The organism is Bradyrhizobium sp. CCBAU 45394, assembly GCF_028128655.1.
In the GTDB taxonomy this organism is placed as follows: Bacteria; Pseudomonadota; Alphaproteobacteria; order Rhizobiales; family Xanthobacteraceae; genus Bradyrhizobium; species Bradyrhizobium diazoefficiens.
In genome coordinates this window covers 1,135-110,268 of sequence record NZ_LBIX01000009.1, presented here as the reverse complement: position 1 = coordinate 110,268, position 109,134 = coordinate 1,135, and the positions used below count along the sequence as shown (strand labels likewise).

120 protein-coding genes, 1 tRNA gene and 6 pseudogenes (1 of these 127 only partly in view) are annotated in these 109,134 nt (G+C 62.7%); 65 read left to right on the top strand and 62 right to left on the bottom strand.

Annotated elements, in window-relative coordinates; all coding sequences use genetic code 11:
* The 4 genes from WN73_RS06610 to WN73_RS06595 form a co-directional block, all read right to left on the bottom strand.
* Positions 1-191, bottom strand: partial view of a hypothetical protein gene (locus WN73_RS06610; protein ID WP_011088944.1) — the 5' portion only. It extends 19 nt beyond the left edge of the window; 191 of the gene's 210 nt are visible here — the first part of the coding sequence; its start codon is at positions 189-191; the stop codon falls past the left edge of the window.
* A gap of 260 nt (positions 192-451) precedes the next feature.
* Complete coding sequence (locus WN73_RS06605; protein WP_038966738.1) at positions 452-1,357, bottom strand: hypothetical protein; 906 nt, start codon at positions 1,355-1,357, stop codon at positions 452-454.
* Positions 1,358-1,382: 25 nt separating this feature from the next.
* Positions 1,383-1,463 (bottom strand): pyrroloquinoline quinone precursor peptide PqqA, encoded by an 81-nt coding sequence (gene pqqA / locus WN73_RS06600; protein WP_008562446.1) that lies wholly within the window; start codon positions 1,461-1,463, stop codon positions 1,383-1,385.
* Positions 1,464-1,634: 171 nt separating this feature from the next.
* Positions 1,635-2,027: an EF-hand domain-containing protein gene (locus WN73_RS06595; protein ID WP_271552127.1), complete on the bottom strand. Its 393-nt coding sequence runs from the start codon at positions 2,025-2,027 to the stop codon at positions 1,635-1,637.
* 341 nt (positions 2,028-2,368) lie between these two features.
* Here WN73_RS06595 and WN73_RS06590 point away from each other — a divergent pair, with 341 nt between their 5' ends.
* The 6 genes from WN73_RS06590 (at position 2,369) to WN73_RS06565 (ending at position 7,271) form a co-directional block, all read left to right on the top strand.
* The gene (locus WN73_RS06590; protein WP_110116828.1) at positions 2,369-4,033 is read left to right on the top strand and encodes a methanol/ethanol family PQQ-dependent dehydrogenase; all 1,665 of its coding nucleotides are present in this window, start codon (positions 2,369-2,371) and stop codon (positions 4,031-4,033) included.
* 10 nt (positions 4,034-4,043) lie between these two features.
* Positions 4,044-4,400: a c-type cytochrome gene (locus WN73_RS06585; RefSeq protein ID WP_028174362.1), complete on the top strand. Its 357-nt coding sequence runs from the start codon at positions 4,044-4,046 to the stop codon at positions 4,398-4,400.
* A complete protein-coding gene (locus tag WN73_RS06580) occupies positions 4,397-5,320 on the top strand; it encodes a substrate-binding periplasmic protein (RefSeq protein ID WP_097532461.1) in 924 nt (307 codons plus the stop codon). The genes WN73_RS06585 and WN73_RS06580 overlap by 4 nt, the downstream gene beginning before the upstream one ends.
* A 180-nt stretch (positions 5,321-5,500) precedes the next feature.
* Complete coding sequence (locus WN73_RS06575) at positions 5,501-5,656, top strand: hypothetical protein (protein ID WP_162603449.1); 156 nt, start codon at positions 5,501-5,503, stop codon at positions 5,654-5,656.
* A gap of 34 nt (positions 5,657-5,690) precedes the next feature.
* A complete protein-coding gene (locus WN73_RS06570) occupies positions 5,691-6,704 on the top strand; it encodes a Bug family tripartite tricarboxylate transporter substrate binding protein (RefSeq protein ID WP_271552126.1) in 1,014 nt (337 codons plus the stop codon).
* 141 nt (positions 6,705-6,845) lie between these two features.
* The gene (locus tag WN73_RS06565) at positions 6,846-7,271 is read left to right on the top strand and encodes a hypothetical protein (protein ID WP_271552163.1); all 426 of its coding nucleotides are present in this window, start codon (positions 6,846-6,848) and stop codon (positions 7,269-7,271) included.
* Between the two features lie 38 nt (positions 7,272-7,309).
* Here WN73_RS06565 and WN73_RS06560 read toward each other — a convergent pair whose 3' ends face one another.
* Positions 7,310-8,278 (bottom strand): helix-turn-helix domain-containing protein, encoded by a 969-nt coding sequence (locus WN73_RS06560; protein WP_028174358.1) that lies wholly within the window; start codon positions 8,276-8,278, stop codon positions 7,310-7,312.
* A gap of 515 nt (positions 8,279-8,793) precedes the next feature.
* Between WN73_RS06560 and xoxF5 the strand changes: the two genes are divergently transcribed.
* The 6 genes from xoxF5 (at position 8,794) to WN73_RS06530 (ending at position 16,369) form a co-directional block, all read left to right on the top strand.
* Positions 8,794-10,602: a lanthanide-dependent methanol dehydrogenase XoxF5 gene (gene xoxF5, locus WN73_RS06555; protein ID WP_011088953.1), complete on the top strand. Its 1,809-nt coding sequence runs from the start codon at positions 8,794-8,796 to the stop codon at positions 10,600-10,602.
* An 81-nt stretch (positions 10,603-10,683) separates the two neighbouring features.
* Complete coding sequence (locus tag WN73_RS06550) at positions 10,684-11,205, top strand: c-type cytochrome, methanol metabolism-related (RefSeq protein WP_249162777.1); 522 nt, start codon at positions 10,684-10,686, stop codon at positions 11,203-11,205.
* A gap of 57 nt (positions 11,206-11,262) precedes the next feature.
* On the top strand, positions 11,263-12,372 hold the full coding sequence (locus WN73_RS06545; protein WP_011088955.1) for an S-(hydroxymethyl)glutathione dehydrogenase/class III alcohol dehydrogenase: 1,110 nt from the start codon (positions 11,263-11,265) through the stop codon (positions 12,370-12,372).
* Positions 12,373-12,404: 32 nt separating this feature from the next.
* Positions 12,405-12,968 carry an S-(hydroxymethyl)glutathione synthase gene (gene gfa / locus WN73_RS06540; protein ID WP_011088956.1) on the top strand — a complete coding sequence of 188 codons (564 nt, stop codon included), beginning with the start codon at positions 12,405-12,407 and terminating at the stop codon, positions 12,966-12,968.
* Positions 12,969-13,602: 634 nt separating this feature from the next.
* Positions 13,603-14,055, top strand: coding sequence for a (2Fe-2S)-binding protein (locus WN73_RS06535; RefSeq protein WP_011088958.1), 453 nt, complete (start codon positions 13,603-13,605; stop codon positions 14,053-14,055).
* A 1-nt stretch (position 14,056) separates the two neighbouring features.
* Positions 14,057-16,369, top strand: a complete 2,313-nt coding sequence (locus WN73_RS06530; protein WP_028174356.1) for a xanthine dehydrogenase family protein molybdopterin-binding subunit — start codon at positions 14,057-14,059, stop codon at positions 16,367-16,369.
* A 274-nt stretch (positions 16,370-16,643) separates the two neighbouring features.
* Here the strand turns inward: WN73_RS06530 and WN73_RS06525 are convergent, their stop codons facing one another.
* The 5 genes from WN73_RS06525 to WN73_RS06505 all read right to left on the bottom strand — a co-directional run bounded on the left by WN73_RS06525 (position 16,644) and on the right by WN73_RS06505 (position 22,588).
* Positions 16,644-18,371 (bottom strand): methanol/ethanol family PQQ-dependent dehydrogenase, encoded by a 1,728-nt coding sequence (locus WN73_RS06525; RefSeq protein ID WP_011088960.1) that lies wholly within the window; start codon positions 18,369-18,371, stop codon positions 16,644-16,646.
* Positions 18,372-18,489: 118 nt separating this feature from the next.
* Positions 18,490-19,143 (bottom strand): QcrA and Rieske domain-containing protein, encoded by a 654-nt coding sequence (locus WN73_RS06520; protein ID WP_011088961.1) that lies wholly within the window; start codon positions 19,141-19,143, stop codon positions 18,490-18,492.
* A 246-nt stretch (positions 19,144-19,389) separates the two neighbouring features.
* Positions 19,390-19,854 (bottom strand): group III truncated hemoglobin, encoded by a 465-nt coding sequence (locus WN73_RS06515; RefSeq protein ID WP_060908411.1) that lies wholly within the window; start codon positions 19,852-19,854, stop codon positions 19,390-19,392.
* 139 nt (positions 19,855-19,993) lie between these two features.
* Positions 19,994-20,845, bottom strand: a complete 852-nt coding sequence (locus tag WN73_RS06510) for a 3-hydroxybutyryl-CoA dehydrogenase (protein ID WP_011088963.1) — start codon at positions 20,843-20,845, stop codon at positions 19,994-19,996.
* Positions 20,846-21,109: 264 nt separating this feature from the next.
* Positions 21,110-22,588, bottom strand: coding sequence for an FAD-binding oxidoreductase (locus WN73_RS06505; RefSeq protein ID WP_271552125.1), 1,479 nt, complete (start codon positions 22,586-22,588; stop codon positions 21,110-21,112).
* A 227-nt stretch (positions 22,589-22,815) separates the two neighbouring features.
* On the opposite strand from WN73_RS06505, the gene hisC reads away from it, so the two are divergent.
* Positions 22,816-23,868: a histidinol-phosphate transaminase gene (hisC, locus tag WN73_RS06500; RefSeq protein ID WP_182872254.1), complete on the top strand. Its 1,053-nt coding sequence runs from the start codon at positions 22,816-22,818 to the stop codon at positions 23,866-23,868.
* 128 nt (positions 23,869-23,996) lie between these two features.
* Positions 23,997-24,695 (top strand): ABC transporter permease, encoded by a 699-nt coding sequence (locus WN73_RS06495; RefSeq protein WP_011088966.1) that lies wholly within the window; start codon positions 23,997-23,999, stop codon positions 24,693-24,695.
* On the opposite strand, the gene WN73_RS06490 is transcribed toward WN73_RS06495, so the two are convergent.
* Together WN73_RS06490 and WN73_RS06485 are read right to left on the bottom strand one after the other, a co-directional pair.
* Complete coding sequence (locus tag WN73_RS06490) at positions 24,669-25,478, bottom strand: extracellular solute-binding protein (RefSeq protein WP_182872255.1); 810 nt, start codon at positions 25,476-25,478, stop codon at positions 24,669-24,671. The two genes, WN73_RS06495 and WN73_RS06490, sit on opposite strands and share 27 nt — an antisense overlap.
* Before the next feature lie 77 nt (positions 25,479-25,555).
* Complete coding sequence (locus tag WN73_RS06485; RefSeq protein WP_182872256.1) at positions 25,556-25,888, bottom strand: hypothetical protein; 333 nt, start codon at positions 25,886-25,888, stop codon at positions 25,556-25,558.
* Between the two features lie 274 nt (positions 25,889-26,162).
* Between WN73_RS06485 and WN73_RS06480 the strand changes: the two genes are divergently transcribed.
* The 4 genes and pseudogenes from WN73_RS06480 to WN73_RS06465 all read left to right on the top strand — a co-directional run bounded on the left by WN73_RS06480 (position 26,163) and on the right by WN73_RS06465 (position 31,132).
* The gene (locus tag WN73_RS06480; protein WP_271552124.1) at positions 26,163-27,428 is read left to right on the top strand and encodes a hypothetical protein; all 1,266 of its coding nucleotides are present in this window, start codon (positions 26,163-26,165) and stop codon (positions 27,426-27,428) included.
* 62 nt (positions 27,429-27,490) lie between these two features.
* Positions 27,491-27,775, top strand: a complete 285-nt coding sequence (locus WN73_RS06475) for a TonB-dependent receptor plug domain-containing protein (RefSeq protein WP_271552123.1) — start codon at positions 27,491-27,493, stop codon at positions 27,773-27,775.
* Positions 27,776-27,943: 168 nt separating this feature from the next.
* Positions 27,944-28,828, top strand: a complete 885-nt coding sequence (locus tag WN73_RS06470; RefSeq protein WP_011088970.1) for a subclass B3 metallo-beta-lactamase BJP-1 — start codon at positions 27,944-27,946, stop codon at positions 28,826-28,828.
* 295 nt (positions 28,829-29,123) lie between these two features.
* Positions 29,124-31,132, top strand: a pseudogene (locus WN73_RS06465) (putative bifunctional diguanylate cyclase/phosphodiesterase).
* Positions 31,133-31,134: 2 nt separating this feature from the next.
* Here WN73_RS06465 and WN73_RS06460 read toward each other — a convergent pair.
* Genes WN73_RS06460 through WN73_RS06425 form a run of 8 tightly spaced genes read right to left on the bottom strand, consistent with a single transcriptional unit; the run spans position 31,135 to position 39,498 of the window.
* Positions 31,135-31,854: an ABC transporter ATP-binding protein gene (locus WN73_RS06460; RefSeq protein WP_038966750.1), complete on the bottom strand. Its 720-nt coding sequence runs from the start codon at positions 31,852-31,854 to the stop codon at positions 31,135-31,137.
* On the bottom strand, positions 31,847-32,602 hold the full coding sequence (locus WN73_RS06455; RefSeq protein WP_011088973.1) for an ABC transporter ATP-binding protein: 756 nt from the start codon (positions 32,600-32,602) through the stop codon (positions 31,847-31,849). The genes WN73_RS06460 and WN73_RS06455 overlap by 8 nt, the downstream gene beginning before the upstream one ends.
* On the bottom strand, positions 32,599-33,597 hold the full coding sequence (locus WN73_RS06450) for a branched-chain amino acid ABC transporter permease (RefSeq protein WP_028174343.1): 999 nt from the start codon (positions 33,595-33,597) through the stop codon (positions 32,599-32,601). Before WN73_RS06450 ends, WN73_RS06455 begins: the two co-directional genes overlap by 4 nt.
* Positions 33,594-34,469 carry a branched-chain amino acid ABC transporter permease gene (locus WN73_RS06445; RefSeq protein ID WP_028174342.1) on the bottom strand — a complete coding sequence of 292 codons (876 nt, stop codon included), beginning with the start codon at positions 34,467-34,469 and terminating at the stop codon, positions 33,594-33,596. The genes WN73_RS06450 and WN73_RS06445 overlap by 4 nt, the downstream gene beginning before the upstream one ends.
* A gap of 11 nt (positions 34,470-34,480) precedes the next feature.
* Complete coding sequence (locus WN73_RS06440; RefSeq protein WP_271552122.1) at positions 34,481-35,722, bottom strand: ABC transporter substrate-binding protein; 1,242 nt, start codon at positions 35,720-35,722, stop codon at positions 34,481-34,483.
* Positions 35,723-35,744: 22 nt separating this feature from the next.
* Complete coding sequence (locus WN73_RS06435) at positions 35,745-38,120, bottom strand: xanthine dehydrogenase family protein molybdopterin-binding subunit (protein ID WP_271552121.1); 2,376 nt, start codon at positions 38,118-38,120, stop codon at positions 35,745-35,747.
* Positions 38,117-38,641, bottom strand: coding sequence for a (2Fe-2S)-binding protein (locus WN73_RS06430; protein ID WP_271552120.1), 525 nt, complete (start codon positions 38,639-38,641; stop codon positions 38,117-38,119). Before WN73_RS06430 ends, WN73_RS06435 begins: the two co-directional genes overlap by 4 nt.
* A complete protein-coding gene (locus WN73_RS06425; protein ID WP_271552119.1) occupies positions 38,638-39,498 on the bottom strand; it encodes an FAD binding domain-containing protein in 861 nt (286 codons plus the stop codon). The genes WN73_RS06430 and WN73_RS06425 overlap by 4 nt, the downstream gene beginning before the upstream one ends.
* Before the next feature lie 255 nt (positions 39,499-39,753).
* Between WN73_RS06425 and WN73_RS06420 the strand changes: the two genes are divergently transcribed.
* Positions 39,754-40,374, top strand: a complete 621-nt coding sequence (locus tag WN73_RS06420; RefSeq protein WP_271552162.1) for a TetR/AcrR family transcriptional regulator — start codon at positions 39,754-39,756, stop codon at positions 40,372-40,374.
* Here the strand turns inward: WN73_RS06420 and hutU are convergent, their stop codons facing one another.
* The 3 genes from hutU to hutI are packed head-to-tail and all read right to left on the bottom strand — an operon-like array spanning position 40,375 to position 44,829.
* On the bottom strand, positions 40,375-42,045 hold the full coding sequence (gene hutU / locus WN73_RS06415; protein ID WP_182872264.1) for a urocanate hydratase: 1,671 nt from the start codon (positions 42,043-42,045) through the stop codon (positions 40,375-40,377).
* Positions 42,046-42,058: 13 nt separating this feature from the next.
* A complete protein-coding gene (gene hutH, locus WN73_RS06410; RefSeq protein ID WP_271552118.1) occupies positions 42,059-43,618 on the bottom strand; it encodes a histidine ammonia-lyase in 1,560 nt (519 codons plus the stop codon).
* The gene (gene hutI, locus WN73_RS06405; protein WP_271552117.1) at positions 43,615-44,829 is read right to left on the bottom strand and encodes an imidazolonepropionase; all 1,215 of its coding nucleotides are present in this window, start codon (positions 44,827-44,829) and stop codon (positions 43,615-43,617) included. The genes hutH and hutI overlap by 4 nt, the downstream gene beginning before the upstream one ends.
* Positions 44,830-44,928: 99 nt before the next feature.
* Here hutI and WN73_RS06400 point away from each other — a divergent pair, with 99 nt between their 5' ends.
* The 8 genes from WN73_RS06400 to WN73_RS06365 all read left to right on the top strand — a co-directional run bounded on the left by WN73_RS06400 (position 44,929) and on the right by WN73_RS06365 (position 52,721).
* The gene (locus WN73_RS06400; RefSeq protein ID WP_271552116.1) at positions 44,929-46,287 is read left to right on the top strand and encodes a formimidoylglutamate deiminase; all 1,359 of its coding nucleotides are present in this window, start codon (positions 44,929-44,931) and stop codon (positions 46,285-46,287) included.
* Positions 46,284-47,012 (top strand): histidine utilization repressor, encoded by a 729-nt coding sequence (gene hutC / locus WN73_RS06395; RefSeq protein ID WP_028174332.1) that lies wholly within the window; start codon positions 46,284-46,286, stop codon positions 47,010-47,012. Before WN73_RS06400 ends, hutC begins: the two co-directional genes overlap by 4 nt.
* A gap of 110 nt (positions 47,013-47,122) precedes the next feature.
* On the top strand, positions 47,123-48,067 hold the full coding sequence (locus tag WN73_RS06390; RefSeq protein ID WP_060908427.1) for an ABC transporter substrate-binding protein: 945 nt from the start codon (positions 47,123-47,125) through the stop codon (positions 48,065-48,067).
* A 71-nt stretch (positions 48,068-48,138) separates the two neighbouring features.
* Positions 48,139-48,912: an ABC transporter permease gene (locus WN73_RS06385; RefSeq protein ID WP_011088987.1), complete on the top strand. Its 774-nt coding sequence runs from the start codon at positions 48,139-48,141 to the stop codon at positions 48,910-48,912.
* On the top strand, positions 48,909-49,694 hold the full coding sequence (locus tag WN73_RS06380; RefSeq protein WP_038966753.1) for an ABC transporter ATP-binding protein: 786 nt from the start codon (positions 48,909-48,911) through the stop codon (positions 49,692-49,694). The genes WN73_RS06385 and WN73_RS06380 overlap by 4 nt, the downstream gene beginning before the upstream one ends.
* Positions 49,687-50,919 carry a Zn-dependent hydrolase gene (locus WN73_RS06375; RefSeq protein WP_271552115.1) on the top strand — a complete coding sequence of 411 codons (1,233 nt, stop codon included), beginning with the start codon at positions 49,687-49,689 and terminating at the stop codon, positions 50,917-50,919. The genes WN73_RS06380 and WN73_RS06375 overlap by 8 nt, the downstream gene beginning before the upstream one ends.
* A gap of 15 nt (positions 50,920-50,934) precedes the next feature.
* A complete protein-coding gene (locus WN73_RS06370) occupies positions 50,935-51,648 on the top strand; it encodes a phosphoribosyltransferase (RefSeq protein WP_182872269.1) in 714 nt (237 codons plus the stop codon).
* 146 nt (positions 51,649-51,794) lie between these two features.
* Positions 51,795-52,721 carry a catalase family peroxidase gene (locus WN73_RS06365; protein ID WP_271552114.1) on the top strand — a complete coding sequence of 309 codons (927 nt, stop codon included), beginning with the start codon at positions 51,795-51,797 and terminating at the stop codon, positions 52,719-52,721.
* A gap of 19 nt (positions 52,722-52,740) precedes the next feature.
* On the opposite strand, the gene WN73_RS06360 is transcribed toward WN73_RS06365, so the two are convergent.
* A complete protein-coding gene (locus tag WN73_RS06360; RefSeq protein WP_182872271.1) occupies positions 52,741-53,673 on the bottom strand; it encodes a helix-turn-helix domain-containing protein in 933 nt (310 codons plus the stop codon).
* 1,495 nt (positions 53,674-55,168) lie between these two features.
* Between WN73_RS06360 and WN73_RS06355 the strand changes: the two genes are divergently transcribed.
* The 3 genes from WN73_RS06355 (at position 55,169) to WN73_RS06345 (ending at position 57,728) form a co-directional block, all read left to right on the top strand.
* Positions 55,169-56,215 (top strand): tyrosine-type recombinase/integrase, encoded by a 1,047-nt coding sequence (locus tag WN73_RS06355; RefSeq protein ID WP_271552113.1) that lies wholly within the window; start codon positions 55,169-55,171, stop codon positions 56,213-56,215.
* Positions 56,216-56,468: 253 nt separating this feature from the next.
* Complete coding sequence (locus WN73_RS06350; protein WP_060912326.1) at positions 56,469-57,008, top strand: AbiV family abortive infection protein; 540 nt, start codon at positions 56,469-56,471, stop codon at positions 57,006-57,008.
* Positions 57,009-57,080: 72 nt separating this feature from the next.
* Positions 57,081-57,728, top strand: a complete 648-nt coding sequence (locus WN73_RS06345; protein WP_028171528.1) for a hypothetical protein — start codon at positions 57,081-57,083, stop codon at positions 57,726-57,728.
* A 138-nt stretch (positions 57,729-57,866) separates the two neighbouring features.
* On the opposite strand, the gene WN73_RS06340 is transcribed toward WN73_RS06345, so the two are convergent.
* Positions 57,867-58,103 (bottom strand): hypothetical protein, encoded by a 237-nt coding sequence (locus WN73_RS06340; protein ID WP_039184675.1) that lies wholly within the window; start codon positions 58,101-58,103, stop codon positions 57,867-57,869.
* 184 nt (positions 58,104-58,287) lie between these two features.
* Complete coding sequence (locus WN73_RS06335) at positions 58,288-58,542, bottom strand: hypothetical protein (RefSeq protein ID WP_039184677.1); 255 nt, start codon at positions 58,540-58,542, stop codon at positions 58,288-58,290.
* 694 nt (positions 58,543-59,236) lie between these two features.
* Here WN73_RS06335 and WN73_RS06330 point away from each other — a divergent pair.
* Positions 59,237-59,398 carry a hypothetical protein gene (locus WN73_RS06330; protein ID WP_231166501.1) on the top strand — a complete coding sequence of 54 codons (162 nt, stop codon included), beginning with the start codon at positions 59,237-59,239 and terminating at the stop codon, positions 59,396-59,398.
* A gap of 95 nt (positions 59,399-59,493) precedes the next feature.
* Positions 59,494-59,661, top strand: coding sequence for a DUF2934 domain-containing protein (locus WN73_RS06325; RefSeq protein WP_074076877.1), 168 nt, complete (start codon positions 59,494-59,496; stop codon positions 59,659-59,661).
* Positions 59,662-59,763: 102 nt separating this feature from the next.
* On the opposite strand, the gene WN73_RS06320 is transcribed toward WN73_RS06325, so the two are convergent.
* Positions 59,764-59,991: a hypothetical protein gene (locus WN73_RS06320; RefSeq protein ID WP_039184679.1), complete on the bottom strand. Its 228-nt coding sequence runs from the start codon at positions 59,989-59,991 to the stop codon at positions 59,764-59,766.
* A 722-nt stretch (positions 59,992-60,713) separates the two neighbouring features.
* On the opposite strand from WN73_RS06320, the gene WN73_RS06315 reads away from it, so the two are divergent.
* The 4 genes from WN73_RS06315 to WN73_RS06300 all read left to right on the top strand — a co-directional run bounded on the left by WN73_RS06315 (position 60,714) and on the right by WN73_RS06300 (position 62,983).
* Complete coding sequence (locus WN73_RS06315) at positions 60,714-61,016, top strand: hypothetical protein (RefSeq protein WP_039184681.1); 303 nt, start codon at positions 60,714-60,716, stop codon at positions 61,014-61,016.
* 792 nt (positions 61,017-61,808) lie between these two features.
* Positions 61,809-62,249, top strand: coding sequence for a YybH family protein (locus WN73_RS06310; protein ID WP_028171523.1), 441 nt, complete (start codon positions 61,809-61,811; stop codon positions 62,247-62,249).
* Between the two features lie 97 nt (positions 62,250-62,346).
* Complete coding sequence (locus WN73_RS06305) at positions 62,347-62,622, top strand: hypothetical protein (protein WP_074076875.1); 276 nt, start codon at positions 62,347-62,349, stop codon at positions 62,620-62,622.
* A gap of 181 nt (positions 62,623-62,803) precedes the next feature.
* Positions 62,804-62,983, top strand: a complete 180-nt coding sequence (locus tag WN73_RS06300; protein ID WP_039184683.1) for a hypothetical protein — start codon at positions 62,804-62,806, stop codon at positions 62,981-62,983.
* A gap of 543 nt (positions 62,984-63,526) precedes the next feature.
* Here WN73_RS06300 and WN73_RS44515 read toward each other — a convergent pair.
* Positions 63,527-64,009, bottom strand: a complete 483-nt coding sequence (locus WN73_RS44515; RefSeq protein WP_249793071.1) for a hypothetical protein — start codon at positions 64,007-64,009, stop codon at positions 63,527-63,529.
* 761 nt (positions 64,010-64,770) lie between these two features.
* On the opposite strand from WN73_RS44515, the gene WN73_RS06290 reads away from it, so the two are divergent.
* A complete protein-coding gene (locus WN73_RS06290) occupies positions 64,771-65,091 on the top strand; it encodes a hypothetical protein (protein WP_162185842.1) in 321 nt (106 codons plus the stop codon).
* A gap of 192 nt (positions 65,092-65,283) precedes the next feature.
* Here WN73_RS06290 and WN73_RS06285 read toward each other — a convergent pair whose 3' ends face one another.
* From WN73_RS06285 to WN73_RS06275, 3 genes and pseudogenes are all read right to left on the bottom strand, one after another.
* Entirely contained in the window at positions 65,284-65,670 is a 387-nt protein-coding gene (locus WN73_RS06285) for a cysteine rich repeat-containing protein (RefSeq protein ID WP_129557623.1), read from the bottom strand.
* Positions 65,671-66,187: 517 nt separating this feature from the next.
* Positions 66,188-67,218: pseudogene (locus WN73_RS06280) on the bottom strand (IS110 family transposase).
* Between the two features lie 199 nt (positions 67,219-67,417).
* A complete protein-coding gene (locus WN73_RS06275; RefSeq protein WP_271552112.1) occupies positions 67,418-67,852 on the bottom strand; it encodes a hypothetical protein in 435 nt (144 codons plus the stop codon).
* A gap of 339 nt (positions 67,853-68,191) precedes the next feature.
* Here WN73_RS06275 and WN73_RS06270 point away from each other — a divergent pair, with 339 nt between their 5' ends.
* Positions 68,192-68,575 (top strand): PRC-barrel domain-containing protein, encoded by a 384-nt coding sequence (locus tag WN73_RS06270; RefSeq protein WP_074077689.1) that lies wholly within the window; start codon positions 68,192-68,194, stop codon positions 68,573-68,575.
* A 210-nt stretch (positions 68,576-68,785) separates the two neighbouring features.
* Here WN73_RS06270 and WN73_RS06265 read toward each other — a convergent pair whose 3' ends face one another.
* The gene (locus WN73_RS06265) at positions 68,786-69,520 is read right to left on the bottom strand and encodes a methyltransferase (protein WP_271552111.1); all 735 of its coding nucleotides are present in this window, start codon (positions 69,518-69,520) and stop codon (positions 68,786-68,788) included.
* Positions 69,521-69,665: 145 nt separating this feature from the next.
* On the opposite strand from WN73_RS06265, the gene WN73_RS06260 reads away from it, so the two are divergent.
* Both WN73_RS06260 and WN73_RS06255 read left to right on the top strand, forming a co-directional pair.
* On the top strand, positions 69,666-70,265 hold the full coding sequence (locus WN73_RS06260) for an ATP-dependent DNA ligase (RefSeq protein ID WP_060912330.1): 600 nt from the start codon (positions 69,666-69,668) through the stop codon (positions 70,263-70,265).
* A gap of 42 nt (positions 70,266-70,307) precedes the next feature.
* Complete coding sequence (locus tag WN73_RS06255; RefSeq protein WP_028171517.1) at positions 70,308-70,487, top strand: hypothetical protein; 180 nt, start codon at positions 70,308-70,310, stop codon at positions 70,485-70,487.
* A gap of 179 nt (positions 70,488-70,666) precedes the next feature.
* Here WN73_RS06255 and rnk read toward each other — a convergent pair whose 3' ends face one another.
* The 5 genes from rnk to WN73_RS06230 all read right to left on the bottom strand — a co-directional run bounded on the left by rnk (position 70,667) and on the right by WN73_RS06230 (position 72,859).
* Complete coding sequence (gene rnk, locus WN73_RS06250; RefSeq protein WP_039185241.1) at positions 70,667-71,080, bottom strand: nucleoside diphosphate kinase regulator; 414 nt, start codon at positions 71,078-71,080, stop codon at positions 70,667-70,669.
* 16 nt (positions 71,081-71,096) lie between these two features.
* The gene (locus WN73_RS06245) at positions 71,097-71,291 is read right to left on the bottom strand and encodes a hypothetical protein (protein WP_129557624.1); all 195 of its coding nucleotides are present in this window, start codon (positions 71,289-71,291) and stop codon (positions 71,097-71,099) included.
* A 24-nt stretch (positions 71,292-71,315) separates the two neighbouring features.
* Complete coding sequence (locus WN73_RS06240) at positions 71,316-71,582, bottom strand: hypothetical protein (protein WP_157862135.1); 267 nt, start codon at positions 71,580-71,582, stop codon at positions 71,316-71,318.
* 379 nt (positions 71,583-71,961) lie between these two features.
* On the bottom strand, positions 71,962-72,591 hold the full coding sequence (locus WN73_RS06235) for a hypothetical protein (protein WP_162185843.1): 630 nt from the start codon (positions 72,589-72,591) through the stop codon (positions 71,962-71,964).
* Positions 72,592-72,640: 49 nt separating this feature from the next.
* Entirely contained in the window at positions 72,641-72,859 is a 219-nt protein-coding gene (locus WN73_RS06230) for a hypothetical protein (RefSeq protein ID WP_271552110.1), read from the bottom strand.
* Positions 72,860-73,074: 215 nt separating this feature from the next.
* Between WN73_RS06230 and WN73_RS44510 the strand changes: the two genes are divergently transcribed.
* From WN73_RS44510 to WN73_RS06205, 6 genes are all read left to right on the top strand, one after another.
* Positions 73,075-73,362 (top strand): hypothetical protein, encoded by a 288-nt coding sequence (locus tag WN73_RS44510; RefSeq protein ID WP_011087938.1) that lies wholly within the window; start codon positions 73,075-73,077, stop codon positions 73,360-73,362.
* Positions 73,359-73,652: a hypothetical protein gene (locus WN73_RS06225; RefSeq protein WP_271552109.1), complete on the top strand. Its 294-nt coding sequence runs from the start codon at positions 73,359-73,361 to the stop codon at positions 73,650-73,652. Before WN73_RS44510 ends, WN73_RS06225 begins: the two co-directional genes overlap by 4 nt.
* 545 nt (positions 73,653-74,197) lie before the next feature.
* Entirely contained in the window at positions 74,198-74,464 is a 267-nt protein-coding gene (locus WN73_RS06220) for a hypothetical protein (RefSeq protein WP_028171513.1), read from the top strand.
* 229 nt (positions 74,465-74,693) lie between these two features.
* The gene (locus WN73_RS06215) at positions 74,694-75,056 is read left to right on the top strand and encodes a hypothetical protein (protein WP_028171512.1); all 363 of its coding nucleotides are present in this window, start codon (positions 74,694-74,696) and stop codon (positions 75,054-75,056) included.
* A 648-nt stretch (positions 75,057-75,704) separates the two neighbouring features.
* Positions 75,705-76,985, top strand: coding sequence for an NAD(P)-binding domain-containing protein (locus WN73_RS06210; protein ID WP_271552108.1), 1,281 nt, complete (start codon positions 75,705-75,707; stop codon positions 76,983-76,985).
* The gene (locus WN73_RS06205) at positions 76,985-78,259 is read left to right on the top strand and encodes a carboxylate--amine ligase (protein ID WP_271552107.1); all 1,275 of its coding nucleotides are present in this window, start codon (positions 76,985-76,987) and stop codon (positions 78,257-78,259) included. The genes WN73_RS06210 and WN73_RS06205 overlap by 1 nt, the downstream gene beginning before the upstream one ends.
* Positions 78,260-78,367: 108 nt before the next feature.
* Here the strand turns inward: WN73_RS06205 and WN73_RS06200 are convergent, their stop codons facing one another.
* The 8 genes from WN73_RS06200 to WN73_RS06165 all read right to left on the bottom strand — a co-directional run bounded on the left by WN73_RS06200 (position 78,368) and on the right by WN73_RS06165 (position 85,213).
* Positions 78,368-78,529 carry a hypothetical protein gene (locus WN73_RS06200; RefSeq protein WP_156149845.1) on the bottom strand — a complete coding sequence of 54 codons (162 nt, stop codon included), beginning with the start codon at positions 78,527-78,529 and terminating at the stop codon, positions 78,368-78,370.
* Positions 78,530-78,540: 11 nt separating this feature from the next.
* The gene (locus WN73_RS44505) at positions 78,541-78,831 is read right to left on the bottom strand and encodes a response regulator transcription factor (RefSeq protein WP_249163095.1); all 291 of its coding nucleotides are present in this window, start codon (positions 78,829-78,831) and stop codon (positions 78,541-78,543) included.
* A gap of 387 nt (positions 78,832-79,218) precedes the next feature.
* Positions 79,219-79,701 carry a DUF3147 family protein gene (locus WN73_RS06190; RefSeq protein ID WP_011087956.1) on the bottom strand — a complete coding sequence of 161 codons (483 nt, stop codon included), beginning with the start codon at positions 79,699-79,701 and terminating at the stop codon, positions 79,219-79,221.
* A complete protein-coding gene (locus WN73_RS06185; protein WP_028171510.1) occupies positions 79,698-80,045 on the bottom strand; it encodes a DUF3147 family protein in 348 nt (115 codons plus the stop codon). Before WN73_RS06185 ends, WN73_RS06190 begins: the two co-directional genes overlap by 4 nt.
* On the bottom strand, positions 80,042-80,650 hold the full coding sequence (locus WN73_RS06180; protein WP_028171509.1) for a cupin domain-containing protein: 609 nt from the start codon (positions 80,648-80,650) through the stop codon (positions 80,042-80,044). The genes WN73_RS06185 and WN73_RS06180 overlap by 4 nt, the downstream gene beginning before the upstream one ends.
* Positions 80,637-81,266: a phosphatase PAP2 family protein gene (locus WN73_RS06175; protein ID WP_011087959.1), complete on the bottom strand. Its 630-nt coding sequence runs from the start codon at positions 81,264-81,266 to the stop codon at positions 80,637-80,639. The genes WN73_RS06180 and WN73_RS06175 overlap by 14 nt, the downstream gene beginning before the upstream one ends.
* Before the next feature lie 258 nt (positions 81,267-81,524).
* Positions 81,525-83,069: an FAD-dependent oxidoreductase gene (locus WN73_RS06170; protein ID WP_028171508.1), complete on the bottom strand. Its 1,545-nt coding sequence runs from the start codon at positions 83,067-83,069 to the stop codon at positions 81,525-81,527.
* A gap of 476 nt (positions 83,070-83,545) precedes the next feature.
* Positions 83,546-85,213: a peptidoglycan-binding protein gene (locus WN73_RS06165; RefSeq protein ID WP_231166502.1), complete on the bottom strand. Its 1,668-nt coding sequence runs from the start codon at positions 85,211-85,213 to the stop codon at positions 83,546-83,548.
* Positions 85,214-85,506: 293 nt separating this feature from the next.
* Here WN73_RS06165 and WN73_RS06160 point away from each other — a divergent pair.
* Positions 85,507-85,684 (top strand): annotated as a pseudogene (locus WN73_RS06160) (formate dehydrogenase accessory sulfurtransferase FdhD); the annotation flags it as partial.
* A 200-nt stretch (positions 85,685-85,884) separates the two neighbouring features.
* Here WN73_RS06160 and WN73_RS06155 read toward each other — a convergent pair.
* Both WN73_RS06155 and WN73_RS06150 read right to left on the bottom strand, forming a co-directional pair.
* Positions 85,885-86,757, bottom strand: a complete 873-nt coding sequence (locus tag WN73_RS06155; protein WP_011087963.1) for a hypothetical protein — start codon at positions 86,755-86,757, stop codon at positions 85,885-85,887.
* 379 nt (positions 86,758-87,136) lie between these two features.
* Positions 87,137-87,253: pseudogene (locus WN73_RS06150) on the bottom strand (cysteine hydrolase); the annotation flags it as partial.
* A 242-nt stretch (positions 87,254-87,495) separates the two neighbouring features.
* Between WN73_RS06150 and WN73_RS06145 the strand changes: the two are divergent.
* The 6 genes from WN73_RS06145 (at position 87,496) to WN73_RS06120 (ending at position 94,362) form a co-directional block, all read left to right on the top strand.
* A complete protein-coding gene (locus WN73_RS06145) occupies positions 87,496-87,987 on the top strand; it encodes a (2Fe-2S)-binding protein (RefSeq protein ID WP_028171505.1) in 492 nt (163 codons plus the stop codon).
* Positions 87,984-89,000 carry an FAD binding domain-containing protein gene (locus WN73_RS06140; RefSeq protein WP_011087966.1) on the top strand — a complete coding sequence of 339 codons (1,017 nt, stop codon included), beginning with the start codon at positions 87,984-87,986 and terminating at the stop codon, positions 88,998-89,000. Before WN73_RS06145 ends, WN73_RS06140 begins: the two co-directional genes overlap by 4 nt.
* A 7-nt stretch (positions 89,001-89,007) precedes the next feature.
* Positions 89,008-91,215, top strand: coding sequence for a xanthine dehydrogenase family protein molybdopterin-binding subunit (locus WN73_RS06135; RefSeq protein ID WP_271552106.1), 2,208 nt, complete (start codon positions 89,008-89,010; stop codon positions 91,213-91,215).
* Positions 91,216-91,724: 509 nt separating this feature from the next.
* Positions 91,725-92,702: an MFS transporter gene (locus WN73_RS06130; RefSeq protein ID WP_271552105.1), complete on the top strand. Its 978-nt coding sequence runs from the start codon at positions 91,725-91,727 to the stop codon at positions 92,700-92,702.
* 381 nt (positions 92,703-93,083) lie between these two features.
* Positions 93,084-94,145, top strand: coding sequence for an ATP-dependent DNA ligase (locus WN73_RS06125; protein WP_271552161.1), 1,062 nt, complete (start codon positions 93,084-93,086; stop codon positions 94,143-94,145).
* Positions 94,146-94,239: 94 nt separating this feature from the next.
* A complete protein-coding gene (locus WN73_RS06120; protein WP_257784482.1) occupies positions 94,240-94,362 on the top strand; it encodes a hypothetical protein in 123 nt (40 codons plus the stop codon).
* Between the two features lie 755 nt (positions 94,363-95,117).
* Here WN73_RS06120 and WN73_RS06110 read toward each other — a convergent pair.
* The 4 genes from WN73_RS06110 to WN73_RS06095 form a co-directional block, all read right to left on the bottom strand.
* Positions 95,118-95,381: a hypothetical protein gene (locus WN73_RS06110; protein WP_028171502.1), complete on the bottom strand. Its 264-nt coding sequence runs from the start codon at positions 95,379-95,381 to the stop codon at positions 95,118-95,120.
* Between the two features lie 194 nt (positions 95,382-95,575).
* Positions 95,576-95,758 carry a hypothetical protein gene (locus WN73_RS06105; RefSeq protein WP_162185844.1) on the bottom strand — a complete coding sequence of 61 codons (183 nt, stop codon included), beginning with the start codon at positions 95,756-95,758 and terminating at the stop codon, positions 95,576-95,578.
* A gap of 396 nt (positions 95,759-96,154) precedes the next feature.
* Positions 96,155-96,892, bottom strand: a complete 738-nt coding sequence (locus WN73_RS06100) for an HAD family hydrolase (RefSeq protein ID WP_271552104.1) — start codon at positions 96,890-96,892, stop codon at positions 96,155-96,157.
* Between the two features lie 32 nt (positions 96,893-96,924).
* Positions 96,925-97,164 carry a hypothetical protein gene (locus tag WN73_RS06095; RefSeq protein WP_271552103.1) on the bottom strand — a complete coding sequence of 80 codons (240 nt, stop codon included), beginning with the start codon at positions 97,162-97,164 and terminating at the stop codon, positions 96,925-96,927.
* Positions 97,165-97,245: 81 nt separating this feature from the next.
* On the opposite strand from WN73_RS06095, the pseudogene WN73_RS06090 reads away from it, so the two are divergent.
* A pseudogene (locus WN73_RS06090) lies at positions 97,246-97,419 on the top strand (ATP dependent DNA ligase); the annotation flags it as partial.
* A gap of 135 nt (positions 97,420-97,554) precedes the next feature.
* Here WN73_RS06090 and WN73_RS06085 read toward each other — a convergent pair.
* Together WN73_RS06085 and WN73_RS06080 are read right to left on the bottom strand one after the other, a co-directional pair.
* Entirely contained in the window at positions 97,555-97,785 is a 231-nt protein-coding gene (locus tag WN73_RS06085; RefSeq protein ID WP_271552102.1) for a hypothetical protein, read from the bottom strand.
* A complete protein-coding gene (locus tag WN73_RS06080; protein WP_074077688.1) occupies positions 97,769-97,999 on the bottom strand; it encodes a hypothetical protein in 231 nt (76 codons plus the stop codon). Before WN73_RS06080 ends, WN73_RS06085 begins: the two co-directional genes overlap by 17 nt.
* Before the next feature lie 380 nt (positions 98,000-98,379).
* Between WN73_RS06080 and WN73_RS06075 the strand changes: the two genes are divergently transcribed.
* From WN73_RS06075 to WN73_RS06060, 4 genes are all read left to right on the top strand, one after another.
* Positions 98,380-98,841: an Hsp20 family protein gene (locus WN73_RS06075; RefSeq protein WP_060912337.1), complete on the top strand. Its 462-nt coding sequence runs from the start codon at positions 98,380-98,382 to the stop codon at positions 98,839-98,841.
* An 83-nt stretch (positions 98,842-98,924) separates the two neighbouring features.
* Positions 98,925-99,416, top strand: a complete 492-nt coding sequence (locus WN73_RS06070) for an Hsp20/alpha crystallin family protein (RefSeq protein WP_028171500.1) — start codon at positions 98,925-98,927, stop codon at positions 99,414-99,416.
* A 91-nt stretch (positions 99,417-99,507) separates the two neighbouring features.
* The gene (locus tag WN73_RS06065) at positions 99,508-99,834 is read left to right on the top strand and encodes a hypothetical protein (protein ID WP_028171499.1); all 327 of its coding nucleotides are present in this window, start codon (positions 99,508-99,510) and stop codon (positions 99,832-99,834) included.
* Positions 99,835-100,230: 396 nt separating this feature from the next.
* Entirely contained in the window at positions 100,231-100,446 is a 216-nt protein-coding gene (locus tag WN73_RS06060) for a hypothetical protein (RefSeq protein ID WP_028171498.1), read from the top strand.
* 74 nt (positions 100,447-100,520) lie between these two features.
* On the opposite strand, the gene WN73_RS06055 is transcribed toward WN73_RS06060, so the two are convergent.
* From WN73_RS06055 to WN73_RS06045, 3 genes and pseudogenes are all read right to left on the bottom strand, one after another.
* Positions 100,521-100,916, bottom strand: a complete 396-nt coding sequence (locus WN73_RS06055; protein WP_039184693.1) for a response regulator — start codon at positions 100,914-100,916, stop codon at positions 100,521-100,523.
* A gap of 78 nt (positions 100,917-100,994) precedes the next feature.
* Complete coding sequence (locus WN73_RS06050) at positions 100,995-101,333, bottom strand: PRC-barrel domain-containing protein (RefSeq protein ID WP_028171497.1); 339 nt, start codon at positions 101,331-101,333, stop codon at positions 100,995-100,997.
* 119 nt (positions 101,334-101,452) lie between these two features.
* Positions 101,453-101,631, bottom strand: a pseudogene (locus WN73_RS06045) (IS66 family transposase); the annotation flags it as partial.
* A 55-nt stretch (positions 101,632-101,686) separates the two neighbouring features.
* Here WN73_RS06045 and WN73_RS44500 point away from each other — a divergent pair.
* Together WN73_RS44500 and WN73_RS44495 are read left to right on the top strand one after the other, a co-directional pair.
* On the top strand, positions 101,687-102,004 hold the full coding sequence (locus WN73_RS44500) for a transposase (RefSeq protein WP_442870053.1): 318 nt from the start codon (positions 101,687-101,689) through the stop codon (positions 102,002-102,004).
* 83 nt (positions 102,005-102,087) lie between these two features.
* Positions 102,088-102,468, top strand: coding sequence for a transposase (locus tag WN73_RS44495; RefSeq protein ID WP_430649860.1), 381 nt, complete (start codon positions 102,088-102,090; stop codon positions 102,466-102,468).
* 885 nt (positions 102,469-103,353) lie between these two features.
* Here WN73_RS44495 and WN73_RS06030 read toward each other — a convergent pair.
* On the bottom strand, positions 103,354-103,620 hold the full coding sequence (locus WN73_RS06030) for a DUF3551 domain-containing protein (RefSeq protein ID WP_097670021.1): 267 nt from the start codon (positions 103,618-103,620) through the stop codon (positions 103,354-103,356).
* A 385-nt stretch (positions 103,621-104,005) separates the two neighbouring features.
* Positions 104,006-104,296, bottom strand: coding sequence for a hypothetical protein (locus WN73_RS06025; RefSeq protein WP_097670020.1), 291 nt, complete (start codon positions 104,294-104,296; stop codon positions 104,006-104,008).
* 500 nt (positions 104,297-104,796) lie between these two features.
* Here WN73_RS06025 and WN73_RS06020 point away from each other — a divergent pair, with 500 nt between their 5' ends.
* Positions 104,797-105,003, top strand: a complete 207-nt coding sequence (locus WN73_RS06020; protein WP_271552101.1) for a hypothetical protein — start codon at positions 104,797-104,799, stop codon at positions 105,001-105,003.
* A gap of 80 nt (positions 105,004-105,083) precedes the next feature.
* Here the strand turns inward: WN73_RS06020 and WN73_RS06015 are convergent, their stop codons facing one another.
* Together WN73_RS06015 and WN73_RS06010 are read right to left on the bottom strand one after the other, a co-directional pair.
* A complete protein-coding gene (locus tag WN73_RS06015; protein ID WP_256380416.1) occupies positions 105,084-105,212 on the bottom strand; it encodes a hypothetical protein in 129 nt (42 codons plus the stop codon).
* Entirely contained in the window at positions 105,209-105,355 is a 147-nt protein-coding gene (locus tag WN73_RS06010) for a hypothetical protein (protein ID WP_271552100.1), read from the bottom strand. The genes WN73_RS06015 and WN73_RS06010 overlap by 4 nt, the downstream gene beginning before the upstream one ends.
* Before the next feature lie 1,170 nt (positions 105,356-106,525).
* On the opposite strand from WN73_RS06010, the gene WN73_RS06005 reads away from it, so the two are divergent.
* The 4 genes from WN73_RS06005 to WN73_RS05990 all read left to right on the top strand — a co-directional run bounded on the left by WN73_RS06005 (position 106,526) and on the right by WN73_RS05990 (position 108,134).
* Positions 106,526-106,601 (top strand) — tRNA-Ile (locus WN73_RS06005).
* Positions 106,602-106,836: 235 nt separating this feature from the next.
* A complete protein-coding gene (locus WN73_RS06000) occupies positions 106,837-107,223 on the top strand; it encodes a hypothetical protein (protein ID WP_271552099.1) in 387 nt (128 codons plus the stop codon).
* Positions 107,224-107,625: 402 nt separating this feature from the next.
* Positions 107,626-107,808 carry a hypothetical protein gene (locus tag WN73_RS05995; protein ID WP_097669664.1) on the top strand — a complete coding sequence of 61 codons (183 nt, stop codon included), beginning with the start codon at positions 107,626-107,628 and terminating at the stop codon, positions 107,806-107,808.
* 92 nt (positions 107,809-107,900) lie between these two features.
* The gene (locus WN73_RS05990) at positions 107,901-108,134 is read left to right on the top strand and encodes a hypothetical protein (protein WP_161533221.1); all 234 of its coding nucleotides are present in this window, start codon (positions 107,901-107,903) and stop codon (positions 108,132-108,134) included.
* 48 nt (positions 108,135-108,182) lie between these two features.
* Here the strand turns inward: WN73_RS05990 and WN73_RS44335 are convergent, their stop codons facing one another.
* Both WN73_RS44335 and WN73_RS05980 read right to left on the bottom strand, forming a co-directional pair.
* Positions 108,183-108,317: a hypothetical protein gene (locus tag WN73_RS44335; RefSeq protein ID WP_333937948.1), complete on the bottom strand. Its 135-nt coding sequence runs from the start codon at positions 108,315-108,317 to the stop codon at positions 108,183-108,185.
* Positions 108,318-108,638: 321 nt separating this feature from the next.
* Positions 108,639-109,001 carry a PRC-barrel domain-containing protein gene (locus WN73_RS05980; RefSeq protein WP_271552098.1) on the bottom strand — a complete coding sequence of 121 codons (363 nt, stop codon included), beginning with the start codon at positions 108,999-109,001 and terminating at the stop codon, positions 108,639-108,641.
* Positions 109,002-109,134 lie beyond the last annotated feature (133 nt).

Sequence of the window (109,134 nt, the reverse complement as noted above, 5' to 3'; positions counted from 1 at the left end):
TGCGGATATTCGCAGCGCCACCGTACCGCCTGCCACTTCGGATGGTCGCCAACCCATTGCGCGATATAGGGTGGCGCCGCCATCGCGCATTGCCGCGGCGACCCCGCATAGTTGAACACCAGATGCTGTTCCTCGCAGGTCGCAGGCGACAGCACCGCACACACAGTCACCACCAGGTCGATCGGGTTCATGCCGGAATCCTCACGCAAGGGCGATCAAGGTTTAGCATGAAAGGCTACGTTCCGAGGAGCCGGAAGTTTCAATCCGCCGTGAGGGTTGGCCGGAACAGCCGATCTCTCTGCTGCGCGAGGTCCTAACATGCGAGGCTAGAACTTGAGACCTTGACGCTTCCACATCGTCATGGCCGGGCTTATCCCCGGCCATCCACGCCTTGCTCCGCGGTACAGAGAACGTGGATGCCCGGGACAAGCTCGGGCATGACGACCCTGCATTAGAAATTAACGCCGAACACCAGCCGCGCCTGATGGCGCTCGAAATTGACGAGGTCGAGATTGGCGCCCGATCCGGCCGGGCGGCCCCAGGCCTGCATGCTCCAGCTCAGGGTGAGGCGCGAGCGCTCGGAGAGCTGGAAATAGGCGGTCGGGCCGACGAACAGGGCCTGGCCCGAGAATTCGCCGAGGCCGATGCCCTCGTATTGCCGGAAGTAGCGCAGCTCGCCGCCGAGCAACATGTTGGGCCGCACCCGCACGAGGCCGGCGAAGGCCGCGCCGATCGTAGAGCTTTTCTCCGACAGCCCCGCCACATCGAAGCGCGCCCATTCCGGCTGATAGATCAGGTTGAGGGCGCCGATGGCAAAGTTCGGGATCAGCTCGCGATCGAAGGCGAGCGTGAACTCGGTGCCGTACATCCGCCCCTTGGCGCCGCTGGTCTCGTCGATGCGATCGCCGTGGAGCTCGGCGGCAACGGTCAGGCCAAACGGCGCGCGCTCGCGGTCGAGCAGGCGATAGCGCAGGTCGAGCGAGGCGCCCTGGAAATTGAATTGACGGCGATCGTCGATATCGGGGACGCCGGTGATGTCGTGCAGGCTGGCGGTGGCGCCGAGCTCGATGCGGAAGTTCGGGAGCGGCACCACCTCGATCTCGACCTCCTGCGCGAGGGCGCGATAGGTGCCGCCGCCCTTGCCGAACCGCCCCGTGGTCTGGCTCTGGAATTCGCGCTCGCCGGGATTTCCGACATCGGTCCCGATCATGAAGCCGAAGATGTGCTCGGTATCAAAGCCCTCCTCGGCGTGCACGCAGGTCGGTGCAAGCGCGAATGTGCAGGCAGCCATGATCCAGAAGGTTTGAGCTCTCGCGCGCATCCCGAACACTACCACGGCTTCGACGGCGTTTGCCATCGAAGCCGCGGCAGGTTCGTCAGTCTTACTTGCGCGAAGCGCAGGCGTACATGTTGATTTCCATGCCGACCGGCACTTCCACGATCTTCGGAGCTTTCCAAGCCATCCGGGGTCTCCCAAGGTATTGAGCGCGACATCGCGCGAGGCAAAACCTAGGGCTGCGTCAGGCACAGCGCAAGTCTGGAATCGGAGCGCAAACACAGCGAACTGTCGCATATCGCTTGCGAATTTCCCTCTCGGGCAAACCGTCTTCGCTCCCAGTCAAGCGCGGCTGCTTTCACCGCAACAAGCGCAGCAGCGCGCGGCCGGCGCGCGAGTTCAGCTCCTTCGCATCGAGCGTTCCGTCCTTGTCGGGATTCGCCGCGTTGAAGCGCTGCTCCACCACAGCAAGATATTCGTCGAGCGTGAGAGTCCCGTCGTGGTCGGGGTCGGCGGCCGCGAGCTCTTTCGCGGTCAGCCGTCCGCGCAATTCGCGCGCGTCCAGAGTCCCGTCGTGGTCGGGATCGAGCTTCGCGAACAGCGCCGTAGCCGCCTTCTTCACCTCGGCAAGGTCGAGCGTGCCGTCATTGTCGGTATCAAACATCTTGACGGCATTGCCGGAGGCCGACCAGGCCGGACCGGACAGCAATGCAACCGTGAGCGCAAGCGCAACAGAGCGGCGTGACATCATGAAAACCTCCCTCACCAAGAGCTCCGATTCGAGCCGGATCGAAACGACATAAGTCCACAAGCGAGGCCCGGTTCAAGTCTGGAATTGCAAGTATCGCGCCGCACAACTCGCGGAACCGGTCGGCCCGCGCGCGGCGGCCCCGCGCTGGCATTTCCTCATGCCGTGGAATTTTTTCAGCGCCTGCGCACAAGTGAGAGTCGGTCGTCAGGTTTCCGTAAGGTAACTGACATCTGCGTCCAACATATCGGCATGACGCTTACGACTTTCGTATTGACGCGTTTTGCATTCGGGCGGAGTGTTGCTGTCGCAGCGTCAAAAGGCGCGCATATTTGGAGGAACGGATGAAACGCTTTGCGATGGCCGCGAGCCTCGTCATGCTTGCATCAACGTATGCAAACGCCCAGACCACCGAGCAACTGGTCAAGGGTGCGACCGATACATCGAACGTTCTCAACTACGGGATGGGCTACAATCTCCAGCGCTTCTCGACCCTGAACCAGATCAACAAGGACACGGTGAAAAACCTCGTCCCGGTCTGGAACTACTCCTTCAATGACGATCGCAGCGAGGAATCGCAGCCGCTGGTGTACCAGGGCGTGATCTACGTGACCTCGCACAACGCGACCATGGCGGTCGACGCCAAGACCGGCAAGCAGATCTGGAAATCCAAGATCGAGTATCCCGCCGAGACGCCGCGCATCGTCTGCTGCGGCATCATCAACCGCGGCGCCGCGCTCTACGACGGCAAGGTGTTCCGTACCACCCTCGACGCCAACGTGATCGCGCTCGACGCCAAGGACGGCAAGGAGCTTTGGCGGCAGAAGGCGGCCGACATCAAGGAAGGCTATTCGATGACGGTGGCCCCGCTGGTCGCCGACGGCGTCGTCATCACCGGCATCTCCGGCGCCGAGTTCGGCACCCGCGGCTTCATCGACGGCTGGGATCCGGCGACGGGCAAGCATCTCTGGCGCACCCATTCGATCCCCTCTCCCGACGAGCCCGGTGGCGACACCTGGAAGGGCGACACCTGGAAGCTCGGCGGCGGCTCGACCTGGATCACCGGCTCCTACGATCCCGAGCTGAACACGGTCTATTGGGGCATCGGCAATCCCGGCCCGTTCAACTCGGCGGTGCGCCCCGGCGACAACCTCTACACCTGCTCCGTGCTGGCGATGGATCCCAAGACCGGCAAGATCAAGTGGCACTACCAGTTCTCGCCGAACAATCCGTTCGACTATGACAGCGTGGCCGAGATGGTCCTCGCCGACATGAACGTCGAGGGCAAGCCGACCAAAGTGCTGATGGATGCCAACCGCAACGGCTTCTTCTACGTGCTCGACCGCACCAACGGAAAGCTGCTCGCGGCCAATCCCTACGTGAAGGTGAACTGGGCGACCGGCGTCGACATGAAGACGGGCCGGCCGATCGAGACCGACGTTTCAAAGGACGCACGCGAGGGCAAGAAGGTGACGGTCTATCCGTCGATCCTCGGCGGCAAGAACTGGGAGCCGATGTCGTTCAATCCGCAAACCGGATTGGCCTACGCCAACACGCTCGCCTTCGGCGGCAAGTACAAGGCCGAACCGGTCACCTTCAAGCAGGGCGAATGGTATCTCGGCATGGACCTCACCGATCCCTGGGAATTCGGGGACGGCGCGCGCGGCCATCTGAAGGCGATTGATCCGATGACCGGCAAGGCGAAGTGGGAGGCGCCCGCCGACATCCCGCGCTTCTCTGGCGTGCTGTCGACCGCGGGCGGCGTCGTGTTCACGGGCGCCCTGACCGGCGAGTTCGAGGCCTTCGATGCCGACACCGGCAAGAAGCTCTGGCAGTTCCAGACCGGCTCCGGCATCGAGGGACAACCGGTGACGTGGCAGCAGGATGGCGTGCAGTACATCGCCGTCACCAGCGGCTACGGCGGCGTCTACTCGCTGTTCTCCGGCGACGAGCGGCTCGCCAAGGTGCCGCCCGGCGGCTCGCTGTGGGTCTTTGCGGTCAAGCAATAGCCCCGGCAAGATGCTGAGAGAAGTGGCTTACAAGACGGCGGCGAAGATCGCCGCCGTCGCGGTGCTGACGGTCGCGCTTGCGGCGACCGCTCGTGCCGCGGATGACGCAACCGGCAATCCCGTGCAGGCGCAGATCGACCATGGCAAGTCGACCTATGCCGAGAAATGCTCGCACTGCCACGGCCCCAATCTGATGAACTCCGGCACCATCACGCCGGACCTCCGCGCCTTCCCCGACGACAAAACGCGCTTCGTCACCACCGTGAAGAACGGCAAGAACAACAAGATGCCGCCCTGGGGCGACATCCTCAGCGAGGACCAGATCGGGGAGCTCTGGGTCTTCATCTCGAGCCGGAGGAAGCCATGAAGCGCTGGCTCGCCGCCTGGAGCCTCGCCGCGGTCCTCGCGGCCAACGCTGCGCATGCGGCCGATGGCCCGTTGAGCGTCTGTCTCGACGAGGACCGGCCGCCGCTCTCGGTGCATCACAAGGGCAAGGCGGATTCCGGCTTCGATGTGCTGCTGGCGCAGGCGATCGCGGAGCGGATCGGACGACCGCTGAAGATCCAGTGGTTCGAGAGCAGGCTGGATGAGGATTCCAGCCCGCAGCTCGAGGCCAACGCGCTGCTCTCCGACGGACGCTGCTCGCTCGTCGGCGGCTATGCGCTGACGACGGATTCCCTCGTCAAGCCCGGCATGAAGACGGCGCGCCTGCCGGATTTCACCGGTGCCACGCGCGAGGACCGGCGGCGCCGCGTCGCGCTCGGCGAGCTCACCCCGAGCCAGCCTTACGTCTACTCGCCGATGACGGTGGTGCTCGGGCCGAAGGCGAAGGGGCGCAAGATCGCCGACATCGGCGATCTTGCCGGGCTCCGCCTCGCCATCGAGAGCGGCTCGCTCGGCGATGCGATCCTGATGACCTTCGACAAGGGACGCCTGATCGACGGCATCACGCATCTCGTTCCCGGCCGCGACGATCTCCTCGGCGCGCTCGCCAGCGGCGACTATGATGCGACACTGATCGACCTCGGCCGCTTCGATGCCCACCGCGCCGCGCATCCGGATACGGCGATCACCGCGTCCGGCTACTATTATCCGATCGGCGCCAATCGTGGTTATGTCGGGCTTGCCAGTGACCCTGCCCTGATCGACGCCGTCAACAAGGCACTGACCGAGCTCGCAGCTGAAGGCAAGATCGCCGAATTCGGCAGGCAGGCCGGCCTCACCTATTTGCCGCCGCGGGAGCCCGTGATCCTCGGCGATGTCTGGATGAAGATCATTCAGCGGTGATTCTGTTCGTCATTCCGGGGCGCCCGCAGGGCGAACCCGGAATCCATTTCTCCGCAGAGCATGCGGCCCCAATGGATTCCGGGCCTGCGCGCTTCGCGCGCTCCCGGAATGACGGCGGATGTGGCTGGCAGCGTCTCACTTCGTATAGTGCGGCGGTTCATTCGGCCATTTGGTGAAGTCGTGAGCGCCTCCGCCACAGACCTGCGCGCCACCCTCTCCCGGGAAATCAAGACCGGCGAGCTGCTGCGCGCGCTGATCGTCGGTCCGAACAAGCAGCGCCATACCTTCCAATGCGCCAATCTGTCTCGCCTGCCGACCATGGCAGAGACGGCGTGATGCAGTAGCTTCGGTAAAAATCCGGGAGAGAATCATGTCCGCAAAACTCGATCGCCGCCACTTCGTCGCCGCCGGCACCACCGCACTCGCGATGCCCTTCCTCGCGCGCAGCGCCTCGGCGCAGGGCACATCGCAAGGCACATCTCAAGGCACCTGGCCGTCGCGGCAGGTTCGCATGATTTGCAGCTACCCGGCCGGCGGACAGACCGACCTGCTCGCGCGCGCCTACGGCGAATTCATCTCCAAGCAGGTCGGCAAGACCGTCGTGATCGAGAACAAGCCCGGCGCCGCCGGCGCGATCGGCACGGCCGAGGTTGCCCGCGCGGAGCCCGACGGCCACACCATCCTGTGCTCGATCTCGACCACCTACATCATGAACCGGGTGGTGATGAAGAATCCCGGCTACGACATGGACAAGGACCTGACGCTCGTCAGCGTCATTCCGGGCGCCGGCCTTTTGCTGGTCGCGAACCCCAAGACCGGCGTCAAGACGCTGGAAGATTTCGTCGCGTTCGCGCGCAAGAGCGGCAAGGTGAACTTCGGCACCTACAGCGCGGGCTCGTCCCCGCACATGACGATCAACGAGCTTAACAAGCAATACGGCCTCAACATCGAGCCGGTCCATTACCGCGGCGAAGCCCCGATGTGGACCGGAATGCTGGAAGGCACGCTCGATGCCGCGATGGGCAGTTACACGGCCGCGCAATCGGTCCTGCAAAGCGACCGCGGCACCGTGTTCGCGGTGCATTCGAAGAAGGTCGACGCGATTCCGGCCATCAAGACCCTCCCCGAACAGGGCGCCACGTCGAAATTCTTCACCGTCAGCGGGTTCACCGGCTGGGCGGTGCCGAAGGCAACGCCGCAGCCGGTGGTCGACCGGCTGGCCGAGCTCTGCGTCGCCGCCAACAGCGATCCGAAGGTGAAGGAGGTGCTCGCGACCTTCGTGCTCGAACCCGCGATCGGCTTCAAGGAGACCAATGCGCTGTATCAGCGCGAGCTGCCGATCTGGATCGAGAGCGCGCGGTCGTTGGGCCTCGAGCCGGCTTGAACCTTTGGGCATGGCGCATCGGACGCGCTTCCGCGGTGCGGCACGGCATCCGACCAAAGCCTAGGTCGATGTCGGCGACGGCCCCCACTATCATAGGTGGTGCCGGAGAACCTCGGGGTCCGAACGAGAAAGGCCGATCGCATGACGCCAGATGCCATCGCCATAGCCGCCATGATCATCCTGCTCTTTCCGATGGGCTATTTCACGCTGGCCTCGCCCGCCTTCCTGCTGGTGAAGCTCGACATCCGGCCCGTCGCCCTGCTGCTGCGTGGAATGTTCAATGCCCATTTCCTGGTCATGGGCGTTGCCGGAATCATCGGGACGGCGGCTTTCCTCCTCGCCGGACGGCCGCTCTTCGCCGCGGCGGTCGGCCTGCTTGCAGCTGTGGCGATTGGCGGGCGCCGCTGGTTCATGCAGCGGATGGACGACCAGCTCAGCGCGAGTGATGCGGGCGACACCGAGGCTCCGCGGCGGCTACGCCGGCTGCACTGGAGCGGGATGCTGTGCAACGCGGTCCTGCTTGCCGCTCTGCTGGCCAGCATTCCCTACATTGCGACGACGGCATGAGCGCATTGGCCGCTCGCCGGGAGCTCCCCGGCGTGCGCCTAATGCTCGTTCGCGGCCGCGGCGCTCTGCTGCCCCTTGTGGATCGAGGACGGCACCACGCCGAAATATTTCCGGAATACGCGGCTGAAATGCGATGAGCTGGAAAAGCCCCAGGAGAATGCCACGTCGGTGATGGTCTTGCCGGCGTGGGCCTCGAGCTCCTGACGGCAGTTCTGAAGCCGCGCCTGCCAGATGTAATCGCTCACCGTGGTGCCGCGCTCGGAGAACAGCATGTGCAGATAGCGCTTGGAGCAGCCGAGCTCGGCGGAGATCTGGTCGATGCACAGATCCGGATCGCGCAGGTGCTCGCGGATGAAGAACTGCGCGCGCACATACATCGCCTCGGGCCCGACCCGATCGAACATCGTGTCGGCTTCGCGCAGCGGCAGCAGCAAAAGGTCGATCAGCGAATCGGCGACGCCGACCGCGCTATTCGCCGACAGCTTGGCCGCCTCGTCGAATGTCGCGTGGACGAAATCGTGGGCGATCCGCCCCGTGCCCGTCTTCGCCGACAATTTGCAGGCCGGCATCCGCTGCGACGGGAAGCCGCGGTCGCGCAGCAGTGCCTTCGGCACGATCACCACGTCGTGACGCGTGAAGGCGGGGCTGATGATCGAATGCGGGCAGGATACGTCATAGGCGATGATGTCGCCGGGATTGATTTCGATGTGACGGCCTTCCTGCTCGAAATAGGACACGCCGTAGGTCTGGAAGTGGATTTTTATGTACGGGTGTTCGTTGGCCTTGGCGCGCGCCAGCGTGTGCGCGATGCGATGCTGGCTGACCTCGATCTGACACAGCTTCAGGCGCGAGACGGTGGTGTAGTCGATGCGGCCCTCGAGCGAGGACGCCTCCAGCGGATCGACGTCGAAATGCCCACACAGACTGGTCAGCCCGTCGATCCAGCTCTGGATCTGGCGCTTCGGCGTCATTCCCGTCGTCGAGAGCGTGTGAATGGTGTCGGACATTAATCCAGCCACTGGTTTGATTCGGAAATTTCGACGCGAATCGCGACCAGCGCTTCCGGAGCCCTCAGCCGAGATTGCGTGACGTTTACCTCGAATTTGAGCGGTCTTCTGCAACGAGCGCCATCGTTTCATTGCCACCCTTGAAGGTTAATCCTCCGCCTTAGTTGCAGCGCCGTCAAGGGGAACCTGAGCGCAGAGCGCGGTCCCGAAGCGACGCGGAAGCCGCTGAATTCGCTACTGCAAAATCAAAATCTTCGCGTCCGTGCGCTGTCAAGCAAACCGGCTTCCCTCTTGGGCAAGTTTCCCGATGACGAAGTCGTTAGGGATTGCGGCAGGAACAACAAGAACGGGCCGCTCCTGCACGTGGACCCGTGGCTCTCATCAGGAGGAGGAAACACCGCACCATCGTTTCTGGTCCCAATCGTGACCGCCCTGCACGAGCAGACGCCGGACGAGAAGCCCGGTGATTGAGCAACGCTTCGGAAACAATAAACGATACCAACGGAGGAATAACTATGCGCAAGGTGCTACTGGCGACCTATCTTGGCTCCGCGGCGGCTCTCGCCGTCGGCAGCGCTTCAGCCAATGACGAGCTGATCAAGATGTCGCAGAACCCGAAGGACTGGGTGATGCCGGCGGGCGACTATGCCAATACCCGCTATTCCAAGCTGAACCAGATCAACGCACAAAACGTGGGCAAGCTCCAGGTCGCCTGGACCTTCTCGACCGGCGTGCTGCGCGGCCATGAAGGTGGCCCGCTGATCATTGGCAACATGATGTACGTCCATACGCCGTTCCCGAACAAGGTCTACGCTATTGACCTTTCCAACGAGAACAAGATCGTCTGGAAGTACGAGCCGAAGCAGGACCCGAACGTCATCCCGGTGATGTGCTGCGATACGGTCAACCGCGGCCTGTCCTATGGCGACGGCAAGATCATCCTGCATCAGGCCGACACCAACCTCGTCGCGCTCGACGCCAAGACGGGCCAGGTGGCCTGGTCGGCGACGAACGGCGATCCGAGCAAGGGCCAGACCGGCACCTCGGCGGCGCTGGTCGTCAAGGACAAGGTCCTGGTCGGCATCTCCGGCGGCGAATTCGGCGTGCAGTGCCACGTCACCGCTTACGATCTCAAGAGCGGCAAGCAGGTCTGGCGCGCCTTCTCCGAAGGTCCGGACGACCAGATCAAAGTCGATCCGGCCAAGACGACGTCGCTCGGCAAGCCCGTCGGCGCCGACTCCTCGCTGAAGACCTGGCAGGGCGACCAATGGAAGATCGGCGGCGGCTGCACCTGGGGCTGGATGTCCTACGATCCCGCTCTGAACCTCGTCTATTACGGGTCGGGCAATCCTTCGACCTGGAATCCGAAGCAGCGTCCGGGCGACAACAAGTGGTCGATGACCATCTTCGCACGCGACGCGGACACCGGCATGGCCAAATGGGTCTACCAGATGACGCCCCACGACGAGTGGGACTATGACGGCGTCAACGAGATGATCCTCTCGGATCAGCAGATCAATGGCCAGGCGCGCAAGCTCCTGACGCATTTCGACCGCAACGGCCTTGGCTACACCATGGACCGTGAAAGCGGCGAACTGCTGGTTGCCGAAAAGTACGATCCGAAGGTGAACTGGACCTCCGGCGTCGACATGGACAAGAACTCGCCGACCTATGGCCGTCCGAAGGTGCTCGACGCAGCTTCGACCGACAAGGCGGGCGAGGACCACAACGTGAAGGGCATCTGCCCGGCCGCGCTCGGCACCAAGGACGAGCAGCCGGCAGCCTACTCGCCGGACACGCAGCTGTTCTACGTTCCGACCAACCACGTCTGCATGGACTACGAGCCGTTCAAGGTGAGCTACACCGCGGGCCAGCCCTATGTGGGTGCGACGCTCTCGATGTATCCGCCGCAGGGTGAAAGCCACATGGGCAACTTCATCGCCTGGGACGGCAAGACCGGCAAGATCGTCTGGTCGAACAAGGAGCAGTTCTCGGTCTGGTCGGGTGCGCTCGCAACCGCCGGCGGCGTGGTGTTCTACGGCACGCTCGAAGGCTACCTGAAGGCGGTCGACGCCAAGTCGGGCAAGGAGCTCTACAAGTTCAAGACTCCGTCCGGCATCATCGGCAACGTCACGACCTATGAGAACGGCGGCAAGCAGTACGTCGCAGTGCTCTCGGGCGTCGGCGGATGGGCCGGCATCGGTCTCGCCGCAGGCCTGACCGATCCGACCGCCGGTCTCGGCGCAGTCGGTGGCTACGCGGCCCTCAGCAACTACACGGCACTCGGCGGTACGCTGACCGTGTTCTCGCTGCCGGCGAACTAGCCCTACCTTCGTGTCGCTCCGGCGCGTGGATCAACTCCACGCGCCGGCTCGTCTCCACCGAACGCCTTCGAGGATAATCTCTTGCGTAAAATCTGCTTTGTCATTGCTGCGATCATCTTCGTGACTTCGGGGGGAATAGCCGTTGCGGACGGTCCGGGCGACCCGACCGCCGTCAAGAAGGAAGACGACGGAAAGTGGCTCGATAAGGAAGGAAACCCGACCTACAAGATTTCGGCCGACGGCACCGTGGACTGGTTCACCTATTCCGGATATCGCCGCTATCACTCCGACTGCCACGTCTGCCATGGCCCCGACGGCATGGGATCCACCTACGCACCGGCGTTGAAGGATTCAGTCAAGACCATGAGCTATGGCGACTTCCTCGGCGTCGTCGCCTCCGGTCGCAAGAACATCTCGACCGCGCAGGAGAACGTCATGCCAGCCTTCGGCGACAACCCCAACGTCGCCTGCTACATGGACGATCTCTACGTCTATCTGCGCGCCCGCTCCAACGAGGCGTGGGGCCGGCAGCGTCCCTCCAAGAAGGAGGAGAAGAACGAGACCTACACCAAGGCGGAAGACGCCTGCATGGGCAAGAAATGAACGTTACCAGGACCGATACCACCTCTTGGCGTCCTGCGAGAATTTGAGGAGTTTACGATGAAGACACGTGCCGCCGTTGCTTTCGAAGCCAAGAAACCACTCGAGATCGTCGAAGTCGATCTGGAAGGACCGAAGGCCGGCGAAGTCCTGGTCGAGATCAAGGCGACGGGCATCTGCCATACCGACGCCTACACGCTCGACGGCTTCGACAGCGAAGGAATCTTCCCGTCGATCCTCGGCCATGAGGGCGCCGGAATCATCCGCGAGATCGGCCCCGGCGTGACCTCGGTCAAGCCGGGCGACCACGTCATCCCGCTGTACACGCCGGAATGCCGGCAGTGCAAAAGCTGCCTGAGCCAGAAGACCAATCTCTGCACCGCGATCCGCGCGACGCAGGGCAAGGGCGTGATGCCCGACGGCACCAGCCGCTTCTCCTACAAGGGCAAGCCGATCTACCACTACATGGGCTGCTCGACCTTCTCGAACTTCACCGTGCTGCCCGAGATCGCCGTCGCCAAGATCCGCGAAGACGCGCCGTTCGACAAGAGCTGCTACATCGGCTGCGGCGTCACCACCGGCGTCGGTGCGGTCGTCAACACCGCCAAGGTCGAGCCGGGCGCCAACGTGGTCGTGTTCGGCCTCGGCGGCATCGGACTGAACGTCATCCAGGGCGCCAAGATGGCCGGCGCCGACAAGATCATCGGCGTCGACGTCAATGATTCCAAGGAGGACTGGGGCCGCCGGTTCGGCATGACCCACTTCGTCAACCCGAAGAAGATCACCGGCGACATCGTTCCGCATCTCGTCAACCTCACCGACGGCGGCGCCGACTACACCTTCGACTGCACCGGCAACACCACCGTGATGCGCCAGGCGCTGGAAGCCTGCCATCGCGGCTGGGGCACCTCGATCATCATCGGCGTCGCCGAAGCCGGCAAGGAGATCGCCACCCGCCCGTTCCAACTCGTCACCGGCCGCAATTGGCGCGGCACGGCCTTCGGCGGCGCGCGCGGCCGCACCGACGTGCCGAAGATCGTCGACTGGTACATGAACGGAAAGATCCAGATCGATCCGATGATCACCCACGTGCTCAAGCTCGAGGAGATCAACAAGGGCTTTGACCTCATGCACGAGGGCAAATCCATCCGTTCCGTCGTCGTCTACTAGCTCACTGCCATCACCCCAAGGAGGATCGTCCCATGACTATTGCACTCCACCCATCGATCGACAACGGCCTCAAACAGGGCAGCGGCAGCTTCGCCGGCGGCACGCTCGCCTGCAAATGCAAGGACCATCAGGTCAAGGTCGGCATCAAGGGCGACGTCGCCCACAACCACGCCTGTGGCTGCACCAAGTGCTGGAAGCCGCAGGGCGCGACATTCTCCGTCGTCGCGGTGGTGCCGCGCCAGAACGTCACCGTGCTCGAGAACGGCGACAAGCTCGAGATCGTCGATGCCTCCGCGGTGATCCAGCGCCACGCCTGCAAGGCCTGCGGCACGCACATGTACGGCCGCATCGAGAACAAGAACCATCCGTTCTACGGCCTCGACTTCATCCATCCCGAACTGTTCCAGGAGCAGGGATCGCAGGCGCCGCAATTCGCCGCCTTCGTCTCCTCGGTGATCGAATCCGGCGTGAAGCCGGAGCAGATGGCCGGCATCCGTTCGCGGCTGAAGGAAATCGGGCTCGAGCCTTATGACTGCCTGTCGCCGGCGCTGATGGACGCGATCGCGACCCACGTGGCGAAAGCCAAAGCAGCCTGACGAAGGCGACCTGAACGAGGCGGCCCGAGCAGGGCCGCCGGACCCACGCCACGTCCGCTCGCTGGTTCCGACCAGCACCAGCGAGCCGGACGGAGGTGGCTTCCCACGATCGCGACGAAGCCGCCACTTCTGCACTCTGCGTCTACGAGGGCCACGCTCCCTCAGTCCTGGTCTCTGAATGACTGCGCAGTGCCGCCCGCTTTCCGATTGAAGTCGGCGGCACCTGCGTTTCTCCCTCCCTCGACTGAGGCATCCTGCTTCGTCCGTACAGTCTTTCTGGCGGACGAAGCTTTTTTGCTGCGGCCTGCTTTGCAATTGCGCAATGCGCGCGGCGCGATACCGCGCCCTGCTTTTGACAAATCACAGATGCAACCTCTTCACGCCGAGAACAACCGGCTGTGAATGCCGGACCGGCGCGATCCCTGCTACGATCGCGCCGTGACGATGCCGCGCGAAGTTCAATCAAATAAGAACAAAACGGGAGGTATCGAACACATCCAGACATCGCCATTGGCGTTCCTGCCTCCCTCCGGGATTTGCCCGCGCGGGATGACGGCGGAACGCGGCAACGACGCACCGCCGCCGGCGCATGCCGGCGCATTTAATTCATGCTTATGAAGAGCGAGGGACGATCATGATCAAGGTGAAGATCAACGGCCAGGAACAGAGCTGGGACGGCGACCCGAATCTCCCGCTACTCTGGTTCCTGCGCGACGAGGCCGGGCTGACAGGCACCAAGTTCGGCTGCGGCCAGGCCTTGTGCGGCGCCTGCACCGTCATCGTCGACAAGGAGGCGGTGCGCTCCTGCGTCACGTCGATCAACGACGTCGCCGGCCGCGAGGTCACGACCATCGAGGGATTGCATCCGAACGGCGATCACCCGGTTCAAAAAGCCTGGCGCCAGGTCAACGTGCCCCAATGCGGCTTCTGCCAGGCCGGCCAGATCATGCAGGCCGCGGCGCTCCTGATGGACAACCCGAAACCCTCGCACGACCAGATCCGCGAGGCGATGTCCGGCAACATCTGCCGCTGCGGCTGCTACCAGCGCATCGAGAACGCGGTCCATCTCGCATCGACGGGAGTGTGACATGAATTTCATCGACAATCCCCGGAAGCTTCACAGCTTCGAAAAGAACATCCGTGTCGAGAAGGTCTCGCGCCGCAGCATCCTGAAGGGGCTCGGCGTCACCGGCGGCTTCGTGCTTGCCGCGCCCGTGATGTCCCGCCAGGCATTTGCCTATGAGACCGGCGCCGGAAAAATGCCGCATGGCGTCGTGGTCGATCCGCGCGTGTTCGTCGCGGTCGCGCCCGACGGCATCGTCAGCATCGTCGCCCACCGCTCCGAGATGGGCACCGGCGTGCGCACCAGCCTGCCGCTGATCGTGGCCGAGGAGATGGAGGCCGACTGGTCCAGGGTCAAGGTGCAGCAGGCCCATGGCGACGAGGTCAAGTTCGGCAACCAGGACACCGACGGCTCGCGCAGCACGCGGCATTACCTCATCCCGATGCGCCAGATCGGCGCCGCCGCCCGCACCATGCTGGAACAGGCCGCCGCCAAGCGCTGGGGCGTTCCGGCAACGGAGGTCAAGGCGGTCAATCACGAGGTCGTCCATAGCGGCAGCGGGCGCAAGCTCGGCTTCGGCGAACTCGCGGCCGACGCCGCCAAGGAATCGGTGCCGAGCGTCGAAGGCCTCAAGCTGAAGGACCCCAAGGACTTCCGCTATCTGACCAAGGGCCAGATCGGCATCGTCGATCTTCACGACATCACCACTGGCAAGGCGCGCTACGGTGCGGACGTGCGCCTTCCCGGCATGAAATATGCCGTGATCGCGCGCCCGCCGGTGACCGGCGGCAAGCTCGCCTCGTTCGATCCGAACGAGGCGTTGAAGGTGCCCGGCGTCGAGAAGGTGATGCAGGTGCGCGGCTGGCCGTGGCCGTCGAAGTTCCAGCCGCTCGGCGGCGTCGCGGTGATCGCGCGCAATACCGGCGCGGCGATCAAGGGCCGCGATGCGCTGAAACTGGTCTGGGACGACGGCGCCAACGGCAAATACGACTCCGTCGCCTACCGCAAGGAGCTCGAGGAGGCCTCGCGCAAGCCCGGCCTCGTCGTGCGCAAGGAGGGCGATGCGGACGCCGCCCTGAAGGGCGCCGACAAGGTGATCGTCGGCGAGTACTACGTCCCGCATCTCGCCCATGTCGCCATGGAACCGCCGGTGGCGGTCGCCGACGTCAAGGGCGACAAGGCCGAGATCTGGGCGCCGGTGCAGAGCCCGGGCGGCACCCGCGAGGACGTCGCCAAGACGCTCGGCATTCCGGAAGCGAACGTCACCGTCAACGTCACCCTGCTCGGCGGCGGTTTCGGCCGCAAGTCGAAATGCGACTATGCGCTCGAAGCCGCGCTGCTGTCGAAGGAGCTGGGCGCGCCGGTGAAGGTGCAGTGGACGCGGGAGGACGACATCCACAACGGCTTCCTGCACACCGTCTCGGTCGAGCGGATCGAGGCCGGCCTCGACAAGAGCGGCAAGGTGATCGCCTGGCGCCACCGCAGCGTGGCGCCCAGCATCGCCTCGACCTTTGCGGCCGGCACGGTGCATCAGGCGCCCTTCGAGCTCGGCATGGGCCTCGTCGACATGCCGTTCGAGATCGCCAACATCTCCTGCGAGAACCCGGAGGCTGCGGCGTTCACCCGCATCGGCTGGTTCCGCTCGGTCTCGAACATCCCGCGCGCCTTCGCGGTGCAGTCAATGGTCGGCGAGATCGCGAACGCGACCGGCCGCGACCAGAAGGAGACGCTGCTCGCGCTGATCGGCAGCCCGCGGATCGTCAAGCCCGCGGTGAAGGACATGTGGAACTACGGCGAGCCGCAGGACAGCTACCCGATCGACACCGCGCGCCTGCGCAAGGTGGTCGAGCTGGTGGCCGAGAAGGGCGAATGGGGCCGTCAGGTGCCGAAGGGCCACGGTCTCGGCATCGCAGTACACCGCAGCTTCGTCAGCTACATCGCGACCATCGTCGAGGTGGCCGTCGACGACAAGGGCAAGCTGACGGTGCCGCGGGTCGACACCGCGATCGACTGCGGCACCTACGTCAACCCCGAGCGCATCGCCTCGCAGATCGAGGGCGCGGCGATCATGGGTCTCAGCCTCGCCAAATATGGCGAGATCACCTTCAAGGACGGCAAGGTGCAGCAGAAGAACTTTGACGACTTCCAGGTCGTCAGGATCGACGAGTCTCCCATGGTGACCAACGTCCACATCGTGCCGCCCGCGCCGGGCACGCCGCCGAGCGGCGTCGGCGAGCCCGGCGTTCCGCCGTTCGCGCCGGCGCTGATGAATGCCATCTTCGCCGCGACCGGAAAACGCATCCGGAGCTTGCCGATCGGCAAGCAATTGGAGGCGTAAGGAACGCACGCGGCCTCGCGCCGTCTCCATCAGCCGATGTGCCCTCTCCCCCTGTGGGAGAGGGCAGCGACGCCGGTTGCTACGATCTCGCTCGGGTGAGGGGTTTGTCTCCGCGGATAGAGACCCCTCATCCGGCGCTTCGCGCCACCTTCTCCCACACAAGGGGAGAAGGGAAGACAGCACTCTCGACACACACAAAAATGCGGCGGACGTTTCCGTCCGCCGCATTCGCCACCCCCCTTGCTGCTCCGCCTCTTTCGATCCGCCCGCGGAGCTATTTCTTCAGCGCGAACACCCAGATCACGCCGCCCTGCGGCACATTGGCCTCGATGCCGATGTTGTTGGTCACCAGCGCATCCTGGATCCGCTGCGCGTCCACACCCCATCCCGACTGGATCGCGATGTATTGCGTGCCGTCGATCTCATACGACACCGGCATGCCCATGATGCCGGAGTTGGTCTTCTGCTCCCACAACAGCTCGCCGGTCTTGGCGTTGAAGGCGCGGAAGTTGCGGTCGTTGGTGCCGCCGGCAAAGATGAGATCGCCCGCGGTCGCCGTCACCGAGCCGAACAGCTGCGACTTCGGGAAGTTGTGCTGCCACACCTTCTTGCCGGTGACGGGATCCCAGGCCTGGAGCTCGCCAAAATGATCCGCGCCCGGCTTGGTCTTCAGCCCGATGTCTTCCGGCTTGGTGCCGAGCCAGAGCTCGCCCGGCTTGAGTGCGACCTTCTCGCCGGTGAATCCGCCGCAGAAATTCTCGTTGGCGGGCACGTAAACCAGGCCCGTCTTCTGGCTGTAGGCCGCCGACGGCCAGTCCTTGCCGCCCCATAGAGAGGGACAGAACTCCACGCGCTTGCCAATCACCGGCTTGTGCGCGGGATCGACGATTGGCTTGCCGGTTTCGGCATCGATGCCCTTCCAGACGTCGGTGGAGACGAACGGCCAGCCTGCCACGTAGTTGATCTTGGTCGGCGTGCGCTCGAGCACCCAGAAGATCGCATCGCGCCCCGGATGGACCAGGCTCTTGATGCTGCGGCCATCGCGTTGCAGGTCGATCAGCATCGGCGCTTCGACCTCGTCCCAGTCCCAGGAATCGTTCTGATGGTACTGGTGATAGGTCTTGATCTTGCCGTTGTTCGGATCGAGCGCGAGCACCGACGAGGTGTAGAGATTGTCGCCGGGATGGGTCTCGCCCGGCCACGGCGCCGCGTTGCCGACGCCCCAATAGATCGTCTTGGTGTCCTTGTCGTAATTGCCGGTCATCCAGGCCGAGCCGCCGCCGTTCTTCCAGTCATCGCCCTGCCAGGTGTCGTGACCGGGCTCGCCTTCGCCGGGAATGGTGTAGGTCCGCCACAGCTCCTTGCCGTCCTTGGCGTCATAGGCGGCGACATAGCCGCGCACGCCGAACTCGCCGCCGGAGCCGCCGACGATGACCTTGCCGTCGACGATAAGCGGCATCAGGGTCATGTACTGGCCCTTCTTGTAGTCCTGCACCTTGGTGTCCCACACGACCTTGCCGGTCTTGGCGTCGAGCGCGACGACATGATCGTCGGTGGTGGCGAGATAGAGCTTGTCCTCCCACAAGCCGACGCCGCGGCTGGTCGGATGCAGCTGGAACAGATCGTCGGGGAGCTGCCGCTTGTAGCGCCAGTACTCGTCGCCGGTTTTCGCGTTCAGCGCGATCACCTGCCCCATCGGGGTCGCCACGAACATCACGCCATTGTTGACGATCGGCGGCGCCTCGTGGCCTTCGACGACGCCTGTTGCAAACGTCCAGACCGGCGTGAGACCCTTCACGTTCGAGGTGTTGATCTGGTCGAGCGGGCTGTAGCCCTGCCCGTCATAGGTGCGCCGATAGAGCATCCAGTTGCTCGGTTCCGGATTCTCCAGGCGCTGCGCGGTGACCGGAGAATAATTCTCGATCGGGCCGGCGCCGGCGGCGGTCGAGGCAAGACAGGTGAAGGCGACGAAGCCGGACAGAAACCATTGCTTCCTGGTCATGGACGTTCCCCTTTTTCATCTGTTTGAATTCTTGTGTTGAATTCTTTTCGTTCGTCCCGTCGTCCGCCCGTCGGCGGATGCGGCCTCTCGTGACGCGGGCACAACCCGCGACCGTCCATCATCCTGGCTGCGCGCCACCTACCTTTCCGATGAAGTTTCCGGCGACGCTGAGCGAACCTTCAGCGAACGCCAGTGGCAGCGCCGCGAGCCGTCGCGGTGCCGGCCCGAACACGACCTGCGCGCCCGCGCGAGGATCGTATTCGGAGTTGTGGCACATGCACTTGAGCACCTCCTTGTCGCCGACGTCGCTCTTCACCCAGGCGGTGACGGGACAACCGGCATGGGCGCAGATCGCCGAATAGGCGATGATGCCGTCGACGGCGCGCGCGCGGGTCTGCTCGTCGAGCTCGGCGGGATCGAGCCGGATGACCAGGATCTCGTTGAGCCGCGAGGCGCTGCGCACGACCGAGGTCTTGGGATCCTTCGGCCAGGCATGCACCGGCGGCCCGCCGGCCTGCAGGTCGGCCGCCGTGATCAGCTTTCCCTCCTGGTCACCTTCGGAGAAGACGAGCACATCGCCCTTCTGCGGTCGTTCGTCGGAGCCTGGCGGATCCTCGCCTGCGCGCGCCGATGCGGAACAGCCGAGGCAGGCCGTGGTGGCGAGCGCACCCAGCAGCAGCGTTCGCCGCGTCTGCTCTGCGCCCGCGTCAACTTCAGGTTCCGCAGGGTTCTCGGAAGATGAGGAATTGATGTTGAACGATGCGCGCGACATGCCCGCTAGCAGGCGCTGGAACTCTGCCGAAAAAAAGGCGAAGAATTGGCGCCGCAGTGCATCAATATGGCTCTGCTCGCTTTGATTGAACGAGAGTGAACGCGTTCAAACGTATTTTCACCAGTTCTACGTCGCACCACGCGAGCGGCATGATGATTTTGCAGATCAGACCGATGATGTTGGAATTGGTGCAACGCGCCATCGCGCGATGTGAGCTGCACGTTTCTCAGGCAGGCATTTTGTGTTTCACGATCTGAGCACGTGACGCGGCGAAGCGATGCGGCCTGCGACGGTTGCCGACGCCATTTCAAAACTGTCGGCGATGCGCCGTGCCTTGTCGATGAAGAGCGCCGCCGCCGCGGGCGGACAGACGTCGCGCGCGGTCTGTTCGAACAGATCGAGCCAGCGGTCGAAATGATCGCCGACAAGACCGAGCGGCAGATGCGCGCGCATCGGCGAGCCATGATAGCGGCCGCTCATCAGCACGACTGACGACCAGAAATCCCCGAGCTTGGCCAGATGCTCGTCCCAATTCCGCACGACCGCGAACACCGGCCCCAGGAGCGCGTCCTCGCGCACGCGCCCGTAAAAGCGGGCGACGAGTTCCGCGATCATCGCTTCGGTGATCCCGGTGCGCTCGATCGCATCCTGGGTCAGCAGGTTCCGGCGCGCGGCTGCCGCCTCACGCTCGGCCTTCAGTCGATCCGACATTGTCCTTTGTTATCCGTTCCGTTGTTCCCGCGGGCCACCCGTTCAACATTGTCGGGTCAATTGCGCGCGGCGTCTTTGTCGCAGCGCAAATTGCGGGAGGGGCGGCGAGGCTCGAAGGCCCCGCCGCCTACGCCTGTCATCAGGCGCCGTAAGTGTAGAAACCCTGCCCGGTCTTGCGGCCGAGATGGCCGGCATCGACCATTTCCTTCAGCAAGGGGGCCGGACGGTATTTGGGGTCGTTGAAGCCTTTATAAAAGACCTCCATCACCGACAACATGGTGTCGAGCCCGACGAGATCGGCGAGCGCCAGCGGCCCGATCGGATGGTTGCAGCCGAGCTTCATGCCGGCGTCGATCTCTTCCGCCGTCGCGATCCCCTCCTGGAGGGCGAAGATCGCCTCGTTGATCATCGGGCAGAGGATGCGGTTGACCGCGAAGCCCGGACTGTTCTTGGCCGTGATCGCCACCTTGCCGACGCGCTGGGCGAAATCGAGCGCCTTGGCGTGGGTGTCGTCGGAGGTCTGCAGGCCGCGGATGAGCTCGAGCAGCGCCATCACCGGCACAGGATTGAAGAAGTGCATGCCGATGAAGCGGTCGGGGCGATCGGTTGCGGCGGCAAGCTTCGTGATCGAGATCGACGAGGTATTGGTTGCAACGAGCGTGCGCGGCGACAGCGTCGCGCAGAGGTCCTTCAGGATCTTGACCTTGAGCTCCTCGTTCTCGGTGGCGGCCTCGATCACCAGGTCGCAATCGGCCAGCTTCGCCCGATCGGTGGTGCCGGTGATGCGCTTGAGCGTCGCCTCGCGGTCGGCCGCCGACATCTTCTCCTTCTTGACCAGGCGCTCGAGGCTGCCGCCGACGGTCGAAAGCCCGCGGTTCACCGCCGCATCGGAAATGTCGACCATCACGACCGAGAGCCCGGCCGCTGCGCAGATTTGCGCGATGCCGTTCCCCATGGTCCCTGCCCCGATGATGCCAACGGTTTGGATCATTGCGTCACATCCTTCTCATCCTTGCGGGCGTGCCGGTAGCGGCGCGGCCCCATTGTTCCTGCATCAGGGTCTAGCACCGCCGCGGGGGAGGCGCGACCTGATCCTGCCCCTTCCTTAAAGCATCCATCGCGGGAATAAAGCCGCAAAAGGGCATGATTTGGAGGCCTCGGGCCCGTTTGGCCCGCGCCATGCGGCGCATGCGCCCGTCCAGGCTGCGGTCAGGACCGGATCGATCAGCGGAGGCAACCTGCGGCGTCAGTCGCCTCATCCGAGACGGAGCACCTTGCCCGGATTCATGATGTTCTTGGGGTCGAGCGCCCGCTTGATCGTGCGCATGATGTCGAGCTCGGTCCTGGAACGATAGTGTTGGAGCTCGTCGAGCTTCTCGATGCCGATGCCGTGCTCGGCCGAGATCGAGCCGGCCATGGACGTGATCAGGTCGTTGACGACCCGCGTGATCGCCGCAGAGTACTGGTTGAGCGTCTCGCGATCCATGCCCTTCGGGCCCATGAAGGAGAAGTGCACATTGCCGTCGCCGATGTGCCCGAGCGGATAGGGGCGGATCGTCGGCAGGATCTCGAGCACGGCCTTGAGACCCCTGTCGATGAACTCGGGAATCCGCGAGATTGCGACCGACACGTCGTAGCTGAGGCCCGGCCCCTCGGCGCGCGATGCCTCGGCCACACTCTCGCGAATGCGCCACATGTTGCGCGACTGCGCTTCGGTTTGCGCGATCACCGCATCGAGCACCCGGCCCGCCTCGAGCTGATCGGCCAAGAACTGCTCCATCCGGTCCGACATGCACGTGCCGCCGTCCTGCCGCGGCCGGGCCGACGACCATTCGAGAAGGAGATACCATTCGGTCTCGGCCTTGAGAGGGTCCTGGGTGCCGGGAATATGGCGCAGCACCATGTCGGTGCAGGCGCGGCTCATGAGCTCGCAGGAGCCGACATTGTCGTCGGACGCGGCATGCGCCTCCGACAGGAGCTCGATCGCCGCCCTGGGATCGCGGATCGCGAGCCATGCCGTGCACACGTCCTTCGGCGCGGGCCAGAGCTTCAGCACCGCCTTGGTGATGATGCCGAGCGTCCCCTCGGCACCCATGAACAGATGCTTGAGGTCATAGCCGGTGTTGTCCTTCTTGAGTGCGCGCAGCCCGTCCCAGACATCGCCGTTGGCCAGCACGACCTCGAGACCCAGCACCAGATTTCGCGCATTGCCGTAACGCAGCACCTGCACGCCGCCGGCGTTGGTGGAGAGATTACCGCCGATCATGCACGAGCCCTGGGCACCGAGGCTGAGCGGAAAGAAGCGGTCGTGGCGCGCGGCCGTGTCCTGGAGCGTCTGGAGGATGCAGCCCGCCTCCACCGTCATGGCGTAGCCGACGGGATCGACATTCAGCACATGGTTCATGCGACCGAGCGACAGCACGATGCCGCGGTGCGCCGGCCACGGCGTGGCACCACCCATCAGGCCGGTGTTGCCGCCCTGCGGCACGATGGCAATGCCGTTGTCGTAGCAGAGCTTGACGACAGCGGAGACTTCCGCGGTATTGGCCGGACGCACGACCGCCGCGGCCTGCCCTGTCAGCTCGCCGCGCCAATCGGTCACGAACGGGCGCTTGTCCTGCTCGTCCAGGATCAGGCCCTTGTCGCCCACGATGGCTCGCAAGCGGTCGAGAATGGCTGGCGTCACGGGCGCAGTCGGAATGGAGGGAGCGGTGAGAAGGGCTGCGCCCGGCATGTGTTCCTCGCTTTGCGGCTCTTCTGCGCAGCCTGGGGCGCGCCGGCCTTCGTTGTCGTTCTCAATTCTGGACGTTTGCGCGATGAGCCTAGCACGAAGGTAACGCTCGCGGGAACGTCCCCGGCTGCGACGCTTGCGCAAACCTGCCTCGGCTGCTGAACGGGAAGCGCACTTCCGTCGACGCCCGGCGTGCCTTACTGTGCCAAGATCAACCTGGATTGGAGATCATGAGCCGCTTCTGGAGTCCCGTCGTCCACACGCTGTCGCCCTACGTCCCGGGCGAGCAGCCGAAGCAGGATGGCGTCGTCAAGCTCAATACCAACGAGAATCCCTATCCGCCCTCGCCGCGCGTCCTGGCGGCGATCGCATCGGCTGCGGAGCGGCTGCGCCTCTATCCAGATCCGCGCGCCACGCGCCTGCGCGAGGCGATCGCGGCGCATTGCGATGTTGCGGCCGAGCAGGTGTTCGTCGGCAACGGCTCCGACGAGGTTCTGGCCCACACCTTCCCGGCCCTTCTGAAGCACGACAGCCCGCTTCTGTTTCCCGACGTCACCTACAGCTTCTACCCGGTCTATTGCCGCCTCTATGGCGTAGCTCACGAGGAGGTGCCGCTCGATGCAGCGATGAGGATCGAGATCGCCGACTACAGGCGGCCATCGAGCGCCATTCTTCTCTGCAATCCGAACGCGCCCACCGGCATCGCCCTTCCGCGCGACGCGGTCGCGGCACTGCTCGCCGAAAACCCGGACCGGCTGGTGGTGGTGGACGAGGCCTATGTCGATTTCGGCGCCGAGAGCACCGTGCCGCTCGTTGCGCACCACGACAATCTGCTCGTCATACAGACCTTCTCGAAGTCGCGCGCGCTCGCAGGCTTGCGGGTCGGATTTGCCCTCGGCCAGCGGCCGCTGATCGAGGCGCTGGAGCGCGTGAAGGACAGCTTCAACTCCTATCCCGTCGATTGTCTCGCCATCGCCGGCGCCGTCGCCGCCATCGAGGACGAGGCATGGTTCCTCGAGAGCCGCACCCGCATCATCGCGAGCCGCGACGTGCTCACGCGCGATCTCGCGCAACTCGGCTTCGAGGTGCTGCCGTCGCTTGCGAACTTCGTGTTCGCGCGTCATCGGCGCCGGAGCGGTGCCGATCTCGCGGCCGTCCTTCGCCAGCGCGGCGTGCTGGTCCGCCATTTCAAGAAGCCGCGCATCGAGGACTTCCTGCGCATCACGGTCGGAACGGATGAGCAGTGCGGCCGGCTGATTGAAGTGCTGCGCGAGTTGATCTAGTTGAGGGCATGCGGCGGCCCGCCGCATGCTCACCACAATGGAAGTTGCAGGGACCAGTCTGTGACGCGCCTTTGCCGCCTCGACATCGACGCCCCGGAGGCCGCCCGAACATTGAAGTTCAGGCGCGGATGAACGACTTCGCACGATCCGTTGGTGCCGCCTTCGCGCTGATCGGCGAGGCCGATTCCGAGCTTGTGGGCATCGTCGCCTTGTCGGTGCGCGTCAGCCTGACCGCGAGCATCGTCGCGCTCCTGATCGGCGCACCGTTCGGCGCCTTGCTCGCGATCGCCCGTTTTCGCGGACGTCAGGTCATCATCGTGCTGACCAATGCGCTGCTCGGCCTGCCGCCGGTCGTGGTCGGGCTCGCGCTCTATCTGCTGCTGTCACGGTCCGGCCCGCTCGGGGCGGCCGGCCTGCTGTTCACGCCGGCGGCCATGGTGATCGCGCAGACGCTGCTCGCGACACCGATCGTGGTGGCGCTGGTGCACAGGCCGGCGAGCCTGCTCTGGGCGGAGTATGGCGATCTGGCGCGGATCGACGGGCTGTCGGTCCTGCGCAGCATGGGGCTCCTGTTCGCGCTGGGACGGACTTCGCTGCTGACGGCCTTTCTCGCGGCCTTCGGGCGCGCCATCGCCGAGGTCGGCGCCATCATCGTCGTCGGCGGCAACATCCGCGGCTTCACGCGCACGATGACGACCGCCATCGCGCTGGAAACCAGCAAGGGCGACCTGCCGCTGGCGCTGGGGCTCGGGCTGATCCTGCTCGCGCTCAGTGTGGCGGTGTCGACCGTCGCTTTCCTGCTAGTTGGACGCGTTGGGGAAAAATAGCTGCTCGCCGCCGACCTTGTAGCCGGCAATCGCCTGCTGTCCCTTCGGGGAAACCAGCCAGTCGATGAAGGCCTGCCCATCCTGCGCCTTCACGTTGGAATGCTTTGCCGGATTCACGAGCATGACGCCGTACTGGTTGAAGAGCCGCTTGTCCCCCTCGGTCAGGACGGCGAGCTCGCCGCGGTTCCTGAACGACAGCCAGGTGCCACGATCCGACAGAAGATAGGCGTTCGAGGACGAGGCCATGTTCAGCGCCGGCCCCATGCCCTGACCGATCTCGCGATACCAACTGTCCTTGCCGGCACTGAGATCGACGCCTGCCTCTTTCCACAATCTCAGCTCGGCTGCGTGCGTGCCGGACTTGTCGCCGCGCGAGATAAACGGCGCCTTCGCCGCCGCGATCTTGCGCAGCGCGTCAGCGACGTCCTTGCCGCCGCCAATCCGCGCCGGATCGCTGTTCGGCCCGACGATGACGAAGTCGTTATACATGACGTCGAAACGCTTCACGCCCTGCCCTTCGGACATGAACTGGTCTTCGGCGGGCCTGTCATGGACGAACACCACGTCGGCATCGCCTCTCCGCCCGATATCCAGCGCCTGGCCGGTGCCGACGGCTACGACCTTCACGTTGATGCCCTCGGCCTTCGAGAACAGCGGCAGCAAATAGCCGAACAGGCCCGACTGTTCCGTCGATGTCGTCGAGGCCACGGTGATGGTGCGATCCTGCGCAAATGCGCATGTTGACCAGACCAGAACCGCTGCGATGGCGGCAAGCTTCCTCATTGTGACGTCCTCGCTCCCCAGACAGCTCAAACTACGCGGGGAGGATGACGCAGGGAAGCCCGACGTTCGGCGCAGGATCAGCGGCCGGGGCAGTACCGCATGACGACCCGGATCGCCTGTGGCTCCGGCTCCTTCACCCAGGCGCCTTCGTGCAGCCAAAGCTTGTCGTCGCCGATGACATAGGCGAACGTCACGGTATCGAAGCCTCTGGGATTGCGAACCGTGACCTCGCCGCAGGCCACCTCGATGGAGCGGCCCTGCGGGTCCGACGCGTGGCTGGTCCAGGAGATGTGGATCTCCGCGTTCGGCGGAATGAGGTGAGCTGCGATCTTTGGCGTGAGATCGTCTGCAAGCGCGGGCGCGCAGATGAATGCGGCCAGGGCTGCCGCCAGGAATGTCTTGTGGATCACGTCTTCTCTCCGTCATTTCGCGAGGAAGCGTATCCACGTTCCGTGCAGTTGCACTGTGGTCGTCGTCACAATGGCGACCGGCGGTAACGCCGTGCCTTCATGACGTCCGCAGTCTCTCTCGCGCGCGATGGTGTGCTGATGTTCTGCAATTGGTCCCACCTACATTGACATCGGTGTGACGGCCGGGGCAGTTTTTCATATTGCTGGCGAATCAGCGATTGCTTCACGCCGAGTACCTCTTGGACAACTCCCTGTGCTTTCGAGACTGATATCGTTGCTGCGCCGCATCCCTGCGGTGAAATGGGCGTTTACGAGGCTTCGGCCCTTGCCGCACGGCGGAAGCATTGACGTTTTGCCGATCGCCACGGACGATTCGCCTGCCATCGTCGTCGACGTTGCAGAGGCCGCGCGCACTCCCGACATCAGCATCAGCGCCGATCCACCGCTCAGCGACCCGGGCATCGCGGTCGCGGCGCCGGTCGCCGAGGACGACACTGCGATCTCTATCATCGCGGAGAGTCCGCCGGCTGCGCGGACAGATACCGGCGACAGCGACGGTTCACCTCCGGAGACGCCGACGGAGGTCAACGAGGTCGTCGTGGAGGAGGCTTCGATCTCGTCTGTCGACGAGGAGACCGGGCCCGTTGATGTTCCCGAACTCACCGTCAGCGAGGCCGCACCTGCGGAACTCGGGACGGACGTCGAGTCGGTCGGCGCCGAAAAGGCCTCAGTCCCGTCTGTCGACGTCGATAGCGCGCCGGTCGACATTCCCGAACTCATCGTCAGTGGCAGTCCATCTCGCGAACTCTCGGCCGGCGTTGAGCCCGCCGTCGCCGAGGCGGCACCGGTTTCGTCCGTCGACGTTGAAATCGCTCCGGCTGCTACCCTCGACGTCGTCGTCAGCCACGAGCCACCTCCTAGCGTCCTCGTGGATGTTGAGCCGGCCGTCGTGGACGACCCGCCTGTCGCTCTTGTCGAGATCGAGGTCTCTGCGGCTGATATCCCAGCCGTCAGCGTCGACAGCGGGTCAACCGCCGACGTCGCCATGGAGATCGAGCCGGTCCCCGCAAGCGATCCCGCACCAGTCACAGCGGTCGCCACGGAGGACACTTCTGCCGCCACCTCCGGGGTCGACGCGGACATCGTGCCGGAGCCGATCCTTGCGTCTCCCGCACCGGAGATCCGCAACGCACCGAAAGTTCGCGCAAAAGCGACGGAACCCGTCGATCGCGCGGCGCTGATCCGGCAGCGCTGGGCGGAGACCGGGATCAGGATGTGGAATCCGCGGCTTCACGGCACCGGCGATGCCACGCTGAACATCCAGGGCCGGGTCGAGTTGCTGCCGCCCGCGCCCGGCGAGACGATGCCGCGCTACGACAAGCTTGAGTTCAGGATGCTGGGCGGGCAGATCGTTTGCGAGGGCGTCATCGTCGAGGCGCCCGCACAGGCGAGCCATCGCAGCTTTACCCGGCTCGCCGAGCCAGGGAAGCCAGACCGGGTCCGCGAGCCGGTGCGGGAACGCCAGGCCGCTCTCGCCTGATCCTTTTCCCTGCGGGGATACTCGCCATATGCTAGGCTGACGCCCCGGATATGGGAGATCGCATGCCCGCGACATCGTTGCGATTGATCGTGATCGTCGCCCTCTGCATCTCGCAAGGAGCATTGGCGGCGTCCAGTAAGCGGCCGCGCCACGTTCCGGCAACGGCACCCGCCGTCGATCCCGCGGCGCCCTACAAAGCCGACCGGCTCTCGTCCTCGCGTGGCGAGACGATCCTCAATACGCCCGGCCAGACCACCGTGCTCACGCGGCAGGTCCTCGACGACATGAAGGCGACGAGCCTGCGGGACGCAATGCGCTCGACCGCCGGCGTGACGATCGGGCGATAGGCTCGCGCTCAGCTTTCACCAAACGCACCGATATTCCCGCACGGCCCATGAATTTTTGCGGACACGTGGCAGTTGCCCCGAGCGCCAGCCACGACGTAACTTGCGCACCGCTCGGGCCACAACGCCCGCGCCAGACCAAAACGCCAAGAACACTGTGGGAGGTAAACTATGAGAAGGCTGACGGCCGCGCTGTGTGCTCTGACCCTGCTCTCGACTGGCGCGCAGGCGCAAACCATCAAGGATTTTCTGGCAGTCGCCATGAAGAAATGGACGGCGCCGTTCGAGCCGTTCCAGCTCATCGACAACATCTACTATGTCGGAACCGACGGCATTGCCGTCTATGTCATCAAGACATCGCAGGGCCTGATCCTGATGGACACGGCGATGCCCCAGTCAACCGGCATGATCAAGGACAATATTGCGAAGCTCGGCTTCAAGGTTGCCGATATCAAGCTCATCCTCAACACGCACGCGCATCTCGACCACACCGGCGGCTTCGCCGAGATCAAGAAGGAGACCGGCGCGCAGCTCGTTGCCGGCGAGCGCGACAAGCCACTGCTCGAAGGCGGCTACTATCCGGGTGACGAGAAAAACGAGGACCTCGCCTTCCCCGCGGTGAAAGTCGATCGCGCGGTGAAGGAAGGCGACAGGGTCACGCTCGGAGACACCACGCTGACGGCACACGCAACACCCGGCCACTCGCCGGGCTGCACGAGCTGGGAGATGACCGTCAAGGACGGCAAGGAGGACCGCGAGGTGCTGTTCTTCTGTAGCGGCACGGTGGCGCTGAACCGGCTGGTCGGCCAGCCGACCTATGCCGGCATCGTCGACGACTACCGCGCGACTTTCGCCAAGGCCAAGGCGATGAAGATCGACGTGCTGCTCGGGCCGCATCCGGAAGTCTATGGCATGCAGGCCAAGCGCGCAGAGATGAAGGATGGCGCGCCGAACCCGTTCATCAAGCCGGGCGAGCTCGTGACCTACGCGACCAGCCTGTCGGAGGATTTCGACAAGCAGCTCGCCAAGCAGACCGCGGCGCTGGAGAAGAAATAGCGTCATCAGATGCTGCCTTCCACCTCTCCTCGGGCGGGGAGAGGTGCGGCAACAGGTTGCGGCGACACACATGGTTAGCAGAGTGTAGCCGCAGCCTTGCAGTACTTTGCACTCGTTACTGCTCGTTTCCATGGCCTCATATCGTTAACGCGACCTCACCAACGCACGCGAGCGGAACGGCTGCGGCAGCGTGCAACCAGCGCTAGCCTTTCCGCACGAAACTCGTCTAACGCGCCCTTTACCCCCGCTGTGCAAGATCGCCCTCGTTTTGAAGGGATCCGGGGCGCGTATTTCAATGCCTGTCGCCAATTTGAAGTCTCACTTCGCCGCCGCCATGCGGCTGTTTCGCGTACCGACGGACAACCCGGACCTGACGCGCGCGCAGTTCGACGCCTTCTCCAAGCAGGTCCCGCTGCTCTACTTCATTCTCATGAGCAACACGATCGCGGTCGCCTACACATATGTGAACGTGGCGCCGGACTGGTTGACGATGATCGTGCCGAGCGTGCTGACCGTGCTTGCGGCCCTGCGCACCTTCTGGTGGCTGCGCCAGCGTCACCTCGTGCGCAGCGACGCCGACATCCTGCGCAATCTGCGCGCCACCAACTGGATGACATTGCCGATCGGCGCAGGCTTCACCATCTGGTCCTTCGCCCTCTACCCTTACGGCGATCCTTTCGCCAAGAGCCAGGTCGCCTTCTACATGGCGGTGACCGTGATCGGCTGCATCTTCTCGCTGATGCATCTGCGCTCGGCAGCGCTGATTGTGACGCTGGTCGTCGATGTGCCCTATGTGCTGTTCTTCTGGGCCACCGGCGAGCCGACGCTGAAGGCGATCGCGGTCAACAATCTGCTGGTCTCCGGCGCGATGGTGACGGTGCTGTTCATCTATTATCGCGACTTCGCCGACCTCGTTGCCAGCCGCAAATCGCTGCTGGCGCAGCAGGCGGCGACCCAGGCACTCTCGGACGAGAACTTCCGCCTCGCAAATCTCGATTCCCTCACCGAGCTGCCGAACCGCCGCCGCTTCTTTGCCGAGCTGTCCAGCGCCTTCGTTGATGCCGAGCGCAGGAGCGTGCGCGTCGCGGTCGGGATCATCGATCTCGACGGCTTCAAGCCGATCAACGACAATTACGGGCACTCGGTCGGCGACCGCGTCCTGATCGAGGCGGGCCGACGCATCCGCGAGGCCTGCGAGGGCTTCGGCCCGCAGCGGGTGGAGTTCGCCCGGCTCGGCGGCGACGAGTTCGGTCTTGTCGTGTGCGGCGACCCCGAGGAGGCGGATCTGACGCGGCTCGGCGAACGCATCGGCGACCAGGTCAAGCTTCCCTACCAGCTCGACACCGCCCATACCGGTCTATCCTGCTCGATCGGCTTCGCATTGTTCCCGCAGTCGGCAACGACGGCGGAAGCGCTCTATGAATGCGCCGACTATTCGCTCTATCACGCCAAGCGCCATCTGCGCGGCCGCACCGTGATCTTCTCGAGCGAGCTCGAGGCCGAGATCCGCAGCCGCGGCGTCATCGAGAATCTGCTGCGCACCGCCGATTTCAGCACCGAGATGGACCTGGTGTTCCAGCCGATCGTGGACGCCATGAGCGAGCACACTACCGGCTTCGAGGTCCTGGCGCGCTGGCACAGCTCCCGCCTCGGCCTGGTTTCGCCGGCCGACTTCATCCCGGCCGCCGAGCGCATCGGCCTGATCCGGCCGCTGACGCAGGCGCTTCTGATCCGCGCACTCGCGACGGCCAGGACCTGGCCCGACCACATCCGCCTGTCGTTCAACCTCTCCGCCCACGACATCTGCTCGCCCGAAGGGATCCTGCCGCTGATCAGCATCGTGGAGAAGAGCGGGCTGCCGCCACACCGGATCGATTTCGAGATCACCGAGACCGCCGTCACCTTCGACTTCGTGCGCGCGCAGCAGTCGATCGCGGCATTGAAGGCAATGGGCTGCGGCATTTCGCTGGACGATTTCGGCACCGGCTATTCCTCGCTGAGCCACGTGCACCGCCTGCCGCTCGACAAGATCAAGGTCGACCGCAGCTTCGTCGCCGACATCAACGACAATCCGTCAGCCACAAGATCATCAAGTCGCTCACGGGCCTCTGCGACGACATGGAAATCGCCTGTGTGGTCGAGGGCGTCGAGACCCGCGCCCAGCTCGACAGCCTGCGCCGCCTGGGATGCGACTTCATCCAGGGCTACTATTTTGCAAAGCCCATGCGGGGCGATGCAATCGGCGAGTACCTCGCGAAGGAGCGGCAACGCCTCGACGGCGCCGAGGCCAAGGTCGTGGCCTGAGGTCACACCGCGCAGTAGCGCTCCTGAATGTCCTTGTCCGCCAGCAGCGCCGCGGCGCTGCTTTGATGCACGACCTCGCCCTGGTCGATGATCACGGCACGATCGGCAAGCCGCAGGGCCCATTCGACATTCTGCTCCACCAGAAGCAACGTCTTGCCTTCATCACGCAGGCGGCGGAACAACACGCCCATCTCCTCGACCAGCACAGGCATGATCCCCTCCGAGGGCTCATCGAGCAGGACCATCCTGGGCCTGGCGATCAGGGCGCGCGCGATCGCCAGCATCTGTTGCTCGCCGCCGGAGAGCGTCACGCCCTCCTGATCGAGGCGTTCCTTCAGGCGCGGAAAGGTCTCGGCGATCTCGTCGATCGCGGTACGCTCATCGATCTCGCTGCCGGCAGCAACCAGGCCGAGCCGCAGGTTCTCGCGCACGGACAGGCCAGGGACGATGCGGCGCTCTTCGGGCACATAAGCGAGGCCAAGATGAAAGCGCTGATGGGCGCGGAGCGGCAACAGCTCCCTGCCCGCAAAGCGCACGCGACCCGTCGCTTTCGGCATAAGGCCCATCATTGCCCGCAAGGTCGTGGTCTTGCCCGCACCGTTGCGGCCGACGAGCGCAACCACTTCGCCCTCCTTCACCTGCAGGGAAATGCCGTGAAGGACATGGCTCGCGCCATACCAGGCGTGGAGGTTCTCGATTTCGAGCAGCGCGGTCTCAGCCATAGCCTTCACTCTGTCCGAGGTAGACCCGGCGGACTTCCGGATTGCTCCTGATCTCGTCGGGCGCGCCGTCCGCCAGCAGGCGGCCGTGATGCAGCACCACGACGCGCTTGGACAGGCCCAGCACCATCTTCATCTTGTGCTCCACCAGCAGCACGGTGCGCTTGTCGGCGAGCCGTTCGAGCAGCGCGACCATGTCCTTGGTCTCCTCCGGTCCCATGCCGGCGGTCGGCTCGTCGAGCAATAGCAATTCCGGCTCGGAGACCAGCGCAATCGCGATCTCCAGCGCGCGCTGCTGGCCATGCGACAGGAATTTCGCCACCTCGCTGCGCTTACCGAGCAGCCCGACGGCGTCTAGCGCGGCATCGGCCCGCACATTCAGCTCCGCCAGCCGGGCACGGTTGCGCCAGATGTCGTAGCTGACGGTCAGCGCCTGTGCTGCCACGCGCACGTTCTCGTGCACGGACAGGTCCGGGAAGATGTTGGTGATCTGGTAGGAGCGCGAGATGCCCTGATGCACGAAGCGATGCTGGGGCAGGCCATTCAGCTCGCGTCCCCTGAAGTGCAGCTTGCCCGAGGTCGGCGTCAAAGCACCCGAGAGAATGTTGAAGAAGGTGCTCTTGCCGGCGCCGTTCGGCCCGATGATCGAGGTGAGCTGTCCCGCCGCAAAGGACACGGTGATGCCTTCGAGCGCGACGAAGCCTCCAAAGCGCTTGCCGATCCCTTCGGCGCGAAGCAACTCGCCGCTCATGGCCGTGCCTTTCCGATGCCGAGCGCATCGAGCAGCGTGCCCCAGATGCCCTTGGGCAGGAACAGCACAAAGAGGACGAAGATCGCGCCGACAAAGATCTGCCAATGCGGCGTCCAGAGCGAGATGACGTCCTCCAGGATCAGAAAGCTCGCCGCGCCGACGAACGGACCGAAGAAGCTGCGGGCGCCGCCGAGCAACACCATCATCACGATCATGCCGGAGGTCTGGTAGTGCAGGATGTCCAGCGGCACGATCGACAGATGCAGCGCCAGCATGCAGCCGCCGAGCGAGGAGATCGCGCCCGACAGCATGAACACGATCAGCTTGCTGCGCTCGACGTCATAGCCGCAGGCCCGCGCCCGCTGCTCGTTCTCGCGGATCGCCTCGATCACGGCACCGAACGGCGAGTTCAGGATGCGCGACTGGAACCACAGCGCCAGCGCCGCGAAGACCATCAGCACGTAGTATTTGTTGATGGGATCAAGAAAATTGACGGGAAGGCCGAACAGGCTGATGCGGTCGACGGTGAAGCCGCGCAGGCCGTTCTCGCCGCCGGTGAAGGACGAGGCCTGCAGCGCGACGTAATAGACGAGCTGGGCCAGCGCCAACGTCACCATGGAGAAGTAAATGCCACGGGTGCGTGTCGAGACGATACCGATCGCAGCAGCGAGGCAGGTGCTGAGGAGCACGGCGATCGGCACCGCGGCGAACCAGGCCACGCCGTAGCGGCCGATCGCAATGCCGGTGAAGTAGGCGCCCGCGCCGAAGAAGGCGGCCTGGCCGAACGACAACAGCCCGGTGTAGCCGAACAACAGATTGTAGCCCATCACCACGACCCCGTAGATCAGGACGTTCACGGCCAGCGCCTGTGACGGCAGCAGCCAGGGCAGCACGGCAAGCACCGCGATCGAGAGCAGCACACGCTGGTCGAGAATCCAGGCGATCCCATTGCGCGAGGGCCGGGCTACCGACTCGCCGCTCGAAGGCAGCATCACGCGGTCCTCCCTCTGACGCCGAACAGGCCCTGCGGGCGGATCAGCAGCACCACCGCCATCAGCGCGAACATGACGATGGTCGCCATCTCAGGGGCGAACAGCGCGACCATGCTGATGGATATGCCGACCATGAGGCCGGCAACGACAGCCCCGACGATCGAACCAAGGCCACCGATCACGGTCACCACGAACGCCTCCGCAAGCACGAGCGAGCCCATCTCCGGATTGACGCTGCGCATGGGACCGGCGAGCACGCCGCCGAGCGCGGCGAGCCCGACGCCGAGGCCGAAGATCGCAAGCCAGACCCGGCCGATATCGACGCCGAGCACCTGCATGATGGTGGGATCGCGCGCGCCGGCGCGCACGATCAAGCCGATGCGGGTCTTTTCCAGTGTCAGCCAGAGCACCAGCAGCACCACGGCCACCAGCGCGATGACGAACAGGCGGTAGCGCGGGAAGAAGCCGATGCCGAGATCAAGCACGCCGACCAGTTGCGGCGGGGTTGGAAACGGAATGCCGTCGCTCCCGAACACGATGCGCACACCTTCGACGAGGATGTAGCTGAGGCCGAAGGTGAGCAGCAACGGATCGTCGATCGAGCGTCCATAGAGCCTGCGGATCAGGACGAACTCGATCAGCATGCCGAAGGCGCCGATCAGGATGGGCGCGAGCAGCAGTCCCCACCAGAAGCTTCCGGTGAGCGACGCCAGATACAGCCCAGCATAGGCCCCGATCATGAACAGCGCGCCATGGGCGAAATTCACCACCCCGAGCATGCCGAACACGATCGTCAATCCAAGCGCAGTGATCACCAGGACCGCCCCAAGGGCGATCCCGGAGAGAAGCTGCATGATGATCAGCGACAGGTCCATCGTCACAAGACTTACGTCGCGTGGCCGAGTTCGCTGCAGCTACGCAGCATGTCGTCGGAGCCGGCGTCATTGGCGAGAATGGCGAACAGATCGTTGTCGTGGACCATCGCGGACTTCTTCTTGGACTCCAGCACCAGCACCGACTGCACCGACTGATGATCGCATTTGCGGTAGTGCTGCGGCCCCTTGGTCAGATCGTACTGCAGCTTCTCCAGGGCATCGACGACCTTGTCGGTGTCGGTGCCGCCGGCGGCCTCGATGGCGGCCAGCAACGATCCGACGCCAGAATAGCCATAGGCACCGTAATCGGTCGGGATCGCGCCGCCGTTGGCGGCCTTGAATGCCGCGTTGAAGCTGGCTGCCGTCTTGCTCTGCGTCTCAAGGCCCCAATAATAGTTGGCACCGCCGACCACGCCCTCGAACACGTCAGGGCCAACCGCGAGGCGCTGGTTGTGCAGGATGACGGGCACGACGATCTTCATCTGCTGCTTCACGCCGAAATCGACCGCCTGCTTGATCGCGTTGGCCTGGTCCCGGCCGAAATTGGAGATGCAGAGCACGTCCGGTCGCATCGACATCAGCCGTGGCATGAAAGTGGAATAGTCGGCCGCCCCGAACGGATGCAGAATTTCGCCGACAGTGTCAGCACCAATGGTCGTCTGCGCGCGCTTGAAGCCGCGCAGCATCTCATGGCCGTAGGCATAGTCGGCAACGAGATGGGCGACCTTCATGCCCTTCTTCAGGGTCTGCCGCGCTACCGCAGCGGTGGTCATGTGCGGGTTGAGCGCCTCGTGGAATGTGTACTTGCTGAAATCCTTGGCCTCGTTGATCGTGTCGGACTGACTGATCGAGACGTAGATCACGCCGCGGGCGCGGGTGACCTCGTTGACTGCGAGCTGCACGGCGCTGGAGAGCGCGCCGACCACCGCATGAACCTTGTCTTTCTCGATCAACTCCAGTGTGCGGGTCGCAGCTTCGCCCGCATTGAGCTTATCGTCGCGCACCAAGAGCTCGACCTTGCGGCCGCCGATGCCGCCCTTGTCGTTGACGAGCTTGACGGCGAGCTCGGCGCATCTGACCTGGTCGCGCGCTTCCGCTGCGAACGGGCCCGTCAGCGGCGTCGGGAAGCCGATGCGGATCGTCTCATCGGCGGCGCGGCCGAGCCGGGGCATGGCGAGCAGGGCTGCGCTGGCGGAGAAGCCGGCGAGCGCAGCGCGGCGGGTTATTTTCGGGGTCGAACCGGATTTAGGCATGATTTCCTCCAGGGTCTTTTTTCTAGAAACGCTTCAGGGCTTTCAGGACTTTTGTCGGCGTGATCGGAATTGAGTTGATCGTGGCGCCGAACGGCGCGAGCGCGTCGTTGACCGCGTTGAGCACGCAGGCTGACGCCGCCGCCGTGCCGGCCTCGCCGACGCCCTTGGCGCCGAGCACGGTGTCGGCGGTCGGCGTCTCGACATGGCCGATGACGATGTCGGGCATCTCCATCGGCATCGGAACGAGGTAATCGGCGAGCGAGCCATTCATGAGCTGACCGGTTTCGCTGTAGCGGCATTCCTCGAACAGCGCGGCACCCAGCCCCTGCACGACGCCGCCGCGGAGCTGCTCGTCCACCAGCATCGGATTGATGACACGGCCGCAATCCTCGACGATGAAATGCTTCAGCACCTTTATGAAGCCGGTCTCGACATCGGCCTCCAGCGAACAGCCCTGAATGCCGTTGGTGAAGGCGAAGGGATAACCCTGCGGGGCGAAGTGATGGCTTACCGTGAGCTGCGCCTGCGTGCCCGGCGGCAGCGTGTCGGAGCGGAAATAGGCGATGCGCGCGATCTCCGCGATCGGCATTCGCTGGTTCCGCGTCACCGCATCGACGACCTCGCCATCGATGATGTCGAGCGCAGATGGCTGCTCCTGGAGGATCAGCGCGGCGATCTCCAGAATATTGCGCTTGAGCGCACGCGTCGCCTGGAGCGCAGTCTCGCCGCCGATGCCGGCGCCGCGGCAGGCCCAGGTGGCGCCGCCATGCGGCGTCACCTCGGTATCGCCGGTGATGACCTTGACGCGCTCCTGCGCGAGGCCGAGCTGGTCGGCCACGATCTGGCTGATGATCGCCTCGGTGCCCTGCCCCTGCTCGGTGACCGAGATCAGGCAGCGCACCTCGCCCGACGGCGTCAGGCTGAGAATGGCGCCATCCTGCGAGGAGATCCGCGCGCCTCCGACGCCATAGAAGGCCGGGCTCGGGTTGGTGATCTCGACAAAGGTGGCGATGCCAATGCCCCGATAGATGCCGCGCTTGCGCAAATTCGCCTGCTCGGCACGCAGCGCGTCATAATCCATCATCTCATGCAGGCGCTTCAGGCAGGCCTGATGGGACAGCGCCTCGAAGCGGTAGCCGGTCGGCGAGGTCTGCGGATAGGCATCATCGGCGATCACGTTCTGTGCGCGGATGGCAAAGGGATCGAGCCCGACCTTGGCTGCGGCCATATCCACCAGCCGCTCGGTGACGGCGCAAGCGATGGGATGGCCGACAGCGCGATACTGGCTGGTCTGCACCTTGTTCTGGAAGAGCACCTCCAGCGTGGCGCGATAGTTCCTGAAGCGATAGGGCGCGCCCATCAGGCGGATCACCTGATTGCCTTCGACCACGCTGGTGCGCGGATAGGTCGAGAACGCGCCGATCGCGGTCAGGTCAAGGACGTCCATCGCCAGCATTTCGCCCTTGGCATCGACCGCCATGCGGGCCCGGACGCGATGGTCGCGGGCATGGATGTCGGAGACAAAGGATTCAATGCGGTCGGCGACATATTTGACGGGGCGGCCGAGCAGGATCGAAAGGCCGACCACCGCCATGTCCTCGTGATAGACATGAAGCTTCATCCCGAAGGAACCGCCGATGTCGGTTGCGATGACGCGAACCCGGGCCTCGGGGATGCCGTAATGGCGCGAATAGAGGTCCTGGAACTGGTAGGGCGTCTGCGTGGCGTGATGCACCGTGAGCGCGCCGGCAGCGGGATCATAGTCCGCGACGATCGCGCGTGGCTCCAGCGTCACGGCGGTGTGGCGGCCGAAGGAGAATTCCTCCTCCACCACGTGGGCCGCATGCGCGAAGGCCTCGTCGACGGTGCCGTTGTCGAGCTGAGCGCGGAAGCAGGTGTTGTTGGCACTGCCGGGATTGATCACCGGCCCGCCCGCTTCCCGCGCACTGTCGATATCGACAACGAGGGGAAGATCCTCGTAATCGATCTCGATCAGTTCCAGCGCGTCTTCCGCGATCGCCCGGCTCTCGGCGACGACGGCGACCACGGCCTGCCCGGCCCAGACCACGCGATCCAGCGGTAACGGCAATTGCGGCGCCGAGGTCATACCCTTGAAATGATCGAGCGTGCCGGTCCAGGGCGTGCAGATTTTTGCGAGGTCCTCACCTGTGGCGACAAGATGCACGCCTTCGAGCGCACGGGTCTGCTCGGTGTTGACGGCGACGATCTTGGCGTGCGCATGCGGGCTGCGCAGGAACGCAGCGTACAGCATGCGCGGCAGGCGGAGATCGCTGACATAACGGCCGCGGCCGGCAAGCAACCGCTTGGCGTTCGGGCGTGGCACTGAACGGCCGATATAAGAGTTCGGGCGGTCGAGCGAGGTCAGAGGCGCGCTCATGTCGCGCCTCCGTTGTCGCTGCGCGCCTTGGCAACGGCATCGATGGCATCGACGATCGCCTCGTAACCGGTGCACCGACAATAATTACCCGACAGCGCGTCGCGGATCTCCTCGCGATTCGGCCGCGCCACCCGCGAGAGCAACTCGTTGGCGTTGACCAGCATGCCCGGCGTGCAGAAGCCGCATTGCAGTGCGTTGCGGCGATGAAATTCGGCCTGGAGGTCGGCGATCACGCCACTCTCGGAGAGGCCCTCGATGGTGTCGATCTTCGCACCGTCGGCCTGCACCGCGAACATCAGGCAGGAATGCACGGCGCGGCCATCGAGCTGCACGAGGCAGGCCCCGCAGGCGCCCATCTCGCAGCCGGCATGCGTCCCCGTCAGTTCGAGCGCATTGCGCAGGCAATCGACCAGCGTCTCGCGCGGCGCGACCTCGCAGGCAACCTTGCGGCCGTTGACGACGAGGCGGACCCGCACGGTCGCCTCGGCGTCCCCCAGCAGGGTTTCGTCGAAGCCGCTCATGCGCCCTCACCCAGACGTCCGAGCAGGCGTCCCAGCAGCACACGGGCGAGATGCAGCCGCATCGCCGGCGGCACCTCGTCGCTGTCAGGCGGCGCGAGATCGCCTTCGAGCGCGGCTTGGGCGACAGCGATACGCTCCGCATCGAGGGACGAGCCGATCAGGGTCGCCTCCGCTCCCTTCACCCGTGTCGGCGTATTGCCGACAGAGAAAAAGGAGATGCGGATGTCGTCGATGCGTTCGCCGGAGAAGGTCACAAGCATGCCGCAGCCGACCAATGCATAGTCGCCGCGCCGCCGCGCCAGTTCGTCGAACGCAAAGCGCTGGTCGGCCTTGAACAGGGGAACGTAGACAGCGGTGATCAGCTCGCCGGGCTGCAAGGCCGTCTCGAACAGGTCGATGAAGAAATCGTCGGCTTTCACCCGCCGGGCGCCGGAAGGACCCACGACCTCGATCTCGGCATCGAGCGCCAGCGTCATCGCTGGAAATTCGGACGCGGGGTCGGCAAGCGCAACGCTGCCGCCAAAGGTGCCGCGGTTGCGAATCGCGGGATGGGCGACGAACGGCGCCGCGGCATGCAGCAGCGGCGCGAACTCGGCGATCAGCGGCTCGCTCAGCATCTCGCAATGGCGCGTCAGCGCGCCGATGCGCAAATAGCCGCCTTCGCGCCTGACGCCGCGCAGCTCGTCAATATGGGTGATGTCGATCAGGAGCCGCGGCGCCTGCAGCCGCAGCGACAGTGCCGGCACGAGGCTCTGGCCCCCGGCGATGAAGCGTGCGTCATCGCCGGCGCGCGCATGAGCATCCAGCGCCTGGTCGATCGTCGCAGCACGAAAATAGCTGAAAGCCCTCGCCTTCACCGCCGTTTCCTCGATATCCGTCGGCTCATCAGCCGGGATGCCAGATTTGTAACCATCTGGTCTCAAAATCCTGACACGGCTCCGAAGACCGGTCAACAGGAAATGACCATTTGGTCACAAATGCACCTTTAGGCTAAGAAGGCGGAAGAGATCGCGATTCACGGTAAAATGGCGAAGAAGACGCAGAAGATTGCGAAGCGACCGGTCCGGAAGCGGGCCGAGACAGGCAGCAAGTCCGCGCCAAAGCGCCGCAACATGCGCGCGGCCGACCGCGAGCGCGCGATCGTGGACGAGGCGATCCGCTTCTTCGCGGAGCACGGCTTCGAGGGACAAACCCGCGAACTGGCAAAACGCCTGGGCATCACCCACTCGGCGATCTATCGCCACTTCCCCAGCAAGGAAGCGCTGATCGAGCGCGTCTACCAGGAGGTCTATCTCAGCCGCTGGTCGCCCGATTGGGGTCCGATGATCCGCGACCGCTCGCTGCCGCTGGAGGCGCGGCTGACGCGCTTCTATCTCGACTATGTCGAACGCGTCTTCGAGTACAATTGGGTGCGGATCTTCGTCTTCTCCGGCATGAAGTCGTTCGGCATCACCGGCCGCTATCTCGACATTGTCCGCCGCGAGATCATCGAGCCCGCGGCCGCCGAGCTGCGTCACGATCTCAAGCTGCCCGATGCGAAGTCCCGCCCACTGAGTGAGCGCGAGACCGAGCTGTTCTGGGGCCTGCACGGCCGCATCTTCTATCTCGCCATCCGCAAATTCATCTACGAAACGCCGATCCCGCCCGATCTCGACGCAATCGTCCGCGACGCCGTCCAGACCTTCATGGACGGCGCGAAGACGACGATGCCAAAGCTGCTGATGAGCGGCTAACTACTTCGAAAGGCTCGGCAGATCGAGCCCCTTGTCACGGGCGCAGTCGATTGCGATGTCGTAGCCCGCGTCGGCATGGCGCATGACGCCGGTGGCCGGATCGTTCCAGAGCACGCGCGCGATGCGCTTTGCAGCTTCCGGCGTGCCATCAGCGACGATCACCATGCCGGCATGCTGCGAATAGCCGATGCCGACGCCGCCGCCATGATGCAGCGACACCCAGGTCGCGCCGCTGGCGCAATTGAGCAGCGCGTTGAGCAGCGGCCAGTCGGACACCGCATCCGATCCGTCCTTCATCGCTTCGGTCTCGCGGTTCGGGCTTGCCACCGAGCCGCTGTCGAGATGGTCGCGGCCGATCACGACCGGCGCCTTGAGCTCACCGCGCGCCACCATCTCGTTGAAGGCAAGGCCGAGCCGGTGACGATCGCCGAGGCCGACCCAGCAGATGCGCGCCGGCAGCCCCTGGAACTTGATGCGTTCCTTGGCCATGTCGAGCCAATTGTGCAGATGCTTATCATCAGGCATCAGCTCCTTGACCTTGGCGTCGGTCTTGAAGATGTCCTCGGGATCGCCCGACAGCGCGGCCCAACGGAACGGCCCGACGCCGCGGCAGAACAGAGGGCGGATATAGGCAGGAACGAAGCCGGGGAAATCGAAGGCGTTCTTCAGGCCCATGTCCTGCGCCATCTGGCGAATGTTGTTGCCGTAGTCGAGCGTCGGAATCCCTTGCGCGTGGAAATCCAGCATGGCCTGGACATGCTCGACCATCGAGGTCTTCGAGGCGCGCTCGACGGCCTTCGGATCGGACGCGCGCTTGGCTTCCCAGTCGGCGAGCGTCCAGCCTTTGGGGAGATAGCCGTTGATCGGGTCATGGGCGCTGGTCTGGTCGGTGACGATGTCCGGCTTGACGCCGCGACGCACCAGCTCCGGAAAAATCTCCGCGGCATTGCCGAGCAGGCCGACTGAGATTGCCTTCTTCGTCTTTGCGGACTCTTCCATGATCGCGAGCGCCTCGTCGAGCGTCGCGGCCTGCCGATCGAGATAGCCGGTGCGCAACCGCATCTCGATGCGGCTCGGCTGGCATTCAACCGCAAGCATCGAGGCTCCCGCCATGGTCGCGGCCAGCGGCTGCGCGCCACCCATGCCGCCAAGGCCGGCGGTGAGAATCCATTTGCCGGCAAGGCTGCCGCCATAATGGCGACGACCGACCTCGACGAAGGTCTCGTAAGTGCCCTGCACGATGCCCTGGCTGCCGATATAGATCCAGGAGCCGGCCGTCATCTGGCCGTACATCATCAGGCCCTTGCGATCGAGCTCGTTGAAATGGTCGAGCGTCGCCCAATGCGGCACGATGTTGGAGTTCGCGATCAGCACGCGAGGAGCATCGGCGTGGGTGCGGAAGACACCGACCGGCTTGCCGGACTGGATCAGCAGCGTCTCGTCGTCTTCGAGCTTGCGCAACGCCGCCGTGATCCGGTCAAAGCTCTCCCAGTCGCGCGCGGCGCGGCCGATCCCGCCATAGACGACGAGCTCGCTCGGGCGCTCCGCGACATCAGGATCGAGATTGTTCATCAGCATGCGCAAGGGAGCCTCCGTCAGCCAGCTCTTGGCGCTGATGTCGCTGCCGCGGGGCGCGCGGATGGTGCGGTCGTTGTCCAGTCGGCGGTTCATGCGGAACACCTCTTCAGGCAAGTCTCGGAAATGGATCAGATGAGAGCGCGCCGATCGCGGCCGCCGGCAGCGCATCGGCCTCGACGAGCGCGGCTGCCTTGGCGAGATCGCCGGCCATGTAGCGGTCGGCACCGAGCGCGGGCACCTGTTCGCGGAGCGCGGCGATGACGGCGACGAGCGGCGCGCTGGTCGCATGCGGCGCGCGCAGCGTAATGCCTTGCGCGGCGACCAGAAGCTCGATGCCGAGGATGGCGGCGAGATTGTCCGTCATATCGGCGAGGCGCCGCGCCGCATGCGCGGCCATCGACACGTGGTCTTCCTGGTTGGCGCTGGTCGGCGTCGAATCGATCGAGCAGGCAGCCGCACGCTGCTTGTTCTCGGCATAGAGCGCGGCCGCCGTCACCTCGGCGATCATGAAGCCGGAATTGATGCCGGGATCGGGCGTGAGGAACGGCGGCAGACCGAAATTCAGCGCGGGATCGACCAGCGTCGCGATGCGCCGCTCGCTGATCGCGCCTATCTCTGACAGTGCGAGCGCGATCGTATCGGCCGCAAACGCCACGGGCTCGGCGTGGAAATTGCCGCCGGAGACGATCTCGCCGGTCTCGACCAGGACGAGCGGGTTGTCGGTGACGGCATTGGCCTCGACGATCAGGGCTCGCGCAGCCTGCGTGATCAGATCGAGCGCGGCCCCTGCGACCTGCGGCTGGCAGCGCAGGCAATAGGGATCCTGCACGCGTTCGTCGCCTTCGAGATGCGACAGGCGGATGTCGCTGCCGTCGAGCAGCGCGGTCAGCGTCGCAGCCGCGGCGATCTGCCCGGCATGGCCGCGCAGCGCCTGGATTTCAGGGCGGAACGGCGCCGTGGAGGCCATCGCCGCATCGACCGACAGCGCGCCGGTGACGAGCGCGGCACGGGCCAGATGAAACCCACGCAGCACGCCGGAAATGGCATAGGCGGTCGAAAACTGCGTGCCGTTGATCAGCGCGAGCCCCTCCTTGGGGCCAAGCGTCAGCGGCGCAAGCCCGGCGGCAGCGAGTGCCTCGCCGCCGGACACGGTCTTGCCGTCGACAATCGCCTGCCCCTCGCCGATCATGACGGCCGTCATGTGCGCGAGCGGCGCGAGATCACCGGAGGCGCCGACAGAACCCTGCTGCGGCACCAGCGGACAGACGCGCCGCACCAGCATTCCCTGCAACTGCTCGATCACCTCGCGGCGTACGCCGGAAGCGCCGCGCCCGAGCGAGATGATCTTCAGCGCCATCATCAGCCGCACGATCGGCTCCGGCGTCGCCGGACCGACACCACAGCAATGCGAGACGATGAGGTTGCGCTGGAGCAGCGCGGTCTGGTCGGGCGGGATGCGCTTCGAGGCGAGCTTTCCGAATCCGGTATTGATGCCGTAGACGGGGGCGTCTGCTTGTGCCGCCCTGGCGACGATCGCCGCGGCCGCCTCGACACGCGGCCAGAACGACGGATCGAGCACGACGGACTGTCCCGCAAGCACGCGCGCGAGATCGTCGAGGCTGACCGTTCCCGGTTTGACGACGATCGCCGCGCCCTGCTCCGTCATTGCCCCCTCCAAACCCGGCCGTGCAGCGGATTGAAGCCGATGCGGTAAACGAGCTCGGCGGGCCGCTCGATGTCCCAGATCGCGAGATCGCACCATTTGCCGGCCTCTAGCGTGCCGGTTTCATCGAGCACGCCAAGCGCCCGCGCGCCTTCGCGGGTGACCCCAGTGAGGCATTCGGCCACTGTCATCCGGAACAGCGTCGCGCCCATGTTCATCGCCAGCAGCAGCGAGGTCAGCGGCGAGCTGCCGGGATTGCAGTCCGTCGCCAGCGCCATGTGGACGCCGTGCTTGCGGAACGACTCGACCGGCGGCTTCTGCGTCTCGCGGATGAAATAGAAGGCGCCCGGCAACAGCACAGCCACCGTTCCCGCCTTCGCCATCGCGGCCGCACCTGCTTCATCGGTATGCTCGAGATGATCGGCCGACAGTGCGGAGAATTTGGCCGCGAGCGCGGCACCGCCGAGGTTCGACAATTGGTCGGCATGAAGCTTCACCGGCAGCCCGAGTCCCCTCGCCGTCTCGAACACCCGCGCGGTCTGCCCGGCCGAGAACGCGATGCCCTCCATGAAAGCGTCGACGGCATCGGCAAGGCCGGTCTTGGCAACCGCGGGCAGCATCTCCTTGCACACGAGATCGATATAGCGATCCTTGTCACCATCGGCCTCGGGCGGCAACGCATGGACGCCGAGGAAGGACGTGCGGATCGCAACCGGCCGCTGGCGGCCGAGGCTGCGCGCGGCCGCGAGCTGCCGCATCTCGGTGTCGACATCGAGGCCGTAGCCGGACTTGATCTCGACCGTGGTGGCGCCCTCGCCGATCAGCGCGTCGAGCCGCGGCAGCGCGCTTGCGACGAGCTCGGCCTCGCTCGCCTTGCGCGTCGCGGCCACCGTCGAGACGATGCCGCCGCCGGCGCGCGCGATCTCCTCATAGCTTGCCCCCTTCAGGCGCAGCTCGAACTCGTGCGCACGGTTGCCGCCATAGACCAGATGGGTGTGGCAGTCGACGAGGCCCGGCGTGATCCAGCGCCCCGCGCAATCGATCCGCTTGATGGCATCTGCGTCCGCCCGAAAGTCCGCCGCCGCACCCGCATAGACGATGTGGCCGCCGCGCGCGGCGATCACGCCGTGCTCGATTTCGCCGAGATCGGGGCGATCGGCACGCATCGTGGCGAGGCGGGCATTGTGCCAGATCCGGTCGAAGCGCTCTGCCATGCAACTGTCCCTTCGCGGATGTCCCTGCGCCCTGGGATGCTTGACTTATATGTCTAGACATATAATCGTAAGGCGGTTCTGTCCAGCCGGCGTGTAATCATGACCCGACTGCATTTCGCCTCCGCGCTCCTGCCCTCGGGCTGGGCCAATGACGTGCAGGTGGTGATCACCGCCGGCGCGATCGCGGCGGTGACACCGGGCGTAGCGCCGGCCGCCGGCGACGAGCGCCACGAAATCGCGCTTCCGGGGCTGGCAAGCCTGCACAGCCACGCCTTCCAGCGCGGCATGGCGGGACTTGCGGAACAACGCGGCGACTCGACCGACACGTTCTGGACCTGGCGCGAGACGATGTATCGCTTTGCGCTGGCAATGACGCCGGACGATGTCGCGGCCGTCGCAACGCTGCTTTATGTCGAGATGCTGGAGCAGGGTTTTACCCGCGTCGGCGAATTCCACTATTTGCATCACGATCGCGACGGCTCGCCCTACGCCGACCTCGCCGAAATGGCCACGCGCATTGCGCAGGCTGCCGAAGCGTCGGGTATTGCGCTGACGCTGCTGCCGAGTTTTTATGCGCATGGCTCTTTTGGGGGCGCAGCACCACATGCCGGCCAACGCCGCTTCATCTGCTCCGTCGATCGGTTTGCGGCCCTGATGGCTGCCTCGCGCAAAGCGATCGCAAACTTGCCAGGGGCCAATATCGGCATCGCGCCGCACAGCTTGCGCGCGGTGGCGCCGGACGAGCTCGCCGCGATCATTCCGCTCGCCGACGGCGGTCCCGTGCACATTCATGCCGCCGAGCAGGTGAAGGAAGTCGAGGATTGCCTGGCCTGGTCGAGCCGGCGCCCCGTGCAATGGCTGCTGGAGCACGCACCGGTCGATCAACGCTGGTGCCTCATCCACGCGACACACACGACGAACGAGGAGGTCACCGCGCTCGCCAGGACAGGCGCGGTTGCCGGACTCTGCCCCATCACCGAAGCGAGCCTCGGCGACGGCATTTTTCCAGCCCGCGAGTTCCTCGACGCCGGCGGCCGGCTCGGCGTCGGCACCGATTCCAATGTGCTGGTCGGTGTCGCCGACGAGCTGCGCCAGCTCGAATATGGCCAGCGGCTGAAGCATCGCCAGCGCAATGTGCTCTCCGGCGGCGCTGGCGCCTCGACCGGACGCACGCTGTTCGATCAAGCCCTCGCCGGCGGCTCGCACGCACTTGCGCAGCCGACCGCCGGTCTCACGCCGGGGGCGCGCGCCGACATCGTCACGCTCGATGCCGCGCATCCGTCGCTCGCGGGACGTCAGGGCGATGCGGCGATCGACGGCTGGATCTTTGCGGCAGGTAGCGGCGCAATTGATTGCGTCTGGGCCGGCGGCGACAAGGTCGTCGAGGGCGGACGGCACCGGCTGCGCCAGGCAGCGCGCGAGCGCTTCAACGCATCGGTGCGGAGGCTGCTCGCATGAGCCTCGCTACTGATGGCGCCGACCAGCCGACGCTCTACAAGCGGATCCGCGCCGACATCGAGAATCGTATCCTGACCGGCGAGTGGCCGCCGGGTCATCGCATTCCGTTCGAGCACGAACTGGTGGCGCGCTACGGCTGCTCGCGCATGACCGTGAACAAGGCGCTGTCGGAACTCGCGCAGGCCGACTTGATCGAGCGGCGGCGGCGCGCCGGATCGTTCGTCCGCCGGCCGCAGCATCAGTCCGCGGTGCTCAAGATCGCCGACATCCGCGCCGAGATCACCGCGCTCGGCCGCGCTTACGGCTACGAGCTGATCCATCGCAAGCTGCGCATGGCGACCGCCGCCGACCGCGACCGTCTTGGCGTGAAGAAGGCCGGCAAGGTGATCGCGATCGCCTGCCGCCACAGCGCCGACAACGTGCCGTTTGCCGTCGAGGACAGGCTGATCGACCTCTCGTCCGTGCCGAATGCCGCGACCGCGGACTTCTCGCGCGAACCGCCTGGCTCGTGGCTGCTTCACCATGTCCCATGGACAGAGGCCGAGCATACGATCAGCGCCATCGTTGCGGACGATCGCGCGGCGCAAGCGCTCGACATCGCCGTCGGCGCGCCCTGCCTCGTGATCGACCGCTACACTTGGCGCAGCACGCGCACGATCACCGCCGTGCGGCTGCTCTATCCCGGTGACTCCCACCGCCTTGTCGCCCGATTCAAGGGAGGCTGAGAGACCAATGTCGGCACAATTCGTGCAACGCTTCGGGCAACGGTCTGCATGGACCGACACGAACAGATCAACAGGACGTCAATCCATCGATCGGCAAGAGGACGACAATCATGCGTAGTTCAAAGGTATTTGCGACAATCATTGCCCTCGCGGCCTCCACTCCGGTGCTCGCCGACGACGTCAAGGTCGGCGTCGGCATCTCCGGGTGGACCGGCTTCGCGCCGCTGACGCTGGCGAAGGAAGCCGGCATCTTCAAGAAGAACGGCCTCGACGTCACGATCAAGAAGATCCCGCAGAAGGACCGCCACCTTGCGATTGCTTCCGGCGACATCCAGTGCGCGGCGACCACGGTGGAGACCTGGATCTCCTGGAACGCCAACGGCGTTGCCACCAAGCAGATCTTCCAGCTCGACAAGAGCTATGGCGCCGACGGCATGGCCGTGCGCAACGACATCGCCGCGATCAAGGATCTGAAGGGCAAGACGGTTGCGGCCTCCGCGCCCGGCACCTCGCCGTATTTTGCGCTGGCCTGGATGCTCAAGAAGAACGGCCTCACCACGAAGGACGTGACCGTGGTGAATCTCGAGCCCGCCGCGGCCGCGCAGGCCTTCGTCTCCGGCCAGAACGACGCCGCCATGACCTACGAGCCGTATCTTTCGACCGTGCGCGCTGCGCCCGACAAGGGCAAGATCATCGCCACCACGCTGGACTATCCGATCGTGATGGACACGTTTGGCTGCACGCCGAAATTCCTGAGCGAGAATCCGAAGGCGGCGCAGGCGCTCGCCAACAGCTATTTCGAGGCGCTCGAGATGATCGCCAAGGACCAGGCCAAGGCCTATGAGATCATGGGCGCGGACGTGAAGCAGACCGGCGAGCAATTCGGCAACTCGGCGAAATATCTGCGCTGGCAGGACAAGGCCGCGAACCAGAAGTTCTTCGCGGGCGATTTCCTGACCTTCAACAAGGACGCCGCCGAGCTCCTGCTCGAGATCGGCATCATCAAGGCCGCGCCGAAGGTCGAGGACCTCTACGACGCGAGCTTCATCAAGTAGACTTCTGCAAGCTGCCGGTTCCGCCAGGAGGCGGAGCCGGCGCGTGATCGATTATTCGGATAGACAGTTTGATGCGTCCCCTGGATCCCGTGACATCGAGGCAGCGTGTGGCCTTTGGCCTCGCTTTCTTCGTGCTGTTCGTTGCCCTCTGGTCCTGGGCGACCTTCGGCGGCCATGTGTCGAAGACCTTCCTCGCCAACCCGCTGACCATGGTGCAGGAAGGTTTTGACCTGCTGACGAAGCAAGGCTTCATGTTCGACATCGGCATGACGATCTGGCGCGTCGTCGGCGGCTTCGCGCTCGCCGCGATCATCGCGGTGCCGTTCGGCGTGCTGATGGGTGCCTACAAGCCGGTCGAGGCCTTTCTCGAACCGTTCGTCTCCTTTGCACGCTACCTGCCCGCCTCCGCCTTCATCCCGCTCTTGATCCTGTGGGCCGGCATCGGCGAGCTGCAAAAGCTGCTCGTCATCTTCATCGGCTCGGTGTTCCAGGTCATCCTGATGGTGGCGGTGACCGTCGGCGCGACGCGGCGCGATCTGGTCGAGGCGGCCTATACGCTCGGGGCCAGCGACCGCGGCATCATCCGCCGTGTGCTGCTGCCCTCCTCCGCGCCGGAGATCGCCGAGATCCTGCGGCTGGTGCTGGGCTGGGCCTGGACCTATGTCATCGTCGCCGAGCTGATCGGCTCGTCCTCCGGTATCGGCCATATGATCACCGACAGCCAGGCGCTGCTCAACACCGGCCAGATCATCTTCGGCATCATCGTGATCGGGCTGATCGGCCTCGTCTCCGACTTCCTGTTCAAGGCGTTCAACGCCTGGCTGTTTCCGTGGAAGCTCGCATGACGACGCTGAAGATCGAACAGGTCTCACGGACCTTCCCCGCGCGCCACGGAAATGCGCCGACCAGGGCGCTGGAGCCGACCGACCTCATCATCGGCAACAACGACTTCGTCACCATCCTCGGCCCCTCCGGCTGCGGCAAGTCCACGCTGCTTCGTATCGTCGCCGGCCTCGACCGCCCGACCGGCGGGCGCGTCACGCTCGACGGGCGCGAGGTGACGGGCCCGGGGGCGGATCGCGGCATGGTGTTCCAGTCCTACACGCTGTTTCCCTGGCTGACCGTGCGCGAGAACATCGCCTTCGGCCTGCGCGAGCGCGGCGTGTCGCAGGACGAACGGTACAAGATCGCCGACGCCTTCATCCGCCAGGTCGGATTGTCCGGCTTCGAGAACCATTGGCCCAAGCAGCTCTCCGGCGGCATGCAGCAGCGCACGGCAATCGCCCGCGCGCTTGCCAATGATCCAAAGATTCTGCTGCTCGACGAGCCCTTCGGCGCGCTCGACAACCAGACTCGCGCCTTGATGCAGGAAATGCTGCTCGGGATCTGGGAGCGCGACCAGAAGACCGTGCTGTTCGTGACCCACGACATCGAGGAGGCGATCTTCCTCGGCAGCCGCGTCATCGTCATGAGCGCACGCCCCGGCCGCATCAAGGCCGAGATTGCCATAGACCTGCCGCATCCGCGTTCCTACAAGATCAAGACCACGCCGGAATTCGTCCAGCTCAAGGAACGGCTGGTCGAGGAAATCCGTACCGAGGCGTTGAAGGTTGCCGAACATGCCTGACAATGGTCCTTCCTTCGACGGCGCACGCGTTCTCGCCGACCTCAATGCGCTGCGCGCCATCGGCGCCTACAAGACCGGCGTGCACAAGCCGACCTTCTCCGAACCGCACAAGCAATCGCTGGACTGGCTGGTGCAGAAGCTGCCCGACGCGGATCTCTCCGCCGCGATTGACGGCATCGGCAATGTGTTCGGGACGAGCGCCAAGCCCGGCCCAAAGCTTCTGGCGGGCTCGCACCTGGAAAGCCAGAACTACGCCGGCTGGCTCGATGGTCCGCTCGGTGTCGTCTACGCGCTCGAAGCCGCGCGGGTGCTCAATGCCGATCCGTCCGTGAACGGCGCGGTCGAAGTCGCTGCCTGGTGCGACGAGGAAGGACATTTTGGCAGCTTCCTCGGCTCGCGCTCCTATGTGGGGCAAGTGACCGAGGCTGACATCGACGCCGCGCGCGACCGCACCAACGGGCGGCCCATGCGCGATGCGCTTGCCGACATGGGGCTCGCGGGACGCTCGCGCATCACCGCCGAGAAGGGGCGGCACGTCGGATATCTGGAGGCGCATATCGAGCAGGGCGATACGCTCGAGAGCGGACAGCTCGCGGTCGGCGTCGTGACCTCGATCGTCGGCATCTGGCAATACCGGATCAACTTTGTCGGCGAGCAGAACCACGCCGGTACCACCCGCATGGCTGCGCGCAAGGACGCCGGCCTTGCGCTGGCCAAATTCTGCGTCGCGATCGACGAGCGCTTCCCGGCCGCGTGCGGTCCGCGCACGGTCTGGACCACGGGCCGCATCACGCTCGATCCGGGCGCGCCGAGCATCATTCCGGGTGGCGCCGAAATGCTGTTCCAGATCCGCGACGACAACCCGGCGGTCATCGCGCGGCTGGAGGAATTGCTGAAGGCCATGGCGGACGAGGTCAACGCCAGCGGCCCCTGCGCCGTGACCGTGGAGAAGCTGCGGACCGGTGCTCCCGCCTTGATGAACTCAGGCTTTCAGGACGCGATCGAAGCTGCGAGCAAGGCTGTCGCCGGCGGACGATCCATCCGCATGCCCAGCGGCGCCGGCCACGACGCACAGATGCTCGCGACCATCATGCCCGCGGGGATGCTGTTCGTGCCGTCGATCGGCGGCATCAGCCATCACTGGACCGAGAACACCGCGGACGCCGACATCGTCACGGGCGCGCAGGTCTTCGTCGACGCCTGCCGGCGAATCCTCGGGGGTTAGGCCTCTGATGCCGGCATGAGCGCAAGCGAGACTTATACCGAGGCGACGACCGGCTACTGGCAGGAGCTGACGCCGGAGGTTCCCTTGCGTTTCCCGGCTATGCCACCTTATCGCTTGGGCTATCCCGCGACACTCCCCTGCGGCCGTGTCCTGGTTCTGCCGCTGCGCCAACTGCCCGATGGCGACCGCGCCGTCGCATCGCTGATCGCCAATCAGGCCTCACACCTCGTCGTCGCCGCGCTGGCCGACCATATGGCGACGCAGGCGCGCGCGCTCGATGCCGAGATCATCGTCGGGCTCCCGACCCTTGGTCTTGCCTTCGCATCGCAGGTCGCAGAACGGCTCGGACAGCCGCGCTATGTCCCGCTCGGCTATTCGCGCAAATTCTGGTACGACGACGCGTTGTCCGAGCCCGTCAGTTCGATCACCAGCCCCGACGCCGGCAAAAGGCTGCGGCTGGATCCGAACCTGCTGCCCCTGCTCGAAAGCCGCCGGGTGGTGCTGGTCGACGATGCGATCTCGACCGGCGCGACTGCGCTCGCGGCGGTGCGGCTTTTGCAGACGATCGGCGTCGAAATTGCCGGCATGGTCGTTGCGATGAAGCAAACCAATCGCTGGCATGCCTCGACCACGGCCCTTCCGGTTCGCGCAGTCTTCGGGTGCCCGCTCTTCCAACGTGGCGACGGCGGCTGGATACCGCTCGCGGAGACGCAACCCAACATTCCCTGATGGGTCAGGCGATTGCGAGCATCGGCTATGTTGGCCGGCCCGAGGCACCTGTCTTGAGCAGGATTGGGCAAAACCCGACCGCTTTGGGAAAGATCGCGGGTCCGTATCGCGGCTAGAATCTGGCTCGCACACGCGAGAGATCCGCCATGGCCGAGAGCCCGAACGATGCCGCAACGCCCGCCTCCATCGTCGAGGCCCTGAAGGCCGTCGCGGGCAATCCACCGAAGGTCCGCGCCAGCTTCGCCAAGGGCTGGTGCGTTCGAGGTACCTACACCCCGTCGGACCGCGCGGAGGAGATTACGCGGTCGCAGAGCTTCACAAGGCCATCGCGCGTGCTGGCGCGCTTCTCGGTCGGCGGCGGCAATCCCAACGTCGCGGATACCAACAATCTGGTGCTGCGTGGCTTCAGCTTCAAGCTTGGCGACGACGATCATCGCTCGGATATTCTGGTGGAGAGCGCGCCGGTGCATTTTGCACGAACGCTGGACCAGATGCTGGCCTTTCTCAAGGCGCGTATCCCGGGACCCGATGGCAAGCCGGACATGGCGAAAGTGAAAGCGTTCTCGGCGGCCAATCCCGAGACGCTGAACCAGGCGAATTACATCGCCGCGCGTGCGTTGCCCGGAAGCTTTGCCGGCACGACCTATTGGGGCGTCCATGCCTTTCCGGCAACAAACGAACAAGGCGAGACCCGCTTCATCAAGTTCAAGGTCGTCCCGGCCCGCGGCGAGATCACGCTGAGCGAGGACGAAGCCAGGACGAAGCCGGCCGACTTCCTGCACGACGACCTCGGCACGCGGATCGCTGCGGGCAATGTCCGCTTCAACGTCATGGCGCTGCTCGACCGCCCCGGCGACCCCACCATGGATGTCACCATACGCTGGCCCGACGAGGATCAACGCGACGAGGTGCGCCTGGGCACGATCGTGATCACGGGCTTCGAGCCGGATCAGGCCTGCGACGTCACCATCTTCAATCCGGCCAATCTCGCCGAGGGCATCGGTCACCCGCCGGACGAGATCTTTGCAGCGCGGCGCGCCGCCTACATGATCTCGCTCGCGAAGCGCCGCTGAGGACGGAAGGCGTCCGGATTCACGTCTCGCCGTTCGATGCACCGAGCATCTCGCGGCGCCATGCTGCCGGGCTGACGCCGACGATCGAGGAGAACACGCGCGTGAAGTGACTCTGGTTGGCAAACCCGGCCGAGATCGCGATCTCCGACAGCGGCAGGTCGCGAACGCTCATCAACTGCTTGGCGGCCTTCACGCGCTGCTGAAGCAGCCATTGGTGCGGCGGCACACCGACCGAGATTCGAAACGCGCGGGAGAAATGGCTGACCGAAAGGTCGAGCTCGGCCGCGATCCTCTGCAACGAGAGCTTGCCGCCGAGATCCGATTCGAGCCTCTCGCAGGCGCGTTTCGCCTGCCACGGCGCGAGACCGCCGCGCGCGAGCCCGGGCGTGCGCTGGAACCCGCCATAGGTCTGGGCGACATGGGCGGTCAGCCCGAGCATCATGTGATCGATGAAAAGCTGATTGGCCTCGTCCGGCCGGCGCAGGCCCTCCTGCAGCGACGCGCCGATGTGGCGGACGATTCGGTCGTCATGGCCAACGCCGATCTGACAGTCGAGCTCGTCAACCCGCGGCGCGTTGCACTGTTCGGCGATGCTGTCGAGCGCCGAACGTGGAATGTAGAAGAACAGGGAATGGAACGGCTTGTCGATCACGTAGCGCGGATCGCACTTGAGGTCGTACAAATAGGTCGTACCCGCATGGACGTCCGCGGTCATGATGCATTTGCCGCGCTCCCAGAGCTCGCAATCCGGGTAGTCGTGAAGCTTCAGGCTGACGAGAAAGGCATCTTCGGCGGCGAGCGATCCGGACAGGCCGGGCACCGGGTTGTCATTCCGGGTTTCGGTCACCGCGAGCTCGGCGCTACGCAGCGAGCGCGTAACCAGCGAGGGCGGCGCATCCTTCAAACGCAGGAACTGCCCTAGCCTCTGTCCGTAAGCGCCTGCCTGTGTCATCGGGTCAGTCCTTCCGCGGGTCCAAGTGCAGGCCACAGCGCCCCGCAATTTGCGGAAGGTATTATCGGACATCCGCCGCAGGCTGTCCACGCGCGCACGAGGCGAACAGCTCTCGCCCGACACTTTCACATCGGCGCAACAGGACGATTTGGCAGCAACTTCAATGCGGTTTTGACGTTCCCTCTCCATCCGGAAGCTGATCACGCGTTTTCACAAATGCACGACAAAATGCCGCGACGTCCCGTGCGGGTGTCGCAGCGCTGGAACGAGGTTCCGCCGCCGAACCTGAACTCCTGGACGTTGTCGTATTTGCCCTTGGTCAGCGGCAGTATCAGACTTGCCGGTCGTCATTGCGAGCGCAGCGAAGCAATCCAGAGTCTTTCCGCGGAGGGATTCTGGATTGCTTCGCTGCGCTCGCAATGACGGAGGATGAGGTATGGGCTGGTTCTCCAGATGATACTCCCGCGAAGGCGGGGAATCCAGTACGCCGCAGCTTCTCGGCTCCATCACAACCGCTTCTGGAATACTGGATCGCCCGCCTTCGCGGGCGAGGACAGCGAGCGTGTGGTCGCAGACACGCCTTCGCATCCTCGCGGCGGATTTCGCCCGAGCTTTGCTTGATCGCTCCACCCTCTCAATCTAGAGGGCGCAGGGAAGGCCGGGTGCCCGACGGCACCCGCGGTCTGCTGCGCGAAAAGCACACGCAGAGAAACCGCACAGCAGCATACAGGTGTAGTCAATCACTCGGCCTTCCCTGCGCAGTGGTTGGACGGCTTATGCCGTGCTCTCCCGGGAGCCGAGTTCGTTCTGGCCTCCCTCACACTCGCGAAAGTCGCCGACATCGCGCCGGTTGACGCGACTGCCGCATCCGCAAGAGCTTGACCGTAGCAACGACGGCCAGGACCACACGTCTATATTTTGGCATTCGGTGAAACACGCCGAAACTAAGAAATCTCTTTAAAAGAAGCGCTTTTCGAATAGCCTGATGCAAGCTGTTTCAACGGGCTTCACCAAAATAAGGGCCCGGCCCTAAGCCTTTCAGCGTCCGCACGACAAACTGAAAGTCCAAGAAGCCGAGCCCTTTGGTCTCAAGCCTTAGGAGCCGAAACCACATGAATAGTAGCATTGTCCCCTCCCCCGCCGGCAAGCGGGGCCGTAATAGCAGCGTGATCCTCACCGATCGCCTGTGCGAGAAGCGGGTCGCCCAAAGGACCAAGTTCTACGACCGCAAGTGCCCTGGCCTTTACGTCAGCATCACCGCGGCGGGCGTCGCGACCTTTTCTTTCAAGTTCACCGACCGGCAGACCGGCAAGCAGCGCACCGGATGGCTCGGCATCTACAATCCTGAGACCTTCACGGTCGAGGACGCCCGCAGCAAGGTCTATGGCCTCAAGGCCATGGGGGGCGAGGCCGTGGCCGAGACCTTCCGCGACCAGAAGGCTATGAACGTGAAACGCGGCAAGACCGTCACCGAGATCATCGACGAGCGCATCAAGTGGATGAAGGTGCCGGTCAAAAGCCGGACGGCGAGATGCGCCCGCGGCTGGAGAGCTGGGAGAACACGGCAAGCCACCTCAACCGCCTCATCCGCCCCCGCCTCGGCAAGAAGCTGGCCATGGAGGTCACCAAGCACGACATCGCGACGCTGTCGAACGATATCGTCGCGGGTAAGTTCGGCAAGCCATCGGTCAGCAACGCGCGCCACATGCGCAAGGCGGCCTCTGGCCTGTTCAACTGGGCGGCCGAAGCCGGGCGCGACTACGTGACCGCCAGCCCCTGTGTTAACCTGCCGAAGCTCGACCCGGAGGATCCCCGCACCCGCGTCCTCTCCGCGGACGAGATCAGGATCTTCTGGCATGGCCTCGACCGCAACGACCTTCCCTATGACCGCCGAACTCGGCTCGCGCTCAAGTTCGAATTGGTCACCATGCTGCGCTCACGTGAATTGCTCGGTGCACATCGGGATGAGCTGTTTGACCTCGACGGCGAGCATCCGCGCTTCGACGTCCCCCTCAAGCGGGTCAAGAAGCGGCGGGTGATCCAGCAGCCGTTGTCCGATCTGGCAGTCGAGATCATTAAGGAAGCGCTGGCCTCGGATGATCAGCAGTTTGTGTTCGAGAACCCCATGTACAAGGGCCAGCCGGTTCACCGCAAGGCGATGGCCGACGCGCTGCGCGGCACCAAGCTTGAGAAGAACAAGGACAAGATCAAAACGCCTGGGCTCTGCGAGCTATTGGGCCTCAAGCCATTCACGCCGCACGACTTGCGCCGGACGGCAGCGACATTAGCCGGCGACCTCGGCTTCGACGATGCTTCGATCGCGAAGTGCCTCGACCACGTCGCCAGCAAAAAATCAGAACAGATCGTGCCGACCGTTACCGGCAAGGTCTACAACCACTCCAAGCGGATGAAGGAGAAACGCGCGGTGCTGGACGGCGTCGCGGCCGAACTGAGGCGGATCGTCGCCGGGCCTGTCGCTAAGGCCCTGGCGCAGGAAGGGGCCACGGCTCGCCGCCTGATTGCATATGCCGACCGATTCTGAGCCAGGTCACAGCTCCCGCGGGCCGCTTTTCCCTGCGCAGGGAGTGTGTTCGGACAAGAACCGTATAGAAATCAATGCGATGGGAATGGTGTTTCGTATTTGTGTCGCGATCCGGCTGGCTTATCAGCAAAGGCGCTACGCATGAATTTCTGTGGAGCATGATGGAGCCCGGTGGAAAACCGGGCGGTGGAAAAGACCCCGGACTGATTGGGTTCGCGTGGCGGGGCTGCCCGGTGTGCTGCGATATTGCAGCATGGACCCAAATGAACGCACTGCGGTCATCGCAAATGCTGCGCGGCTCTTGCAGGATTCAAAACTGTTGTTCGACCACACCCGCTTTGCCAGCGCCTTTGCGCTTGCCGTGCTGGGCGTCGAAGAAATCGGAAAGGTGATCCTCGATATTTGGGGGAGCGCTGCGCCGCTCTCAAAGCCCGTTGCTCGGCGTAGCGCGCACATCCGAAAGCAGGCTGCCGTCAGTTCACTGCTGCTTGCTTCAGTCGCGGTCCGAGAGTTTAGCGCCGAAGTCGATAATGAAGAGCTTGTCCATCGCGTCGCTGAGGCCTTCAGGCTGAGCCGCGAAGGACAGTTCATGTCTAATGTTCACGTCGGTGCCCTCGACAAGGCCAAGCAGATTGGCCTTTATCGCGACGACTGGCTGACGGATGCAACACTGCACGCCGATCAGTTCACTGAAGCTGATGTTGGCGCGATCTTCACGATTGCGCGTCGCGCAATCGAGGCCGTGGAAGACCCGCTCATCATGAACACAGGGCGAGCGATCTATGAAACCTGACTGTGATGTCGCTCTCGCTCTGCGGTGCCATGTCCGGTCGATGTTTTTCGACGCGCGAATGGGGAACGACCGATGAGTGAAGATGAAAGCGATTGCGGCGGCGGCGACGATTGGTTGCTGGATGACGCGTCAGAAGGAAACGAGTTCATCCACTTCGACGAGTATGAAGATGCGGTAGCCGCCATCGAGCTGGTTGCCTCACAATCTATCGACCTTCAGAGACGGCCGTCGCAGTGGAAGTGGGTTATCACTGCCATGCAAAACGCCGTACAGGGTGCGATGGTGATCGCACTCAGCGGCACAGACGGTTGTGGCGCGCTCACCGATAAATCTAGACGACAGAATCGGGTGTGGCTGGACAACCCTACCTCGGATCGACCACGAACGATAATGGCCGATTACAATGTTTTACTTGAGCGGATCGGAAAACCTGAACTGATGGAAGGGCCCGTGCCCGAGCTGTCGGCGGAGGATTATCGGAACCTTCAACGACTGAACGACAACCTGCGACGTCAGTTCGCCCACTTCCATCCGACTGGTTGGGGGATTGAACTCAAATACATGCTGAACATCATGCCGATTGCGCTAAACTTCTTCGAATTTCTCACGACGACCCAAGTCCGTCCAAATATTCATTTCACCGAAGAGCACCGCGCTCGCATGACGAAAGCCTTGGCACAGGCGCGGGTTTCTTTCGAGGCATTCAAACAAACGCCCTGATACGTGCGCCGCGTCACAGGCACGTTGCCGATCATAAACCATCCAGCCCTTGGACCCCTGGCGAACCAAGAACCTGGATGGAGGAGACGCCTTGTCGCGCTCCTTCATTTCCGATCCCGCGTGTTGATCATCGGACGATCACCTCAATTCTTCAATGAGCGTCCTCCAGCCGAGCGCATCGTTCGCCGTCAGCAGCGAAGCGCCAAGCGTTGCCAAGTGCTGTGGCAATTCGCAATCGGGACGCGCGTTCATATTGCCGACAAACGAGGCGACCGCGTTCTTAAGATCACCTCGGTCGAGATGATCGAAGGCCCGTTGCTTGCACCGCTCGACATATCTGTCGCGCTTCATCTCAATTAACAGGGAACGTTCCATTTCGCCTCCCCAACCGATGACTACTTCCAATAGTGAAGTTGGAGCGGAGTGGATTTGGGCCGTCTGTTCGAAAGACGACAAACGGATGCGCTTTTGGTCGCAAGTGTGGGAATTAGGACACAGACGCAACTGCGACCGCACCGTTGGCGTCGGGCGCATAGCAAGAGGCTCTTTGTCTTCACACTCAGTCTGGCTTGGTCAGATGTTTCAGCATGGCGTTGCAGGCCACCTCGGCTTCCGCGAACGTCTTGAATGGAGAGCCGCCGATCTTGATCGCGCCTCGGCTCTGATAAAGCGGGCGCCATGACGCCACATAGCCGGGGCGTCCGTGAAATCCGGGACCGGCGGGGCTCTCATATGTGATGACGAACGAAAAGTCGTCGTTGCTTGCGCTCCATATTTCCATGTCCTCGACGGCACGGTGGAATTGAAGGGACATCACCAGTCGTTCACTTGTAGCTACGGCCGGAATAGAAACGGCCCGGAGTGTGCCGGGCCGTTGGGCGATCGTCGTTGTCGTAGAGTTGGCGCCATGACAGCAACGCAACACGGCGTGCCCGCACCGGGCGCCCCGACAGGAACCTCAGCCTAGAGGGCGCGCAACTAACGCGGCCAGCCGCCTCTGAAATCCGTCGATCTCCTTCAATGCATTCTGTCGCTCTGGTCCCTCGGGGAGCCGTTGCGCGGCTTCGCATAGGCTCGCCAGCATCTGCGCCATCTCTTGCAATTCGTGATCGGATCTTCCACCGCGCGTTGGCTCAACGTTGTGCCCTCACAGATCGAATTCTATTGCCGCGCACACACTTGTCGCGGATAACGTTCTCAACGTTAAGTAGCGCCAATTTCCAGCTCTTAGTAATGTCCAATACGAAGGTCAGCCTCCGGTTTGCAGCATAGATGTACGGAGAAGATTAGTTCTGAACGATGTGACACGAAGGAACCGTCCCAGTCTGCGTATGCTTGCCCAATTTGGCCGGTTCAAGCTAACCATGCTGCGCGATCCCCTTAGTGGTATGCTTTCCCTCGGTCGGAAACCGTTCCAATGTGCTGGCGCTGACACTCAGGGGGCTGAGCTAATGCCCATTTATCGGTTACTTCAAAACCTCCCGATGGGGCCGGAGGAGGTTAACCGTATGACGACGGCTTTCGACAAAGCGCTGCGTACCATCGGCATCAAAGACCGCAGCGATCCTATGGCCGAGATGATCGCGAAGAAGATCGTCGAGATCGCGCAAACTGGCGTGCGAGACCCGGCGGAGATTTCCGCGCAGGCAATCCGTGAGCTTGGCATGTAGTGAGCCGGGGATAACTACTCGCGCGATGCGGATACGCTTAAGATCGTGGTGCACCTTGTTCAAAGGGTTGGGGGCACACCTTGGGAGAATTCATCATGGCTCACCCAACGGAAGAGCAGATACGGAAGCGCGCGTTCGAATTGTGGGAGCAGGCGGGCAAACCTGAAGGACGCGAGAACGAGTTCTGGCAGCAAGCGCAGAGGGAATTGCGGGACGCAGAAGAGCAAGAGCGTGGTGATCCAAACAAAGGTGCCGACATTTAAATTCCGCGTCCCTTAATGTCTGACCAAGGCCGGGCGACCGGCAGCATCAGAGCTTGTGCGGCGTTTGCTGACCAACATACCTGCGGGGAAGAGGCCAGCCAGTTAGGCGGCCGCAATCCGGTGTGCGTCATTCGAGTTGGCAGTTCGTTGTGGTTGCATCACGTCATTCGAGCTGGCCGCGCACTCTTTGAAATGCTCCAGCAGAGCGGCGCTTGCCATGTGCTCCCAGAACTCCGCCTCCGCGAGCAGCTTCCAGCTTCTGTCAGGATGATGCGCGGCGCTCTGTCGGCACAGCAACGCCATCGCGCGCAAGCGCTGTACGGTTTCCACTCTGATCCTCCCGTGATTTTTCCGCGTTTTTTCCACCTTATTTTCCGTTTTCGCGTCAGTGTCATCATCATTATATCAAGAAACTATTTTTAGGTTGTTCGGAACGAGAAACCAGCAATCGATGCCGCGCTTGCTACGAATAACTTTCGCTTTTGCTTCACTTCGGCTCATTGCACGTGCGCCGCCTGTCGTTCCGTGATTGGAACCTTCTTGCCCCGCTAACAGTTGGCTTGCCTAAAAGCGAGGGTTCAGCATGACGCGCCTTAGGCTGAAGCACGCGACCACCCTTGAAGAACGTCTCGCCATGGATGCCAGCCAATCCAGAAAAAGAGCGATGAGCCTGCCGCCGGGCCAAGAACGGGAAGCTCTCCTCAGGAAAGCTCGGCGGGACGAGATGGCCGCGACCGTCACCAAGTGGTTGACGTTACCCCGTCCGCAGCTACCCCGCCGATAGCGCCACCGTCCGCAGACGTGGGCACTCCCAATCCATAAGTGCACTTCGACATCCTCGCCGAGGGGCGCGACGATCTGCGGAAGTTGTCCGCTGCATCTCGCACGAGCAATATGGAACGCCTACTTGCGCGGCGCCCACGATCTGCGCCACGGCAACTCGACAAGAACGCGCGTCTGCTTGAGTTACCTCCTAATCGTAGACGCCCCATCTACCGTTTGCTCGCAACGATCGGCATGATGCGCGGACTGTACGCCGTGAGGTAGAGACAATGAGCAATGACCGCCTCGTGCAGACACCGCCGATTGCTCACATCCGCAAAATTGGCATCGTCGGGACCGCAGCCCTAGTGTTCGGGCTAATGGTCGCTTCCACCGCCCTTGGAGCAGGAACGCGCATCTCTGATGCCTTCGAACCGTTCGAGAAATCACCGAATGAGCGCGTCGCCCAAGCCTTCGAGGACATTAATGACCTCGCGTCCATCACTGACGAGCTGAAGACTGCGCTGGCGTTGCTGAGCCAGAGCGTGCAGGGCCCGCAGAAGCCGCCTGTTCAGGCTCAAGGCAATGAATGACCTGATGGTTAGCAAACAGCGACATGGCGGGCGGACCATCCACTTTGGGTGGGCCAAGGGCAACCCTCGATTTCGTAGGCGTGAAGGCGTCGGATGGTGATCGCGGGCAGGTACCACCCGTAATTTTCCCAAGTGCTGGTAACCAGGCGCACTGGTTAAGTGGCGGCAGGTTGAGCGCCACACCATGAAAACACCGAAGCCAAAGCAATGGGCCGAGCAGGAAGTTCGACGATTAGTCAGGCTCGCCCGGCAGGGAGTTGGCGCATCGAAGATAGCTGCCGAGCTGGGCCGACACGCCGGATCAGTGAGGCGAATGGCGCGAACAGTGGGAATACTGTTGAAGAAGTAGCCCTGCGCCTCCCTGCGGAGAGCATGTTCACGCCGCCGCGCTTACTCATCGGAAAGAGCCTATCGGGAAGCTAGCGCGACGTAGGCTTCAATCGAAGGCAGCGAGATTTCACATGTTCCAAATTCGAAACCCGGTGTCTGAGAGATGATCCAGCACCAACGGCCCGTATAACCACTGTAATCCTATTTAGGCTTTTGGGTTACTTACGTTTCGCCTTAAGTTCGCTGAGCTGGAAGTTGGGAGCGCGGTCGCGCTCTGTAGGTGAAATCTCCGTCAGCCTTAAGGTGTCCGGCTGGCCGTTTGAGAGCTTCCTGACATGACCAATTATTCATACGCCACTGATCGACAATCCCCTCGGCGCCGGAAGCACCCAGCCGAGGAGTCAGAAATTGAGGGTGCATCCCTCGATATTGTATGCGCCAAACCCAAGATGGGAGGTTTCCATGCGCATTATTCAAGCATCAGCATTAGCCTTTTGTCTGCTCATCGCCGCTCCGGCGATAACGCTCGCCGCTGACGCCAAGGCCGACGTCGAGAAAGCCTACGTCACCTTTGATGCTGCATTCAACAAACAGGACGCGAAGGCCGTCGCTGCCAACTATGTCCCAACCGCCAAGGTGCTGCCGCCGACGCACGAAGTCGCGTCAGGCCCGGCGGAGATCGAAAAGTTCTTTGCCGGGTTTTTCGCGAATGGTGTGACCGGCCACAAGCTGGAGGTTATCGACGCGGGCGGAGACGACAAGGTCGTCGTCGGCACAGCTAAGTGGAGCGCCACGGGCAAGGACAAGGAGGGCAAACCGGCTCCCTTCAGTGGACTTGCCATGCACGTCTTCGAACGCCAAGCGGATGGTTCGTTAAAGCTGAGGTTTCATACCTTCAATTGAGTTGGTCGTACCCACGACCGGCAGTAGCTCGCGCGCTTCCCGAGCCGCTAGGAATCGATAATTTGCAAGGTGCTCACGACGGCACTTTGATCTCGGCATGCCTCGTCCTGTTCGACGCCACACGCCTGCACACGTTCACGGCCGCCCCGTCAAGATCACCTTCGGCGAGATGCGCGAAATGGGCTTCGGTGGCGTCCTGGTCTACTGCCATTGCGGCCATCACGTTGCTCTGGATGCCGACCATTGGCTTGACAAGGTAAGGCTATCGGATCTCGAGCCGCGATTTGTCTGCCAGGGCTGTGGGTCTCGCGGTGCCGACGTTCGGCCGGACTTCGACTGGAACGCCAAAGCGCCTGTCGGTGGCTTGGGCTAATTGATGCCACTTGAAAGACGGCCCCGGCCGTGGGGGGCTTTTGAGGTGTGGAAGGCCGGGGCCGCTGGAGGTGCTGGACTGCGTCGATCCAGCGACCCGAGCCTAGGAAAATTCGGCATTCAGCTCTGTTCGCTTTCAAACCTTGGCAGTACAGTTCCCCTCAGGGAACGGAATAGCTGCAATGAAAGACATGCAGGCTCAATTGGAAAAGCTCCGCACAGATGCCGCCGAGTGCGCCCTCATCCGTGACTTGGCGACCGACCCGAAGAAACGAGAGCTTTTTACGAAGCTGGCTGATCACCTGACGGTTCTCGCCGCAGAAGTTGAACGCGCAATCGCGGAAAGCGTGAAGAGGACCTGATGAAGGCGGGCTGGGGGCGGCCTTTCGAGGAGGCAGATCAGGGTCAGGGCCCACCAACGGCGCTTTGACGCATCGGGAAAAATCGGCAATACTCGCCGTATGGTTGCTCTCGATGAGATTGCAGATGCCAGCCGCCGCGAAGCTGACCGCGCGCATCGACTGAGATTAGAGGGTCTGGTCGAGGACATCCGGAAGACCATAGAGGGACCGAGCAGCGCCAAAAAGAAGGTGGCGCGGATCAGAGAGCTACTCGCCGTCCAGGGCTATCGCGCCCAAGAGTAGGCCCGCCAGCTTGAAACCGACCACCACCTGAGGCGGCCTTACTTCCAGAACGTCAGCACTGCTAGCGCCACCACAGGCGTGAGCCCTAAACAGATAATGGCGATACGAACTAGTATCTCGCTCCACATGGCCGGGGAAAAATAGCACCTGCAACTTGGTCGCACAATCCAAAATTGTACGCCAATTGGGCCCGCCAGCGTAACCGGCGGGCATGAGCCTGGCGATTCGAACTTTCGCTGAAGGCCGTGCGGCACATCACCGTTACATCGTTGGTGGGTTCAAGGCCTTGAGACCCGCCGCTTTCAACGCGTCGGTTGAGAGCTGTCCATGTGCCGCAGCATCGAGCAGCTTCGAGGCAACGTACGCTCTGGCGCCCGTCTCGCTTACAGGAATATTTTCGCAAACTTCCTCGAGCACCGCCCTGAGCAGCGCAGTCATTTCAGCATTAAACACACCTAACTCCCGAAATTGAGAGGATGCTGAACGCTGCACAATCGGAGTATATTCGCTCGGCAGAGTTCGCCGCGTATTCCGGTCTGGGCTCTGAAATCCCAGCACCTGCCAAACCGGCACCTGTCTGTCAAAGTAATGTGACAGCTTCCCCGCCGATCTGGTGGTCCGGCCCGCCAAGCGGAGAGCCCTCAGTCCGACGTCCAGCCGTCCCATCGCAGCCGACTCCGGCGCCGAGATCTCGTCTGCGCTACAAGCCTTCATCGCCGCTAACGCCACAAAGCGCTTCGACATGCAGCTAGCGCTGCCCTGGCGGGGTCGGCCTGATGTCCAACGAGGAAAAGCCCCTGGCCGCCGGTGCAATGGCCACGACGTGCGCCAACTGTGACGATCGCGGCTGGGTTTGCGAGAACCATCAGGACCGTCCCTGGGACGACCCGCGCGCATGCACCTGTGGCGGCGCTGGCGCGCCCTGCCCGGCCTGCAGCGTTACCGACGAAGGTAAAGTGCCGCGGATGCCGAAGGCTTTCGGGTGGAGGTCGACAAGGACGGCTGGCGGCACTGAAATGCCTTGTGAGCGGCCCCAAGCGCCTTCGGGGCTGGAGGCGAGACGCCGGGACCGCCACGACGCACCGGCTCAAGGCTGGGCGCCGCCGACATTCTCCGCCCCTCGATTCATCGCTGGCCCTAACAAATGTATGGTGCCCTAGATTAACTTTGTAGGCCAACCGTCGCCCTGTGCAACGCGATCAGTGTTCCTTCGCGGAACAGCGCCGACGGGATACTATTGAAACAATCGGCTACTCTCATTGCCCCAACCGGGCGCGACGTTTGCATCCCTGTTCAATTTTCAAAACAACAGATCACGGCTTATCTTGCGGTTTTTCGGGCTCTCCATTCGGTAGGACAGCATCAATTATGCGCTTCAGCGCATCCAGCGAACAGGGTTTGATGAGGACAGGCATTCCTTCAAATCCGTCGGGCACGCCTGCGCTGCCGTAACCACTCAAGAAGAAGAGAGGCAGCCCTCGGCTCTTTACTACCTCGGCAACTGGATGCACGTTGATCCCCTGCAAATTGATGTCGAGGATCGCGAGATCTCGGCTAGCTTTGTCATGCAGGCGCTGCGGATGAATTCCTGCACGCCGGGGTCGGCGAACACGCATGGCATGAGCTACCTCAGTCGGGAAAAAGAGGTAATGGAACTCGACTTCAACTCGCCGCTGCGTGGTTTAGCGGCGCAAGCCACACGTTTCCCAGGCGGCGCAAAAGCAGACATCGTGGGATGTCCGAGTTGGATCGAAAGCAGCGGTGGACGCCAAGTTGGATCGGCGCCCGGTTTGCCCCTGACAACCGACGTGACACGCGCTCAATGACCTTCGGCTAAGGGCCAGTTGCAGACGTCAAACCATTTTACTCCGGCCGCATTTTGTCAATCAGGCGTTTGTCTTTAGCTTCCGTGTTTCTTGGATAGCTCTGTTCTTCGATACAGGCCTGCCGCAATTTGTCCCCATTGTAGCAAAGGCTCCGTTGATCGCCGCTGGTGGGGCGCGCTCGCGGAAGGATTTCTAGAGATCCCCTCTTAGGATTTTCCTGCCCGCCGCGGTCTGGGACATCGCATCCTTGCAGGGATCTCTCAACTCAGCCATGTGCAATTTTATGCAGGCCCTGATACCGCCGGTGCCCGGCACAATACCGGCGCACAGCTTCGCAACGTCGGCCTTGCACACCTTTCCGGCCACGGCAACCGTGAGCAAGCGTTCCTCGCAGGCTGGTGACAGGTCGGTCAAATGCGACTTTATGCAGGACTTGATCCTGCCTTCGCCGGGCTGAATGCCGGCGCACAGTGTCTTGATATCGTTGGCGCAGGGCTTGCCCGCTTGCTGTGCCACGGCGGCAGAGCCTGACCAAAGCAGCGCTGTCAATATAACAAGCCCGGATCGCATTCCTGCCATCTTAGATTCCTCTGGGATACAAAAAGGGCAGATTGGGGATGATATCCGAAAGTCGGCCGCAAGGCGATTCGTTCCGGAGGACGGATCAGCGTAGCCGGCTATCTGGGCGGGACGGAGCGCCGCGTCAATCCGCTCGACGTCTTCCGCAAGCAGGCCATGGGTCAAACTGGGAAGTCCGGGCGCTCAGCCGGCAGGTCAGCTTTGCCCCCAACTCCAGACAAGCCGCTGCATCGGACTAACTGACGCGATGGGCCATGTGTGGACGGCTCCGGGTTGGCAAGGAGAATCTTCACTTTGCAGCATTGGTCGGAGCAGCCATGTGTTCGGCCTGTTCGCGCGGTACCCATGACCGCTGGCCATAATGCCCTCCGCGGATCAGATCCCGGTCAAAAGCACGCATTCGATGATGCTGTGGCCCATGTGGGTTGTCCTGATCGCCGGATCGACCGGCACTGCATTACGTGCTGTTCGCCCTCCCAACCGTTACGTCACACTGGGCTGTCCGGTGTGATTTCGTTTACGCCGCAAGAGCGGCGGGTTCCTTGTAGCCTTCATTCCTCGCCATCATCGCCCATGCCATCCTCGCGAGTTTGTTGGCGAGCGCAATTGCGGCGACCTTGGTTGGTCGGCGCGCCAACAGCGCGGTGAGCCAGGGCCGATGCTGGGTGCCGTGGATCTTGGCATAGCGGATCACGGCGAGTGCGCCTGCCGTGAACAGGCTGCGCAAATAGCGATCGCCTTGCTTGCTGATACTGCCAAGCTTGTCCTTACCCCCGCTCGAGTTCTGCTTCGGCACAAGCCCGACCCAGGCCGAGAAATCCCTCCCTGATCGGAAGGCTTCTGGGTCAGCAATGCTGGCGACAAGGGCCGTGGCCAGCGCCGGCCCGACGCCGGGGATCGCATCCAGCCGCTTGCTCGTCGCATTTGATCGATGCCAGGCGATGATGCGTCTGTCGAACTCCAGTATCTGAGCCTTCAGTGCTCGCAACTGACTGCCGAGAGCAGCAAGACATGCACGGCCGACCTCTGGAAGCCGGCGGTCGGCTGTATCGGCGACGACTTCCAGCAGCTGCTCGACACCCCTGCGTCCGACAGGGGCGACGATCCCGAACTCGGCAAGATAGGCGCGGATCGAGTTGATCACGGCTGTCTGCTGGCGAATGAAGAGATGGCGCGCCCGGTGAAGCATCAGACAGCTCTGTTGCTCGACCGTCTTGGTCGGCACGAACCGCATGTTGGGTCTCGTAACCGCCTCACAAATCGCTTCCGCGTCCGTGGCATCGTTCTTCTGCCGCTTGACGTAGGGTCTCACATAAGCCGGAGGCATCAATCGCACCGAATGCCCCAACGCCTGCAGCTCGCGGGACCAATAGTGTGACGACGCGCAAGCCTCGATCCCGACGAGGCATGGGGCAGCTTCTGGAAGAACGCCAGGACGTGCCGACGCCTCAACTGACGGCGTATGACCACCTGGCCGGCTGTATCAACGCCATGCACTTGAAAGACCGACTTCGCGATATCCAGACCGATTGTCGAAATTGACTGCATAGCTTGCTCCTCCGAATCGTGGGAGCCTCAAACGGCGCCCACTCCTTGGCACTCTCGTGCCCGTGGAGGAGCCGTCCACAGCATCACAAGCCGACGTAGGCTAGGTGCGCGAGCGTCGACAATCGGCACGCCCTTAGCCGCAACATAGACTGTCTCGCTTTCCCGCCAGCCTGGGTCTTGAAGCCATTGACCCGCGCGCTTACTCGCAGTCCTGGTCGGCCGCCGTAACCTTTTTCTGAGACGGTGCGGGCTCGGCCGTGCCTGCCGTTGCCTTCTTTGATTGTTCAGTGGGCGCGGGACGGGTCTGCTCGACGGTGCCTGCCGTCCGATCCGGTGACTGCGCAGAGGGTGCGGGGTGGGTAGCCTTTGATTGTTCGGCAGCGGTGGGCTGGCTCTGCATCTGGCGCTGCGCATCTTCCGACGACGTTGCGGTATTCTCCGAGCCTTTGCTCATCGAAGATGTCGGCGGTTGCTGCCTGGAATCAGTTGCTGTGGAACCAGTGGTTTGTCCCGTATAGCCCGGGACATTCCCTGATCCTGCATCGCGGCTCACCGTGGTGCAGGGACCGGCATAAACGGAGTTGGCGCTGAAGGCGAGCACCGCACCTAAGATCATAAGTCTGTTAGCGATCATAAGCCCTTCTCCTTTAAACTCTCTGGACGATTGAACAAAAGGATGGCGCCTTTCGTTCCCGACTCGCGAGAGAGCCAACATTGGCGAGTGGCTGAGTTCACCGGGGTAAAATCGCCTACCTAAAGTAAGGCCGCTCAGTTGGCGGCCTCATTATCCTCGTCTTTTGCCCACTTCGCCTTTCGATACAGGTTTTCGCCATGGGATCGGAGCTGGAGGTTGTTTGAATCGATGTCGACGACGATAGATTGATGATTGACGTGCGACATGTTCTCCGAAGCTAGGAACCCCCCTGGAGCGGCCAAGTTAAGCCAAAAACCTACCTGTGAGGGAGACGAAGCCATGGCCCGCGCAACAGCCCATCCGGATCATCAATGCATCTCAAGCGAAGACATTCAAGGGACCGAAGTTTATGGAGCAGATGGAAAGAACATCGGTGAGATTGATCACCTCATTATCGACAAGGTGTCAGGTCGTGTGGCCTATGCCGTCATGAGCTTTGGCGGATTTGTTGGGTTGGGCCACAGCCATTACCCCATTCCTTGGGGAGCTCTAACATACGATACGTCGCTTAGTGGTTTTCGAACCAATATCACCGAACAACAGCTGAAGGACGCGCCTGAGTTCAGTGATGACTCGTGGCAGGATCGAGACTGGGAAACGCGGACCCACCAGTACTACGGGACACCTAGTTACTGGGAGTCGCGAGGTGGCTTAATACGCTAGGCAGCGCATGAGCCAGCCAACCCATTAAAAGGCCCGCAGTGTTGAAAACACTGTGGGTCTTTTTGTGGCCAGCTGGATGTCCGCTTAGGATCCAGCAGCTGATTTGACGGCATCGATTTTGGCGGTCCGCTATGGGCCACAACCAGACCTCAATCAACGTAGGGCGTGCCCCCTGCGGCCGCGAAGCAAAGCCTTCCACACCAGGTCGGCCTAAGTGGGAACTGCCTCGATAACCTGGAAGTGCGAGCCCGCGCGAGTCGTGCTGCGCGTTTCGAATCCGGCCATTCGACACAGCGCGGAATACTCGTCGTAGGTCCGTTCTAGCGCACCGAGCATGACGAGCATATTGAGATCACTGAATTTCGAGATTAGCCCCTCGTTCGGCGGCTCCACGACACGTTCAACGAGCAGCAATCTGGCATCAGCCGTCATGGCACGACGGCAGGTCTTCAGAATGGAAATTGCTTCCTCGTCATCCCAATCGTGGATGACCGCCCGCATCACGTAGGCGTCAGCACCCTCCGGGATGGTTTCAAAGAAACTGCCATCAACCACTTCGCATCTGTCGGCGACACCATGTCGCTTCAGAACTTCGGCCGCCTTGACTACTACGTGCGGCTGATCGAACAGCGTTCCGCGCAGGCTCTTGTTTGCGGCGAGAATTCCCGCCAGCAGTTGGCCTTGACCACCCCCGATGTCCGCGACGTGACGAAAGCGGCTGAAGTCGTAGGCGGCGATGGTAGCCTCGATGGCGCCGCGAGAATTGGCCGTCATGGCACGGTTGAAAATCGCGTTCTCATCTGAACGGGTGCTACGATACTCCCAGACGCTCTGACCGTTGAGGTGCCGAAAGGCGTTCTCGCCGGTGCGGACGCTGTGTTCAAGGTGGCCCCAGGCCTGCCAGGCATAAGGTCGGCCAGGCTGAACACCTTGCAGTGCTCGCATCCGCAGTGGAGCAGGCTATCGGTGAGAGCACGGGCAGCGACATCGCTCCTGATCTGCCGCCCAGGCCGCAATAATGTGGCGCCGCTTGACCGGGTCGCCTTAAGCTCCATCTCGTAATCGGGCATCGAATGCCTATTTTTCCCACATGCGTTCATTTGAGTTTTGCCTGCCGAGCAAGGGCATTTCGGTCCCGGCCGGCCCCGATTGGCTCCATGAGGTGAAGTACGACGGCTATCGCCTCCGTCTGGAGCGCGATGGCGACCGCGTGCGCCTGATCACGCGCGGCGGTTACAACTGGGCCGACCGATATCCTTGGATCACGGAGGCCGCGCGCAAGGTCCGCCAGAAGCACTTCGTGCTCGATGGCGAAGCGGTAGTGCTGGGCGTCGATGGTACCTCAGATTTCAACGCGCTTCACTCGCGCAAGCACGATGATGAGGTTCAGTTTTGCGCCTTCGATATTCTCGCCGAAAGTGGCGACGACCTCCGCATGCTTCCGCTGTCGATGCGAAAGGCGAATTTGGAGCGCTTGCTGGCGCGGCGTCCTGAAGGCGTGTTCGTCAATCCGTTTGAGCGGGGCGAGCTTGGGCCTGAACTGTTTCGCGCTGCCTGCAAGATCGGCCTTGAAGGATTAGTATCGAAACGCCGCGACCGGCCGTATCAGGCCGGGCGCAGCAAGTATTGGGTCAAAGTGAGAAACCGTAGTCACCCGGCGATGGAGCGAGTGCTTGACGCATTCGCATGATGACCTTAAGGCGAGAACCCAAATCACGCCGGAGACGATCAAGTGGCAAAAAAGACTAAGAGCAAGCGCAAAGAGTACACCAAGGACGACGTCAAACAGCTCAAGGCACATTCCAAGGCCCGCACCCCGGTGGCGAAGCTCTCAAAGCTGATGAAACGATCCGAGGGCTCGTTGCGTCAGAAGGCTCTCAGCCTTGGACTTGGGCTAGGCCATCAGCGTTAAGCGAAAGGCCCCGGCGTGCTTCACTCGCCGGGGCCTTCCTAGGATCATACCGTGACCCTTGGAACCCTTAAGCCTTGAAGAAGGTCGCAAGAGAAAACACGACAGCCAGAACAACGGTGATACCGATGGCTGTCAAGGCGGCCTGATTGGTTGAAACGTCGCGCATATCAAAGCCTCCGTCAGTTGGACACCCCTAGCACCGTCAAGGAGCGCTTGTTGTGGCCCGGCGTTTGAAACTCGATGGCTTGACCAACCGACAGGCCGATCAACGCAGCGCCGACGGGCGTAAGAACCGAGACGCGTTTTAATGTTATGTCCGCTTCATGCGGATACACCAACACCACGTCCCGGACTTCACCGGTCTTCTCATCGCAGTACCGGACCTGCGAGCCCATGCGGACCACCCCTCGCAGTTCGGAATTGTTCGCCACCACGCTTGCACGCTCTATCTCCCGCGCAAGGAAATGGGCCACGCGCGGAAAGAGTACCGCGCTCGAACTGGCCAGAGCGCTTAAACGCCTGGCCTCATCCTCCAACACTGTGACGGGCGGCAACACGATTTCAGGCTTGTCCTTGTAAGTAGTCTTGCTCATCACTTCTCTCCCTTCTTTAGGCGGCTGATGGTCCCGGATCATCGTCATCGAAAAGCGTTCTGTCCGGGAACGTGTGATTGCTAAACAGAACCCCGACAACATCATTCGGATCACCTCGACTGACGCGTTCGATCCTGACGACGTTGGTGCGCCCGAAGGCAAAGAAGGGAATTTCACTTCCGACCTTCAGCCCCACCAATGCTGCGCCCAACGGTGACATCACGGGGATTTGGGTTCACTCGGACGTGTAGTCTTCGGGATACACCAGTTGCCTCGTCTCACGCGGGAAACCCCAGTTGATCCAGAACGTCACCCACGAACCCATGGTGACGACGCTATCCAATCTGGCTGCGCGATCAGGGACGACTTCCGCACGGTTGATCTCACTCAACAGAAAACGTGCGTCCACGTGGCCTTGATTTGCTCCCACGTGCGCGAGCCTTTCCAAGCGGCGATGGTCAGACGCCGGAAGAGTGACGTTCGGGAAAAGCGGGTTGTTCACGACATGCCTCCTTGTTGGCTTCCCTCCCGGGAGAGCCACACACCAAATCTGATTGATGAAGGAAGGGGGTAAATCCGGACGGCACCAACTGCCGTCCGGCTAAGCTCCTGCTTGGAGCCGTCCGGCATGCAAGCAACGCCGCGCAACGCGCGGGTCGATGTCGAGGACGTGGATCATGTCCTAGCCAACATAGGACCTTCCGTTGTCCTTGTAACGCGACCAAAGAGCGCACACGCATGGAAGGCGTTGCACCGGCCTGTTCTAGCATCCAGCACGGATGCGCCCAAAGCAATGGCCCCAACGATGTTGCACGTCGGGGCCCTTCAGGATCATCAGGCCGGTTACATCCGCCGTGCCTTACGATCCTTGATGTCGTCGATTACCGCACGCGATCTGGCGCAGACCGTGGCAAGGCTGCGGTATCAGCGTGATCACATGCGGCGCGAAAGCGCTCGGCGACCAGCTCCGCCTTGCGCCACTCGGCTCGCCGCCGGCGCTCGGCCGCCAACTGTAGACCCGCGACCGTAGTTGCGATCACGTCGTCGATCTCCGCTCCCGTCAAGGTACGACGAATTTTCAGCACAATGCTCAAGGCCATGATGATCGGACCATGGGGCGGCAAGAGGTCGTGGGCTTGCTGCTCGCAGAATGCCAGGAAACGCTCGACCGCCTCCGCCGACTTGCAGACCAATGACGCGAGCGCGACCGCTTGCTCAACGTCACTAACAGACGGCACGGGCTCTCCTGGCAGAAGCATGCGCTCTGCGACGGATGCCGCAGCCAGTTCGATGCAGCGGTCAAGCACGCGCAAGTACACGTCTGCGGCATCGCTGCGATCTTCGCCCTCCTGCGGCATCAAATCCTGCAAATTGTCGCACAACTCTGGCACATCATCGCCGTCGTCATCGCTACCGAAGGCGACGCTGTGACGCGGCCCCCACACCAATCCGCCGTACTGGCCGGTCGGATCAGGATTGATTGTCGCTCCGCCGAGCGGTTTGCCAAGCAAGCAAGCGGCCACGGCGTGACCGGCCTCATGAATAGCAATCCGCTCGTCCTCACCAAAGCAATGAAAAGCCGTGTTTGCCCAGCCATCCTAACACGGCCGAGCAGACGAGAGAAAACAGGCCGGCCCACAGCCAAGAACGCCCACGGACTGCATTGATAGATCTTAGATACAGGACTGCGCCAAGCAATGTGCCGTAGTTCTTCCTGAAGTCTCCATTGAGCTTCGCAATCTTGGACAGCTCGGAAGAAGTCTCGACTTCAGCCGCCATGGCGCTGGTTCCTATCACGACAGTTAGAGCCAGCGCCTTATGAACCACTGTTTTGCCCGACAGAGCAAGCGGAATTTCGGTATATCGAAAGCCTCCTTTTTCGACTCGAGGTGCGCGCGTTTTCCACACCCACGACCGGCAGTAGCTCGCGCGCTTCCCGAGCCGCTAGGAATCGATAATTTGCAAGGTGCTCACGACGGCGCTTTGATCTCGGCATGCCTCGTCCTGTTCGACGCCACACGCCCGCGCATGTTGACGGCCGTCCCGTCAAGATCACCTTCGGCGAGATGCGCGAAATGGGCTTGCGTGGCGTCCTGGTTTATTGCCATTGCGGCCATCACGTTGCCTGGGATGCCGACCGTTGGCCTGACAATGTAAGGCTATCGGATCTCGAGCCGCGATTTGTCTGCCAGGGCTGCGGATCTCGCGGTGCCGACGTTCGGCCGGACTTCGAGCGGGGCAACCCGCAGTTTGCAATCATGGGGTACCGAAACATGCAATGATCAAAGGCTGGGGGCGCCCTTTCGAGGAGCCGATCGAGGTCGATGGTCGCAGCCTAGCCACGCTGCGCGAGGCCGGCGAGTACATCGCTGGGCTGCCGAAGAAAGAGCATAATGCGCCCGAGTGGCGCGCGGCGATGGAAGCCTTGCTCCTGGTGGTCGAGCGCGGCGGGCCGACGATGTTCGCCCGTATCGGGGTCATGCGGGCGCTGAACCGACACTACGTCCCGGAGCTCAATCCCAAGGGCAAGGAACCGCATTGGGGACGACGCAAGCTGAAGCGGGATCAATGAAGAAGCCGCCAACTGAGGCGGCCTCAATGCAGCAGCCTCTGACGGAGCTTCCTGATGATCTCCCGGAGTTCAGCAGCGTACTCTTCAACGGCCTGCCGCACCTCATCCAAGCGCGTCGGTCGAGGAGGTTGCGGCTTAGCTGAATCCGACTTGTCGGATTGGTTCATGGCCCCAGCGAGCGGGCGGGACCAAGCGGGGTCATTGAGCTAAATCAAAGACCGACGGCGACGGCTACATCGGCGGCCGCAACCGCACAGAGGGGGCAGCGAAAAAATCAACTAGGCGATTCACATATGTGGTTGCGAGAACCTTGAGGATCGGGAAAAATCGGCAATCCGGGGCTGGCTAGGCCATTTGATCTCGGAACTATTGAAACCCGGACGGGGCCGCTGACGGCAAGTCGGCGGCCCTTGTTTTTGAGGAACGACAAGGCGCCTGCCAAGTTTTCCCGGTGCCCTTCCCCAAGGGCACCCTGAGTGGCCCCAGCTCCAACGCCCCCCCGCGAGCTGGGGCCTTTTTTGCCGCCTCAATTGGCGGCCTCTTTCATGCACATCGAGACCCGCCCCTTCGCAGATCCGCAGGTTGCCGCGCGCAAGCTCCTCGAGCTTGCCGCCGGTTTCGAACCAATCAACGGCCGCATTCACATCGAGAAGATCAACGCGCGGTTCCTCTCCAAGAACGGCTGCAAGGCGACCGGCGCGGAGTTCGGCGCCGGCATTCGCTACGCGGTCGAGAAAGGCTGGCTCGAGCTGCATGAGAGCGGCACCTTTGTGAAGTTGCTTCCGCAGGGCGAAGATCTGCTCAAGCGCTGATGGCATGGCCCACCGCGTTCGCGCCGACCGGAGCGGCAGGCCGCACCGGAGGCGCTGCCATCGCGTGGGAAATTTACGGGTTGACATTCCTTGCAGGAACCACGCGGGCGCGCGGTATTTGAATCTCGCCGGCTCGCTGTCCGAGCTGGCGGAGCGGCCCCGGCCTACCCCAAACGCCCCCCTGAAGCCGGGGCCGTCTCTCCGCCACGGTCTGTGTTGGAGTTTGCGTATGCGTTCCTCGCCCTCGATCGTGCCGGCCGACCGCCTCGACCGCGACATCTATCTGGTCATCCAGGACTTCGGCGTCCGCGCCGGCTGCGCCTGGCGCGAGACCGACGAAACCGATACTGATCTCGAGACTATCCTCAGGCATCTCCTGTCAGGCCAGTACGCCCATCCGGTTCGGATTGCGTGCTTCAATCCGGGCGAAGGCTGGTCACGGGACGCCACCTCCGATGTCGCTGACGCGCTGGCACAGCGGGCAACTGATAACGACGTCGATATCCCGCCAGCGCTGCAGGAATTTATCGCCGCCAACGCCACTTCCCGCTTCGACGTGCAGCTCGCGCTGCCGCTGCTGGGTGCCACGTGATGCCAGGACAGACGCAGGCTAAGAACGACCCGATTGCCGTCGGTACGCGTTTCAGAATGAGCAAGCTTGGTGCCGCTCGATGTCCGGGGCTGGCTGATCGGAGTGGCATCGTCGTCGAAGTGGGCCGCCGGACCACGGGCCTCATCGTTCTGTTCGACGGTGCGCGAAGACCAACTTGCCTGCACAGAGACTTCATATCGCCCATCTCGGATGGGACGATCGCTGTCGCTTCAGACGAATGGTCACGTTAGCTTGGCCGGCCGGAGCCCGGGCGAGGTCAACCAATCGCTTAGATGCGTGCCAGTCTCTGCTCGGCCAGCCTCTCCTCAAGAGAGCGGACTTGCGCCTGTAATCCAGGCGGCAAAACATAAGGCCGCGTCGGTCGAGCGGCCTTAGCCAGCCTGCTTAGACTTCATTGCCAGCTCTACCTCATCAGCAAGCGTGCTCAAATGTGCGTGCAACCGACAGAGCGCCGATGGGCATGAAACGTTGCAAGCGGTCTCCAGGATCACCTTGCGGAGTACTCACAATTTGCCGCCGCTCAGTCTCCGACGAGACTCGATCGACGGTTCTTATCTCAAATCCTTTTGCGTAAACTTGCTCAAAGTGACTTCGGCACGTCCCAAGACCGTAACAGGAGAGGAAGTTATGAGCGACGTCGATCTTCCGGTAGCTGTCATCGGTGCGGGGCCGTTTGGCGTCTCAACCGCGGCTTACTTGCGGTCTCGCGGCGTGGAGTTCCGTATATTTGGCTCACCAATGCATCGCTGGCGGACGCAAATGCCGGCGGGCATGCTCCTCAAGTCTGAAGGATTCGCTTCCAACCTCGCGGATCCGGCCGGCCGTTGCACTCTGCAGCAGTTCTGTGAAGAGGAAGCGCTGCCCTACGAGGGTATACCCGTATCACGTGAAACATTTTCCCGATACGCCGTAGCGTTTCAGCAGCGGCTCGTTCCAATGGTTGAAGATGTATCAGTCACCATGCTGGATCGACAGACCAACAGGTTTCAATTGCGACTGGCCACGGGTGAAGAAGTAAGGGCCAAAAAGGTGGTTGTCGCAACTGGTCTGTCGCATGCCGAATACATCCCCGCTAAACTGGCGAAATTGCCTGCGGAGTTGCTGTCGCACAGCAGCAACCATCACGATTTGGACAAATTCAAGGGGCGCGAAGTAGTCGTCATCGGCGGCGGTCAATCCGCGCTCGAGACGGCGGCTCTCTTGAACGAGGCGCAAGCGACGGTAACGCTGCTGGTGCGGCGTTCGTCAATCGAGTGGCATGATATCCCCAAACCTGGGCCACGATCGTTATGGCAACGGCTGCGCCGGCCCGAGTCGCCGATGGGAAATGGGCTTAAATTATGGCTCTGCGCCGCCGCTCCGCTGGCGTTCTATCATCTGCCCGAGCAAATACGCGTCGATGTGGTGCGGACGTACGGGCAACGTCGCGGGACGTCTCTAGAGGTGCTTGGCCCATCGGGTTCCTGGTGGCTTAAAGAGCGGGTCGTGGGCCGTGTCCCGATACTGCTCGGTCAGGGCGTGCGAGAAGCCGAAGCGAAAGGCAGCAAAGTGGTTCTGCACGTCGATGGCCCAGAAGGGACGTCCCGCCAACTGATCGCTGACCACGTCATTGCCGCGACCGGCTATCGCTTCAATGTTGGATCACTCCCATTCCTGAGTCAGAGGCTGATATCCGAGTTGCGCTGCGTGCAAGATGCTCCGTCGCTGTCGCCCAGTTTCGAGTCCTCGATCCCGGGCCTTTATTTCACCGGCATAGCCAGTGCATACAATTTCGGACCGGTGATGCGGTTCTTATGCGGCACTCAGTATGCAGCCGAGCGCATCTCCAGCGCCATTGGCCGTGAGCAACGTCGCTCTCCGTCGTCAGTTTCTGTCGAAATTGCTTCCACACGCAATCGAACCGCTTGATGAAGCAAATGGCGAGTGCGAACGAAGGCTTGCCGCCCTTCCCGGTTCTCATCCTGAAAACGGGCCGCTATGCCCTGCATCATGGCGGCCTCGGTATCATTCGAACCTTGGGAATGCTCGATGTTCCAGTATTTACAGTCATCGAGGATCGCTTCGCACCGGCCGGCCTTTCCAAATATCTGACGGGAAAATTCGTTTGGGACACCCGCGACTTGCCAAGATCGCGGCTGCTCGAAGGACTGGAAAGGATTGGACGACAGCTGAAACTGCCGACCATCCTCATTCCAACGGACGACGTCGGCGCGATCCTGATTGCCGAAGAGGCTGTCACATTGCGGCAGTGGTTCTTGTTTCCGAAGCTGCGATCAGACATTCCACGGAGCTTAGCCGACAAATCTCAGCTGCACACACTGTGCAAGCAACTCGGGGTACCATGCCCTCAGGCAATATCACCCGGCACGATTTCAGAGGTCTACGAGTTTATTGAGACCGCAGCTTTCCCGGTTGTGGTGAAGCCATCGAAGCCATGGCTCAATCCTAAGATCAAACCCTCCATCGTTTCCTCCCCTCGGGCACTCCTAGATCTCTACCGCCGATCGGAAGCACAGGTTCCTCATAACCTGCTGATCCAGGAATACATTCGTGATGGCGAGGATTGGCTCTTTGATGGATATTGCGACGCGGACTCGAAGTGCCTGGCCGGCTTCACTGGCAGAAAGCTGCGCTCTTATCCGTCCCGCTTCGGTTCTGCAACATTGGGCAGATCTGTCACCAACCCCGCGCTCCTCCAACAGGCCGAGGCTCTCGTCAAAGCGGTTTCCTATGCAGGTATAATAGACATCGACTATCGGTTCGATAAACGAGACGGTCAATACAAGCTCCTCGACTTCAACCCGCGTATCGGCGCACAGTTTCGATTGTTCGAGGATAGCGACAGAATTGACGTTGCGAGAGCGCTTTATCGCGATCTCACGGGTCAGTGCGTGCGGCGATCGCCACAGATCGATGGCCGAGTATTCGTGGTCGAGCCCTATGACTGCCTAGCCAGCGTACACGACCTCTTGGGCCGCCAGCTCTCGGTCAGAGATTGGTGGCGATCACTCAAAGGCGCCCGGGAATTCGCCTGGTTCAGACGGAGTGATCCCTTTCCCTTCATCGTGATTTGGATACGCCTTGCCATGGCAGGCGTGGCGAAAGGGATACGTTTTTTGCATTACCTATTCCGGAGGTCGGAAGCCGAGGGCAGCAAAATCCGAAGAGCGCCCCATGGGTGACGCGCACCTGCACCTCCTGTTTCACTTGATTGAGAGTGGAGCGTTCGATCGGGTGCCCGGGTCGCTGGTCTCGCAAGGACCGTCGCCGCCAACCAGCCGCGGACCTGGCTAAAGCCCCAACTGACTGCAGCAGGTTTGAAGTAAGAAAACCAGAGAAGTTGTTTGGAATGTTTTTGCACTCTGCAACCTGCTGCGCAGGTTCTGCGCGATGTCAAGCAGCGCCGGATTGCTTTTCACGAAACGCTTGGCTTCGTTGACGGTGGATAGCATGATCTATTCGATCACTTCATCCGCGCGTGCGAGCAAGCTCGGTGAAAGGCTGATACCAAGCGATTTATCCGCGCGGGTATTGGCTGCAAGCCAGACCGACGTTGGAAATTCGATCGGCAGATCGCCTGGCTTTGCGGAAGCCTCACGTCAACCACCGTGACGTCGGGATGCTTCTGCAGGTACGCGCGGTGGCCCTCCTTTGCATTGAAGGCCTCCAGGATCTCGACGGAAGGGTCCGACGTGAACAAAGCCCGGCAGCCCGTTACCACAACGGGATGGTCGTCGACGATCAGTACCCGCATGTCTTTCTGGCCCTCATTATACGTCCTCACGTCCTCCAGTTGTGGAAAACGTCGCGAGCGCTGGAATGGTTCACTTTCCGAGCGTAGCTGGGCAATCCAACCAATGGAGCACGAAGTACAGCAGGCCTTCGCGGAACCTAAGCAAGAGCAGAACCGGTGGTTCATGCACCGTTCGAATCTCGAGCTTAGCCAGGCCCTTCCACGGGGACAACTGTGAAGCGGACTGCACGCCCAAACATCGAACGCCTTAACTTCGGTTTTTTCGGACACCAAAGAGTATCACGTTGATCTAATCATTAGTCAGAAGGCGGCGAACACCAAACTCAATACGGTTGCGCTGCGCAAGGGTGTGAACAGGAAGGCGTCGAGCGCGAGCGTGGATCGACCTCAGCGGCTTCGCCCAATCGCGGAGCCGCCGCCTTTTTGTTCCGTCCGCCCTCTCCGCACTGATCGCGTCTTGCGCCGCACGTACCAGGCCACCATCGAGATGACCAGCCAAGCAAGCGATGCACCTATGAAGGCGGCTGCGATGCTGGTTTCCGCCGTCAACGAAAAGACCATCGCAAAGGCCAGCATGCCGAGCGCGCCGAGCGCGGCGCCAGCGGAGTCGACCGCGGCCGCCGTTCGCCCGCGGCGCTCGCCGGCGAGGCCCGCCTCCCGCTTCCGGCGGATTTCATGCTTCTCGATCAGCGTGGCGCTGGCGCAGAAGATCGCCGGAAGGGCGAGGAAAAGCCCGCCGATAGAGGCTCCATAGCGACTGCTGACGAGGCCGGCGAAGACTGTCGCGGTGCCGCCGAGCGCGAATCGGATCAGGTATTCGTACCAGCGGCCTTCCTTGAGAGATGACGGCGAAAAGCGGATCGGCATCATGTCTGTCCCCCGGCAAGGGTCAGCACGCCGAAGGCTACGATCAGCCAGACGACGAGAGATAGCAAAGTGGCGGGCAACGCTCGCAGTCGGGCGCGAACGAGGATTTGACAAACGACGACGCTGTAGACGGCGAGCGCGATCGACCCCGCGAGCATCGCCTGAGCTTGCAGGGTCGCATAGTGCGCCCCGTGCTGGTGTACCGCAATCCCGAGCGTTGCGAGCGCGACCGAGGGTGCGGCCGCGAAGAGACCGGCGAAGCTCTTAGGACGTAGAAGATCTCCCAGCATCGCGAAAGCTGATACAACGGCGCCCCCAACGAGAAAGCGGACGATGTATTCGGTCATTTTGTCGTCTTCCAGAGTCTCCCGAGCGGCCCGCCGGCCCCGTAGACCGGATCCTTGCGCGGCGGCGGCACCTTCGGAATGCTCTTCAGGGCGCGTGGACGGTCCTCCACCGTCGTGCATTCGTCGTAAGTCCCCGCCGGCGGGTAGGCTCCGATGACGAGGAAGTCATCGTCTGCCCCCAGGCACTGGTGCCCTGTGCCGGCGGGCAGGACGGCGACATCGCCGGCCTTCAACGTGAATATTCTACCCTTCTTTTTTCCGCCAAATCGAACGCGCCCCTTGCCGCGCGCGATGCCGAGCACCTCATGGATCCGGGAGTGGTAATGAACGTAGTCGTAGATGGTGTTGCGCCAAGTATCGCCCCATCCGTTCGCCTCGAACAGGTCTTCGATCTCCGCCGCGGGGTCGTAGCGTTCATCGAGATTGACTGCCCGGCGATAAATGACTAGGGGCCATCGCGGATGATTGGGGATGAGACCGTCATCCTTGAAGCGGACAGTGTGCGGGTTTCGCGCTTGCGCGAAGTCCATAGCTTTCCGCTTACCGGGGCGCCGCAAACCGGTGGCGCGTTCCGCATACCGCTTTAGAGACTCAAGGGTCGGCATGATCGTTCTCCGTTGATGCATCGAGCGGGTAGCCGGTGCACAGCCGCAGGAACCGTTCAAGAGCCGCTCCCAATGCGAAACCTGCGACGACATCGCTCGCCCAGTGCGCCAGGACGACTAAGCGCGTCAGCGAGATGCCGACCGCAATGGCGCGGATCGCCCGACGGGGGCCGGCCGGCATCGCACCGGCCGCCGATGCCAAGGCTCCCATGTGCAGTGCGTGGCCGGAGGGAAAGGCGTCCTCACTTTTCCCGGAAAATGGGACGCCGTGGAGGTGTCCGATCACTGTCCTGCGGTCCGGTCGGGTCTGGTCGAACAGAAGCTTCAAACCATGGGGCAGCAGCGACGCCGCGACCGTGACCAGCAGAGCATGGTTGCCGGCGCGCCGCAGCGGCTCGCCTCGCCCCCGCGACGCAAGCCAACCAGCCGCCGCGAGGACCAGAAGGACCTTCTCGTCGGCGCCCCAAGTCAGGGCGCGGGCTACCATCTCTGGAGCCGGCGCAGTGTTACGGGCGATGAAGCGTGCGGCCACGACATCCGCTCTGGTCGGCCGGACAGTGACCGGAAAGCTTGGCCCTCTAAGGCGACTTGCTGAAACTCTAGCAATTTTGAACATGGCTCAAGCGATCAACTTCGCTCCATAAAGACCTCTGATCGCGCTCCGCTGCTTGTCATCGACAATCAGCCTTCCGCCGTATGATTCTCGCCCAACGCAAGCGAACGCTCGGAACAGCCCTTGCTACCCATTGCGGGTAGATCACATCGAACTCCCCGAGGATCCGTCGGACGCGAGCCGATGTCATGCCGCGTGAATGGGGAGTCCGCCGAAGTAGACGATGTGGCAGGCCTCTTCCTCCGCGGCTGTCACCTGTCGCTATTCCGCTGCCTGGACACTCGGTGAACTTTCCACCGGCGCGAGCGGAGATACGGCGGGCCCATTGAGCGCGGTACCGTCCGGCGCGAATTGAGAACCGTGGCAGGGGCAATCCCAACACTGCTCCAGCGAATTCCAATGCACGACACAACCAAGATGGGTGCAGCTCGCCGACAAAAGGTGCAATTTGCCATCGCGGTCGCGGCAGGCGGCAATCTTCTTCAATCCGCTGCGAACGAGCCGGCCCTCTCCCAGGCGGAGCCGCTCCACCGAGGCGAGTGCATCGGCGCTGAGATATTCGGCAAAGTTCTTGAGTGGCGTGATGTTCTCGCTGATGAACGTCGTGATATTCTTGAAGACCTTGCGCTCGGGTAAATAGACGGCCTCCCAGTTATTGCCGCCGATTGTAATCAGGTCCGCAATCAAGAGACCTGCCACCAGGCCGTTCGTCATGCCTTGCCCGGAATCGCCGCTGACGAGGAACACATGCTCTTCGTCCGGGCTGCGTCCGACGAAGCCGGTGAAGTCCGTGGGTTCGAGCACTTGGCCCGACCAGCGATGGGTGATCTTGCCGATCATCGGCAACCGCGCGCGCGTCCATTGTTCGAGCGCGGAAAAGCGCGCCTGACCATCGTCGGCTTCGCCGGACTTGTGGTCTTCACCACCGACGATCACGATGTCCTCATCCGCCGAGCTCGGCTGCAGGCGGACATAGTGATAGGGATCGAGCGTGTCCCAATACAGCGCATCCAGCAGCGAGCCCGCCGGGACTTTGGCCGCAATCACATAGGTGCGATAGGGCGCCTGTTTGGTATGGATCGCGACGCGCAGACTGACGGGCGAGTTCGTCGCAACGACGACGTCCGTGACCCGCACCTCGCCGCCTGACGTCCTCAGAACGATTTCTCCGCGGCCGTGCTCGATCGTCTCGACGCAGGTGTCACCGTAAAGCCTGGCGCCGCGCCGATGCAGCGCTTTCGCCAATCCGGCAAGGTATTTGGTCGGATGAAAGCGCGCTTGTCGGGGAAAACGAAGCGAGCGCGCAAAACCGCCGTGATGGATTGGTGTCGGATCGCTGCAAAGCTCGACGGGGATTCCCAGCTTCCTGCAGCTTTCGAATTCCTCATCCAGATGCGATGGCAACGTCTCCGGCGCCAACACCCAATAGCCACCGACGCGGCGGAAATCGCAGTCAATGCCCTCGGCAGACTGGATCGCCTGCGCGCGGTCGATCGCGGCGGCGACGCTCTGGTAGTACAACCGGGCGCAATCCTCACCCCGAACCCTGATCAATTCCTTGTAGTCGTCGTCCAGGGCCGTTGCCAAATGGGCGGTGGTGCGCGCCGTCATTCCGCTGCCAATTCTGCCGCGGTCGAGCACGATGACCGAGCGCCCGCGCGCGGCCAGTTCATAGGCCACCGACAGACCGGCGATGCCGGCGCCGATCACGCCGACGTCGGCACGTGCCTGCCCCGAAAAGCGCGAAGCCGCCGGGATGAACGTCTCCATCCAAAGCGACTTGGTATCTTCATCCAGCACGTTCATGGCGTTTGTCCTCCGGAATACAAACGAAGGGCAAAGCGCAACCGTTCCTTTGAACAGAGGCCTCCGCGTTCGAGCCCATATGTGCCGACGAGGCCCGAATGGACTGTCATGGTGCAGCTTTAGCATTTGCGGAAAGAAGAATGCCTTCTCGCGTCCGAGGCCGGTCAGAGGATGCGCACATAGGAGGTGGCACGCCCGGTTCCGGGTTCTTCTGAGCCGATCAGAGATCAGAGTCGCGAGAAGCGTCCAATCCCCGCCTGGCGCTGCCGCCAACTGGCGTACAAAGCCCTCATGAGCCTCCATATTCGTTGTCGGGAAGCAACTCGTGGCGGTCGAACGCGAACTGTCACTCGAATGACCTTCTCGCCACGGACAGCTTCGGCCGCGGCCGCAGTGGATCGTGCGGACGCGATTAACGCTCCGCGGTACCGCGGCACAAAAAGAGCCCCGCCGAAGCGGGGCTCAGCATCACGTCCTCAATACTTCTTGCCTTGAGAATTGTCGGCCGGCTGGCTCGATGCCGGAGGATTGCTCTGGTTGGGCTGCCCGGACGGCATATTCTGGTTGGCGGCCGGCGGATTGTTGCCTTGGGGCGGAGGCGCCGCTTGTCCGGTCGTCTGACCGGAAGGCTGTTGCGTCCCGCTCTGTCCCGTCGTTGCCGGCTGGTTTTGCTGGGCCTGTCCGGTCGTTGCCGGTTGATTCTGCTGAGCCTGCCCGGTCGTTGCCGGTTGGTTCTGCTGAGCCTGCCCGGTTGTCGTGGGCGGGTTCTGCTGCGCTTGGCCCGTTGTCGGTTGGTCCTGCTGCGCCGGAGCATTGGCCTGACCGGTGTTCTGTCCGGTCGTGCCCTGTTGCGCCGGCTGCTGTTGGCTCGTCTGTCCCTGACCAGTCGTGGTCTGGCTCTGGGTGGCACTGATCTTGTTGGAGACGCCAAGCGCCGAGACCGTGCTGATATCGATCGAGCCGCTGGCCTGGATGCCTTGCTGCCGCTGGAAGGTGATCAACGCCTCGCGCGTCCGCGGGCCGAGCACGCCATCCGCCTCACCGGTCAGCAATCTGCGCTCGATCAGCACCTGCTGCACGACACGAATTTCCTCGGGGCTTAGATTAAGCGCAGCGGCGCTGCCGCCGCTGACACCGCCACCTCCACCGCCGATCCTGCCGGCGTGGCTGAACCGCGTCCGCGGCCCGGCCGGAACAACATCTACAATCCGGCGGCTGCGATCGAGGACCACGATCTCGTCGTCGACGACGAAGAAGCTGTCGTCGCGGAAGGCCGGGAACACATCGATCAGCGCCGGAAAGGCCGAGACGGACACCACGTTGATGCTTCTCGGCACCACCACGCCGGTATTGACCTGGAAGTTGATCGAGCTGGCGTTAACCCGCGCCACGTTGCGCGAGCTGAGCACCGACTGCTGCAGCGTTGTCTGCTGTTGCGCATTGACCGACACGCGGCCCGACATGCTCTGGGTCGTCGTACTCTGGTTTTGCGCCGGCGCAGTGGCTTGGGTGCCGGTCGCTGCGCCCTGGTTCTGCTGCGAGATCTGACCCTGCGTCGTCTGACCCTGCGTGGCCTGACCCGGGGCAGGAGCATTGCTCGGTCTGGTGTTGGCGCCGGTTGTCGTGCTCTGGTCCTTCTGGCCCTGTGGCGCCTTTTGCTCGGACTGTCGCGTCTGGTCGCGCTCGCCGCGCCCCTGTCCGACGGTCTGACTGTTTTGCTTGCCCGAGGACTGAGCCTTGTCTTGCGACTTTTGCTCGGATTGACGAGTTTGGTCGCGATCGCCACGACGCCGGCCGATGGTTTGGTCCTTTTGCCCCTGCTGATCCTTACCGGCCTGGCCTCTCTCCGTAACGCGGCCGCCCTCTCTCATACCTTCGCCACGCTCGGTGCGTGACTGACCGCCCGCAGGGCTTTCCGCCCGGCCTCCGCGTGGCTCCGCGGCCCGGCCCTGCGTCATGCCTTCACCGCGCGATGCACCGCCCGGACCTTGCGACGTTCCGCCTCCGGACTTGTCGTGCTCCGCGGCGCCGCCGGCACCCATTCCGCCGCCTCCACCTTCACGCATGCCTTGCGCCGCCGCCAGGCTGACGCCAGCGAGCAGCACTGCTGTGGACAACAGGAACCTACTCTTTCTCATGCTCATCTGCATCTCCTCCAATATTCATTGCTCGCAGTGTCTTCGATCGGCACTTTCGGATTCACAAAACTTGAAATCCATCGCGCGCTACGACGCGGCGCGAAGTGCAATCCGACTTTCTGTTCGGACAACGAGACGGTACTGGGAACGTTCCTGACCGCAGCACCAGACGGAACTGGTCAGGCTGAGGAAGCTTCATGTTCCCTACGGGGTAAGTCCAACAGTGCAGTCAGGATAGTTTTCTCGGGCGAGTCACCCGGACGAGGCAAGAAGCCGTTCAAGAAAAACCTTGCTTTGATGGCGGCCACAATGCGCTCGACAAGCTTGCCGGCGCCCTCGCGGCGGAGGGAGTGTCGGGACGCGCTGGCGCCGTCGCCCTCACGAGCCGGATATCGGTGGAGATGGTGCAAAGGATCGCCGCAATCGGCGCTCATCATCGCAATTTCAGCGCCTGCCGCGCTCGCAATACGGACGGCTGCAACGCCAACAGCTGGTCGGCATCGCAAGCGGACGCGAATAGAGTCTTCAGCCATTTCGCCGGAATTCTCTGATCCGGAATTCTCTGATGATGTGCCGCACGATTATCTGGCCCGAAAGGCCGCAATCGCTGCCCTGGCGTCCGGCGGCACCGCCACGATCGAATGGGCTGGCACGCCGGTCTGCCCACGGACTGGAGCCTATGGCACGGCCGTTCTCTTTGGCTCTAATCCGGCAAAGGCGATCCACTCCGGGAGCGGCGCGCCGTCGCGGTGCCGACCGCCGGCAACTGCCGCCGCCCAAGCGCTCACAGCCCCGAGCAGTGTGGCCGCGGCCAAGGAGAACGCGAGAACGATCGTGCTGCGACGCACATGAGCGATTGCTGTTTTCGAGCTCGCTATGGCCTGATCGACCCGCCGCTCGGAGTCGCCGGCCGAAAGGCCCGTCAGTGCCTGGATCTGCTGGATCAGATAGGTCCGGTCATCTCCGTTCACACCGTTGTGGCTCGACGAGGTCATGAGAATCCGGCCCGCCTCGGCGCGTTCGGCGCTGATCTCGGCATTCGCAGGCCGACGCGGGGAGCGCAACAGCCGATCGAGTTCGTAGCTCAGGAGCGGCTCGGCAACCGTATTGTTGGCCAATGTCGTCGATGAAGACGCGCGATTGACCGCGGCCGCGCCAACAATGCCTGCCAGGACAGCGCCAAGTAGAACCGCGAGCGCCCATGCCGCCAGCCCATGAAGTCCGTCGCGCATCTCCCTTTCGGCACCGCTCGTCGCATCGATGCCGCCGCGAACTCGCCCTGCAATGTAGCCGCCCAGACCAAAACTGACGATCGCCTGCAAGATCAAATAGAGCCCAGAGAGTAGCGACAGCGCGGGAGACGCGTCTCGCCAGGTTGGTGAGGTTGAGCTGACACCGAGACCGATGGCGACGCCAAAGGTCACCAGAATAAAGGTAAATGCCGTCGCGACGAACGCGCCTGCGACGATGGGCGTCCATCGCAAATGTCGCCCCTGATCGGGAATTGTCAGCGCTTCGTCTTCGATGAGCGTGGGAGCTTCGATGGTCATGATCGAAGTCCTCAGCGCAGACCGAAGAACGAAAGGATGGCCATTATCACGACGATCAGCCCGATCAGATAGATCAGCTGGTTCATTTCAGTCCTCCAGTTCCGCTCCGGCCTGATAATTGCACTTGGTTCGGAAGGTTCCTGTCGGATGCTAATGATGCCATGCAACACGCTAGCGCTATTCGCTGCGATTGCCGTGCGTCATTGCTGCGACTGTCGCCGAATAGGCTCTCGGCAGCTTATCGATTGGCTCGCCGTCGCTCAAACGCGCCCGTTAGCCCGTTCGCTTGCTCAATGGCCGCCTAGCGCCAGAAGCCGCTTCCCCGCCCCGACATTCTGCTTTCGGCACCCGTCGAGCGTAGGTTCAGCCGAAAACGGAAATAGCGAGAGAATACGGTTCGCACCTGGTAGCGTGATGCTATGTCCGCGATCGCAGGTAAAACCCGGTCCATCCAGGGAGTTTCCCAGAGGCCGCCAGGGGCGAAGATGTTCTGCATGTCAATGCAGAGGTGAACCGCATCCCGGATGTCGGGGATTTCCGACTCGCTGTCCCTCGTCGATGCACCACTTGCCCCACCCGGGATTCGAATGAGATCGTGAGGGCCCAGGTTCCGTTCCGAGCAGCCGCATGGAACCAAGCGATTGGCCGACCGTTGGGCGCGAATGGCGAGCGGAAACTGGCGCACTCGCGCCAGCAGGTTTGACTTCTCAGCTCGGCCTCCACCGCAGGGAAAACGACATGGCTGATGTCGCAAATCAAGTTGCCAATCGCATCCCAACCAACCTCGTCGTCAATGGCGTCAGGCGCACGCTGGACCTCGTGCCCTGGACCACGCTGCTCGACGCATTGCGTGACCATCTTGCGCTGACCGGCACCAAAAAAGGCTGCGATCACGGTCAATGCGGCGCCTGTACGGTGCTGGTCGATGGTCGGCGGGTCAATTCCTGCCTGACGCTCGCCGTCATGACGGACGGCGCGGAGATCACGACCATCGAAGGTCTTGCCAGGGATGGCGCGCTGCATCCATTGCAGCAGGCCTTCATCGACCACGACGCCTTCCAATGCGGCTATTGCACGCCGGGACAGATTTGTTCGGCGGCCGGTTTGCTCGCCGAAGGTCGCGCCGGGGATCCTGACGAGATCCGGGAGCTGATGAGCGGAAATCTCTGCCGCTGCGGCGCCTATCCCAACATCGTCGCCGCCATCCAGCAGGCAGTGGGGCGGCCATGATCAACTTCCAGTACTCCCGCGCCGCCGACGTCGCCGATGCGATCCTCCTGCTCACCGCCCATCCCGGTGCCAAGCTCATCGCCGGCGGCACCAATTTGATCGACCTGATGAAGAAAAACGTCGAGCAGCCGTCCTGGCTGATCGACATCTCTCGCCTGCCGCTCCGCAAGATCGAGGAAACGGCTGACGGAGGCCTGCGCATCGGCGCCTTGCTGCCGAACTCCGATCTTGCCTACCATCCGCTCATCGAGCAGCGCTACCCGCTGGTCGCCAGCGCCATCCTCGCCGGAGCTTCGGCGCAATTGCGCAACATGGCCTCCGTTGGCGGTAATCTGATGCAGCGAACGCGTTGCGCCTATTTTTATGATACGGCAACGCCCTGCAACAAGCGAACTCCCGGCAGCGGTTGCTCGGCGATCGACGGCCTCAACCGCAATCATGCGATCCTCGGCACGAGCGCCGCCTGTATCGCGACCAATCCGTCCGACATGAGCGTGGCGCTGGCTGCGCTCGGCGCGCTCGTGCACATCGCAGGCCCATCCGGTGAGCGGACGATGGCATTGACCGATTTCCATCGGCTGCCTGGCGACACGCCTCACATCGATACCAATCTCGATACCGCCGAGATCATCACGGCAATCGAACTGCCGCGACGCGGCTTTGCCCATAACTACAGCTATCTGAAAGTCCGCGACCGCCTGTCTTATGCCTTCGCCCTCGTCTCGGTCGCGGCCGCGCTCGAACTCGAGGGCAACGCGATCAGCGAGGCACGCGTGGCGCTCGGCGGCGTGGCCCACAAGCCCTGGCGCAGCTTTGAGGCCGAAGCGGCGCTACGCGGCCAAGCGGCAACAGTGGAGCATTTCTCGCACGCTGCCGATCTCCTGCTGCAGGGCGCGAGGGCCTCTGCCCATAACGGCTTCAAGGTCGAGCTGGCACGCCGCGCCATCGTGCGGACGCTGATGCAGGCCGCAAGCGCCACGCCGCAATCGCAAGCTCACAAGAAGATCGCGTGAGGGACCGATGAACGCCTATGTCGGAACAGCAACGTCTCGCGTCGACGGTCGGGCCAAGGTCACCGGGGCCGCCAAATATGCCGGCGAATTCACCGCCGACGGACTCGTCCACGGTTTCGTCGTCGAGGCCACAATTCCACGCGGACGCATTGCCCGCCTCGACACCAGCGAGGCGCTGAAGGTCACGGGCGTCCTCGACGTGCTCACCCATGCGCATCGCCCGCCGCTCGCCGACAAGGACGAGGCCTGGAAGGACGAGGTGGCGCCGGACGAAGGTTCGCCGTTCCGTCCGCTCTACGACGACAGCATCAAATTCAACGGTCAGCCGATCGCGCTGGTCGTGGCGGAGGAGTGGGAAACCGCGAAATTCGCCGCGACGCTGGTGCGTGTCGAATATCAGCAGGAACAGGCGTTTGCGACCGATCTCGAAGCCGGGCGCAACAAGGCGACTGAGGTGAAAAAGCCGCACGAGCCGCGGGGCGATGCCGCAGGCGCGCTCGCAGGATCGGCTGTGCGGCACGAGGCGGACTACTTCATTCCGACCGAGCATCACAATCCGATGGAGCTCTATGCAACCACGGTCGTCTGGGACGGCAACGGCAGGCTCACGGTCTACGACAAGACGCAAGGCGTCCTGAACGTCCACAAATATCTCTGCAGCGTATTCGGCAAAAAGCCCGATGAAATCCGCGTGCTCTCGCCCTATGTCGGTGGGGCCTTCGGCTCCGGCTTGAGGCCGCAATATCAGGTGGTGCTGGCAACGCTTGCCGCGCTCGCTCTGAAGCGCTCCGTTCGCGTGGTGCTGACGCGACAGCAAATGTACGGGCTCGGTCACCGGCCGGCGACGATCGAGCGCGTCGGGATCGGCGCCAAGCCTGACGGCACGCTCGAGGCGGTCACGCACGAGGCCACGGCCATCACCTCGCGGTACGAGGATTTCGCGCGCAACGACAGCGGCTGGGCGGAACAGCTCTACATGAGCCGGAACAGCCACTATTCCCACAAGCTCGCGCGCCTCGACGTCTCCACCCCCTGCGACATGCGCGCGCCCGGCGCAGCTTCGGGCGTCTGCGCGCTCGAATGCGCCATGGACGAGCTGGCCCTCGCGCTCAACCTCGATCCCATCGAACTGCGGCTGAAATGCTACTCGGATCGCGACCAGAGCGAAGACCTGCCCTACACCAGCAAGCAGCTGCGCGAATGCTACGCCCGCGGCGCGGAGGCCTTCGGCTGGAGCAAGCGCAATCCCGCCGCACGCTCGATGCGTGATGACAAGGAGCTGGTCGGCTGGGGTATGGCGACAGGCGTGTGGGAGGCGCTGCAGATGCCGGTCGCGGTCCGCATCGTGCTGAGCGCCAATGGCCATGCCGAGGTATCCTGCGCGGCGTCCGACATCGGCACCGGCACCTACACCATCGTGGCGCAGGTGGCGGCCGATGCACTCGGGCTGCCGATCGAGAACATTAGCGTCAAGCTCGCCGACTCGACCCTGCCGCAAGCTCCCGTCGAGGGCGGTTCCTGGATGGCTGCATCGAGCGCGCATGCGGTACTGGGAGCAGCCGAAGACATTCGCCAGGAGCTCGCGCGCCTCGCCAGTGCAATGCCCTCTTCGCCCCTCGCCGGTATCGATGCGGCCGAAGTCATCCTCGTCGACGGCACCATCGCCAGCAACGGCGAGAAGAGCCGTGCGGTCCCGATCACGGATGCGATGCGCTACGGCAAGCTCGAACGGATCGAGAAGCACAAGCTCAACCACTTCGCGGAGGACAAGTCGCACGCCCGCAACACGCATTCAGCCGTATTCGCAGAGGTGAAGATCGACGAGCAGCTCGGCGTCATCCGCGTCACGCGAGTCGTGAGCGCCGTCGCAGCCGGGCGGATTCTCAACACCAAGACCGGCCGCAGCCAGATCATGGGCGGCGTGGTCTGGGGAATCGGGATGGCCCTGCACGAGGAGACGGTGATGGATCACCGGTTCGGCCGGATTATGAACGCGAATATCGCCGAGTACCACTTCCCCGTGAATGCCGACATTCACGACATCGATGTGATCTTCGTCGAAGAGCGCGACGATCGCATCAACCGGCTGGGCGTCAAGGGTCTCGGCGAAATCGGCATCGTCGGCGTTCCCGCAGCAATTGCGAACGCCGTCTATCATGCCACCGGAAAGCGCATCCGCCGCTTCCCGATCACGCTCGACAAGCTCCTCGCCTGATGCGCTAGATAAGTGTTCCCGCAGCGAGGCTCGTCGCGCATCCATGCCGTATGGCCAGCGCGTCTTCTACGCGACCTGATGGAAGCGCATACCCGGACGTCGTAGTCCTGTGGCGCGCTCTGCGTATTCCTTCAGATCTTCAATGAGCGGCATGGTCGTCCGCCGGCGAGCGAGAGGACGGCTTCGAGAAGATGGCAGCCCGCGTAGCCCAACTGGAACAGCAGATGGGCATTCACGACCTGAACCAATTTACGCCGCGGTAACTGCAGAACGCCGTGCCTCCATCAGGCAAGCGGAGAATAGCGGATGTCGCAATCCCGAAAGGTAGGCAGCTTAACCTCGCCGGCGTTCCTCTTCGTGATGACCACGGGCGTCGTCAACCTGTTCGGCCGACATCACCTACTAAGGCGGCGCCAGCATCAACGGACCGTTCATGGCGACGCTAGGCGCCAGCGCCGCCATCGTCAGTCACGGCGGGGCTCGGCGAGTTTCTCGGCTACGCTCTGCGTTTGCCTGCCGGCTACGCGGCGGACCGGACTGGGCGCTACTGGCTAATCACGTTCATCGGCTACGTCATCAACCTCTTCGCGGTGCCGGCCATGGCGCTCGCTGGAAGCTGGCAGGTCGCGGCCGCGCTTGTCCTCGCCGAGCGGATAGGGCGCGCGCTGCGCAAGCCCACGGTGGAGGCGATGCTCTCCTACACGACGGGCGAACTCGGCAAGGGTTGGGTGTACGCGCTGAACACCTCGCTCGACGAGATCGGTGCGACCCTGGGTCCGCTCATCATCGCGCTGGTGCTCCTGCTGAAGGGGGACTTCCGGACCGGGTACGCCTTCCTGACGATCTCGGCCGTGATGGCGCTCGTGGCGTTGGTGGTCGCCAGGGTGAGCTTCCCATTGCCGTCGCGCCTTGGGCAGGGCGATACGGCGCCGGCCAAGGACTTCGGCAAGGCCTATTGGCTGTATATGCTGGCCGGCGCCTTGTTCGCCGCTGGGCTGATGAGCTTCGAACTGATCTCCTATCACCTGACCAAGGCGAAGATCACTTCCGAGCAGTGGATCCCGGTGATGCTCGCGATCTCGACCGGCTTCGGCGTGCTGGCGAATCTGGCCTTCGGAAAGGCCTACGATCGCATCGGGCTTCCGGTCGTGATCGCCGCAGTGAGCGTTTCGGCGGCGTTCTCGCCCTTCGTGTTTCTCGGCGGTTTCTGGCTTGTGCTGTTCGGCATGCTGCTCTGGGGCGTCGGCTACGCGATCCAAGACACGCTACTCAAGGCGATCGTCGCTGAAGTGCTGCCGGACGGAAAGCGCAATTTCGCATTCGGACTGTACTATGCGGGCTACGGCGTAGGCTGGCTTGTCGGCAGCATCGTGGCGGGTCTGCTGTACGAAAACTCGCGGGCCGCGCTGATCGCATTCTCCATCGTCGCTCAACTTGCCTCCGTGCCGGTCTTTGTCCTGGCGGGGCCGCAGGAGGGCTCGCGATGAGCGCGGGTCATTGGCGGACGCTACGCGCTGGCATTATCGTGCTGCGGTCACCTCGCCGTCCTTCTTGACGAAGCGGCCCTACCGGATCCTCCAGAATCCGGCACATTGGAAAATGTATGCGGCCGCGCGACAGCAAGCCAGCAAACCACCGCAAGGATCAGAAGACGTTCTCGTCGACCCCCAAAGTCAAAGCGCGGGCTACTTCCACCGGAGCTGGCGCAGTGTTGCGGACGATGGAACATCCGACCGCGACATCCGCTTTTGCCATGACCGGAAAGCTTGGTCGTCTAAGGCGACGCGCTTGGTACGGCTAGTTGGTCTTCGTGAGGTCACGCTCGGAATGCGAGCGAGGAATCTCTTGCAAGAGCATCCTTCACTTTCCTGGAACGGAAAGCCGCCGTTCCGGTTACTCCACCTTCAAGTGTGCTTGAGGCCCGGTCGGTTGATCGCCTGCCGAGGGGGGCCGAGTGGCAATATGAGCCGAAGTGGGACGACTTTCGCTGCCTTTTGATCCGAAGCGGATCGCGCCTTCGGATGCAGTCCAAATCGGGGCGAGAGCTTGCTCGTTACTTTCCGGAAGTGGCAGTCGCGGCCCTGAACCTTGCCGAAACACAATTTGCGCTGGACGGCGAGTTAGTCATTCCAATCGGCAAGCGCTTTTCGTTCGATGATCTGCTGCAGCGCATCCACCCAGCGGCAAGCCGCGTCAAACGGCTTGCCACGGAAACGCCGGCCGTATTTCTCGCGTTTGATCTTCTTGGCTGCGGGACCGACGACATTGCGGGGCTCCCGCTCACGAAACGGCGCCCTGCGCTGGAACGGTTCGCCAAACGGCATTTCAAGCGCAGCGAGATCTTTGTCCTCTCTCCGGCAAGTCGAAATCATACCGATGCCGAACGGTGGCTCGCTCGGGCCGGTGGTGGTAGCGATGGTGTCATCGCCAAACGCATCGATCTTCCCTACCAGACCGGCAATCGCGAAGGCATGCGAAAGATCAAACGCATCCGCTCCGCGGACTGCGTGATTGGGGGTTTTCGCTACGGAGAGAGGCGTACTGCCGGGCGCAAAGTCGTAGGCTCTCTCTTGTTGGGCCTCTATGATGAAAAGGGCCAATTGAACCATGTCGGGTTCACGTCCGGGCTCAAGTCTGCAGCGAAGGCGGCTTTGACGGATCAGCTTGAGACCATCGTGAGCGACCACAGCTTCACCGGAAACGCGCCCGGCGGCCGCAGCCGGTGGTCGACCAAACGATCGACGGAATGGCAGTCGGTGAAACCGAAATTCGTTGTTGAAGTTTCCTATGACCACTTCACCGCCGGACGATTTCGCCACGGCACCACGATCATCCGGTGGCGTCCTGACAAAAAGCCGCGCCAATGCACTATGGACCAACTTGAACAGTATTCGGTTCTGCCTGCGGCATTGCTTCGTGCTCCAGTGTAGGAACGTCTACGCCGGACAGCTTGGCTGCCCTCGCGCTCCCTCTCGACGTGCTGATCGCCGAAGACCGCCTCACCTGTCGCCGGTACGGTCCATCATGATCTGGATTGCCATGATCGTCCTCCTCGGAATGCTGATGGCCAAGGACCTGATCCAGTATCCAGCCGAAGCTATTTCCAGAGAAGAAGATTTTCATCGCGAACGCCTGTCGCCGACGTAGGTCAGTCGGCAGGTCAGACTGTTCGGCGAAGCGCACCTCGATCCTGCGGAGCGCTTTAGGGCCACGCCCGGCTTTGCCATGGCCGCGGCGACCGCGTCGGGTCGCCCGTCTCCCTGCGCAGCTCCATCATTCGCCCTCCGCTAACGCCGACGGGCTACCAATACTCCCAATAAGAACGCCAGCAAGAGCGATTGCAGCGGCGCCTCCACGGCCATCTTGCGCAAACGGTCGGACAACCGCAGTGCTGTCTGTTGGGAATCCGGCTCGCGTCGGCCTGGCGTCCCTACCACATCCCTCTCGCCGCATCGCTTCGAAACCGAGCTCAATACCGCCCTGATCGTTCACGAGGACAGAGGCTTCCGTCATTGCAGAGGCTCCCTCATGTCCATGCGCGTCCTCCCTGTGGTCGTAGCGAAGCAATTGCCCCCTGGACATCTTGGTTTCTAGTGACCGCACGTGTCCTCGCGCTCTTCGAAGTAGTCAACCCTTACGTCGACAACTCGCCGCCGATGCCCTATCCAGCGCCTATGATCCGAAACACGGAAGCCGGAAGCGAGATGACGCTGATGCACGAGGGAATGCCACCACCGCCGCGCACAGGTGGCCCGCCAGTCACCAACATTCGCAATACGTCACAGCCGCAGGAGCGGTTGGCTCAAGCATCAGAACCGCTGCTCCAGCTAGGTGTCCTGCAAACAAAAAGTCGCGCCGAGAGGAATAGGCGCGACCCTTCTCGAATTCGCCAAGGCCGTCGGTTACTTCTCTTTGATAACGGTCGTGCTGCTGCTACCAACAGTGCCTTCCTCGCAGACTTTGGTCTGCTTGATGCGGTCTTCAGCTTCCACGCGGGTCTTGAAGGCCATCGGACCGATCTGCGTCACGACTTCCTTGTCCGCCGGACGTGTGGTGGTAATCGTGCATTGATGGCTCGGACCTTGTACGACGTAGTACTCATCTGCTAATGCTGGGGCGGCGCATCCGATGATTAATGCGCCAGCAAGAAGAAGTGGTGCTTTCATTGTCGCCTCTCCATTTTGTACTGCCGAATGGAGGACGAGTGCGATCAAGAGAAACGCCGTGCGCTACTGCGCACACGATCGCTCATCCTTCATCCCCTCGGCGGTTCTGTAACTCGCCCGACAGTTCGGAGTTCCCCGATTTGTGATGGATCCAAGCCAGCACCAAACCTGCTGAGAGGTTGGTGCGCTATCCGCTAATTCAGTTTGCCCTTTTGGGCACCGGGCGATGGATGTGTGGCCTTCGCCGAACTGCGCGCCTCCATCGGGTCAGCCAGCATCCGGAAAAGCACTTTTTCCGCAGTCTCAACGATCCACACTCTTTCAATGCCGGGAAGGGCCACGCTGTCCGCGGCCGGACTTCCGGCGAGATGAATCATGTTTCGCACGGGCCGTTGCTCAGGAGTGGCGCCCCGTCTCGACCACTACCAGGTCGCCCTCTGACCGTCAGCATCAGCCCGTCGGCGTCGATCCATAACCCTGTCGCTGCAAGCCGCTCGAGCAAACGCAAACTCAAGTGCCAATGGGAGTCGAAACGGTAGTTGATTTTGAATCGAAACTGCAGTCGTACGTCATTCAGACGCCGAATGCCGATCCCATGGCATCGGAGTGGATGCACTCTCTTGCTTCAATTGCGATGACCGCGTGGCGACGACTGTGACGGTAGGTGGTGTCCATTCCGAATGTGTCCTTGTTATTTGTCATCCCGGTTATCATCGCTGGCGTTCGGCTTCGGCTTGGATCTCACTCTGCTCGGCGATACTTGACGCTCTGGCTTACAATTTTTTTCTTACTGAGCCTCGCCTCCAACGGGCCGCCGCTGCAGGAATAGCCACGGAGCCCGCCGTCGTCTTATCCGCGAGCGGCGTGTCATCGAAGCGTGCATAAAGGGTGGCCGGCCCGGGGTACACATCGACGCAACCGGCATCCCGCAGCGAGCTTTCCGTAAAGCCGCCGCAGAGGACGCCGATGGTCGGGATACCTGCCTTGCCAGCCGCGATGGAGTCGTACGGCGTGTCGCCGATTGCGACCGCTGCGCCGCCCTCGATGCCGAGCTTCTCCAGCACGATTTCGAAGATGTCCGGTGCCGGCTTGGACTCGTCGACGTCTTCGGACGAGGTCGCGACGTCCACCAGATCGACGATTCCAGCAATGGTAAGGTACTTCTCCAGCTCGTCCTTCTTAGCGGAGGAAGCGATGGCGATGCGAAGTCCTGCGCCTCGCGCGCGCCGCAAAAGGTCCGGAACAGCCGAGAAAGGACGGACGAGCGGTAGATACGCCGACTTGAAGCGCTTGCCGCGCCACTCATCGAGTGTCTTGCCATGGTCCCGTTGCGCGGCCTCAGAGAGAAACACAGGAATGAGCTTGTCTCCGCCTTTCCCGATCTGGCTTCGCGCCTGCTCGAACGTGACGTCGTGGCCGAATTCGACCATCGCCTCCTGCCAGGCGAGCGCGTGCAGGTCGACCGAGTCCAGTAAGGTCCCGTCGAGATCGAAGATGGCGGCTTTGGGCATCGCAAGGTTTCCGGTCCCAAGGAAGGGGGCGCCTAGCGCCGACGCGCGACCCAGATCCCAAGCAGAAACGCCACAAACAGGGATTGCAGCGGCGCCTTCAAAGTCATCTCGCGCAACTGTTCGGCCCAGCGCATCGCAGCATCCTGCGAATGCGACGGGCGACGGCTCGCATCCGCTTGGCGGATCGGCCTCGATGAGGCCTGCTCTATGCCGCCGTCATTATCCGTCAGCCCGGAAGCTTCCGTCATTGCCGAGGTTTCTTTCATATCCATGCGGCCCTCCTATGATGGTGTCAAAGCAACCGATCTCCCGACGGCTCGTTCCTACGCAGTCTTCCGCTGCGTCCCGGCGCTGACCTGCAGAAGCGACTGAAGCCTCTCATCCGAAGGACGCAACCCTACACCAAACGCATCCCAGAGGTATCTGGGTCGAGCCGAAGCTTCTGGCGGAGATCGAGTACCGGGCGAAGTCGGCAGAGGGCAAGGTCCGGAACCCCTTCTTCAAAGGAACTGCGGGAGGACCTGTGATGGATGCCTTCCGCTTTTGGCGATGGGCGGACAAGGCGCTCGAAAGTGGGCTAACCACCCCCGCTGAGCTCCATCGGGTGGTGATGCGCTCAGCCTGAAGCATAGGCAAAACCCCGCCACGGTGACGGCACGTCTTCAGGGACCGTCGGACGAGAGCGGAACGCCATCCCACACCGGCCAATAGAAGAACATCCCGCTCACGCTGCGAACCGATCCGGTGAACCGCCGTGGAGCAGCCGCTGCTAACGCGATCCGGCTCCGATAGAGTTGGCGCTCGCTTTCGGTTTTGGCACGCGCCAGCAGGAGGCGATAGTGTCCGATGACCCTTTCGCTGCCGCGGATGAGGAGCTCATGGACGTCGCTCATCGCCCAACCCCCATCCTTGTGGATCCTGACCTTCCGGAAGCGTGAAAGCGACGGGGAATTCGGCGGCCAGAGCATCGAGCGCGGTCTGCTCCTCGGCGAGCCGCCGTTCGATGAACTGACGTTCCAGCTCCGATAGCCTAGTCCGAAGCAGACGTCGATAGCGGTGGATGTTGTTGCGGTGCGCACGAATGCGCGCCAGATCTTCGTCGAGCATCGTCGTCACTCCTGACGGTCGTCACGGTCCTTCTGTGTTTAGAAAACCGGGAAAGAGAATTTCCCGGCGCAAAAATATTCGGGGCGATACCGGAGTCAAGTGTCCGGCGGTCGCCGAACATCCAAACCCTCGGCCAGATCACCAAGCGGCGTTTGCGGTGCCGCAATGGCCGCGGCTCTGCACCGCGACCGAGCGCCACATCATTTTTTTCGATCCGCCCCTTGAAACCACTTCTCGTTTTTCTAATTGATTTTTCGCCGCGACAGCGGTGTGCCGGGCGCCTTCACGGGTCCGGCACGGGCGCCCGGCCGGGTACCAGACCCGCTCTGACTCCAGCCTTGCGCTCCTTGTATCCATCTTGCTCTTTGGAGGACTTGGTTATGAGGACCACCTTTGACTTCGCGCCCCTGTGGCGCTCCACTATCGGCTTCGACCACCTGGCCGACCTCGTCGACAGCACGCTCCGCCAGGCGAGCGAAGACCACTATCCCCCGTACAACATCGAACGCACCAGCGAGGATCACTACCGGATCTCGGTCGCCGTCGCCGGCTTCGGAGCCGACGACATCGCCGTGACGGCCGAGCAGAATGCGCTCACTATCGAGGGCAGGAAGCCCGAGGAAGCGGCCGGCGAATACCTGTACCGGGGCATCGCCGCGCGTCCTTTCCGGCGCGTGTTCAACCTCGCCGACTACGTTCAGGTGAAGGAGGCCTCCTTCCGCGACGGACTGCTGATCATCGATCTCGTCCGCGAGGTGCCGGAAGCCATGAAGCCGCGCCGGGTCCAGATCGGAAGCGGCGCCTCTCCCGCCTCGCAGATCGAGCAGAAGAAGGCAGCCTGACGCCTGATCGAGGTTCGACAGCGGAACGCGGCGCGCGCAAGCGCGGCCGCGCTCCCTGGCCCATGCAACGAAGGAGAAAAACCATGGCAGTTCGTGATCTCATTCCCTGGTCCAGAAACCAGGAGCTCGCGCCGGCGCGCGGCAGCCACGATCCGTTCATGACGCTGCATCGCGAAATGAACCGACTGTTCGACGATGTCTTCCGCGGCTTCGGCAGGGCGGCCCTGTCGCCGCCCATGGAAGGGCAATTCGGCTGGCCCAAGATCGAGCTCAGCGAGACCGACAAGACGCTGACGATCTCGGCCGAGCTTCCCGGCATGACGGAGAAGGACGTCCAGATCGAAATCGCGAACGGGGTGCTGACCATCCGCGGCGAGAAGAAGAGCGAGCGCAAGGACGAAGGCAGATACTTCACCGAGCGCTACTACGGCTCGTTCCAGCGGCAGATCGCGCTCGAGGACGTCGCGGAGGACAAGGCCCAGGCCTCGTTCAAGAACGGCGTCCTGACGATCTCGCTGCCGAAGTCCGAGAACCCGCGGGCCGGCGTCAAGCGGATCGCGATCAACGCGCAGTAACGACGACGGGGGCGGCCGCGCCGCCGTCCGCCCGTCAGACGAGCGACACCTTCCCTAAGAAAGGAGCGTAAAGGTAAAGGGAGACCAACCGATGAGCGACACCAACACGAACAACGGCAATCTCAATCCATTCTTCCATCCGGCCGCACACTATGCGTCTCCGGAGGATGTCCTGAACGATAGCGAGCTCTCCGCGCCGGAGAAGCGGATCATCCTGTCGTCTTGGGCGTCCGACATGTTCGCCGTCGAATCCTGTCCCGCGCTTCGCGAGATTCCCGGCATGGGCCACACAATCCGGCTCGCCGACATCCTCGCGGCTCTGCGGCGGCTCGACGGCGAGGACGATCCGCCGCCCCCCGGGGGCGTGCCGATGCGGCTGCGGCGGCCCTGGGCCGCCGCGCAGCGGAGCTCCGCATGATGCTCACGCAGGCTGTCGTGACGATGGTTCTGCTGGGGCATGCTTCGGCGACGTGGGCCGTTCCGCTCATTGCTTTCATGAGCGAGTTGGGAGCTGGCGCTGGCGAAGCAATACGAAGCCAAAGGCGGCAAGCCTTCTCCAGCGTCCCGGTCCGACGAGCACCGTTGCCGCCGCTGCGCATCGTCTCGCAGGCCACGGCCCTACCCGGATCGGGCGAGGCTTGAGGGACCTCTCCCCCCTCGCCCTTGGCGGCTAGAGCGCCTCTCACTTGGCCCGATCGGCGGTCTTGACGCCGTTCATCATAGTCGACATGAGCAAACCCGTCGTGAACCAAACAATCGCTCTTGCCGTTGTCCGCATCCGGGCGCCTTCGACCGAGTGCGCCGAGAGACAATCATGAAGGCCGATTCACGCCAGCATTTCGATTCAGGCGGCGCTTGGGACCGGACCTACCTCGAGTCCTTGATCCGCCAGGATTTCGAGCGATGTCATCCAGGCGAGACCCTGGAGGATCTCAAGCGGCGCGCGTCTTTTTCGAAGGAGGACAGAGGCCTGCTGCGAGATTGGATGGCGGTAGCGGCCGCTCGCGCGGCGAAGGGATCGCCACCCTAACTGACGACCTCGTGCGCAGCTTCCCCTGATCCGCCGTCCACTGCCGAAGGCCCGATCGAAAAGGTTCGAGAGCCTTAGCACGATCCCAGTTCAGATAGGCGTGTCGAGTAGCTGCGACACACCGCGGCAGCCAATTGCGCCGGCACGAACGGCTTCTCGATCAGCACGCTGTCCGCAACACCCTGCGATTCCCACTCTCGCGCGTTGGCGCCCGTCATGTAGACCACGGGAAAGTCAGGCGTGATTTCCCTGATCTGCCGGGCCAGCTCCCATCCGCTGATGCCGTCACCCGGATTGACGTCGGTCAGCAGCGCGCGACACCGCTCCCGGCCATCGCGAAAGGTGGACAGGGCCGCCTCTCCCGAATGGACCATGCAGGCCTGGAAGCCGCCGTCCGATAGGGCGTCCTCGATGAAACTGCAGATCGGAGCTTCATCCTCTACGACCAGCACGCGAACGGGATCGCCCACTTCCAAATCTCCTTTCCCTCGCCTTACGGCCGCGCGCCGCGTTCGCGGCAGACCCGGCATCGGACAGCTCGTGCCGCCTCAAGCCACCGGCACGCCGTAGTAGGCGTTCACGGAGCGCGTGGTGGCGGGGTCGCTCCAATTCCAACTGCTCTCGTCGGCATACTGGGTGATGCCGGTGACATAGCCGCCGAGGTTGGTGTCGTACTTCAGCGCCTGCCAGGGCAGCGGATAGTGATCGTCGCCGATGCCGAGCAGGCCGCCGAAGCTCAGCACCGCGTACGACACCTTGCCGCTGATCTTGTCGATCATGACGCGCTCGACGTAGCCGACCTTTTCGCCGTCGACCCCGTAGACATTCGTGCCCTCGACCTTGTCGCTTCCGATCAGGCTGAAGGTCTCGCGATCTTCCATGGTCATGTTGACCTCCCGGATGTTGTCTTCTGGAGTCAACGGGAGGACGATGGCCCCGTTCCTGGCTGAAAGCGTCGGTGGCCTTGTTCTGGATGAGCGGAGTTCGAGGATGGAGCTGGCCGAGNCTCGAAAGAGCGCGAGAGGGTTTCGCGCTCACGCAGCAACCAGGCGTGCATGTCGTCGAGAAGCGGTTTGCTCTTCTCCGGCGCACGGCGCGCCGCTCGTCCGCCCTGCGGCCGTTGATGGTGCGCTCGATCTCGAACAGCGCGTCCAGACGCCTGACCGCCTCCAGCGCGATCGGGGCCTGTTGCGTAATTCGTCAATTGTGATTCCCTAGGGAAAAGCCTTGGAGGGTAGCGATGCCGGTTAAGCAGACGGGACAGCCGAGCTTTGTGGAAGCGCTGATGCCGAAGGGGGCCGGCGCGAATGCGGCGCTGGATCGGCTGGCTGGCCTGGTCAAGTGGTACCGGTTCGAGAAGCTGATTGGCCATTTGCGAGATGAAGGGAGCCCCGGTCGGCCAGGCTATCCGGTGCTGGTGCTGTTTCGTGCTGTGCTGTTGCAGTCGCTCTATGGTCTTTCGGAGCGCGAGCTCGAGGAAGCGCTGGGCGACCGGTTGTCGTTCAAGCGCTTCGTCGGTTTGAGCCTTGAGGATGCGCCCCCGACCACACGGTCCTGAACCGCTTCCGGAACCAGCTCGTTGAACAAGGCCTGCTGGAGGAGCTGTTTGGCGAACTGGATCGTCAACTTGAGAATGCTGGCGTGATCCTCAAGCGCGGCACGATGCTGGATGCGACCCTGATCCAGGCAGTCTCGGCTCCGCCCAAGGAGGATCGCCCCTCAAACGATCCTGATGCCCGGTTTGCCAAACGGCAGGGCAAAAGCGGCGCAACCTTCGGTTACAAGGCCCATGTCGGTGTCGATGAAGGATCCGGCTTGATCCGCGCGGTATTGACCACACCCGCTAACGTCAACGATACGACACCTGCGGTTGCTTTGATCCGCGGCGATGAAGCTGCGGTGTGGGCGATGCGGCTTACTGGGATCCCGGCTAGCGAGGCCGACGTCCGGAGGCTCTGGTACGCAAGGGCATCGAACTCGGCATTGCATCGAGCCGAAGCGAAAGGTTGCATATCCCTATGACCAGGCGCTTGTCGCCAACGACACAAGTCGACGAAAACCTCTTTGCTAGACTGAAGGGTTCGCGATCGCAACTCGCCACGACCGATGCGTCGTACTTTTTTCCAATCTGAGCATCACCGCGGCCATCACTATTTGTCTTTGAACGACAAGGATTCCTGTGCCTTTCCAACACGGGCCTCTAGTCACGGAGTTTATCGTTCCGAAATCCACGCAAGAAGGCAATCTCCTCTACTCAATCGTCGCTGCAGGACCGGCTCAGCGGCACTTCAGTGACCGATCATACTTGGCCAGCCTATCGCCTCACCGGCGGGGCTTTAGAAAGAGCATCGCGACCGATCTGTGTAAGGCGGTCAGGTCTTATTTCTCCTGTGCTCGCAGCTTCCAGAATTGTCGAGGCAACATGGGTGCGAGCACCGGTATCGTACCGGGAAAGATTCTTGCAGACGTTGTCGAGGACCACCCGTAGGAGCGCGGTGGTGGGGGCATCTAACATTTGGAAGATCTCCCTCGTTTTCTAGCAGATAATGCAATGTAGCTTTCGCGTGACGAGCGCCACGTAGAAACTACCCAAAGTCGAAAACTCGAGAGGTCACCATGGTAGAAGAAGCTGACAAAAACGCAACAAGCAGATGTCTGTTTGACGCATTCCCGCTGTTTTGAATTGAATTAAAGCGCGACGCGCGACTGCGCGTGACGCAGATGAGGCCGCATCTCGATCGGTCCTGCGTCTCGTCCGACGCACCTGAGGTGACTGCATCGCGCGGCTTGCTCGAACGGGGGCTCGTCCGATCGGCGGAAGTCCAACGTCTCTCAACCCTACACCGCAGGTCCATTTGTATGAGCAGGACTCAGACTAATGTCTCCATCACGCTTGACCATCGGACATCAGCGCGATTGCGCTCTCTGTCGCGCGAACGCGTAGACCGGATTGATGCCGCAATAGGCGTAGGTGCCGGATGCAGTGGCCATGCACTGATCATAGGTCGAGAACTGGCAATTGCCCGGATATCCCCAGGTACGTCCCTGCAAGCAATAAACGTCCTGCCGAGCCGGGGGGATATACGAACGACCCCGCGGAGCGGCGGTCGAGGGCGATCCAAAACCGATGACGATGGGAAGTGCAAGCACACCGATGAACAGAAGGTTGCGCATGAGACCTCTAGCCTCCGTTAAGTCTTGCAGAAGGATAGCGGATCCGGATTTGATGTCTTGATCTTTGTCAATGGCAAATGGCGGGTCGCCGTCCGTGGGCCGATTGCCTTCGAAAGGAGCTCGGGTGGGACGGAGCTCCGAGTTCAGAGCAGAAATCCTGCTGCTTGTCGAAAGGAACGCATCTTTCCAGCGTCACGAGGTACATGTGCGGCGGAAAGCGCTAACGGGGCTTGAGAACTCTCGCGCTCCGGAATGAATCGATTCGGGGTGGCCCTAAGTCTACGGAGAGCTTAGCAAGGCCGAAACGCGGAAAATTCACGGGCCTTTAGGTTTGCCGTCGAGCGCGTATTGCTTGAGCTGCACGACTTAAGGGACTTGGCGGAGCTCATGAACCGTTCAGCGAGCTCTTCTGGGTGATCGGCCTGATCCGGCGCAGCAGTGAATCGGCATATTCCTCGCGCTCGCGCGTAAAGCGCTCTTGATGCGCTTTGAAACTCTCGACCCGCTTCCTGATCTCATCGCGTTCGCTGCCGCCATGGTCGGGCACGCTGAGGCCAGCGAGCTCGACGATTTCCTTCTGCTGAGGCCGCGGCAGCTCGATCTCGACCTTCAGCGATTTAGCGAACGCCGTCGTTTCAGCGACGAGCGCATCGAGTTCGCTCTTCCAGTCATGCATTGACGTCCCCCCGCACGACTCGGCCACGCGGGACGAGCCAGTTCATCACAAACCAGGCTGCGACAATGGCGCAGACGCCAATTGCCAGATAGGGCAGCCCAACCCACCGTTTCTCCTTGAAAAAAGCCGCCGACAATACCGCCGACGGCCCTCCGGGTTCAAAATGCTCATCGTGAAAAAATGCAGTCCAGCCCCGGCGGCATGATCCTAGACCCAAAACGCGTCGTTTCCAAGTTTTACCGATCAGGAAGCTTAACGCAGATGGATGCGGGCCGCGCTGGGACAGGATGCGGCCTCCGGAGGGAACCACCGCCCCTGTTTCAAACAATGTGCAGCGCCTCGACCTCTCTCGGACCGCTTGCATCAAGGCGTGTAATGGTCTTGTCTCGACGCGGTCAGTCGTATTACGGCGACTGCAACGGGTGTTGGCCAAGATTAGGAAGCCGGTGACGCCCGACCATACATCGTGAACTAAATTTTTGAGTTAGTGAGCGTTCGAAATGACAGATTGTGTGATTGTCCGTGCCTCCGGCAAGCAATTGGATCACTTGCGCGAAGAGGCATCGCGCATTGCACGACAAAGCAAAATCGACTGGTCGATTGAGCGAGGTGCCGAAGGAGCGCATTTTTGCTTCGAGGATGCCGAAGCGAAAAAGGCTTTCGTCACGATCTGCGAGGGCTTTGCTATCCCACACAGAGAGGCTTAGCAACCGAGATCGCGTGCAATAGGTCGGTGAGGCCAGAATCTGCGCCGGCCGCACAGCGAATCCGTCGTGATCGCAGAAAACTAGCGATATTTCGTGAGCGAGGGACTCCAGTCGGCAGCGACCGCCTCGAGCTCGACGTTGCGCGGCACTGGCTGGCGGACGACGATCTTCTCGCGCATCTCGACCGGGCGGATCTTGTGCTCGGTCACGTCGGTACGGATCTTGGTGCGTATTCCGGCTCGATTTGCAGGGCGGCATGGCCGGCGCCCGTGGTCGTGGTGGCCGTCGACTGGGCCATTGCGCCCGTCGAGATCAGCGCGGAAGCCGCGGACAGCAGTAACAGCTTCTCCATGAATATCTCCTTGCCCCTGAATGCTGCGCTGCGTGAACCCCGAGTAATGGCAATCGTTCCGGGAGCACGACAGGTTCCGATACGCTCTCTGGCATTCTATGCGCTGTTGGATGGGATGCGAATTTTAGAACGCGCAGTTTCGGCAGCCTCGACCAACAAGGTCGAATTGTTTGGACCTGCAACTATCCCTTCCCTCGCCCGTTCCCAAGCATGGAGTTTGGGCTAATGACAATATTCGGAAGAAAACCTCGTTCTCCCCGCAGAAGGACCAATCAAGAAGCGTGGATGGCAATCGACGGGGCTTTCGCGGCGAGGAGATGTTCGGTGTTGGACATCTCCAAAGGCGGCGCGACAATCAGGGTCGAGGATCTAACGTTCGTTAGGCCCGTGTTCCAACTTAAACTCTTTCGCGCGGACCAGGGTAGGCGTTGCAAGGTTTCATGGCAAAAAGGTCTCCTGATCGGCGTCGAGTTCTGTTGAGTGACTATGAGGTAATACCCGCATGCAAACAGTCGAGACGACTAATCCAAAGGTGGCGAGGCGCTGCCGCTATGACCAACATCGCGGGCAAAAAACAACGTTGAGTTTAGAGGGATCGCTCGTCACGGGGTTGGTCCGGTCGGTCATGGAAGTTAAGTCCCCCAGCAACCCCACACGCTGGATCATCACCGTTCTTGCCAAGCCGAGCATCGCAGCCTAACCGAGCAAATCCACCATTCGCCGGAGTGTTTAGTCGAGGAAAATGATGGGAAAGTTGGACCACAAGGTCTTTCAGCGAGCGGTTCTCTTTCTCAAGAAATTCCATCGTCACTTTCATTCGATCTTCGTCGTCAAAAATCTGGGTTCGGCGTTCGTAGAGCTGCACCAGCCCTGGATCGAGAATTGCATAGCCAAGACGGCAAATGCGCTAATTGCGATCGATGGATGATCGAGCCAGGTTCGTACTACTTGCTGCTGCAACGTCTCACCCAAGCTGACGTGACCGTCTTCGTCGCACAGAGTCCTTGTATCCGGGCGCTCCTGATAGATTGGTGCCCCGTCGATCGGCGGCTCGGAAGGGCTCCCGAAGGCGCGGCTCAATCGGACCAATTTGGCATTGCCGGATTGCCGGCCATCCTGTAGACGAGCCGCGCACCGTTGCCGACCACCTTTCAGCGGTCGCCCGCAGCGGGGCCTGTAGCTCAATGGTTAGAGCCGGCCGCTCATAACGGTCTGGTTGCAGGTTCGAGTCCTGCCGGGCCCACCATTCAGAACGCTGTATGCGGACACTTTGAAAACGACTCGATTTCCGCTTTAAGAACGACTCGATTTCGTTTTGAAAACGACTCGATCTCAGATCCCACTGATACGACTGATGAATTTCGCCTGTTTTTTTCGCTGATTTTTGACCGCCAGAAAAAGCGAGGGGGTCTTTTTCACCCAACTTCGTAGCCAAGGGTTTGCCCTGACACCTGCTGCTAACCGGTGGTTCTTTTGATGTATTGCATCCGGAGATCGATGACTTCAACGTCGTCTCTTCCATCCCCCGCCAGCGCAGCGCCCGCGTGGTCGGCGAACAAGCGGTGATACTTGTCGACGAGGCCTTTCTGCCCTCTCCAACCGTCGTCCCGCTGCTTGTCGGCGAGTGGCCGGTCGATGAGCGCGTACTTCTTCGGAATGTCAGCCGGAGCTGTCGCCAGGGAATGAGCGTCGCCTCGAAGGTCAGCCCCGGCGCCGCTGCGGCCGTGCCGGTGCACTTCGCTGTCGCGCCCTTCACGACGCCATCGAGCTTCAGCTCCAAGTCATCGATGCCGAACACCGTCGCATGGCCTGCGGTGTGTCGCTTCGTGGTGACGGTCGCCGTAAAGCGATCTCCAACGGTTTCGTAGGTGCCGCCGTACGTGATGATGCTGTCGCCTCCGGAGATCTTGCCGTTCTCGAAGTGAACGATGCCGGTCCCCTCGCCCCTGGGCGTCTTGAACCAGGCTGAGTAGGTGCCGTCCTTGAGCATGCCGATGCTCTCCAAGCTCGAAGCGGTTCAGCACGCAACCCGACGCCGGTTAGGTTAAGGCGGAGTGAATCGCAGCGACCGTAGCAGTACGGTGCTCGGGATTCCGCGCCGGCATCGGAACCGCTGAGAGGCAGCGGGGCGGGCCGGACCGTGGAAGCGGACAAACGATGGAAAAAAACCGAAGTCGAGTATCCACCCTGAGAAGTGCCCGGAACAACGAGTTACTAAAATCTGCGGGTTTTCTGAAGTCGTGCTATCCTGCTGGCAGGAGGAAGACGTCATGTCCACTTCCAAGAAACCATTGAACCCCGCTGATTTCCCGGTGACTGCAGAAGGCAAAAAAATCAAAAAGCAGGACGGCAAGCCGATCGCAAATACTGAGGATCCAGATCTCGCCGCCGACGTGGCCGAGCGCCTTAACGACGACGAAGCTCGGCGCGAAGAAGATAAGTGGTCAGCCTGATCTGCCCTGGTCGTCGGGCGGCGCGCCTATAAGCTTGAGCAGCGCTTGGCCGTCGGCCACATCTCGTAGATGCTCCCCGTCCAGGAGCAACCATGAGAACCAACTCGCGCCAGCATCTCGATTCGATCAGCGGACGGGACCCGACCTACCTCGAGTCGCTGATCCGCGAGGATTACGAGCGATGCCATCCCGGCGAGACTCTGGACGATCTCAAGCGGCGCGCGTCCTTTTCGAGAGAGGACAGAGGCCTGCTGCGGGACTGGATGGCGGTCGCGGCGGCTCGCGCCGCTGCCGAGTGCAGGGCCAAGCCATCGCCGCCACGCTGACGATCCGCTGATCCGCGCCGAAGGATCGCAGCCTCCCAGCGATCCGGTTCAACCCGACCCGGTCCCGGTATCGAGTAGCTGCGAGACGGCGGCAGCCAATTGCGCCGGCGCAAAGGGCTTCTCGATCAGAAGGCTGCCATCGACGCCCTGCGATTTCCAGTCCGGCGCGCTGGCGCTCGTCATGTAGACCACGGGAAAGCCAGGCGCGATCTCCCTAACCTGCCGCGCCAGATCCCATCCGCTGATGCCACCACCCAGGTTGACGTCCGTCAGCAGCGCCTGACACCCTTCGTGGCCGTCGCGAAAGGTCGACAGGGCCGCCTCTCCCCGAATGGACCGAGCAGGCCTCGAAGCCGCCGTCCGACAAGGCGTCCTCGATGAAGCTGCAGATCAGCACTTCATCCTCCACGACCAGGACACGAACGGCGTTACTCACTCTTCAAGTCTCCTCGACAGCCCATGCGGGTCGTCTGGCGTGACGGCGGGCGCGTTGGCCCGCCCGCCTCAAGCCACTGGCACACCGTAATAGGCGTTCACGGAGCGCGTGGTGGCGGGGTCGCTCCAATTCCAACTGCTCTCGTCGGTGTATTTGGGGGCGCCGCGGAGCTGGTCCTGGGTGATGCCGGTGACGTAGCCGCCGAGGTTGTTGTCGTACTTCAGCGCCTGCCAGGGCAGCGGGTAGTGATCGTCGCCGATGCCCAGCAGGCCGCCGAAGCTGAGCACCGCGTACGATACCTTGCCGCTGACCTTGTCGATCATGACGCGCTCGATGTAGCCGACCTTTTCGCCGTCGGCCCCGTAGACATTCGTGCCCTCGACCTTGTCGCTTCCGATCAGGCTGAAGGTCTCGCGATCTTCCATGACCATATTGACCTCCCGGAGGTTGTCTTCTGGAGTCAACGGGAGGACGATGGCTCCGTTCCTGGCTAAAAGCCTCGGTGGCCTTGTTTTGGATGAGCGGAGTTCGAGCATGGAGCTGACCGATCTGGAGCGCGAATTC

What these genes read in the sequence shown, in the direction of transcription:
- WN73_RS06595 (WP_271552127.1), bottom strand. Translation starts at nt 2,027, where the DNA reads ATGATGTCACGCCGCTCTGTTGCGCTTGCGCTCACGGTTGCATTGCTG.
- WN73_RS06135 (WP_271552106.1), top strand. Translation starts at nt 89,008, where the DNA reads ATGAACGCCTATGTCGGAACAGCAACGTCTCGCGTCGACGGTCGGGCC.
- WN73_RS06370 (WP_182872269.1), top strand. Translation starts at nt 50,935, where the DNA reads ATGAGCGCAAGCGAGACTTATACCGAGGCGACGACCGGCTACTGGCAG.
- WN73_RS05990 (WP_161533221.1), top strand. Translation starts at nt 107,901, where the DNA reads ATGAGAACCAACTCGCGCCAGCATCTCGATTCGATCAGCGGACGGGAC.
- WN73_RS06225 (WP_271552109.1), top strand. Translation starts at nt 73,359, where the DNA reads ATGATCAAAGGCTGGGGGCGCCCTTTCGAGGAGCCGATCGAGGTCGAT.
- gfa (WP_011088956.1), top strand. Translation starts at nt 12,405, where the DNA reads ATGACTATTGCACTCCACCCATCGATCGACAACGGCCTCAAACAGGGC.
- WN73_RS06585 (WP_028174362.1), top strand. Translation starts at nt 4,044, where the DNA reads ATGCTGAGAGAAGTGGCTTACAAGACGGCGGCGAAGATCGCCGCCGTC.
- WN73_RS06605 (WP_038966738.1), bottom strand. Translation starts at nt 1,357, where the DNA reads ATGGCAAACGCCGTCGAAGCCGTGGTAGTGTTCGGGATGCGCGCGAGA.
- WN73_RS06210 (WP_271552108.1), top strand. Translation starts at nt 75,705, where the DNA reads ATGAGCGACGTCGATCTTCCGGTAGCTGTCATCGGTGCGGGGCCGTTT.
- WN73_RS06470 (WP_011088970.1), top strand. Translation starts at nt 27,944, where the DNA reads ATGAGAAGGCTGACGGCCGCGCTGTGTGCTCTGACCCTGCTCTCGACT.
- WN73_RS06315 (WP_039184681.1), top strand. Translation starts at nt 60,714, where the DNA reads ATGAGCAATGACCGCCTCGTGCAGACACCGCCGATTGCTCACATCCGC.
- WN73_RS06080 (WP_074077688.1), bottom strand. Translation starts at nt 97,999, where the DNA reads ATGCTCGACGAAGATCTGGCGCGCATTCGTGCGCACCGCAACAACATC.
- WN73_RS06565 (WP_271552163.1), top strand. Translation starts at nt 6,846, where the DNA reads ATGACGCCAGATGCCATCGCCATAGCCGCCATGATCATCCTGCTCTTT.
- WN73_RS06435 (WP_271552121.1), bottom strand. Translation starts at nt 38,120, where the DNA reads ATGAGCGCGCCTCTGACCTCGCTCGACCGCCCGAACTCTTATATCGGC.
- WN73_RS06520 (WP_011088961.1), bottom strand. Translation starts at nt 19,143, where the DNA reads ATGTCGCGCGCATCGTTCAACATCAATTCCTCATCTTCCGAGAACCCT.
- hutU (WP_182872264.1), bottom strand. Translation starts at nt 42,045, where the DNA reads ATGAACCGCCGACTGGACAACGACCGCACCATCCGCGCGCCCCGCGGC.
- WN73_RS44505 (WP_249163095.1), bottom strand. Translation starts at nt 78,831, where the DNA reads ATGCGGGTACTGATCGTCGACGACCATCCCGTTGTGGTAACGGGCTGC.
- hisC (WP_182872254.1), top strand. Translation starts at nt 22,816, where the DNA reads ATGAGCCGCTTCTGGAGTCCCGTCGTCCACACGCTGTCGCCCTACGTC.
- WN73_RS44510 (WP_011087938.1), top strand. Translation starts at nt 73,075, where the DNA reads ATGCCTCGTCCTGTTCGACGCCACACGCCCGCGCATGTTGACGGCCGT.
- WN73_RS06530 (WP_028174356.1), top strand. Translation starts at nt 14,057, where the DNA reads ATGAATTTCATCGACAATCCCCGGAAGCTTCACAGCTTCGAAAAGAAC.
- WN73_RS06380 (WP_038966753.1), top strand. Translation starts at nt 48,909, where the DNA reads ATGACGACGCTGAAGATCGAACAGGTCTCACGGACCTTCCCCGCGCGC.
- WN73_RS06215 (WP_028171512.1), top strand. Translation starts at nt 74,694, where the DNA reads ATGCGTTCCTCGCCCTCGATCGTGCCGGCCGACCGCCTCGACCGCGAC.
- hutH (WP_271552118.1), bottom strand. Translation starts at nt 43,618, where the DNA reads ATGACGGAGCAGGGCGCGGCGATCGTCGTCAAACCGGGAACGGTCAGC.
- WN73_RS06075 (WP_060912337.1), top strand. Translation starts at nt 98,380, where the DNA reads ATGAGGACCACCTTTGACTTCGCGCCCCTGTGGCGCTCCACTATCGGC.
- WN73_RS06360 (WP_182872271.1), bottom strand. Translation starts at nt 53,673, where the DNA reads ATGACACAGGCAGGCGCTTACGGACAGAGGCTAGGGCAGTTCCTGCGT.
- WN73_RS06460 (WP_038966750.1), bottom strand. Translation starts at nt 31,854, where the DNA reads ATGGCTGAGACCGCGCTGCTCGAAATCGAGAACCTCCACGCCTGGTAT.
- WN73_RS06145 (WP_028171505.1), top strand. Translation starts at nt 87,496, where the DNA reads ATGGCTGATGTCGCAAATCAAGTTGCCAATCGCATCCCAACCAACCTC.
- WN73_RS06060 (WP_028171498.1), top strand. Translation starts at nt 100,231, where the DNA reads ATGAAGGCCGATTCACGCCAGCATTTCGATTCAGGCGGCGCTTGGGAC.
- WN73_RS06025 (WP_097670020.1), bottom strand. Translation starts at nt 104,296, where the DNA reads ATGCATGACTGGAAGAGCGAACTCGATGCGCTCGTCGCTGAAACGACG.
- WN73_RS06290 (WP_162185842.1), top strand. Translation starts at nt 64,771, where the DNA reads ATGCACGTTGATCCCCTGCAAATTGATGTCGAGGATCGCGAGATCTCG.
- WN73_RS44500 (WP_442870053.1), top strand. Translation starts at nt 101,687, where the DNA reads ATGCCGGTTAAGCAGACGGGACAGCCGAGCTTTGTGGAAGCGCTGATG.
- WN73_RS06270 (WP_074077689.1), top strand. Translation starts at nt 68,192, where the DNA reads ATGGCCCGCGCAACAGCCCATCCGGATCATCAATGCATCTCAAGCGAA.
- WN73_RS05980 (WP_271552098.1), bottom strand. Translation starts at nt 109,001, where the DNA reads ATGGTCATGGAAGATCGCGAGACCTTCAGCCTGATCGGAAGCGACAAG.
- WN73_RS06440 (WP_271552122.1), bottom strand. Translation starts at nt 35,722, where the DNA reads ATGCCTAAATCCGGTTCGACCCCGAAAATAACCCGCCGCGCTGCGCTC.
- WN73_RS06390 (WP_060908427.1), top strand. Translation starts at nt 47,123, where the DNA reads ATGCGTAGTTCAAAGGTATTTGCGACAATCATTGCCCTCGCGGCCTCC.
- WN73_RS06095 (WP_271552103.1), bottom strand. Translation starts at nt 97,164, where the DNA reads ATGGATATGAAAGAAACCTCGGCAATGACGGAAGCTTCCGGGCTGACG.
- WN73_RS06515 (WP_060908411.1), bottom strand. Translation starts at nt 19,854, where the DNA reads ATGTCGGATCGACTGAAGGCCGAGCGTGAGGCGGCAGCCGCGCGCCGG.
- WN73_RS06455 (WP_011088973.1), bottom strand. Translation starts at nt 32,602, where the DNA reads ATGAGCGGCGAGTTGCTTCGCGCCGAAGGGATCGGCAAGCGCTTTGGA.
- WN73_RS06525 (WP_011088960.1), bottom strand. Translation starts at nt 18,371, where the DNA reads ATGACCAGGAAGCAATGGTTTCTGTCCGGCTTCGTCGCCTTCACCTGT.
- WN73_RS06165 (WP_231166502.1), bottom strand. Translation starts at nt 85,213, where the DNA reads ATGAGCATGAGAAAGAGTAGGTTCCTGTTGTCCACAGCAGTGCTGCTC.
- WN73_RS06350 (WP_060912326.1), top strand. Translation starts at nt 56,469, where the DNA reads ATGGACCCAAATGAACGCACTGCGGTCATCGCAAATGCTGCGCGGCTC.
- WN73_RS06010 (WP_271552100.1), bottom strand. Translation starts at nt 105,355, where the DNA reads ATGGAGAAGCTGTTACTGCTGTCCGCGGCTTCCGCGCTGATCTCGACG.
- WN73_RS06335 (WP_039184677.1), bottom strand. Translation starts at nt 58,542, where the DNA reads ATGTCCCTTCAATTCCACCGTGCCGTCGAGGACATGGAAATATGGAGC.
- WN73_RS06560 (WP_028174358.1), bottom strand. Translation starts at nt 8,278, where the DNA reads ATGTCCGACACCATTCACACGCTCTCGACGACGGGAATGACGCCGAAG.
- WN73_RS06110 (WP_028171502.1), bottom strand. Translation starts at nt 95,381, where the DNA reads ATGAAAGCACCACTTCTTCTTGCTGGCGCATTAATCATCGGATGCGCC.
- WN73_RS06180 (WP_028171509.1), bottom strand. Translation starts at nt 80,650, where the DNA reads ATGCCGACCCTTGAGTCTCTAAAGCGGTATGCGGAACGCGCCACCGGT.
- WN73_RS06495 (WP_011088966.1), top strand. Translation starts at nt 23,997, where the DNA reads ATGAACGACTTCGCACGATCCGTTGGTGCCGCCTTCGCGCTGATCGGC.
- WN73_RS06510 (WP_011088963.1), bottom strand. Translation starts at nt 20,845, where the DNA reads ATGATCCAAACCGTTGGCATCATCGGGGCAGGGACCATGGGGAACGGC.
- WN73_RS06445 (WP_028174342.1), bottom strand. Translation starts at nt 34,469, where the DNA reads ATGGACCTGTCGCTGATCATCATGCAGCTTCTCTCCGGGATCGCCCTT.
- WN73_RS06205 (WP_271552107.1), top strand. Translation starts at nt 76,985, where the DNA reads ATGAAGCAAATGGCGAGTGCGAACGAAGGCTTGCCGCCCTTCCCGGTT.
- WN73_RS06580 (WP_097532461.1), top strand. Translation starts at nt 4,397, where the DNA reads ATGAAGCGCTGGCTCGCCGCCTGGAGCCTCGCCGCGGTCCTCGCGGCC.
- WN73_RS06570 (WP_271552126.1), top strand. Translation starts at nt 5,691, where the DNA reads ATGTCCGCAAAACTCGATCGCCGCCACTTCGTCGCCGCCGGCACCACC.
- WN73_RS06175 (WP_011087959.1), bottom strand. Translation starts at nt 81,266, where the DNA reads ATGTTCAAAATTGCTAGAGTTTCAGCAAGTCGCCTTAGAGGGCCAAGC.
- WN73_RS44335 (WP_333937948.1), bottom strand. Translation starts at nt 108,317, where the DNA reads ATGACGAGCGCCAGCGCGCCGGACTGGAAATCGCAGGGCGTCGATGGC.
- WN73_RS06050 (WP_028171497.1), bottom strand. Translation starts at nt 101,333, where the DNA reads ATGACCATGGAAGATCGCGAGACCTTCAGCCTGATCGGAAGCGACAAG.
- WN73_RS06070 (WP_028171500.1), top strand. Translation starts at nt 98,925, where the DNA reads ATGGCAGTTCGTGATCTCATTCCCTGGTCCAGAAACCAGGAGCTCGCG.
- WN73_RS06085 (WP_271552102.1), bottom strand. Translation starts at nt 97,785, where the DNA reads ATGAGCGACGTCCATGAGCTCCTCATCCGCGGCAGCGAAAGGGTCATC.
- WN73_RS06105 (WP_162185844.1), bottom strand. Translation starts at nt 95,758, where the DNA reads ATGATTCATCTCGCCGGAAGTCCGGCCGCGGACAGCGTGGCCCTTCCC.
- WN73_RS06475 (WP_271552123.1), top strand. Translation starts at nt 27,491, where the DNA reads ATGCCCGCGACATCGTTGCGATTGATCGTGATCGTCGCCCTCTGCATC.
- WN73_RS44515 (WP_249793071.1), bottom strand. Translation starts at nt 64,009, where the DNA reads ATGTCGAAGCGCTTTGTGGCGTTAGCGGCGATGAAGGCTTGTAGCGCA.
- WN73_RS06345 (WP_028171528.1), top strand. Translation starts at nt 57,081, where the DNA reads ATGAGTGAAGATGAAAGCGATTGCGGCGGCGGCGACGATTGGTTGCTG.
- WN73_RS06505 (WP_271552125.1), bottom strand. Translation starts at nt 22,588, where the DNA reads ATGCCGGGCGCAGCCCTTCTCACCGCTCCCTCCATTCCGACTGCGCCC.
- WN73_RS06155 (WP_011087963.1), bottom strand. Translation starts at nt 86,757, where the DNA reads ATGACCATCGAAGCTCCCACGCTCATCGAAGACGAAGCGCTGACAATT.
- WN73_RS06140 (WP_011087966.1), top strand. Translation starts at nt 87,984, where the DNA reads ATGATCAACTTCCAGTACTCCCGCGCCGCCGACGTCGCCGATGCGATC.
- WN73_RS06065 (WP_028171499.1), top strand. Translation starts at nt 99,508, where the DNA reads ATGAGCGACACCAACACGAACAACGGCAATCTCAATCCATTCTTCCAT.
- hutC (WP_028174332.1), top strand. Translation starts at nt 46,284, where the DNA reads ATGAGCCTCGCTACTGATGGCGCCGACCAGCCGACGCTCTACAAGCGG.
- WN73_RS06490 (WP_182872255.1), bottom strand. Translation starts at nt 25,478, where the DNA reads ATGAGGAAGCTTGCCGCCATCGCAGCGGTTCTGGTCTGGTCAACATGC.
- xoxF5 (WP_011088953.1), top strand. Translation starts at nt 8,794, where the DNA reads ATGCGCAAGGTGCTACTGGCGACCTATCTTGGCTCCGCGGCGGCTCTC.
- WN73_RS06340 (WP_039184675.1), bottom strand. Translation starts at nt 58,103, where the DNA reads ATGGAACGTTCCCTGTTAATTGAGATGAAGCGCGACAGATATGTCGAG.
- WN73_RS06185 (WP_028171510.1), bottom strand. Translation starts at nt 80,045, where the DNA reads ATGACCGAATACATCGTCCGCTTTCTCGTTGGGGGCGCCGTTGTATCA.
- WN73_RS06365 (WP_271552114.1), top strand. Translation starts at nt 51,795, where the DNA reads ATGGCCGAGAGCCCGAACGATGCCGCAACGCCCGCCTCCATCGTCGAG.
- WN73_RS06265 (WP_271552111.1), bottom strand. Translation starts at nt 69,520, where the DNA reads ATGCGAGCACTGCAAGGTGTTCAGCCTGGCCGACCTTATGCCTGGCAG.
- WN73_RS06590 (WP_110116828.1), top strand. Translation starts at nt 2,369, where the DNA reads ATGAAACGCTTTGCGATGGCCGCGAGCCTCGTCATGCTTGCATCAACG.
- WN73_RS06230 (WP_271552110.1), bottom strand. Translation starts at nt 72,859, where the DNA reads ATGGCGGCTGAAGTCGAGACTTCTTCCGAGCTGTCCAAGATTGCGAAG.
- WN73_RS06420 (WP_271552162.1), top strand. Translation starts at nt 39,754, where the DNA reads ATGCGCGCGGCCGACCGCGAGCGCGCGATCGTGGACGAGGCGATCCGC.
- WN73_RS06200 (WP_156149845.1), bottom strand. Translation starts at nt 78,529, where the DNA reads ATGCTATCCACCGTCAACGAAGCCAAGCGTTTCGTGAAAAGCAATCCG.
- WN73_RS05995 (WP_097669664.1), top strand. Translation starts at nt 107,626, where the DNA reads ATGTCCACTTCCAAGAAACCATTGAACCCCGCTGATTTCCCGGTGACT.
- WN73_RS06375 (WP_271552115.1), top strand. Translation starts at nt 49,687, where the DNA reads ATGCCTGACAATGGTCCTTCCTTCGACGGCGCACGCGTTCTCGCCGAC.
- WN73_RS06305 (WP_074076875.1), top strand. Translation starts at nt 62,347, where the DNA reads ATGCCTCGTCCTGTTCGACGCCACACGCCTGCACACGTTCACGGCCGC.
- rnk (WP_039185241.1), bottom strand. Translation starts at nt 71,080, where the DNA reads ATGAGCAAGACTACTTACAAGGACAAGCCTGAAATCGTGTTGCCGCCC.
- WN73_RS06170 (WP_028171508.1), bottom strand. Translation starts at nt 83,069, where the DNA reads ATGAACGTGCTGGATGAAGATACCAAGTCGCTTTGGATGGAGACGTTC.
- WN73_RS06535 (WP_011088958.1), top strand. Translation starts at nt 13,603, where the DNA reads ATGATCAAGGTGAAGATCAACGGCCAGGAACAGAGCTGGGACGGCGAC.
- WN73_RS06330 (WP_231166501.1), top strand. Translation starts at nt 59,237, where the DNA reads ATGACGACGGCTTTCGACAAAGCGCTGCGTACCATCGGCATCAAAGAC.
- WN73_RS06300 (WP_039184683.1), top strand. Translation starts at nt 62,804, where the DNA reads ATGAAAGACATGCAGGCTCAATTGGAAAAGCTCCGCACAGATGCCGCC.
- WN73_RS06020 (WP_271552101.1), top strand. Translation starts at nt 104,797, where the DNA reads ATGACAGATTGTGTGATTGTCCGTGCCTCCGGCAAGCAATTGGATCAC.
- WN73_RS06100 (WP_271552104.1), bottom strand. Translation starts at nt 96,892, where the DNA reads ATGCCCAAAGCCGCCATCTTCGATCTCGACGGGACCTTACTGGACTCG.
- WN73_RS06385 (WP_011088987.1), top strand. Translation starts at nt 48,139, where the DNA reads ATGCGTCCCCTGGATCCCGTGACATCGAGGCAGCGTGTGGCCTTTGGC.
- hutI (WP_271552117.1), bottom strand. Translation starts at nt 44,829, where the DNA reads ATGGCAGAGCGCTTCGACCGGATCTGGCACAATGCCCGCCTCGCCACG.
- WN73_RS06190 (WP_011087956.1), bottom strand. Translation starts at nt 79,701, where the DNA reads ATGATGCCGATCCGCTTTTCGCCGTCATCTCTCAAGGAAGGCCGCTGG.
- WN73_RS06545 (WP_011088955.1), top strand. Translation starts at nt 11,263, where the DNA reads ATGAAGACACGTGCCGCCGTTGCTTTCGAAGCCAAGAAACCACTCGAG.
- WN73_RS06275 (WP_271552112.1), bottom strand. Translation starts at nt 67,852, where the DNA reads ATGATCGCTAACAGACTTATGATCTTAGGTGCGGTGCTCGCCTTCAGC.
- WN73_RS06220 (WP_028171513.1), top strand. Translation starts at nt 74,198, where the DNA reads ATGCACATCGAGACCCGCCCCTTCGCAGATCCGCAGGTTGCCGCGCGC.
- pqqA (WP_008562446.1), bottom strand. Translation starts at nt 1,463, where the DNA reads ATGGCTTGGAAAGCTCCGAAGATCGTGGAAGTGCCGGTCGGCATGGAA.
- WN73_RS06325 (WP_074076877.1), top strand. Translation starts at nt 59,494, where the DNA reads ATGGCTCACCCAACGGAAGAGCAGATACGGAAGCGCGCGTTCGAATTG.
- WN73_RS06030 (WP_097670021.1), bottom strand. Translation starts at nt 103,620, where the DNA reads ATGCGCAACCTTCTGTTCATCGGTGTGCTTGCACTTCCCATCGTCATC.
- WN73_RS06430 (WP_271552120.1), bottom strand. Translation starts at nt 38,641, where the DNA reads ATGAGCGGCTTCGACGAAACCCTGCTGGGGGACGCCGAGGCGACCGTG.
- WN73_RS06285 (WP_129557623.1), bottom strand. Translation starts at nt 65,670, where the DNA reads ATGGCAGGAATGCGATCCGGGCTTGTTATATTGACAGCGCTGCTTTGG.
- WN73_RS06310 (WP_028171523.1), top strand. Translation starts at nt 61,809, where the DNA reads ATGCGCATTATTCAAGCATCAGCATTAGCCTTTTGTCTGCTCATCGCC.
- WN73_RS06120 (WP_257784482.1), top strand. Translation starts at nt 94,240, where the DNA reads ATGATCTGGATTGCCATGATCGTCCTCCTCGGAATGCTGATGGCCAAG.
- WN73_RS06260 (WP_060912330.1), top strand. Translation starts at nt 69,666, where the DNA reads ATGCGTTCATTTGAGTTTTGCCTGCCGAGCAAGGGCATTTCGGTCCCG.
- WN73_RS06400 (WP_271552116.1), top strand. Translation starts at nt 44,929, where the DNA reads ATGACCCGACTGCATTTCGCCTCCGCGCTCCTGCCCTCGGGCTGGGCC.